Origin of the sequence: Paludifilum halophilum, from assembly GCF_002245355.1 — a bacterium.
GTDB classification, from domain to species: Bacteria; Bacillota; Bacilli; order Thermoactinomycetales; family DSM-45169; genus Paludifilum; species Paludifilum halophilum.
The window spans coordinates 230,686-346,028 of the sequence record NZ_NOWF01000001.1; the positions used below are offsets into that span (position 1 = coordinate 230,686).

Here is a 115,343-nt window from a genome sequence, read left to right on the forward strand (position 1 = left end):
GATCTCTCATATACATCATCTGAGCTGTGGCTTGATAGTCGTTGCGACTCCGATCAACATGCCAAGCTATAACGGGTTGAGACAGATTATCGGAAATCATTCCTTCGATCGTAAAAGCCATATCTGTCAAATGAGTTTCCGCTTGTTTTAGCACCTCGTCCGGATGTAATTTGTCAATAGCGGAATTAATTTCTACTGTTTCTTTACGATCGATCAGCCCTAACCGCTGGTGCTCAACTAGAAGTGCTTTTTCAATCCATAGATAATAGGAGAGAAAATGACGGGCTTCGTAGCGAAGTTGAGGGTTTAATACTTCTTCCTTCCAGACATGATGGGGACTTTCCTTGATTCGACCTGTCAGGCCTTTCATATCACTGCCGGATTCCAATTTCACACGCCTCCATAGGCTGTTTGTAGGCTATACTATACACAGTTATCTGTTACGAGAATGCCGCTGCAGGAGACTGGCTTAAGACTCATGCCATCGGCGAACAACCAGTACCGCATTGTGTCCACCAAATCCAAAAGAATTGCTAATCGCGTATTCAATATCGCAAGGTTGCGCCTGATGAGGAACATAGTTCAAATCCAATTCTTCATCGGGACAATCACAGTTGATGGTAGGGGGAACTCTTTTTTCCATTATGGAGTACACCGTGGCAATCACCTCTACAGCGCCGGCTCCTCCCATCAAGTGGCCGATCATCGATTTGTTGGAACTTACCAGAATTTTCTTTGTATATTCTCCAAAAACCGACTTGATCGCTTGGGTCTCCATTCGGTCGTTAAGCGGGGTGCTAGTTCCGTGTGCATTAATATAATTCACATCCTTGGGCTGAATCTTTGCCTCTTCTAGAGCTAGTTGAATGGCCCGTGTAGCTCCCGAACCAGACGGATCCGGAGCCGTGATGTGGTATGCATCTGTCGTAGCGCCGTACCCGACCAGTTCCGCTAGAATCTTAGCCCCTCGCCGGATAGCGTGCTCTGCTTCCTCCAATACTAATACGCCCCCTCCGGCTCCAATAACAAATCCGTCTCGATCACGGTCAAATGGACGGCTTGCCCTTTCCGGTTCCTCATTTCTTCGGGACAAGGCTCTTACATTAGAATAGGCGGCTATGTCGAGTGGCGTAATCGCATCAGCCGTCCCTCCGGCCAGCATCACATCGGCTCGACCGCTCTGAATGGTTTTCATTGCTTCCCCCACAGAGCTTGTTCCCGTAGCACAAGCCGTAACAACTGCCCCTGACGGTCCCTTAGCTCCAATCAGAATGGAAATTTCACCGGATGGAATGTTCACCAGTGTAGCGGAAGAGAAATATGGACTTACACGCTTCGGACCATGTTTTAGCAATCTCTTGACATTTTCCTGTATGTAATTAAATCCACCATTGCAGGAGCTGACAAAAACCCCTGTTCTAGGCGATAACTGACTGCTAACCTCCAATTCAGCTTGATCGATAGCCTGTAAAGCAGCTGCAATCGCATATTGAGTAAAGTAATCCATTCGTCGTACATTTTTTTTGGATATGTACGCTTCTGGATCAAACCCCCGAACTTCACCCGCTATTTTCACTGAGAAGTCCTCCGTATCGAAACGCGTAATCGGGCCGATACCACTTTTACCGGAAATGAGATTGTTCCAAAAATCCATTGTGTTAACACCAATGGGACTAACCAGTCCACAGCCGGTAATAACCACTCTTCTGCCCAATTGCATTCCACCTTTTTGGAAATAAGGTTCCGATGGTTCGATCTCATTTTAAAAGAATCATCATTTCCGGTCATCCGTATATCCCGCAACAACAGGACTTCCGATCTATAAACGGCCAATCGAAGCCGTAAGAGATATTATCAGCCTATGGAGAAGCAAGAGACTTCCTGAGCTGAGAATATCTTTCTGATGATTACTCAGGCACATGAAGGGTTGCAAAATGAATAACCTGATTATATACTCAGTACGCATACTGAGTAGAGTGACCCTTGGGAATTAAATGTCAGACGAAATGTTCCAACAGAGGGTTTTTTAATGCAGAAATGATGGTTAAAGGACAAGATACCTATTTGAAAGGAAGGGGAAACATGTCTTTTTTAGCTGAATACAAATGGTACATCCTGATTACCGCCGAAGTTTTATTCTGGGTATTTAGTATATCCTTTCTAATTCTAAGATACTGGTTTCAGCTTAATCGGGCGAGCTTAATTTTCCTGGTTCTTTTTATCGCCAATGACCTTTTTATCTTGTCTCTAGCCGTATTGGATTACATGCGAACCGGTGAATTTTCCAATTATCAACTAATCATTGCTGCGATTCTGATTTATGCTCTCACCTACGGAAAAAAAGACTTCAAGAAATTGGATGCATACCTGAAGGAAAAAGTAGAACAGTGGAAAAACCCCTTCCGTTATACCGGCCAAAACACACATAAACCCAAAACCGCCCATAAAGGAAGCAAGGCCCCCACTGGCGGAAATTTGGATTGGGAACATGCTCGGAAAGAGAGAAAGAATTGGTTTAAACATCTTTTCATTTATGCCATTGCTCATGGAATTTACTTTCTCATAAATTTACTCAAATTGGAGATTATTTCTTTCGAAACTTTATCCAATATTTCTTCCATTTGGACTATCATATTGGTGGTTGACGGTCTTTACTCCCTCTCTTTCACCATATCTCCTCGTAAAAAGAAATAAAAAAGGAGAAAAACAACCTTTTTACGGTTTTAAAAGTAAACATTCGTATTCCTTTTTAGGGTCAGTTTCCGTTGCACTTGCCGTCACCGAACGGCTCAGGAAACTGCTTTTTTATTCCCTTCATTGATCTCGATTTCAACACAACACTCATCTTTACAAAAAATTTGTGGAATATGCTAATTAGGCGTGTATGCTCAGTACAGTATAATAGACCTATCTGAAATCTTTTTGGGGGGGAAATTACGGGTGACGAAATTGATGTCTGGAAAAAACGTAGTGGTTATGGGAGTTGCTAATGATCGAAGTATAGCCTGGGGAGTCGCAAAATCACTTCATACAGCAGGTGCCAATCTAATATTCACTTATAGAAAAGAACGGTCTTACCGGAAACTATGCGATTTATTTTCCAAATTTGAAATTAAACCCCTTCATATACTCCGGTGTGATGTTTCCGATGATGAAAGTATTAAAAACACTTTTGTTGAGATAAAACAAATAGCGGGGAGCATTCACGGGTTAGTTCATTCCATCGCTTATGCAGAAAAGGATGATTTACAAGGGGAGTACTTCGATACTTCACGCCCAGGATATCTTTTAGCTCATAGTATAAGCTCCTATTCACTTATTGCAGTTGCTAGAGAAGCGCAAAAGATTATGACCCATGGCGGAAGTATTGTTACGCAGTCATACATCGGGGCTGAACGTTTCGTAGAGAACTACAATGTAATGGGCCCTGCAAAGGCGGCATTAGAAGCCAATGTAAGATATTTAGCAGACAATCTCGGAAAGTATAATATTCGGGTTAATGCTGTCTCCTCTGGGCCGATCCGTACCCTTTTAGCAAAAGGCACTGCCGGTATGAACGGTTTATTGCGTACCAGAGCAGAGAAAGCCCCCCTCAGACGAAACGTGGATCAAAATGAAGTAGGTGACGCAACCTTATTCTTGCTTAGTTCCTTGTCTAGAGGTATAACAGGTGAAGTACTTCATGTAGACGCTGGATATCATATAAGATGAAAAACTCCCTTTTATCCCTCTTAAAAATTGCCGTATAAAAACCCTTCCCATGTGAACCATTGATTGCTGTTCATATGGGAAGGGTTTATATAAGGTTTACCAGTCATCTAGCTCTGTTTCTCAACAAACTGAGTAATTGCTTCGATATTTTTAAACGTATCAGTCCGAATCGATCCGAGTTGGAGCTGATACTCGTCTTTTAAAGCAGAGATAAAACGAAGTACATCAATCGAATCCAAGCCAAATGAGGACTCCGGTCCAAACAACACTTGATTGGATTCGATTTCCTCTGGTTTCATATCCAATTCGTATGTTTTAACAAACAACTCTTTCATTTTTTGTTCATTCATTTGATATCACTCTCCTGATCCTGTTTGATGATAATAACGCAAGCACAACGATCCCCATAAAAATCCGGCTCCAATTCCGGCCATTATCATATAGTCTCCATGATGTATTGCCTTTCTTTCCATCGCTTCATGCAGAACCGTAAATACGGTGGCAGCCCCGGTATTTCCAAATCGGTCCACGTTGACAATCGCTTTTTCCATCGGCTGTTGCAAGTTTTCCATCACGTTCTTGAGAATATTGAAATTCGCTTGATGGACAAAAAAGTGATCAATATCGTCAATTTCCAGATCAGCCCGCTGTGCTGTGGTCAACATCGTTTTCGGCAATTGCCTCGTTGCCTCTCTCCAAACAGCACGCCCATCCATTTTTAAATATTGACCTCTCTCCGCCACTGAAAACTCGCTGGTAGGTTGTTTGGAACCACCGGAAGGGATTTGGACACTGTACGAAAGGTCAGATTGTAAATCCCAAGATAAAAATCCATATCCTTCCTCGGTTTTCCCTAAAATTAAGGCACCCGCTGCATCCCCGAAAAATACTCTGGTTGTGCGGTCAAACGGATCGGTTACACGGGACATACAGTCTGCTCCGATTACTAGCACATGCTTGGTTTTTTCATTTTGCAAAAGATGGCAACCTAACCAAACCCCATATACACCGCCTGCGCATGCAACCTGGTTCAAATCGATAGGAATCGCCTGATCCGCTCCCAATTCTTCTTTTATAATCAGTGCGGTAGAAGGGAGGAGTTGATCAAAGGTAAACGTCGATACCACAATCGCATCCAAATCTTTCGGATGGATCCCCCCATTATGAAGAGCTTGTTTAGCCGCGCCGATACACATATCCGATGTATACTTTCCTTCTTCTAAAAATCTCCGTTCCCTGATTCCAGTCTTATTGACAATCCACTCATCAGTGGTGTCTAGCCTGGCGGTCAGATCCCGATTGGTAATAATCTTATCCGGAATATACATACCCGTTCCCAAAAAGCTTACCGGAACTTGGAGACCACTGGATGACAGTGGAGAAACCGCGTCCCCGATCACATTAGTTTCCAATAGTGATATTCTCCTTTCCAGGAAAATCTCCCTCGATCTCTTGTATTCCTGGTGGTATATCGTGAAGTTGAACAGGAATTTCCACGATGACAGTCTTTCCCTCCTCCTGAGACCGATGTGCCTTTTGTAAATTTTGTTTCAATTGTGTTTTATCCGTAATTTCCATACACTCGATTTGGGGATGTTCTGTCACCCATTGAAAGAGATCGGACGGTAAGGAAGTAAAATGAAATCTGGAATGATCAGATGAGGGATGATCCTGTTGGTTCCATTGATGCTGGAGCCAGCCATATCCACCGTTTTTTAAAACGATATACATGACGGGGATTTTCTGCTCAGCTACCGTCTTCAAGTCACTTCCAAATAATTGGAAAGCACCATCTCCTACCCATGCAATGACAGGCCGTTCCTTAACGGCTAGCTTTACGCCCGCAACAGCGGCTGCTCCAAAACCCAAGCTGGTTTGGTCGCTCGGTAATACTGCCCCCCCTTCCGAGCCGCAGGAATAGTAGGGATAAAAATAGGACCACATATCCTGCAACCCGTTTTCCTGGACGAGAATCCGATCTTTAGCCACTAATTGGTTCATTGCATCCAATACTTCCACTACATGAATAGAGGGATCGGTGCGGGCGTCCTCCAAGCATTTTTTCGCTCTTTGGAATAGCTGCTCTCTATGAACCTGAATGTGTTGAACCCATTTTTTGTTTGGAACCAGCGGTTCCTTTTCAAACTCTTTTAGCCATCGTTCTACTACTAATCCCCCGTCCCCCAGCATATGCATCCCGGGATATTCCAAGGACCAGTCATTGGGTTCAATATTCACCTGAATTAATGTTGCTTTCGCATTTATTCGTTCCCAGCCGAATGTAGCTGTCTCCTCCAAGCGACTTCCTATCACAACTACCATGTCTGTCTCTTCCCACAAACGACAGATCGGTTCGGTCGCATACAAGCCCGACAGTCCACAAAAAAGAGGATGATCTTCCGGAACCGCTCCCCTTCCTGAAGCTGTTACAAATAAAGCGGCCCCCCATTGCTCAACAAAACGAATGATTTCATTTCTCGCCTTGGATTTTCTCATACCACCTCCTAACAGGAGTAGAGGGCGATTACTGCTTCGAATCAACTCAAGGGATTGTGCAACACTGGCTTCATCAGGAAGAAACCGTCTTACCGTCAAAGCTTCCCAAGCCTTTTTTCTAGGTATTTTTTCTTCAAACAATTGTTCGGGAATTTCAATATAAACCGGTCCCCGGGTTCCGTTTGCAGCTAGAATAGCCCCTTTTTCCAAAGCCCAGCATAACCGATCCGGATGATCCACACGATATGACCACTTTACCAGCGGTTGTACAAGGGATAATTGATCAAGTTCTTGAAATGCTTTTGTACCTAAACGGTTTATAGAAGTTCCCGTTGCGACGAGAATGAGTGGGGTCGCCAGCAATTTAGCCTCCAATAGACCCGTAAGTGTATTGGTGAGAGCGGGTCCTTTTCCTACCACACAAACCCCAGGTTTTTCTGATTCCATGGCATGTCCAACAGCCATAAATACCGCATTGCGCTGATCCTTGCATAAAATCATACGTGCCGATGGCTTTTTTTCTAATGCTTTTAGAAAGCCTAAATCATCACTGGGTAAACCGAATATTTCCGTAACTCCGATATGATCCAGATAGTCGACAACCGCTTCCCATGGATTTTCATACGTAAACAATTTACTCACCTTTCCCCTCGAAGACATTCACCCACTGCTTGGGATACTAAAATGGGCTTAAAAGAAAGCTTCCCATTATAACTGATATAATTAGCCATCGGCCCATACCCGCCAAAGGGACTGTTACCGTCATCGATGGAAAGAAGCGTTGTATTGATCGTAACGGTATGTCGTTTCTTTAATACGTCCACTACATTATCCGCCTTACCATAAACACTGGCACCCAGCGCTCTTTCCATAAAAAAACCAGAACGAAGCAAGTCTATTAACTTATCCTCGTCGCAATAGCGGACTACATTAAACACCGGGGAAAAAAACTCTACAATCTCAAAGTTTTCCTCAAAATCCCGTAATAAAACAGTGGGTTCGATAATGCGCTTACGGAAATTTACAGAGCCGCCACGGACGATATCGGAATGGTGTCGGTGTAAGTACTGAGATGCCAACTCTAAAGGACTGTCATAATAAATGGGACCCCAATCTGCTTCAGCGTCGGTATTATCGCCGAATGTTAAGGAATCTAATTTACGGGTAAGCATTTCAGTAAAAGTTGGCAGATGAGACTCATGAACAAAAAGAACGTCCGGACCCAAACAATCTTGCCCTGAATTGAGTAATCGTATATCGATTGCATCGGAAACAGCTGATTCCAGATCGGCACCTGGGCCAACAATAAACGGGTTAACACCTTGACCAAAAAAGAGATAAATTTGCTCTTTATTTAATTGTAGTTTTATCTCCTCTGCATTTTTGTAAGCACCTGTAAATACAATCAAATCAGCTTCTGAAACATGTTGTTTGATAAACTTGCGTTGAGAGATCGGTTGAATCTTAATCGGCAGGCGGTGTACATCTTGAAGCAGTTGATGGAGACGAATTAACTGTTCTTTAACCTGGCTCGAGGGACGAAAGTGCATTTCTTTTACAAATAATGATGGTACTAACAAATACAGCACATAGGAGTAAAGAATCACATTTGAAGGCATAAAGACAACCATTCGATTCAGTTGTGGTGGAGAATGAGTCAATACCTCATGAATAGCACCTTCCAATGTGGAGATCGCTGCATCTACCTCATACGATGCGGATCGATGGAGAGAAATCCCCGTTAAAATATTCATTACAGATAGTCGGTTTTCTTTCAGGAATCGAATGGTCTTCTCCAGAGATTCTAACCGGTCAGGAAAGGACACTTGATTTCGTTCATGATCAGTCCAACTTTGAATGAGGTATGACATACTGCACTTCCCTCCTATCATCATTAGCAGTGAAATAAGACGATTTCCTTTTATTAACTGCCATTTCTCTCAACTTAACTAGATCGACCTTTCCGTTGTGATTAAGCGGGAAATTCTTTATAATCCAAATTTCATTCGGTCTTTCATAAGAGAACAATAAAGGATAGATTTGTTTTTTCCAAAACCGAGTCGAGCGAGTTTCCTGATCTTCAATGAAAAAATGAAGAAAACAGCCTTTTCTTTCCTCATCCAGTGCAATAACTTTTACCGAACAACCGCATTCTTCTATTTTTCTTTCCAGGCTGGCAGGATAGAGTGTATACCCCATACGGTGTACGGCATGTTTTCTACCGATCACATGAAGATTTCCGTCAGAATCAAAGAAGCCCAGATCACCGGTGTCATACCACTTTGATTTAGGCGGTACAATTATTCCGTTTGAATCCAGGTACCCCTCCATCAAGCCATGAGACCGTACCCAAATCCCCCCTGTTTGGAAGGTAGAAACCTCCTCTTCATTATCATCCATGATTTGAACGTCGACTCCCTTCAAAGGATTACCGCATGCTCTTGGGTTTTTCAGATTAGCAACAGCCACATTCCCTACCTCGGTCAAACCATATCCATCCAGAAGGAACCGGCCAAAGGTTTGATAAAATTGATCAATGAGATGTTTTGAAAGCGGGGCCCCTCCAACGCACCACATTCTTACCCGATGCATCTGTTCAACCATTTCCGGTTTTTTTTGCATCAAATCCAACAGAGAATAGTAGGTTGAGGGGGCAGCATCTATAACCGTTACCCCTTTCTTTAAAATAAGGTTTACCACTTGGTTAAGCATGTGGTATTGGGGAATGACTAAAGAACACTGCTGTTGCCACCAAATCAACAGAATGGAAAGCCCATAATAGTGAGAAAACGGAAGCAAAGGCATTAACACATCATCATGACGGTAACCCATGGCCATCCGTGTTTTTTCAATATTATCCCAGATCGATCGCCCGGATTTAACGATCCCTTTCGGTTCCCCCGTGGACCCGGACGACCACAGAATCACTGCATCTCTCCTTTCTTTCCAATTCGCGAAGGTAAATGATTGAGTGGGATTGGGCAGATCTTCAGCTTGTTGTATACACTCTTCATAAAAGAATGTGTGGTTATTCTTTGGATCCTTCCCATCTGAATTCCCTAGCAGCTTCCATCGAACATTCGTCCTTGATAGCATCTCATCGGTTTTTTTTGAAGTTTGTTGGTGGTCAACAAGAATGATAGAGGTGTCCAGGTGAATCAATGAAAAAAGCGCCACAGAAAAGGAATAGGAAGTTTTCCCTTTAAGCAATACCCGGTCTCCGCTTTTTACCCCTATGTTACGGAGATATTCGGCAAAGCGGACAAGGTCACGCTCAAACTGTTCTTTTGTATAAAATTTTCTAGGCGTGATCACTTTAGCCGTCATATTTGGATTCACTCCTAATCAATTTCTATAAAAGACGACGAAATTAATATTTTCCTAATAAACCCCTTTTTATTGCTTCCTTTTCGCATAACCGAAAGATCCCAACTCCTAAACAAAAGTAAACGAAGGAATTTGTCAGCAAAAATACAAAGTCTCCAGCGGAGAATTCCCACAGGGAAACATGATCAATCATCGTTTGTTTCAACATGTCCACTCCATAGATAAAAGGAAAATACTTAAGAAAAGGAGCTTTTTCTATCGGCATATAAATAAAGGACATGATCAAAAATTGAAATAATATCAAGAGATTATCCACTTGTTTAATCAAGATACAGATCCCTGCTACAATAAAACCGATCCCAAACATACTAAACAAAGTTAAAAGCAAAATCGGAATAATACCAACCAAATCCACATTTAAATATACTCCTGTCGTCACCATGGATGCGATCGTTAACAACACTACGCCCGATGATTGGATGAGAACCTTTCCGATCATTCTGCTCAATAGGATCTTCCAAACGGAAATCGGGGTCATATATAGTTGGTCCATCGTTCCTCTCTGTATATCTGTATAGACTTCCCAACCAATGGACTGCATGGCTGCCAGAGCAAAAATCCAAATGATATAGCCGGCAACAACATATTCAATTTTCTCTCCAAACTGATCCATTTGTCCGGCAAAAGTATTAAATCCCAGAAAAAGCGCCATGAGTATCATGTAAAAGATAAAAAACTCAAGAAGAGTGTTCGTCAGGTATCTTCTAAATTCGATGTATTGTTTAAAGATATTACTCTTGAACATGGACAGCATCTACTTGATTCCTCTCACATAAAATAGTAAAAATTTTTTCGAAATCTAGGCGATCCGGCTCAATACTATCAATGTACACCTTCTCTTTTTTCAATAGTTCAATAAAAGCATAAAATGAGGTAGTATTCGAGATGTCTACGCGATATAACCCGGAAGTGCTGTCATATGAAAATTCCGGGAATTGTCTAACGATACGATTCAATTTTTTTTCCGATATCTCTCCCCCTTTTACAGACATTGCATACGTTTTGATTTGAAATAATTCCATCAGCTTTTCCACAGTATCTTCTACAATTTTTTTCCCTCGGTCGATGATTACCACTCGATCGCAAATTTCTTCTACTAATTTCATGTCATGTGTACTGATAATAATCGTTTTTTTGAACTCATTTCTTATTTTCGTTAAAATCTTCTTTAATTCGTTGGTCGTTTTTACATCAAGACCCAAAGTTGGTTCATCCAATAGAATCACTTTTGTATTTAGACAGAGAGCTACGGTGATAGCTACTTTTTGTTGCATACCTCTAGATAAATTCCCAACCAGTTCACTCTTTTTTTCTTCTAGTCCGAATAAGCGCAACCACTCATCCGCTTGATCCTTGATCTCCTTGAACTGAATCCCGCGGTTTCCTGCGAAATATGAAATATTTTCTTTTACGGTCATTCTCCAATATAAATTTCTATTTCCTTCTAAAACAGTACTAATGTATTTAAGAGATTCCATCCGTTTTTGGTAGCTGATCCCTTTTATAAAAATGCCACCGGATTTTGGTATTAATAACCCGCAGATCATCCGGATAATAGATGATTTGCCTGCGCCGTTCGGTCCGAGAAGTCCGAAAATCTCCTCTTCTTGAACTTGAAAGCTAACGTCATTCACGACTCGAATAAATGTTTTACCCTTTTTATCTTTAAAGGAAGCAGTGAGATTTTGTACGTCGATAATGGGGTTCAAGTTGCCACACTCCCCAATGCTGTTTCGGGACTGACAATCGCCACTTCAAAATGTTTCTTGATTATTGGACCGAATAGGTTTCGTGGACCCACCACAAACACTTTGCTGACATGAAAACGTTTAAGCGTCTTAACAGTCTCCGGCCATCTTACTGGATAATCGTATCCATCCAGCAAAACATTTTTCAGGTCATCCCCTTTTTCGGTGGTCATACCGTCAACATCCGACACGCAAGGAATCGTTAAATCGCGAAATAAAAACCGATTATAAACCGTCTTCCTGGTATGTTCTTTAAAGTTAGTTAACTTGCTGGAATGAACCAGGCGTTCCATGGTGTGCAAGGAGATCCCTTTTTGTTTGCGTATCTCCTTTTTAATCATTTCAATGGTTTCTGAAGTAGCGCAAACCGCGTGGATATCATCGGACAGATATGCAGAAAGTTCAACCCATCGACCTTGTGCGCTAAGAGTCTGTATCATGTCTTGTATTTGATCAAGGGTGATATGGTAAAAGAAATGGGTTCCCATTTTTTCACCGAGATCCGAGAAATATTGTTTTTCTTGGAGTGTGCTTTCATAAGTCAATAACAATGTTTCTCGATAGGTTAAACTCCTTGTATAAATGGCAGCAGCAAAACCTCCAAAACTAGCTCCCACACAAAATGACGGTTTCATCCCCAATTTTTCTTCCGCCCAATCGGACAGCGCCAATGAATTGGCTAAAAATGCACATTGGAAGATTTCCCACTGGTCCTCCGTCGCCTCTTTAAATGCTTTTGGCAGTGAAAACCCCAATATTTCACTGGCATCATCAAAGCGCCTATGGGCATAGGGGCTCTTTTCGACAAAATCTTTCACGCTTTCATAATCGGAAGGTGCCAAACCGGGAAACACTACAGCCACACTCATTCTGCCGTCCTCCTAGCCATGCCCTTTTCAATCATATCCTGCAACCCTAAGTAACACTCCACTTCAAAAGAAACAGACATAAAACTCAGCGACTTATAGATAAAGTTGCCTGGACCCATGACTACCAATCGTTCTACTCCCAAAGCAGCCATTTTCTCGATGGTTTGGGCCCATTTTACGGTCGAGCTGTACTGCTCTACAAGCCCATGACGAATTCCGTTTTCATCATCTAATTCCTCAGTCGATATATTGCAGATTAAAGGTATTTTCGGTTTCCTTACTCCATCCGCATAATACCAATTGAGGCTAAATTCATGCTTCACCTCTTCCATTAACGAACAATGGGCAGGAGGGCCATATGGGATCTCCACTCCGATTCCGCCTAATTCCAATGCTCTTAGATTCAATTCCTCCATACTGTATAAAGATCCACAGACGATCATCTGATTGTTTGCCGTATAAGCACAAGCTTTCAGATAATGCCCTTGGGATTCCATCTCTTCCATAGCAACTAACAGCTTATCAATATCGATATTGTAAAAAAAATGAACGCCATACCCTTTACCCGCAAAATGTTCCTCTTCTAATAAAGCCATGGTATAAGTCATCCGAATTAAGTCGGAAAAGGTTAAAGCCCCACTTATATGCGCAGCCGTCAACTGACCTAGACTTAAACCAGCTAAATAAGAAGGAGATGGTATATCATCCCGCACCCACTCATACAGCGCCGAACTGATGGATGCGATGGCCGGTCTGGCCACAATGCCGCGATTAACTTCATCAAGGTTTTCGGAGAAGAATACATCAACCAAATCAAAGCCCAGAGTTTGTGATGCTTCGGCAAATTTGTTCCGCATAACCGGGGATTGATCGAATAATTCCCTATATTCACTAGGTTCGATATACATTTGTGAAGGAAATAGAACGGCTGTTTTTGTCATTCCATCCACCCCCTCACGCTGTCAGGCCTCCATCGACCACCCATGTCTGTCCATTGACATAACTGGAGTGGTCTGATGACAAAAAGGAAACCACTTCAGTAATCTCCTCCGGAAGGGCAAAGCGACCTAAAGGTATCTGCTCCTTAATTTGCTGCAACTCCGCTTCATCAATCCTCTCAATCATTCCTGTATCTAATGTATAACCGGGTGCGACTGCATTTACTCGTACGTTGTAAGGAGCGAATTCTTTACTGAGAGATTTCGTTAACCCGATTAACCCCGCTTTACTTGCGCAATAGCTGCTTAACCTTTCAATTCCTGTAATACCGGCCACTGATGCGATATTGATAATTGAACCCTTCTGAGCAAGCAGCATATGAAGCGATACTGCTTTAATACAGTGAAAAGAACCAATGAGGTTCGTCTCAATCACATGAACCCAATCCTCAATAGGATTCGTCGGAATGACAGCCCCCTCAACTCCAATCCCTGCATTGTTCACCAGCACATCGATCTTCCTGTATGTATCAACGATTTTGTTAACGACTCCCGTAACTTGTTCGTAATCCTTGATATTTAATCGAAACTTGGCCGCAACTGCATTGGGTCGATCCGCCTTTATCTGGTCTACTACATTCTGAGCAGCTTGCCCGTTCGATTTGTACCCAACGATGACATCAGCTCCCAAACGCCCTAAGTGCAAACATATAGATTTGCCAATTCCGCTGGATCCTCCAGTAACCAAAACCAATTTCTCTTTAAGTTTCAATCTTCCCAACCACCTATCGAGTTTTGATGGTTATCAATCCATTCATCCCTGATTTTAAAACAGAAGTTATAATATGACACTCGTATATCACGCAAGACTTTTTGTATGAATTAACACTCATTCCACTCAAACAATCGACAGAAATTACATAAATGTTATTTATCAACATCCCCAAATCACCTAATATACGTCTTTTCAGTATTATCATTTCTTTTTAATAAATAATTTATTGAAGTTCCAAACTGAGTGAGTTACAATGCATATACTACGTACATAGATTTTCAGTATATACCAAAATATTGAAGGGGGACGATGTTAAAAGCATAAGGATTTGCTTTCATAGCGACTCCACTTCTTGATTGGCTATCTGACCGCTACGAATCTATATCGAAAAACCTATGGATCTTGGAAAGACAAGAAACGAGATATCTAGAGGAAGCCTCTATAAAAAAACAACCCGGCATGAACTGCCGGGTAAAAGGAAATAAAAAACGGTATTCATGGAAAAACCTCCGTCATCTCAGCAGGACTAGGAAAAAGGATTTCATCAAGTACGGTAAAAGCACTAATCTTCGATTCCTATACGACCGACTATGTTATAGAATCTTTACATTGTTTCCAAACAGATTATCGGCAGGCATTATTGAAGAATAATAAAAAAGGGACACTTTTAAAATCATTAACACATTTCGTGTTAATTTGGTATCACCACTACGATGTGTTTTCGAAATTCCTTCAAATTAACACATGAGGTGATAATTATGAATCACTATACCTTGTTGGTTTCTTCCTGTGTACGTCAACAACCGGCAATGGCTGTAGTCCAATCAATCCTCTCGATTGAAAACGTAAAGTGGTTTAAAGACTTTGAAGAATTGAAGCGATTAACAGAAATAAATGGTAACCGAGTTTTGATCATTTTGGATGGATCGGATTTCAAGTTGCTGAACAGTATAAATTATATAATCTGGAAGCAACAGCTCCCTCGTCCGAAGCTAATCTTTTTGCTGAAAAAATTTCACAAAGAACATTTGCAATTTTTAAATTTGGAAGGATGCGGTATGTTACTGCATAAAAATATCGATCAGTTGAAAACTGCCATATCAGTCGTTAGCAACAATGGTTGGTATTTTTGTTCCGACTTGGAATATAAAATATTTCAGGTAATTAATAAGAGTCAGGAAAATACTGAGCTATCCCTCACGAACATGGAGTTGCGGGTCATTCAGGAATTATTAAAAGATAAAACCAATCAACAAATCGCTGATAGCCTTTATATCAGCCGCAGAACTGTAGAATACCACATCACTTCAGCTATCCAAAAGTTAGGGGTTAATTCTCGGGTTGGACTAGCCATTAAAATGGTCGATCATTTCCGTCATACTAACTACCACGATCATTTGAGCGGACAGTAAACTAGTACTTTTTGAAAACATTTCAATGTTACTAAATCAGAAAGCCGAACAAACCTTCCCATTTGGCTCCCTTCAGCATCGATAGGTAAGACGGAATCCATAAATCGAATGAAGTTTTCCGCAACTTTAGACCTAGGTTGTAAGGATGATCATACGGATCGACTGTGCCGCCGCAAAAAGGCTGTCGGCATGATGGCCGACAGCCTTTTCCAGCACTCGTTTGTAGTTTATAATTTTTAAAGCGTTCTGTACCTGACCCTGGTTATTTCAAAACTCACTAGTCTCCTCTGTGAAACCTTTCATATCCCTCTAATCCCGATATGACCTTATTCTGCTTCAGCAACAACGGAAAAACGTTCGTTCTGGTGTTGCGGATTTTCAATTTCATCTAACACGGCAATGGCATAATCAGCATAACTAATATAGCTTTCGCCCTTGGCATTCAAAATCAACCGGTCTTTTCCTTTCTGATAAGTACCTGTTCGTTTCCCTTCCGGGTCAAAGAATCCTGCCGGGCTGATATATGTCCATTGAATTTTGCTTGTGTTTTGTAACTCTTCAAGGTTTTTTCCTGCGTTTTTGGCAGTCGGAAGATAGGCTTCGGGAAAGTCGGGAGTTTCAAAAAGTCGTACGGTTTTCGCTTCATCCACAAATAGACTTCCTGCTCCTCCAACGACGATCATCCTTGTGTGCGGAGCGCCTTTAAGTGCTTCAATCAAGACTCTTCCGGCTTCCACATGCTGATGTTCATGCCCCGGAGCCGCATTAAACGCATTGACGATGACGTCAAAACGCTGAATGTCTTCTGCTTTTAAATCAAAGATGTTCTTTTCCACTACGCCGACATCTTGATTTTGAACCTTTCCTGCATCTCGAACAATGGCTGTAACTTCGTGACCTCTCTCAACCCCCTCCTTCAGAATAAGGCTTCCGGCTTTACCGCTGGCACCGATAATTCCGATTTTCATATTTATTCCTCCTAAACGATTTATACTCATTCGAGATGAAACCCCATCGATTACCTGTAATCAGGATAATTACATCAAGAGTGTTTGTCAATATACGAAACAAACTTTTTTGGTTGGATATGATAAAGTATAATCATCATGTAATCGAATGCATTACATGACCACAATGTATTCCAAAGCTTGAGGAGGGCGACTGAAGGTGTCCATCAGCAGCCGGTTTGCCGTAGGGATTCATATACTATCTCTGATCGCGATCAATAAAGGTGGAGTCAACTCATCAGAGTTTATTGCAGGAAGTGTTAATACAAATCCGGTTGTAATAAGAAAAATCATGGGAATGCTTAAAAATGCAGGGCTAGTAAAAGTGCGTCCCGGCATTGCAGGAGCTGAACTAGCTAAGGATTTATCGGGTATTACATTGCTTGACGTTTATAAGGCGGTTCATGTTGTGCAAGAGCAAGAGCTGTTTAACGTACATGACAACCCGAATCCAGCCTGTCCTGTTGGCAGAAACATTCAGAATACAGTCGTTCCACTGCTTTTAAACGCTCAACTTGCATTGGAGAAGAATCTAGAGCATGTAACCATCGAAGATATTATAAAGGATATTGCAAATAAAGAGAAAATCAGTAAAGAGTAACGCAATCCCGTATTCTTTTGATCAAGATTTGTTTACCATTTAGATATACAAAAAGAAACCACCTCGAAAATCAGGTGGTTTCTTTTACTGCAACGGATTTTACACCATCCTACCCGGGGATACGGTTACCTCCCTTGAAATGACGGTGTTCGTTTGGTGAAGAAAGCCGTCATACCTTCAACAGCATCCTCTGTCCGGATGACTTTCAACATGTTCTCCCGCTCGATGGATAAACCTCGATGAAAGTCCTCCTCGGTCCCTCTGACGACAGCAGCCAGGATTCCCTTCATCGCGATCGGCGGACCGGCCGCCAGTTGTTTCGCCCAATCAAAAGCCTCTTCGCGGATCTGTCCCCGAGTCGCAACATGGTTAACAAGCCCGTATTCCAAAGCTGTTGGAGCGGAGATCCTTCGCCCGCTCAGCATCAGATCCAAAGCCCGTCTGCGACCGATCAACCGGGGGAGGCGTTGGGTTCCTCCATAGCCCGGCATGATTCCCAGCCGCACTTCCGGCAACCCCAGTTCAGCTGTATCGGCGGCAATAGCCAGATGACAAGCCATTTGCAATTCATTTCCGCCGCCCAATGCTTTTCCGTTCAGACAAGCAATTACAGGCTTGGGAAACGCTTCGATACGGTTGAATAGTTCGTGCATCCGCAGCAGGGTCTTCTCTGCCGTTTCCCGATCTCCCATTTCGCCGAACTCGGAAATATCGGCCCCTGCGGAGAACATCTTCTCTCCGGAACCGGTAATGATGAGAGACCCGACGGATTCATCCGCTTCCGCCCGGTCTAGGATATCCTCCAACTCGTATAAAGTTTCTCGGCTCAATGTGTTCATCGGTGGGCGATCAATGGTGATGACCGCGACCCGATCCCTGGTTTCAACGTTGCAATTCGCGGACTCCATTATGATCCCTCCCGTTCGACAACAGCCGCCACAGCCATGCCGAATCCGATACACAAAGTCACCAGACCGTAACGTCCTTCTACGCGCTCCAATTCGTTGATCAGGGTTGCTGTGAGACGGGCACCACTGGCGCCGAGAGGGTGACCCAGTGCGATGGCACCGCCGTTGGGATTCACTTTTTTCGGATCGGGGTTGATCTCCCGCTGCCAGGCGAGGACCACCGAAGCAAACGCTTCGTTCACTTCGAACCGATCGATATCATCCAAGGACAATCCGGCCCGTTTCAGCACCTTTCGGGTGGCGGGGATGATCCCCGTCAACATGATTTCCGGGTCCACTCCGGCCAAAGCAGTCGCCACTACCCTTGCTCGCGGGGCCAGCCCGAGAGACTCCGCCTTTTTTCGAGAGGTCAGCAGAACAGCAGCCGATCCGTCGCTGATCTGGCTGGAATTTCCGGCTGTCACTTTGCCATCTGGACGAAAAGACGGTGTTAATCCCGCCAGCGCTTCCAGGTTGGTATCCGGTCTCGGCGTCTCATCCGTCTCTAGCAAGACCTCTTCCCCACCGGGGGTTCTCCCTTTCATCGGGATCATCTCATGGTCGAACCGTCCTTCTCTTTGCGCTTGAACCGCTTTTTCATGGCTGTTGAACGAAAACCGGTCCAGTTCTTCTCTGGAAAGGTCCCACTTCTCGGCGATCAATTCTGCAGACATCCCCTGGGGAATAATCGTGTGTCGATCCATTAGCTGATTGCTGAAATTCCCGCCGTCGCTCCCCATGGGAACCCGGTTCATGCTTTCCACACCGGCGGCGATGACACAATCGGACATCCCCGCCATAATCGCATGGGCCCCTTGAGCCAATGTTTCCAGGCTGGACGCGCACATTCGGTTGACGCTCACCCCGCACACTTCCACGGGAAACCCGGCGATTAAACCCGCCAACCGCCCGATGTTATACCCCTGCTCCCCCACCTGGGTGACACAGCCCATTTTGATATCCTCCACTTCAGAGGGATCCAACGGGTTGCGGTTGATCAATTCCTTCAGAAGAAAGGCCGCCATTTCATCGGGCCGTGTATCGGAAAGAGATCCCTTTTTCCGTCCGATGGGGGTTCGCACTGCATCAACGATAACCGCATCCCGGTCTCGCATATCCTTCACCCTTTCACGATTAAAAAGTGAACAAATCGATTCCACCTGTTACCGGAAGGCCGACACCGGTGATATAACCGGCTTTCTCCGATGCGAGAAAAGCAATCGCATGGGCGATATCCTCCGGTTTCCCCGGCCGTTTGAACGCGGTTCGGTTGATCATTCGCTCCCGCATGCCGGGATTGGACATTTGGAAGGCCTCCGTATCGATGATTCCGGGTACGATGGCATTGACAGTAATGTTGTACTTGGCACCCTCCAGCGCCAGTGACCGGGTCAACCCCAGAACGCCGGCTTTGGTTGCGGAATAACTCGCCTGACCGTAGCCGCCCAGCGTTCCGGCGACGGATGCCATATTGATAATCCGCCCCCACTCCTGTTCTTTCATATAGGGCCAAATGGCCTTGGAACAGTTATAGGAACCCGTCAGATTGACGCGGAGATCCCGCTCCCAAAAGTCGTCGTTCTGGTGTTCCAACCGGGCTGTATGGTCCAGAGTGGCTGCATTGTTGACGAGAATGTCGATCCGCCCGAACTGTTCCTTTACCTGCTCCATAACCGATTGGACTTCCTTGCGATCGGTCACATCCATTCGAAAAGCGGTGGATCGACGCCCCAAAGCTCGAATCCGCTCGGCGGTTGACCGGGTATACACCGTTTGGGTCTGGGCCATCACCTGAGCCATGGGGCCCAGCTTTTCCGTTGTTTGTTCCAAATTCTCATCTTCTTCGATCAGGATATCGGTCACAACCACATCCGCCCCGGCCTCAGCCAGCGTCAGAGCATCGGTACGTCCCAACCCCCGGGATGCACCGGTCACCAGGGCGACTTTTCCCTCTAGCGGCAAACTCATACTTTCTCCTCCCCTGATGGTTGAATAGCCATAGTGGCCGCCGCTTCGCTCGCCGCAGACCCTACCTCTGCGGAAGGGCTTTCCGTATAGGTTTGTTGGATCACTTTTTTGTATTTTTCCTCTACTTTTTTCATTCGGACTTTTAATGTGGGGGTTAATTCCCCGGTTTCCACCGTCCACTTTTCGGTAAGAATCACTACTTTTTTGGGCTGTTCATGAGGGGCAAAGGATTTTACAGCCTGCTCGACTTCATGGACCAGCAGCTTTTGAACGACAGAATGCTGAAGAAGATCGGTCCGCTCATCCGCGGAAATTTCTTGGCTGCGTGCCCATGGAAGGAGATACTCCATGTCGGGAACCACCAAGGCGACTACATACTTCCGTCGGTGGCCGATCAACAGGGAATAATCGATAAACACACTCTGGGTGATCGCGTTTTCCACCGGTTGTGGCGCTACATTTTTACCGGTGGTCAAAATCAGAATACGCTTCTTCCGATCCAGGACTTTAAGATACCCTTCCTCATCTAGCTCTCCCAGATCCCCCGTGGAGAACCACCCGTCCCTCAATTCGGCGGCTGTCGCCTCCTCATTTTTGTAATACCCCTTCATCACACTCGGTCCTCGAACCAGAATTTCCCCGTCGGATGCAATGCGCACCTCCAGATTGGGCAAGGGTTTACCCGCCGTTCCGATCTTGGCCCGGGCCATCGGATTGGTAGCAATCACTGGGGATGTTTCTGTCAATCCATACCCTTCCAGAATGGGAATATCAAGAGCCCAAAAGAACCGGGCAATGTCCGGATTAAGAGCGGCACCTCCGGAAATCATTCCCCGCAGATTTCCTCCGAGGCGTGCCTTTACTTTTTGGTAGACCAACCGATCTGCGTACTTCCATTTCCGGCGCAATCGAGAAGGTAATTCACCCCGAATTAAATCGTCCAACGGGTGTCGCAGGAAGTACTCATAGCGCTCGAGGCCGACGTTCACCGCCCATTCAAAGATTTTCCGGCGCAACGGCGTTCCGGCATCAATTTGCTCCTGTACCTGGGCATACACCTTTTCAAACAGCAGCGGAACGCTGGTCATTACCGTCGGTTTGACTTCCATCAGGTTGTCCTGAATGGCATGGATGCCTTCGGCATAAGCGATAGTCGCCCCGACAGACAAAGGCATGAACTGTCCCGCCATCCGCTCAAATACATGGGAAAGAGGCAAATATGAAAGAAGGACGTCGTCATGCCGCGCCTCCAAGCACCAAAATTGAACCCCTTCAATATTGGCCAAAAAATTACCATGGGTCAACATGGCCCCTTTGGGCTTACCGGTGGTTCCGGAGGTATGAATGATTGTGGCCAGATGATTGCGGCCGATCTCCCTCCAGATCTCCTCCCAGTTGCCCAATGGATGCTCAGCACCACTCTTGGCCAACTCAAAAAAAGAGAGGGCTTTTTCGGTTCTGGAAAAAGCGGTTTCCGGATGCATAACGGCTACATGACGGACCTCTGCTTCTCCCTCCAACACCTTTTGCAATTGCAACTCGTTTTCCACCACCGCCACTCGGCAATCGGCGTTTTGAAGGATAAAGGCCACTTGGTCGGAGGGAAGGGTCGGATAGATGGGAACACTGACCGCTCCCAGACTGCAAATGGCGAGGTCCGTAACCGGCCACTTCGGATTGTTTTCGGACAGAATCGCCACTTTATCTTCCCGGCCGACTCCGAGCCGTTTCAGACCCGCGGCGATATGTTTTATTTCTTCCCAAAATTGACGATACGTGAGATGCTGGTAGGTTCCTTCTCTCTTCCACATCAATGCCGCTTTGTCCGGGTAACGCTCAGCCGAGTGCCACACCATTTCCACCAAATTATTCGCCTTCATCGGAGACCTCCCTACTCCTTCACTAGGGCATGTCTGGTCAATCGCCGAAAGTAGCTGGACGCCGATTTCCAGCATAGCGCCCTCTACACTCAGGGGAGCACAAGTCTCGCCTCAATCGCTTCACTCCCGGGTTCGCTATGCCCGACAATCGAGCGGAGTTTTCGGAGGACCGGACCGTTTAACGGCCACGATGCTTTCCCGCATGAATGCTGGTTCGGTCCGGAGAAAAGGTCGCGGACTGTTTACCATCTGCGGGAGGACAACCCGGGGCGGAGTCGGAAATCGACCCCCTGCACCCAGCTATCGTTCATGATCAGACACGTCCTAGGGGGCGGACCCGGTGCCGCACAGCCGACACCGGGTCACCGATTTATTCATATTGGCTGGTGTCATATTGGCGCAACAAGTTTTCCAGCTTCATCGCCAGCCCGATATTCCCTTTGACCTTTAGCTTCCCGGACATGAAAGCGGCCGTTCCATTCAATTTACCGACCAACATCTCTTTAAAGTCTTCCGCTGACATTTGCAAGGTGCAATCGGCTTCCGCGGGCGTACCTTTTTCCACCTTGGCCTTGCCCTCGGACAGATGAAGTTGGTACGTTTCTCCCTCGTCTCCGGATATATCATATTGGTAAACCACATTCATCCCTTCGATCGGTTTCGGATCCTCGTTTAAATTCTTTTCGATTTCATTCCATGCTTCCTCTACAGTGTAATCTTTAATATTTTTGGCCATTTTCTGATTCTCCTCTCTCTGGTTTACACAGGTTTCGACGGATCACAAGCGAGAGTTCACCTGGCGGCTCCCTTTCCAGAACCACCTCCTTTATCGGATGTCCGCCGGAAGATTTACACACGCACCCCGAAGGGTTCATACAAATGGCGGGCGGTAATCAAATGTTGAACTTGATTGGTCCCTTCGAAAATATCGAATATTTTGGCATCCCGGTAAAGCTTCTCAACGATGTGTTCCTCCAGACCGACAGGGCCCAACAGTTCCAGGCATTCGGAACAGACATCCAGTGCGATTTTGCCGGAATAGGCTTTGCAGATAGCGGCTTCTTTGGCATTGGGCTTGCCAATATCGGCTCTCCAAGCCGCCTCCCAAGTAAGCAGACGGGCCGCTTCGATATCCTGTTCCGCGTGGGCCAACACGTCGGCAGCCAGATGGTGAAAGTGCCCATGCCTGGGATATTCCCTCCGTACCCAATCCAAGGTATACTCATAGGCTGCACGGGCGATGCCGATCGCCATGGCCGCTACAATCGGGCGGGTATTATCGAACGTCTTCATCGCCACCCGGAAACCCGACGGACGATCACCCCGGGTTTCATAATAGGATTCACCGCCGAGGAGGTTTTCCTCCGGCACAAAACAGTCTTCAAGCAGCAACTCCGCCGTTTCTGAAGCGCGGATGCCCATTTTTTGGGCCAGCCGTGTGCAAGTAAAACCCGGGGTGTCTTTCTCCACAACAAAGGCCCGGTGTCCCGCACGCCCCAGGGTTCGGTCGACGGTGGCAAAAACGACGACCCAGGAAGCGCGTCCCCCGTTGGTAATAAATATCTTTTGTCCGTTGAGGATATACCCGCCCTCTGTTTTTTTGGCTGTCGTCCGGATCCCGGAAACGTCGGACCCCGCCTCGGGTTCCGTCAGTGCATAAGCACCCCAGCGAGGCGGCTCATCTTTTGAAAAGATGGATAAAAATCGCCGCTTCTGTTCCGGTGTTCCACTGGATTGCACCGGCGGCCCGCCCAGTCCCGGTCCGGGCAGGGTTAACGCGATGGCCGGATCGCCCCATCCCAACTCCTCACTGGCGATCACCGCCAGCCGGTTCCCTTGACGCTCAGATTTCGTTTTTTTATCGGATTTTGGTTTATCTTCCCCGAATGAAGAAGTGGTAAGCTGTATGCCCAGCTTGTTGATCTTATCGAGCCATTCGTCCGGAACCTTCCCGCTTTTGTCCGCTTCCATGGAGATCGGTCGCATTTCATTTTCTGCGAACCAATGGACAACATCCTTCACTTGCTGTTGATGCGGCGATAATTCAAAAGAGATCATCGGGCGCCCCCCTTTCATGCCTCGGTTCGTATAGGCTCATCCAGGATCTGTACACCGTGACGGATCGTCAGGTCATGTTCCCGGCCGTAAAGGATGACTTGAGCTTGCGCATCCCTCATCCATTTCTCGACAGGGAACTCTTGGACATATCCGTGACCTCCCAGCAGCTGAACTGCTGAATCGGTGACAAAGCGAAGGGAACGGTGCGCCCGTGCCAGTGTAGATAAAACCGATTCAGATTCTTCTCTATCTGTGTTCTCTGCCGAGCGCCGGACAAGATGGCGTACTGCCTGTGTTTCGATAGCCATGTCGGCGAGGTTGAAGGAAACTCCCTGGAATTTGGCGATGACTTGGCCGAATGCCTTTCGTTGTGCGGTATACTCAGTGGCATAAGACAGTGCGGCTTCCATTAAGCCTACCTCTTTGGCCGCTTCCAATACATAGACCCGGGATAATGCCTTTGACAGAAGATCCTGAGCCTCACTTCCTTTGGCCAACACTCGATCCTCATTGACCGTTTCGTCATCGAAACGCACACGCGCACACCCTGCCGCCAGCAAACCCAGCCGGTAGCCTCCTTCCACCACATCCCATGAGTTATCCGCTTTATCCAACCACAGAATCAAGGGATTTCCATCGGAATCGGTAACCGCTATAACCAAATGATCAGCAAACGCTGCCAACCGAAGAGGCTGTGACGTCCCGCTCAATACATAACCGGCACCCTTTGGAACCGCTTTTATTTCTGAGGTCGGCAAAATGGCATTCGCTGCGTGATAGAAAGCCACAACAGGCCAGGATCCATCCCGGCCGGCATCTTTGTACGAATTCAGGACCGGGCTGTCCGGAATCAAGCGGATCAGTGACGCGGCATCTCCGGGGCCGGGCAATCCCTGCAGAATACCCAAATCCCCGTAACTCAGGGATTCCAGGATCTGAATTTGAGAGATCAACGGCAGCTCCAAGCCGCCCCAACTCTCCGGAAGCTCAAGTGTTGCAAAACCCAATTCATCAACCTTCTTCACCAGATCCGGATTCACTCGCCGATTCTGTTCACACTCCCGTGCCAAAGGCCGAATGCGTTCATCGGCAAAATCCTTGGCGAGATCCACAAACGACCATTCATCTGCCGTAGGCTGAAATGAAATCAAATCAACGCCTCCTCCGATACAGAAAAACGAAATGATACCAGTACGTATCAGTACTATACCATGTTCTTCCCTCGAACTTCAAGAATACGTACCCGATTCGTCAAACCGATTCATTCGAAAAACGCTTTTTCAGATCGCTGATTTCTTGTTGCAGTTGCCTGATCTCTTTTTCCAACTCAGCGTTGTTTTTCAGGTCCTGTTTTCGGCTCATCCGCCACCTTTGGAACCGTTCGAACAGCAAAAGCAGGCTGGGATCCTGAATCACGGTATCCATCACTGCATCTTCAAAGGTTTCCCGATGCCCGTCCATACCGTGATCTTTACCATATAACAAATGCTTCTCCATCAGCTGAGGGATCCGGCTGTTGTTCGGACCCCCGCTCTGCCGGTAGAATGCCTGAATGCGCTCTTCCATGGTCATTTTTTCTGTTCCCACTTTTCTCTGACCTCCCATCATCTTTAAACCACAGCCACAGCGGATCAAGCGCGCCTGGAACGAATCACCCGCCATACCACATAAACGGACAAGGCGGCTGAGCCCCAGAGTAATCCTTCGCCGAGCCAGCGAATGGAAGGCATCGTTTTCATCGCTTCCGCAGCGAAGGACAGGAGTAAGGAAGAACCGATAAACAACCCGCTGGCCAAGATCCCTAAGATCAGCCGATTGATCGACCGGTTTGCGAATTGGTTGAAACGATCGGGTACACGGTGTTCTACGAGCAGCTTGAGGTCGTTCCAAGCCAATTTCTCTAAAATCTTGTTCACCCTGCGGGGCAGAGTACCGATCAATTTGCCCGTTTCGGTAATAAAGCTGGCATTGGCCCGGAAGTTAAACCGCCGGGACAACCAGCGGCGAAGAATCTGCACATCCGCAGACTCCACCACCGTGTGATAGCTGATTTCCGGACACAACCACCGCGCCGAGCCTTCTGCCGCCGAAAATCCCTTCGACCACAAGGCCAACCCATTCGGGATCCGGCAATGATTTCGCATACCGATGGTGATCAGCTGAATCAACAGGCTCCCCCAATTATATCGGCTCCCTTGCTCGCTGTTCACATAGTGGATACACATGGACCGAAGCTCGTCTTTGAGGCGGGCTGGATCCGTGTAAGATGTCGGTTGCATCAGATCCAAGGCCGCTTCCGCCGCATCCTCCGCCTGATTGAGCCGGATATGCAACAAAGAGCGAAAGATCGCTTCGGTATGAAGCGAGTCCATCCTCCCCACCATTCCCCAATCGATTCCGATGATCTTCTTTGTCCGGCGGTCCACCATCAGGTTGGATCCGTGGGGGTCCGCATGATAAAACCCTTCCGAGAAGGTTTTTACGTAATAATGAGCCAGATCGACCATCCTCATGAACCGCTCTTCAAAGGTAAAGAAATCAACGGGAAACTCTTTGAGGTTCCAGCCATCGATAAATTCCATCACCAAAACACGGTGACTCACCATATAAACTTCCGGTACGCCGATGGTTTCAAACTCTTCCCCGATTCTCCCGTGTTCCTTGATATTTCGCGCTTCGATACGCATATCCAGTTCATTAACCGAACTGCTGTAATAATCCTCAATCAGCCCCGGCAAATCAATGGCGACGGCTGTGGGCGGGGGAAGCCGCTTCTGCAGGCGTTTGGCGAGCGTCCGAATGACGGAAATATCCGTTTTAAACCGTTTGTCCACCGTAGGCCGTACCACCTTGACGGCACACTCCCGGCCATCTTTCAATTTCCCGTGATATACCTGGGCTAAAGAAGCGGAACCAATCGGTGTCGGGTCGATCCACTCAAACGTGTGCAAACCATCGGGTAGTTCCTCGTCCAATACCACAGCCATATGAGAAAAAGGTTGGGGCGGAACTTCATCCAAAAGATCGGCCAGCTCAGCGGTGACGGGATCCGGGAGGAGCTCCTGCCGGGTAACCAATACCTGGCCCAACTTAATAAACGTTGGACCCAGCTCTTCAAAAGCCAACCGCAACCGTCGCCCGATTTTACGCAACCGCTCTTCTTCGGCTTTATCCCGATTTTTTTGAAAAAGGCGGAGCTTCTCCCGATCGAATAGATGCAGCAACCCGTGTTTGGCAAAGATCTTTACTATGGTGCGAAACCGTTTTGTTCGAGTGATACCATCGCGCATCTTTTGAATTTCCCGTTGCAGTTGTTCTTTCTTTCCCTGAAGAATCTCGTCCTTGCCGATCTGCAGCTTTTCGGCCGGCATTGCACCCATTCCGCTCCCTCCCTTCATCGCAACAGGTGATGATCAGGTAAGATTGACCCATACGCTTTTGACTTCCGTGTAATGGTCCAAAGCAACCTTGCCCATTTCGCGGCCGATCCCGCTTTGCTTAAATCCTCCCCAGGGACTGGTTGCATCCAACAGATTGTATCCATTCACCCAAACCGTTCCCGCTTTCAATCCGTGAGCGACACGAACCGCCTTTTTAACATCACGGCTCCAAATACCCGCCGCCAATCCATAATCCGTCCGGTTGGCACGCCGGATCACATCGGACAGATCCTCAAAGGGCAAGACGGACAGGACCGGCCCGAAAACCTCTTCCTGGGCAACAGTCATATCGTCCCGGGCTTCAAGAATGGTGGGCTGAACGAAATAACCCGTTTTGGAAGGAAACCTTCCTCCGGCCAATACTTTCGCTCCGTCTTCAATTCCTGTTTCGATATATTTCAACACCCGGTTTTGATGTTCTTCACTGATCAGCGGACCCATCTGAGTTCCTGGATCAACACCCGCTCCTTGGCGGATGGCGTTTGCCCGCTCGACCACCTTGGACAGTACGTCATCGTATATACGTTTGTGCAGATACAGGCGTGACCCGGCACTGCAGACTTCGCCCTGGTTGAAAAAAATACTCATCATGATCCCGCCGGCAACGGCGTTTAGATCCGCATCGGGAAAGACGATGTTCGGCGATTTGCCGCCCAATTCCAGAGTCACCCGTTTGAAATCCTCTGCGGAAGCGCGGACGATCTCCCGCCCCACACGGGTCGAACCGGTAAACGTGATCTTATCCACTCCCGGGTGATGCGTCAGTGCGGCACCGGCTTTCGGACCCAAACCGGGAACGATGTTCAACACGCCGTCGGGAATCCCCGCCTCCCGACACAATTCCCCGAGCCGGATGGCTGTCAGCGGTGTCAGCTCGGAGGGTTTCAATACCACGGTATTTCCGCAAGCCAACGCCGGAGCCAACTTCCAGGACGTAATCATCAGCGGGAAGTTCCAGGGAACAATCGCTCCGATAACACCCAGCGGCTCTCGCCTCGTATAGGTCAAATAGTCACCGGGAAAGGAAACTGGAAGCGTCTCTCCGGTGAGCTTCGTCGTCCAGCCGGCAAAATAGCGAAAATGATCAACGGTCATCGGAATATCGACCATGGATGTTTCGGTCAAAGGTTTGCCGGTATCCAAGGATTCCAGCTGGCTCAATTCGTGGGCGTTTTCTTCGATCAGATCGGACAATCGCCACAGGAGACGGGCTCGTTCAGACGGACTGATACGGCTCCAAGGACCTTCCAAAGCACGGCGGGCCGCTTGAACAGCTGCATCGATATCGGAGGCATCCCCCTGATAAATGGAAGCCAGCCTTTCCCCTGTCGACGGGTCGATGGAATCAAATACCTCTCCCGACTGTGATTCCACCCAGCGGCCGATGAGCAGTTTTTTCGGACCCTTGTCGATAAATTCCCGAACGGTAGCGGAAACATGGGGAAGATCCAGAGTGGAAGTCCTTTGCGCCAAGTTACAGCACCTCCCCCATCTCTTCTTCACGGGCCTGGCGGATGTTCTCCACGGATTGATTGCGGGCCCGCTCGAGGACGTCCATCCGAGAGCCGAACTGCTTGATGGCGGTCTGCACCAGTTCGTTTTTATCCAGATTGAAGGGAAGTTCCTCCACCTGACCGATCAGATCGTGAACCACACCGATCGCCGGCTCCATCAAAAGTTCCATCCGTTTGTTGACCACATCCCATATATGATCGTGCTCCGCGATCAGTCGGGAAAGAAGATAGACCCCATAACAGATATGGCGGGATTCATCCCGTTTTAGGTATTCAAAAGCTTGAACGGTTCCCGGCATGACTCCCAGGCGTTTATAGGCTGTAAACGTTGCATGATAGCCCGTTTCCGCCAACATCCCTTCAACGATCATGTTATACGTCACCGATGCCTCCGCCTGCGCCTCCGGAGAGGGATCGCGGGTCAATCGATCCATCGCTTCCGGCAGATATTCATAAAAGATTTTTTTATAGTTGTCACTGTGATACACAGACAGATCTCCGGACAGTCCCAAGTCGTCGACAAATCTCCGGAAAATCTCCACGTGTTTCGCTTCTTCCCAGAGAAAGGTGGTCAGGAACATCTCTTCTTCGAGTCGCCCTTCATTGGCAATCACTTGGATCAAGGGGAGCAAATCCTTGGTGACCGCTTCTTCGCCTGCCAGAAACACGGAATTCAGCCTTAATGACATCTCTTTTTCGACTTCGTCAAATGAATCCCAATCTTTTTTATCCTGCGTAAGATCGATATCCCGGGGATTCCAGGTGCCGAGTTTTTTCGCCTTGTGGTAGAGGCGCATCGGTAAGAGCGAATGATCCAGTCCTTGATGGCTGGTGGTTTGCATCACGCGCATAGCGATCCCTCCGTTTTCACAATTTTAACAGGACTTTGTTCGCTTGACGCTGATCAAACAGACGGTAGCCTTCGGGAGCCTGATCCAGGGGCAACCGATGCGAGACGACCACCGTCGGGTCGATCCGACCGCCTCGAACGAGGGAAAGTGTTGCATCGATATCCCGATGGATGTTAGCCAATCCGATGCGGAAGGTAATATCCTTCGTCAAGCTATTCATCAGCGGATAGGAAAAAGTGTCTTCCGCTGTAACCCCGACTGCGGAAACACAGCCGCCTCCCCTCACCAGCTGGAAAGCCAGCTGAAGCGTTTTGGAGCCCCCCACCGCTTCAATGACAACATCCGCCCCTTCGCCGCCAGTGAGTTCGTTCATTTTGGACATCACGTTCACTTCAGCGGAAGGAACCGGAACGGCCCCCAGCTGTGAAGCCAGATCGGTTCGTTCCTTGACCAAATCGATCGCATAAACCCGAGAAGCCCCCAGAGATAAGGCGCTTTGCACGGCCATGATTCCAACAGGCCCGCAGCCGATGACGGCCGCGCTTTCTCCCGGGCGCAGCCCGCTGTTGATCACAGCACCGTAAGCCGTGGTCAGGATATCCCCCGAAAACAAAGCCTGTTCATCGGAAAGTCCCTCCGGCACCTTCCTCAATGTATAATCCGCATACGGGATGCGGGCATATTCGGCTTGCGTTCCCTGTAAGTTGCCGAAGGCAACCCCGTATCCCAATACCCCGCCGTGTTGACATTGATTGTATAGACTCCGCCGGCAGCTTCCACACTTTCCGCAAGCCACATGGAAGGCCCCGACCACCCGGTCGCCGGGGCGAAAAGCAGTCACTTGCGCTCCTACCTCTTCAACCACCCCCACATATTCGTGGCCGATCACCGAACCGGGCAAAAGACCCGGGATGGTTCCGTGATACAGATGCAGATCGGAGCCGCAAATAGCTCCTGTCGTCACGCGAACGATCGCATCCGCCGGTTCCTGAATCCGGGGATCTTCCACCGTTTCCACACGGACATGGCCCGGCCCGTGAAATGTTACCGCTTTCATTACAAGCCCTCCGGAAGTTCCGTATCCACTTCCATCGCAGTCTTCATCAGTTGTTGCGCGGCCAGAACATAACCGGACAATTCCGCCATATTTCCTTTGACCAATCTTAATCTTCCCCGCATCAGGGTCGAAATCGGCTCCAGTTGACCGTCAAAAAGCTGTTTCCAGGTTTGGGTATCCCCGCTGATCACCGTCGGGGCCGATTCCAGATCCTCCTCTGACGAAGCTCGGGCATCGCGACATTCTCCATGCCATAAATCCAAAAAAATCCATCTATCTTCCTCCAACCCGACAGAAGGATCCTTCTCCACCATGAATACGATGGGCCCTTCCCAGGTTTGCGCGGCTTGTCGGTATTGCTCGTTTTGATTCAACTTCTCCTTGTACTCTCGGGCCCATTCCGCTGTGAACGGTTCAAAAGCCATTAAAAATCACTCCTTACGGGATAATACCGATACGTACTGGTATTTTAAATGGAATGACTCGATTCGTCAATACACTTTAAAATTTTCTGTTAAATTGTTTTTTATGCCGTTCGATATCGGATCTTCTCTTCTTCCCTTTCGCCTGTAATCTCGCCGCATGCCTCCATCCAGTCCAGGAACCCGATGATTTCAGACAGCGTAAGGGAGATTTCCATCTTCTGAGCATAAGGAAACAGTAACTGAGAGATTTCAAAAGGGGTAAGGGGTTGATCCCTCATCAAGGTTTTGATCTTTTGCCTGCGCTCTTCCTGTTCTGACAAGCGACGGCGGATCAGTGCTTGAACGTCAGTAATCTCCTCTCCGTGACCGGAGAAAGCAGTATTTACCTTAAGTTGCTTACATTTAATCAGGGATTCCCTGTATCGGATCAATGCTTTGGGGCGTTCTTCACCGGACCGGATCGGGGGCTCCATGACAGGATTAGGCGAGACTTCTTTGATCAAATGATCCCCGGCCAGCAGCACGCCATCCTTTTCTCTATAGAAGACCAGGTGAGATTGGGCGTGGCCCGGGGTCTCAACCACTTGCCAGTCCTGCATTCCGGGGATCGGTGTTCCCTCTCTGAGCTTTTGATTCAACGAGATCCGACAAGACAGATGCCGCAAAACCTCAAAAACTTCAAAGGCTCTCTTTGCCGATTCCTCATCCACCCCTGCTGTTCGGAAGATGCGGGCAAAATATTGATGATACCAGGCGAAAAAATCCGCATCCTGAGTCACCCAGGGTTCGGCCGATGGATGAGCGAGCACAGGAAGATTCTTTTTTTCCAGAAGCCAATCCAAAAGGCCGCAATGGTCCGGATGGTGATGAGTCAGGATCACTTGATCGATATCGTGAATGGAAAAGCCCGCCCGGTTCAACTGTTGGGTGAAGGCATCCCAGGCATCCTCCGTTTTCGGTCCGGCATCAAACAAAGTGACGGAATCATCCTCAGCAACAATGTACACATTGACAGGCCCTACAGGGAAAGGAGTCGGAATCGTCAGCTTATGAATCCCTTCAGGATCGGTTGCGAAAGAGGTATCCACGATCAAAGCCAATTCCCCCTTCAAGTGAATGAACAGCCATTCATAAATGGGTAAAAATAAAAAAAGGGCGCGTACTCTCCGTACTCTTCATTACAGCGCAATTGGGGAGCGCCCCCCAGGGGCTCCCCTACATAATTGAATCAAGTGTACCCTAATATTTTACCGCGGTTTTTCTTCAACGACAGATTGACAAAGGATCCGACCACGATCCGGTTGAGCAAACGGGCCAGCCTGTCTAGATCCACGTCTTGGTCCGATTCCATGAGATTCTGAACCACGACTTCATTAATGGCACCTACCATGGCTTGGGAAACGACACGGATCTCCTCATCGGAAACCGAATCCGGTATCTGTGCCTGAACCGTCTGGTAAATCAGTTCGGCAAAGCGCTGGTGTGCTTCCCGCCGTACTTCTTCAACCGCTTGACTTACCCCGACAGAAGCCACCAACAACAATTGAGCAACCGTCGACCGGGTTATACAGATTTCGATGTAGCGGCGAATTCCCGTGTAGGCTTTGTAAGCCATTTTTTTCTCCGGCTGAACCGCCGTCTCCACTTCCGAAATAATTTCTTCGGCCAGTTGTTTGCAAAGAGCGACCAACAAGTCCTCTTTACTTTTAAAAGAATGATAAAAAGTGGTTTTTGACACATGAGCCTGTTCTACGATTTCCAGGATGGAGGTTTCTTTAAACCCCTTTGAAGTAAAAAGGTGAAGTGCGGCATAAAGCATCTTGTCCCGAGCTTCAATCGGCAATTTCGACACAAAGAGCAAATTCCATCATTCCATTCCATATAATACCGGTACGTATCAGTATCAATTATAAATCTTCGACTGATGTTTTTCAACACCTGGAAAAAGAACCGTGATGAAAAAGCCATCACCGAAGACCCGAATCAGAAAGAACAGGTTCCATTCAACCTCAGAATGAAGGATCAAAGAACCGGCTCCTGTTCGTAAGGAGCCGGTAAATGGGTATTTGTTCTTCTCAGAATCCATTCACTGTCTTGTCAATGACGGGAGCCTGCCGTCGGTACCTTGGCCGAAAGTGACAACGCCTGGGCAATTCCCTCTGCATGGGCTCGGGCTACGTCGGCGATAAAGGAGGAATTGGTTAATTTATTCAAATCCTGTTGCGTATCGATAAACAGGTTCTCGGTCAACACCGCAGACATGGCCGTCTCCCGCAGGACATAAAAGTTCGCTCTTTTTTTCCCGCGATCATAGACATCCCACGAGTTTCCGATCCGGCTCATGATGGCATCGTGGAGGATTCGCCGCCATTCCACAGTGTTTGGAGAAACCGATCCGTCATAGATGAAACTCTCAAATCCGGTTCCGCCACCGGCATTGATGTGAATGGAAACAAAATAATCCGCTCCGTTGTTGTTGGCCAATGCCACCCGGTCCGCCAGACTGACATCCGTGTCCGTGGTACGGGTCATTAAGATATCGACATGATAGTTGTTCAATAGATAGTCCCGAGTTTTCAACGCAATTTCCAACGTGAAATTTTTCTCTTGATACCCTCCGTTTGTCGCTCCCGGATCACTGCCGCCGTGCCCCGGATCCAAAACAACCAATGCCATCGGACATCCCTCCTGTTTTGTGTTCACTAGATAAGAAGGGAAGAGAACGATCAAAAACAACCCCTGAAGAAAAAAATTCCCCCGAAGGGGAATCTGTCTTTGTTCCTATAACAAATCAGTCTCAGATACAGAGACAGATCGGATTTCAAATCGGTCCAAAGAGCGAAGAATTTTGATCCGTATCTCTTGCTCTGCGTCTTGTTTGTCATGAAACGGTAAGTAACGGGTGTGATAACGAATCTTTGGTTCTATCAAGGTGAGAAGCTTTTGTTGAGCGGAAGGCTCTTTCTGCTTCGCCTTGACCAGCAAGGGATACAGGAAACCGATCCTTATCTCCCTCCCTCCAACGCTTGGCGCAGGATTTTCACTGCATTGCGATGCGTCTTGGAAATGGCCTGAGGGGTCACCCTCATTTCCTTCGCAATTTCCCTGAATGTCAAGCCTTGCTGATAATGAAGGTCCAACACCTGACGTTGTTTATCGGTCAGATGTTCACAGGATTGAAATAGGTCGGGGTTCTTCACCTGGGCAAACAAACTTCCTGTCGGCTTTTCACGAGCTTTCACACGATCTTTCAACGTTTCCGCTGAACCTTCTTCTATCGGTTGATCCAGAATCAAGGGCATTTGAAATTGATCTTTTTTCTGCTTTTGAATTTTGTCACGAGCGGCGTGCTGAATGACTTTGGAAATGTAGCTCCACCATTGCACTTCCACGCAGAACTCCCGGAACGACTGTTCGAGTTCTCTCTTTTTTGCGAGAGACTGCCGAGCTTCCATTTGTAACCGTCGATGGGAAGGATCTTGGTAAAACCCTCGAATCAAACGGTCGGAGAAGCCTTTTTTCCTCGCCGGATTTCCAAAGTTCTTTCGCACGGATCCGCCTCCCCTATAGAGTTGTCCATTTTATTATATATTTGATCGAAAATTCCTTCAAGAATTGACATTTCATCTTATCGGACAGTCGACGAGATTCCGTAGGAATCCGCTCTGTAAGAAAAAAACGCCATAGCATTGTGGCGTCCCTTCCAATCTTCCCGACGGATGGAATCCGTTTTCCCACTGCAAAAGTTACAGCAATTCTACATAACCTTCTGTTCCGTTCACGCGGATTCGTTGCCCGTCCTTGATCCGGTTCGTGGCGTTTTCCACCCCGACTACCGCCGGAAGGCCGTATTCACGGGCAATCACGGAGCCGTGGGTCATGAGCCCGCCCACTTCCGTCACCAAGCCTTTGATCGATACAAACAGGGGTGTCCAGCTGGGGTCGGTCGAGTTGGTAACCAGGATGTCTCCCTCCTCAATATCGGCCTCCTCCATCTTGTGAACAACACGGGCGCGTCCTTCGATGACGCCGGAGGAGACGGGGTTGCCCGGCAATGCACCTTCGGGAAGGTCGGCGTTGTCGTATTCGCCAAACAGAAGCTCGCCTTCGGACGTAATCAACCTCGGCGGTGTCAGCTTTTTATGGGTTGCGTACGCTTCTTTTCGCTCGTCGATGATCCGATGATCTACCCGGCAGGTGCGGATCACCTCCCGTAATTCCTCAAAGGAGAGATAGTAGGTGTCCTCCTTCTTCCGAAGGACCCCCTCTTGCACCAGTTTGGAGGCTTCCCTCATCAAGGCCTGTTTATAAAGGAAATAGCGCCGGATCCACAGATACTTGGGATACTCCCGGAAGCCGATAAAATGACGCAAGCGGCGGATCATCCGCTCGGTTTTTTTCGCTTTTCGGCTTCCCCCCGGTAATTGCTTCAGGCGACCTAACAGCTCCCGCTCCTTCTCTTCGGCGTTGCGCCGTCCCTCTTCAAATTTCGCCCTGCTCGCCCCCGGTTCAAAATTTTGGATGTTGCTGAGGATCATGGGGATAAGGGCGGTCGGCTGTTCGCTCCACCGGGGCTTGGTAATATCGATCTCCCCGGGGCAACGCATGCCGTATTTGTCAAGGTACGCTTTCAAAGCTTCGCTGACCGCTTCGCCCCCTTCCAGTCGGCCCAGATCCGCAAACAGGGTCTCATCCTCGGCCTCTTTCTCCAGATAGGCCCACACCTCCGGATAGGGCCGGACCGCATCGGCCACATCCAACAGGGCCAGCCCCATTTCCGAGGTGACGTTGTTCGGTACCGATTGGGAAAGGGTGTCGGCGGCGTTCTTTTCTCCCAGCCATTTTTCCATCTTGCGGTTGATCCAGTTCGCCGCATACATACCGACCATGACGACTCCCATGCCCCGGGGATCATATAAGATTTTGGTAAACCTCTGATGATCCGCCTGGATGAAGGCTAATAAATCATCTCCGGAAACGGCTTGGATCTGATCCTCCAGCTCTTCCAGGGACGCGTCGTTTTGGGAGATGATTTGTTGTATGACGGCAGGATTGTTCTCGCGATAGATCTTCAGGCTTTGCAACAGCATGGACCAGGGAGACATTCCCTCCCGAGTCAATGTGAAGACTCGTTTACCCCGGGGCAAGGATTTGATAAAAATTTTCTGTTGAATCAGGTTCCTGAGTGCGTTCGTCATCAGAGGATCGTTTTTACCCGTCATCGCCAGTGCCATCTTTCGTGCGATGGGCGAGGCCAAATCGTGACTGATATCGATAAACAGTCTGCCCCCCGCTTGATGGATGGGGAAATCATTCGATATCATCCGAAGGAAGGACATTCCCAAGGGCAGGATCACGTCAGTCATCATCTGCTGATGGCCGAAGGACATATAAACCCGGTTTCGTCCATCGTTTCCCTCCGGGATAGGATATAAGGTGGTGATGGGCCGGCTCTGCACGATAAACAACGTATCGTCAACCAGGCACCATTCGATGTCCTGCGGGCACTCAAAATAAGACTCGATTTTTCGGCCCATGCGCTCCAATTGCAAAATCTGCCCGTCCGTCAGCGTCTGTTCGTTCTGCCGGTCGGGCTCGATTTCTCGCTTCTCCGTGCCGCCTGCTTGTAAGGGCTCGATGGCCACTTTCTTGGGGGCGACCGTCTTCTCAACAATCGTTCCCTCCCGCACTTTGTAGTTGTCCGCCGACACCATCCCGGAGACGAGAGCCTCCCCCAGTCCAAAGCTGGCATCGATAGACAATACCTTTCGGTTGGAGGTGACGGGATCGGCTGTGAACAATATCCCGGAGATTTGCGGAAAAACCATCCGCTGAACGACTACCGACAGGTAGACCTTCCGATGATCAAATCCGTTTTGCATGCGGTAGATGACCGCCCGATCGGTAAAGAGCGATGCCCAGCACTGACGGATATGCTCCAAGATGGCTTCTCTGCCTGTGATGTTTAAGTACGTATCCTGCTGGCCGGCAAAAGAGGCATGAGGGAGATCTTCTGCTGTCGCACTGGAACGGATCGCATAGGCGTGCTCCTTACCAATATCTGAGAGATGGCGAATGATTTCTTCTTCAATATCCTGGGGAACCGCTGTTTCTTCGATAACCCTGCGGATGTCATTGCTGATTTCATAAATTTGTTCTCGATTCTCCGTATTCTGCATGGATAGTCGATTCAGTAAAGATTGAAATCTTTCATGATGCCTCAGGGTTCGTTGAAAAGCCTCAGTGGTGACGCAAAACCCCTCCGGTACTCGGATTCCCTCAATCCTGGACAGCTCTCCCAAATGGAGACCTTTTCCCCCGACCAGCATGAGCTTTGTTTGGTCGATCTCCTGAAAATCCAGTACATAGGAACCCATACGGATTTCCCCCTTTACCTCATCCGCTTTATCCTTCGATTCCATATCGAATCATATCCAAAAAGCGTTTCCTCTCCTTAAGCAGATGCTGATAAACCGAATCCTCCAACGATTTTTCATCCGTCATCTCCGACAAATACTTCTCTCCCAAACCATCCAATGTCATCTGTATCAGTTGGTAAGCTTCTTCACGATCCACCCCTTCTCGAAGAGGGACTTTTTCAAACAACTGTCTCCAGATCCGATCCCTTTGAGCCATCAGCTCGCCATACTTTTTATCCACATCTTCCTTCAATTGATCCGGTGTCGAGAGAAAAGCCTCCATCATCATTTTGTATACGTCGGGATGCCTTTTTAGATAATCCATTTTGATCAGACTGATTTTTTCTTTCGCCTCGAAAAAATCCTCATGTTCTAGGAGATCATCAACACGAAGCTCCGCTTTTATATTTTCAAGACATCGATCCAAAATCGAGAAATACAGATCCTTCTTACTCTTAAAATGATGAAAGATCAGGGCCTTGGAGATACCGGCCGCCTCGGCCAGCATCGCGGTCGAGGCCTTTTCATACCCGTGACGGGCGAAGACCGCCAAGCAGACGTCCATGATCTGTTCTTTTTCATACAGTTGTAAAGGCAAGAGCCACTCCGACCCCTTTCATTATGATGACCATTCGGTTAGCAACTACTATAGTATATGCTGACTGATCGGTCAATATATTTTTCAAAGTCATAACCCCATCACTGGAGTAGATGGCCCCCGACCGAAGAAACCCTAACCTGCTGTCAGGTTAGGGTTTCTTCGGTCGGTTTTTACTTCACTCATTCTTTCAAAATATTCTCTTCAAAATACTGACCCCAATCGGGCCGTCTTCCATCGATATCTTTAAATCCGTATTCGCGGGATAGTTCCCAAGAACTCAGGGCTTTACCCGTCTTTTCATGGACGTTCGGATCACAGCCCAAAGCCACAATCGCTCTCCCTACAAAATAAGGCGTTTCCGAAGCGATAAAATGTGGCTCTTTTTTGGCTCCCTCTTGCCAATTCTCTTCCGTTACACCGAATAAATCCAGCATGGCTTCTGAACGCAAAAAGCCGGGGCTGACCGCGACGGCGGTTACATGATCCTCTTTCAGCTCGTGTGACATCGCCTGAGCCAAGTGAATCACCGAAATCTTTGCCAGGCTGTAGAACAGATTTCCCCGATATTGATAGCCGGTCCCGTCTGTGATTTCCACAACAAGACCTTTCCGGTTTTGAACCATGAGAGGGACTCCGTAATGACTGGTTATCATGTGGGAATGTACAGCTTGGTTCTGCATGAGAAGTCCATGATCCAGATTGTGTTTCCAAAAAGAAGTTTGCCATTCGGTAAGAAGATCACCTCCCCAAACATCATTCACCAGAATATCCAATTGTCCATTTTGCTCCTTTTCAACCTTTCGAAAGAATGCTTTGACCTCTTCTTGATCCGTGTGGTCCACTCTGACAGCAATCCCGTTCCCCCCTCGTTGAGTAACCCGTTCAGCCGTTTCATCAATCGTTTCCGGTCTTCCCATCGGAGACGGGTTCTCTTTTGTACTCCGTCCCGTAACATAAACTGTTGCCCCCGCTTCTCCGAGCATCACGGCAATCCCACGTCCCGCTCCCCGGGTTGCACCGGCTACCACAGCCACTTTTCCGTCCAAGGGTTTCATCGGTTCCATCTCCTTTCATCTTTTCAATGAAAGGATACAATATGGAATATGACATCCATTGTCATATTCCATAAACGGGGCTCCCCCTTCGTTAAAGGATGATGGTCATGAGAGCCGACAGGTTGTTAAATATGATGATTTTGCTGCAAAACAGGGGAAAGATGACTGCCGGGGAATTGGCGGACGAATTAGAGGTGTCAAAAAGAACCATATTTCGGGACATGGACGCTTTGAGTTTAGCAGGAGTCCCCATCATTTCCGAAAGAGGAAAAGGCGGGGGATGGCGCTTATTGGATCATTTTCGCAATCAGTTAAGTGGAATGACCTCGGACGATATCCAATCCCTATTTATTGTCCCGTCGGAGCCATTGTTGAACGATTTGGGATTGAATCGCCAGTCATTGGATACCCGACAAAAACTACTGGCATCGATTCCGGTACATGACAAAGATCAGGCCAAAAGGATCTGGGAAAGAATTCATATCGATACAAGCAACTGGAGAGAGTCCAAGAAAAAAGCCGACTTTTTCAAAACGATACAGCAGGCCGTATGGGAAGACAAAAAACTTGAGATTGTATATAAAAGGGCAGACGGTGGTCGAAGTGAACGAATCGTTGAACCGTTGGGATTGGTCGCCATGGGCGAAAAGTGGTATCTCGCGGCTTCCACCGACGGAGGCATGCGTAATTACAGAGTGTCCCGGATAGAATTGGCAAAAATCAAAAATGAGACATTCGACAGGCCTGATGCATTCAATTTGGCCGTGTACTGGGATCAGTCAAAGGCTGATTTTATACAAAGTCTGCCTGAATTTCAGGTAGAGGTAACCCGGAAATTATCAACAAAATTCATTTCACCGGTCGGTTTGTCCGAATGGTTCGTACGGATCATCCCGGTAATGAATGGATTCCCGCCATTTTGGTTTTTCATCACGAGCAGGAAGCGATCGAATATATATTAGGTTTCGGTGACAAAATGAAAATCGTGGAACCCAGTAACCTTGTTGAAAAAGTAGTATCAAAGGCCAAATCGGTCATTCATTTTTATGATCAGTAATGGATGATTTGGAATGGAGCATATAAAAAAGGCCCGCTACGGGCCTTTTTACGCCGGCAGGTATATAGAATCAGCTTTCAGTAACTGTCCGGTTGGTTTCCTTCGTCCTTGTTTGTTCAGGATCATCCTCTGTCTCGGGATGGGAATGTTTGATAAAGAAGGCTAATACGAGACCGACGATCGAGGTAATGCCGGCAACAACAAACGATACGTTGACACCATGAACAAGCCCGTTCACACCTTTTTCAGGCTGTACATTGTTGATCATGACCGTTACGAGTAAGGCCGTTCCAACAGCACCTGATATTTGGCGCATCGTATTGTTCATCGCGGTTCCGTGAGGAATCAAATCCTTTGGCAGCTGATTTAAGCCGGCTGTTGTCACTGGCATCATGACCATGGCGATGCCTAGCATTCTGATCGCATTCACCACTGCTAAATAAGTAAAAGTCGTCTGAGCCGTGAGAATGGCGAACATAAATGTTGTAATGGTGACGATAAATAATCCAATAATCGCTAGCCATTTGGCGCCAAACTGATCAAAGAGCCGCCCGGTAATGGGGTTCATCATTCCCATTAAAAGAGCACCTGGTAACAGCATTAATCCGGATTCAAACGCTGTAAAACCGAGCATATTTTGCATGAGTAACGGTAAAACCGTTGCCGACCCAATCATAGCCATAAATACGACCATACCGAGGGCTGTTGTTAAGGTGAACATTTTATATTTAAATACCCGGAATTCGAGGATGGGTTGTTCTAATTTCAACTGCCTCCATATAAACCAAAAAAGAGAAACCGCACCGACAATCATGGATGTTGTGACTTCTTCACTCGCCCATCCATCATTACCTGCAATGCTAAATCCATATAACAAGCCGCCAAACCCTAAGGAAGAAAGGATAATCGAAAAGGCATCAACCTTCGGGTTTGTCTGTTTGGTTACATTGATGAGAATGAAATAAGCGATAATAAAGTCAATGACAACGATGGGAAAGATGACATAAAATAAGCTTCTCCACGGAAAATGTTCGACAAGCCAACCGGATAAAGTCGGGCCGATCGCTGGTGCGAAAGCGATGACTAACCCAAACATCCCCATCGCTGTTCCCCGTTTTTCAACAGGAAAGATCAACATCAGTATCGTTTGCATCAATGGCATAATAATACCCGCCCCAGCGGCTTGAGTGATTCTACCAACCATTAAGAACAGGAAATTCGGTGCAACGGCACAAATGAGCGTACCTGCAGCAAACAAACCCATTGCTGTAAGAAACAGGCCTCTTGTTGTAAAACGGCCGATCAAAAATGCCGTAACTGGGATCATAATCCCATTGACCAGCATGAAAATCGATGTCAGCCACTGGGCCGTATTCGCTTCCAGATGCAAATCCTCCATAATGTGGGGTAATGCGGTCGCTAAAAGTGTCTGATTCAGAATAGCTGAAAAAGCTCCCGAAATTAATACAATCATGAGGGGAATCTTATTGAAGGTTTCTTCAGATTGTGTTGGTTTCTGACTCCAAACCATATTCTTCCTTCCTTCTTCCTTAAAATCAATGTAGTTTATCGATACCACAGCAAACATTTTTTATGAAAAAGTTTGCTCCCGAAAACATCATACATACAAATCTATATTATAACACAAAATTTCTCCGATCATCAGACATCCCGGATCAAACACCTCTTTTTGAATCCTAGCATTAAAAATTTCTGTATCATGCTTTAAGGCCATATCAGCAATGATTACTTGGTTGGATCAGTTTCCTTTTTCAGTAATAGAAAAATAACCATGAGTGAATACCAAGCTACTTCGGCCCCGGCAACGGAGATACCGTCAGAGATAGTAGGGCTTGCTTCATCCTACAAATAGAACTCAAATTACACTCGAATGACAGCTACCTATCGCACCTTTTTTAGCTGAATGTAATTATTTATTTTATATTTGTGTTATTGTTATTTATATTGAAAAATATACTTTTTCCTACAGGAGGTTTTTTCTATGAAAAAATGGTTGAATTGGTCCCTGGTGTTAGGCCTGACGATCGCTGTGTCCAGCTTTTTCCCTCCAACTACAGCGGCGGCTGACGATGATGAAGTTCTCCACGAAACCATTGTGGTGGAAGCCGGCGAGACCTTCGATGGTGAAGGGAAAAGGTATATCGCCGGGCCCGAGTTGGGAGATGGCAGCCAGGATGAAAATCAAGAACCCGTTTTTAGGCTGGAGAAAGGCGCCACTTTGAAAAACGTGGTTCTCGGATCTCCAGCCGCGGATGGGGTTCACTGCTATGGCGATTGCAATGTTGAAAATATCGTCTGGGAAGATATCGGTGAAGATGCGTTGACGGTGAAAGAAGAAGGAACGGTAACCATTAAAGGTGGTTCCGCTCAAAATGGGGAGGATAAGATGTTCCAGATCAACGCCCCGGCCACCTTTAAAGTATATAATTTCAAAGGGGATAATGCTGGCAAATTCATCCGCCAAAATGGTGGTACGACCTTCAAAGTTTCTGTTTACATTGAGGATTGCACCATCACTAACATGAAAGAGGCCATTTTCAGAACGGACAGCAACACCAGTGAAGTCACCATGGTCAATACCAAATACGGCAATATCGGAAAAGAAAAATGGATCGGAGTCAAACACATTACTGAAAAAGGCAACACGGATATCAGTGACGACTTATAAAAAACCCTCTACTTATTTTGTTAAACGAGATAAATATCCTTTGAATGACCATGGGGAAAAGAGATAAAAGAAATAAGGCCCTAACCTTGTAGATACATACACAAGGTTAGGGCCTTGATCTATATACTCCCAATACGGTTAACCATGTTGCAAGTTTCATCCAAACCTCTCCCACTGAATTCTAAAAATGCTTCTGCTATATTCCCAGTGTTAGTCATCTGTCGGCATCGACGAATCGTTTCCCTTCTGAAAGAAAGAGCCTTTAAAATGGAGAATCACTATGGCCTATACCCCTACCTGAAAAATAAAGAGGCCTTAAAACGGAAATTTGAGAGCCTAGCAAATTCCTTATATGTTTTTTTCAGTTTGCCTGTTCAATCACAGATCTTGTTGACCGGTTCCCTCCATTCGCTTTTAAGATTATAATAAAGGGGAACATATTTTCTCTATTCATCGGAGGTCTTATATCGATGGCATTTCATCTTCCTCAGGATTGGAACGACGTATTGGCCGATGAGTTGGAGCAACCTTATGTCAGTCGGTTGGCTTCGTTTTTACAAGAAGAACGATCCCGTTATATCGTTTATCCCCCGGAGAATCATCAATTTTCCGCCCTTGAGCTAACCCCCTATGATCAGGTGAAAGTGTTATTGCTTGGACAAGACCCGTATCACAATGAAAATCAAGCGCACGGTCTTTCTTTCTCCGTCCGGCCAGGGGTTCCTTCACCTCCTTCGTTGAGAAACATGTTTAAAGAATTGAAGGAAGATCTGGGGTACGAAGTTCCCGATGACGGATGTTTGATCCCCTGGGCCCGTCAGGGTGTCTTGATGCTGAATACAATTTTGACGGTTCGTGCCCATGAACCCAAATCCCATAAAAACAAGGGCTGGGAAACGTTGACCGATGCCATCATCCGCAAGGTGAACGAGAAAGACGAATCGGTCGTGTTTGTTTTATGGGGAAACGACGCCCGAAAGAAAAAGAAGTGGATCGACACCAATCGCCATCCCGTCATTGAATCCGTTCATCCTTCTCCCCTGTCCGCCAAGCGGGGCTTTTTTGGAAGTCGTCCGTTTTCGAGGATTAATCACGCTTTAAAGGAGGCAGGCCGATCGGAAATCGACTGGCGGATTCATGGGCGAATCGAATAGAAAACAGTCGGGGAGGTGAGGTGTTGATGGGTGCCCAGCTTTTTGAAACAAAACGGGTGGTTGATCGGCGGGGTGATTCTACTCATCGTGGCGATAGCCGGTACAGCATGGATCCAGCCGCCTCCCGGCTCCGCCAAGCCGCCTTCTCTCCCCGGAAGCTCTTCCATACAGCTTGCCGCCGGACCATCAGTTGAAGAACAGCTGACGATCAAGCTCATCAGTAGAAGGATTAGATACCCTTGAATGAGAAAGAACGGAAAACGACTTAACTTCCGATACGGTCTTATTATCGGAAGTTAAAAATGTCTGATGCAAACATGAGACCGAGAGGACTTTTATACTCTCTGTCGAACTCCGGTTTAAACAAACCATTCCTTCAACCGGGAGTGTTTCCTATGGATGAACCTGTATTTTCAAGACGTTTGCCGGAAAGCATCAACCGAATGATCATAAAATTCCCCGAAGATGTTCAGGAATTTTTCCTGGAGATGATCAGTGCCGATCGATCCAAGCAAACCATCGCCAACTACGCTTATGATTTCACTCTTTTCTTCGATTACTTGGCCTCAAAAAATGTGACTCTGGAAGATGTCACCTCCCGAACGCTGAAACGCTTCTTCCGTCGGATCGAAAACGGTTATGAGCGGACGGTCCATGTGAAGTTGAAAAAGAGAAATCCGGCAAGCGGCGAGACAGAAGAAGTCTGGGTGAAGCGAAAGCACTTCCGGGAAAATTCCCGTGCTGGAAAACAGCGAAAGCAAGCCTCTCTCCGCTCCCTCTTCCGGTATCTCGTCAAAACCCATGTCCTCGACCGGGATCCGATGGAAGAGTATGAAGACGCTTCTCTGCGAGCCCGGCATCATAAAAAAGTGCCGGTCTTTCTGACCCGAGATGAAGCATTGCGCCTCGTGGAGGCTGTGGGCCTTTACCATGAAAAACAGAAAAGGCGACGACAACCCTGGTATGAATACCGGGATCGGGCCATGATCCTCCTGCTCCTGAATACAGGCATGCGGGTATCGGAACTGGTCGGCCTGGATATCAACAGCATTCAGACCGATGGAGCGATTACCCGGGTCATCGTTTTCGGGAAAGGCGGAAAAGAACGAGTGCTGAAGTTGAACCCAACCGCACTTGAAAGTTTAAAAGCCTACCTGGACCGCCGCCCGAGAGACCAGGTCCCCAAGGAGCATGAAAACACGCTCTTTCTCAACAAAAATAAAACCCGCATCAGCCGTAAGGGGGTCTACGAAGCACTGCGCAAATATGTCAGGGAAGCCAATCTCCCTCCGAAAGCCGCCAACATTTCTCCTCACAAACTGCGGCATACGCTTGCCACTCTCTTATTGTCCAACGGGGAGAATCTGCGTGTCGTTCAGGAGATCCTGGGACACTCCAGCATCCAGACCACCCAGATTTACACCCATGTGATCAACTCGGAACAGGATCAAGCGCTGGACCGGCTGAATCTGTTGGAATAAGGCGGGATCATGGTTACGATAAAGAAAAGGTGGTGGTTCAAACATGATTCGAAATCATATCATCGTCCACGGGAGAGTACAGGGAGTGGGATTCCGTTACTACACACAGCGGATCGCCGCCCAGTATCGAATGGTGGGCTGGGTTCGCAACAAAGCCGACGGAACGGTGGAAATCGATGCCCAGGGCGATAAGGAACAGATGGACTCCTTCCTCCGAGCGGTTAAAAAAGGGAGTCCCCATTCCAAAGTGACCCAGATCGACATCGATCAGGGACTGGAGCTAAAAAAGTATCGATCCTTTCAGATCCAATACTGATTTCCGGCGGAAGCCTGCGCTTCCGCTTTTTCTGTCTTCTTCCTTCGACGAAGCGACCCCGATCGGGGGTTCGCAATCTTTGGCAGGGATATAATGGAAAGAGGTGCGAAGCGATAGGAAAAGGGCTCTCCTGACACTTAATTGTAACGACTGACTCGATGACGGCGCGCAAAATATGTCATAATGAAAAAGGGCTTATTTATAATTCTTCTAATGTATGAAAGGTGTGTCGCAATGGCCAGCCAACCATTCAACGATACCTTTTTAAGAGCCTGCCGGCAGGAACCGACGGAATACACCCCGGTTTGGTACATGCGTCAAGCCGGCCGATATCAACCGGAATACCGGCGTATCCGGGAGAAATATTCCTTTTTTGAGATGAGCGAGACTCCGGAAGTCTGTGCGGAAGTGACCCGTCTCCCGGTGGAACAACTGGGAGTGGACGCGGCAATTCTTTTTGCGGATATCATGACTCCGCTCAAGCCCATCGGTGTGGACGTGAACATCCGCCCCGGAGTCGGTCCGGTGATCTCCAATCCGGTTCGTTCGGAAGCCGATGTTCGCCGGTTGAGAGAGCTGGATCCTGAAAGCCACATCCCCTTTATTTCGGAATCGATTCACATCCTGAAGGAACAGTTGTCCGTTCCTTTGATCGGCTTCGCCGGCGCCCCCTTCACCCTGGCCAGTTACCTGGTCGAAGGAGGGCCGTCGAAGAACTATCATATGACCAAAGGATTGATGTATGCCCAACCCGGGGTTTGGAACCTTTTGATGGAAAAATTAGGGTCCTTGACTGTCTCCTATCTGAAGGCGCAGGTGAAAGCCGGGGCACACGCTGTTCAGGTTTTCGATTCCTGGGTTGGAGCATTGAACGAGGATGACTACCGCACCTATGTCGCACCAGTGATGCACCGGATCTTTACGGAAATCAAACAGTCGACCGATGTGCCTGTCATTTATTTCGGTATTGGCGCCGGTCATCTGCTTGAGGAGTGGGGCCGGCTGCCCGTGGATGTTATCGGTCTGGACTGGAGAACATCCATCGATGCCGCCCGGAGAATGGGCATCCGGAAAACCCTGCAGGGAAACCTGGACCCTTCCCTTCTTCTTGCCCCTTGGGAAATCATCGAAAAAAAAGCGAAGGAAATTCTGGACCAGGGGGCTTCCGTCCCCGGCTATATCTTCAATCTGGGGCACGGCACGTTTCCGGAAGTTCAGGTAGAAACGCTGCAACGATTAACCGCCCTGATCCACGATTATACGAAGAAATGAGGTGTCGATTATGCCAAAGAAGAAAGCCGGTCTGTTAGTGATGGCTTATGGAACCCCCCGCAAACCGGAAGATATCGAGCCTTACTACACCCATATCCGCCACGGACGCCGACCTCCCGAGGATCTGTTGCAGGATTTGAAGGACCGATATCAAGCGATTGGCGGAATCTCTCCGTTGGCCCGAATTACGGAAGAGCAGGCGGATGCTCTGGAAAAAACACTGAATGATCGATACGAAGACGTGGAATTTCAGGCCTACCTCGGTTTGAAACACATCGATCCTTTCATTGAGGATGCGGTCCGGGCCATGAACGAAGACGGGATCGAAGAAGCTGTCAGTATCGTATTGGCCCCCCACTATTCCACCTTCAGTGTCAAATCCTATAACGGACGGGCCCAAGAAACCGCCGAAGCGATCGGCGGACCGCGCATCCATTCCGTCGAGAGCTGGTATACAGAGCCTCGCTTTATCGATTACTGGGCGGATCAGCTCCAACAAACTTACCAATCCATTCCGAAAGAGGAGCAAAGCCGGAGCGTGGTTATCTTCTCCGCTCACAGCCTCCCGGAAAAAATCCTGCAGGCCGGCGATCCTTATCCCAAACAACTGGAGCAGACAGCGAAGTTGGTCGCCGAAGCGGCCGGTATCCAGCATTACGCCATCGGTTGGCAAAGTGCCGGGAATACCCCGGAACCCTGGTTGGGTCCCGATGTGCAGGATCTGACCCGGGACTTGCACCGGGAGAAGGGATACACCTCCTTTGTTTATTGCCCTCTCGGATTTGTTGCGGAACACTTGGAAGTCCTTTATGACAACGATTATGAATGCAAACTGGTTTGTGATGAAATCGGAGCCCGATATGACCGACCGGAAATGCCTAACGCTCAAACGAAATTCATCGATGCACTGGCCGATGTGGTAGCGAAAAAATGGACAGAAGCAGGGCGGATGAGGGCATGAATCACCGGGAGAAACGGGTTGCGATCGTCGGGGGAGGAATCACCGGCCTTTCCGCCGCCTTTTATTTGAAGAAAGAAGCCGAACAACGGGGATGGAATCTTTCCCTCACCTTGATCGAGTCTCAGAACCGACTGGGAGGCAAAATCGCGACGGAACAGACGGATGGATTTGTCATGGAGAAGGGCCCGGATTCCTTTTTGGAACGAAAACCCAGTGCCAAACAGTTAGTCACCGACCTGGGGCTGGAAGATCAATTGGTACGTAACCAAACCGGTCAGGCATATATCCTGCATCACTCCCAATTGATTCCGATTCCCGAAGGGGCGGTGATGGGGGTGCCGACCCGACTGGCCCCTTTCGCCTTCACCCCCCTCTTCTCCCCCGCCGGGAAAATCCGTGCCGCCGGGGATTTAGTGCTTCCCCGCAGCCGAAGCGAAGAAGATGTTTCCGTCGGCTCCTTTTTCCGTCGGCGCCTCGGAGACGAAGTGGTGGACAAGTTAATTGAACCCCTTCTTTCCGGCATCTATGCGGGAAATATCGACCGGCTCAGCCTGATGGCCACCTTTCCCCAATATGTCCGGATGGAAAAAAACCATCGCAGTCTGATTCTGGGGACGAAAAAAACCCGTTCCTCTTCTGCGACAGGAAACCGGAGCCGACCGAAGGGACAGTTTCTCACTTTGAAACGAGGGCTATCTCACATAGTGGACGCCCTCGAGGAATACCTGTCTTCTTCTTCTCTCCTCAAAGGAACCGCCCTGCAGCATATGGAGCCCCTCCGGGAAGGATATCGATTGCAGCTGGATTCAGGGGAGGAGATCACCGCTGACGCCGTGGTGATGGCGGTTCCTCATTCTGTGGTATCGAAGGCACTTCCCGCTTTCGATTTTTTACAGCGGAAAGAGCCCTTGCCTTTCACTTCTGTTGCTACCGTTATCATGGGATACGACGAATCATCCGTTTTCCTGGATCGGGAAGGTACCGGATTTGTTGTTCCCCGCGAGGAGGAGACCACGATTACCGCCTGTACCTGGACGCATAAAAAATGGCCCCATACGACACCGTCGGGGAAAGTGATGCTTCGTTGCTATGTGGGCCGGTTCGGCGATGAAGGGATTGTGGATGAACCGGATGACACGATCGTGAACCATGTCCAAAAGGATCTAAAAAAGATCCTGAATATCCAATCCCCGCCGGAATGGACGCGCGTCACCCGATGGCGCCGTGCGATGCCCCAATATACGGTTGGTCACGCCAACTGGGTTCAACGCTTGAAAGAACAAACCCGTCACCGGCTTCCCGGCCTTTTTCTGACTGGAGCCTCCTACAGCGGTGTGGGAATTCCGGATTGCATCGACCAAGGAAAGGAAGCCGCCCGGGAAGTGCTGGAATTGTTGGGGAAGGCATAAAGAACGGCATCAAAAAGGACCTGTTTAGATAGACAGGTCCTTTTTGATGCCGTACAAGGCTATTGTGCCACTCTCCGGGCCGTAAGATAGTTATTACGGAATTTTTCTTTGTTCAAGCTCTCGACTGTTACCCCGACCCCTTCTTCCAGGGTGTGAATCATTTTCCCATCTCCCCAATAGATACCGACATGCCCCGGGATATGATTGTTCTTAAACCGCCCGGGAACGGAGAAAAACAGCAAGTCTCCCGGTCGAAGCTCCTCTTGGGAAACTCGGACTCCTTCCTTGGCCTGATCTCTGGCCACTCGCGGAAGATCCACGTCGAAATGGCGATAAACATACCGGGTGAATGATGAGCAATCAAACTGGCCATTATCGGGATACTCGGCTCCGAATTCATAGTCGACTCCCTTGAATTTGGAAGCATACTTCAGTAATTGTTGCTGGTCGATCTCTGGGAGTGAATCCCCATTTGCGACTTTTCTTATCGGTGTTCGCGCTTCATTATGCGGATTGGCCGCCCGATGTTGCAGGGTAATCGCTTTCCGGTCCGGTTGGGTTTTCGTACGAAGCCCGAATAACCGCTCAATGGAACGGGGGGATATAAACTCCGTATCATCGCGGATCATCACCGGATCCGGGAGCGAACGCACTCGTTCACCGTCATAAACTTTTCGTGAACCCGTGTCAATCGTATACTCCAACCCCGCTCCTCCGATCTGGATCGTCTGAGTGCCGGGTTGTCTGTGTGCCCGGTATCCGATGGTTTGTACAACCCGATCCAGAGGAACGTAAGGAGTTTTTCCCCTGTTAAAAGTCACGTCCAACTTCACTTCTTCAGTCGTCACACGATCCGGGCCTGTTTCCGCACGATCCCTTGCATGATTCCATCGGTCCTCATCCTGGGACAAAAACGAATACACTCCAATCGAAAGTGCCAAGACAACCGCGATCCCTATGATCGATTTCAACCATCGACTCATCCTTACACCTCCTAACCATAGAATGAACGAATCCCTTCACTTCATACCTATGACCGAACCGATTCGAACCTATGTTTGTACTTCACTCTGTATTCGTGTATACTTGTAGAAAAATAAAGCATTTGTTCGGGGTATGGAGGGTTCTGTTCCGAGGGTTAGGATCAAGGAATCGATTCAGGAAAGGAGATGAGTCCCGTTGGCTAAATTGTCGCCGCGGCAGCAAGCAATTTTGAACTACATAAAAAAAGAGGTACGGGAAAAAGGGTATCCTCCATCCGTGCGGGAAATCGGTGAAGCTGTCGGTTTAGCCTCCAGTTCCACGGTTCACGGCCATCTCGCCCGTCTGGAGAAAAAAGGATTGATCCGACGCAATCCGACAAAACCGCGAGCGATCGAAGTCCTGAATGACGAGGTGGCGGCAGTGCCGGACGTAGCCCTGCATGCAGTCATGGTTCCCCTGATCGGTAAAGTAACCGCCGGGGAACCCATCACCGCTGTGGAAAATGTGGAGGATTACTTTTCCCTTCCCCGCCGCATGGTGGGTCCCGATGATTCCGTCTTTCTCCTCTCCGTCCGTGGGGACAGTATGATCAATGCCGGGGTGCTGGATGGGGATTACGTGGTGGTACGCCAACAACAGACGGCGGATAACGGGGATATCATTGTGGCGATGACTGAGGAGCACGAAGCGACGGTAAAACGGTTCTATAAAGAGAAGGATCATGTGCGTCTCCAACCGGAAAACGACGAAATGGATCCGATTCTTCTTCCGGAGGTAACGATTTTGGGTAAAGTGATCGGTCTGTTTCGGGAGCTTCACTAACCCCGGACGATCCCTGTCATATGGGTTTGAGATCCGGCTTTCGCCATTGAAACCATCGAAGGCCGGTTTTTTTATATATTCCGATAGAAAGGAGTATTCAAGCCAAGTGCGGAAAGTTGCTCTCATTCTTTTTCTGGCCTTGGTTCTCCTCACCGGCTGCCAAAGCGACTCCGGAGAAAACCCGGATTCCTCCCGGCGGATCCCCGTAGAACTCGTTCGTGTCGTGGACGGAGATACCGTTACGGTAAACATCGAAGGTAAAAAGGAATCCGTTCGCTTCCTCCTGGTGGATACTCCGGAAACCAACCACCCGCGGCTGGGCGAACAACCCTATGGTGCTCAAGCTAAATCCTTTACCAAAAAGATGTTGAATCAAGCCGAAACGGTGGAGTTGGAAAAGGACGTTTCGGAACGGGATAAATACGGTCGCTTACTAGCCTATCTGTATGCGGACGGGGTTTCGGTTCAGGAAGAATTGCTGAAAAAAGGCCTGGCCCGGGTTGCCTATATTTATCCGCCCAATGTGAAATATGTCGACCGTTACCGATCCATGCAAGAGGAAGCCCGACACAAACAGAGGGGCATTTGGGAAGTAGAAAATTACGTACAGGAGGACGGGTTTAAAAAAGAGGTCATTGAAAATCATGAAAAAGGGCGGCAACAGGAGCAAAAGGGAGAGTACATCGCCTCCAAGAACAGCGAAGTCTACCATAAAGTGAGTTGTCCTGATGCCGACACCATTAAGCGGAAAAACCGGATCTATTTTGAGACGGAACAGGAAGCCAAGGCCTCCGGACGCCGGCGTAGCCGATCGCCGGATTGTTGGTAAGGTTGGTGCATTCATATTGCTTCTCAACAAAAAGTCCTCCATGAGGGCTTTTTTTGACTCTATCCAATCAGCGGACGTTCTTCCGGATACCGCCATTGATTTTTCCTTTCGCGTCGAGCGATGGCGAATGCTAACGTCAATGGACCGAGACGGCCTGCGAACATCGTGATCGTAATCAGGATTTTTCCCAGCGGCGTCAGCTCCGGGGTTAATCCCAAAGAAAGACCGACAGTACCGGCTGCCGATACGGTCTCAAACAAAGAGGTCATCAAATCCGTATGTTCCGTTATCGTCAATAAAACAGTGATTGAAAGGATCAATGTAAGGGAAACCACCATAATGGTAAGAGCCCGGTGGACCGAATCAAGGGGAATTCTGCGCCGGAAAACCTCTGTATCCTCTTTCCCGCGGATCATGGCCCAGACAGGATAAGAGGACCACCACAAAGGTCGTTGTTTTAATACCCCCGCCTGTAGAACTGGGGGAAGCACCGATAAACATGAACAGAATGATCATGGTTTGCGTGGCCGGGTACATATCTGCGATATTTAACGTGCTGAACCCCGCTGTCCTTGGTGTCACACCCTGAAAAAACGAAGCCAATATTTTGTCTTTACCCGCGAGGGAGGCAAGGGTGTCCGGATTCCGCCACTCAATCACCATCACCGATAAAGTACCTAAAACCACCAAGGTTCCGGTTATAACCAAGACCAACTTGGTATGCAAACTGATTTTCTGCCGGTAACGAATTTGTCTCCATTCGATAATGACTACGAATCCAAGCCCTCCCAATATAAAAAGGGCGGCAATGGTAAGGTTGACCACAGGGTCCCCCACATATCGGATCAAACTGCTAAATTCCGAATACACACCAAAAAGATCAAAGCCGGCGTTATTGAACGCAGAAATGGAATGAAAAAGCGCGTAGTACAGACCTTTTTGCACCCCCATCTCCGGGATCCATCGAGTCGCCAACAAGACCGTGCCGATCGTTTCAGCTAAAAAGGTAATCCCGACCACGGCTAAAACCAGCCGGACCAGACCCTGGAGCCGGGTTTGATGCAGGGCATGTTGAATAACCAAACGTTCCTTGATCCCGATTCGTTTTCCGAGCATGATGGCAAATAACACACCAAATGTCATAAAGCTCAATCCGCCCACTTGGATAAGTAGCATAATGACCGACTCACCGAATGTACTGAAAGTAGTGGCGGTATCTGTTACCACCAATCCGGTGACACAGACTGCGGATGTAGCAGTGAAAAGGGCATCCAATGGGGACACCGGCTGACGGGATTCCGATGCGATCGGCAAAGATAACAGAAAGGTACCGATCAAAATAGTGACAGCAAAACCGAGAACCAAAGCTTGTGCCGGTGCGAATTTTCAAAATAAAATGGGTATCACCACATTTCCACCATATATAGAGGGGATGAAAAGGTATCAAAAGATCCCTTCTCACAGAAAAAGCCACCGAAGTGTCCGCTTCGGTGGTTGCTTTGAACGCTCTATAAAGAAACCACCACTCCTCTCCTTCACGCTTACGAGGTTAGCTGACGGATTCGGGCTTGTGGAGAGTTCGCCCTACCTGTTGGACAGGATTCACCCCAAAAAATCGGGTCCCCCTCTCCTTTACGGATTCAGCGATTTGAATGGCGCTGTTGCATATCTGACAAACCATGAGTTTAATTTACTCCCATTCGGTCGAGTCGTCAAGGATCATTTCAAGGATGCGCCTTAATAGAAATCATCGGATCTCGGCGCCCTCTTTCATGGTCGATCCCCCCATCAACTAGCGTTTCAACAGGGCTATCGCTTCCTCGACGGGAAGCGATGGAATCGTACGTCCCAAACGTCCCCTTGTGATTTCCGCTGTAAATAAGGAATTCAGAATCGCTTCTTCCGTGGCTTCCACCACACCCCGGAAACTGCGGGAAATCAGAGGGCCGTCTTCCGCCAGATACGGTACTTCGGTAACCGCTTCCGGTGTATGGGAAATGCGGTGGGCATTACTGAAGGCGATCACAATGTCTCCACTTCCGTGATGGGCGATGGAGCCGGTGCGTGCCAACCCGAAAGAAGCCCTTTTGGCTAACCGTTTCAGCTGACGGTTATTCATGGGCAGGTCCGTGGCCACGACGATCATAATTGAACCATCGACGTCCGTCCGGTGAACATTCGGATGGAGCCATCGTCCAACGGGAGTCCCCAAAAGGGTAAAATCAGAACTGACACCGAAATTGGACAGAACCAGCACTCCGATATGGTAGGGGGTTTCCTTGACCTTCACCCTGCGGGAAGCCGTGCCGATCCCTCCTTTCCACCCAAAGCAGATCATCCCGGTACCCGCACCGACACAACCTTCTTGAATCCGACGATGATTTTGGGCTTCTTCAATCGCTGCCCTCGCGTGTTCCGGCCGTATGTGAAACCCTCGCATATCGTTGAGATAACTGTCGTTGCACTCTCCCACCACGACATTGAGCGAACCCGCATCATCCCCAATCCCCGAATCCAGCGCGGTCATGTAGCGGACGGTCCCTTCCGTGACGGCGGGAACGCTGAATGTATTCGTCAGCAGGATCGGGGATTCCAGTACTCCGAGCTCGTCGACCTGGATCAGCCCGGTGGTTTTTCCGAATCCATTGATCACATGGGTGGCTGCAGGTACTTTTTGGCGGAACCAGTTTCCTTCATGGGGAAGAATCGCTGTAACACCTGTACAGGCCGCAGATGGTTCCCCCTCCGCTTTTCGCAAGGTGACATGACCGACTCGAACATTTCTGACATCCGTGATACCGTTGAATCTTCCTGTCGGCAACTCGCCGACAGACAATCCCGCATCCCGTAAACGGCAGTTGCTTTTCATGGTTTCTCCTTTCTCCATATACGGCTTTCCCCGGCGTTCCATCGGTCAAATTCATCATAGCATATAGAGGTTCGGACTTTTGCGTCCATCCCAAAAAGCCTCCCGAATCGGGAGGCTTTTTGGGATCCTTTTATCGACGGATTTCATCACTGATAGCCAATAGCATAAAGTTGTCCGCTGACCGATCCGGAGATGGTATCCCGAACATCGACATAGTACCCTCCGCCATACATGTTGGTGAATTTGACGTACATGTAATTGGATCCGGTGGGTTCCTTATAGGAGGTGCAGTTTCCGGTCGAAGCGCTGCACAGGCGCACTCTTAACTGAGAGGCGCTCACACTCGGCTGAAGGTCATACATATTGACTTCGATCGTATAATGGTTGGGAACCTTTTTCCGATTCCCTCCTTTATCGAAAGTTAATTTCATCCTCTCATTCTATGAAATGGACTCTATAAAATCAAGTCTCTTCGGAAAATTAGTGATAAAAAAATCAGTGTGCAAAAAAAGAATCCCCTGCCTGTAGACAGGGGTCCATCCGTTTTTAGGATTGAGATTGAATAAAGCGTTCGATTCGATCCATCGATTTTTCCAATTGATCCATCGATGTAGCGTAGGAAATGCGGATGTGATCGGGGGCTCCAAAGGCTGCGCCGGGAATGAGAGCCACTTTTTCCTCTTCCAGTAACGCTTTGACCCATTCTTGCGTGGATTGAAACCGACCGGCTTTCTGGACCGCCTCTTTCACATTGGCAAAGACGTAGAAAGCCCCCTTCGGTTTTTCACAATGAACGCCGGGCATCTGTTGCAAACGTTGGACTACAAACTCTCGCCGTTCCCGAAATGCACTCCGCATGCGGTCCACCGGCTCCTGAGTTCCGTTGAGGGCTTCCAGGGCGGCGTACTGAGCGACAGAAGCCGGGTTGGAAGTGCTGTGGCTGGATAATCCCGACATCGCTTTAATGATTCGGGCGTCCCCTGCCGTATAACCGATCCGCCAACCGGTCATCGAATAGGTTTTGGAAACCCCGTTTACAATCAAGGTCCGTTTCTTCAGATCCTCACTCAAGCCGGCGATACTGACATGCTTTTCGTCCCCGTAAATCAGGTGTTCATAGATCTCATCGGAGACGATCGCAAGATCGTGTTGGCTGCATACCTCGCCCAGTGCGGCCAGTTCCTCCCGACTGTAAACGGCACCGGTAGGGTTGGACGGGCTGTTGATCAAAAAGGCGACTGTTTTTTCCGTGATCGCCGACTTTAGTTGTTCCGGAGCCACTTTAAAACCCCGGGATTCTTCCCCTTCGATCACCACCGGCTTCCCTCCGGCCAGCTTCACTTGTTCGATGTAGCTCACCCAGTAAGGAGCGGGAATAATCACTTCATCACCGGGATCCAGGAGCACCTGAAACAGATTGTAAAGGGCGTGTTTGGCTCCTACCGTCACCACGATTTGATCTTTCTCATAGGTTAGATCGTTGTCGCGGGCGAATTTTCGGACGATCGCTTCTTTTAACTCTGCGATGCCACCGGCGGGTGTATACTTTGTCTGCCCCTCCCGCATGGCTCTCTCAGCCGCTTCCATGATGTGGTCCGGTGTATTGAAGTCCGGTTCACCGGCTCCCAGAACAATCACGTCATGGCCTTGTTGTTTCAGAGCCTTGGCTGCAGCCGTAATTTCAATCGTTGTTGAAGGAGTGAGTTGTTGTACCCGATGGGACAATTTCATCGCTCAGTTTCTCCTCTCTGTCTCTCTGGATCGATTCATTAGCCATTGTACCATATACCGGCGGTTTATTCTTCCCGGGCCAGACGCTGGGTTTCCCGGGCGATCATTAACTCTTCGTCAGTGGGAATCACTAATACGGCGACCCGGGATTCCGGAGTGCTGATGATTTGAGGGCCTTCGGGTAATTCGGCGTTCTTCTCCGGATCCAACTCCACTCCCAGGTAGGTCAGATCCCGACAAGTCCACTCCCGGACCAACGATGAGTTTTCTCCGACACCGGCAGTGAAGATCAACGCGTCGACACCGTTCATCGCCGCCGCATAAGCACCGATCGTTTTGCGGAGACGGTATGTGTACATCTCCAGTGCCAACCGGCCCCTTTCATTTCCTTCAAAAGCGGCTTCAGTAATTTCCCGCATATCGCCGGACAGGCCGGAGACTCCCATCAGGCCGCTGTGCTTGTTCATCATAGAGTTGACTTCCGCCAGCGTCAATTCTTCCTTTGCCATGACAAAGGGAACGATCGCCGGATCGATATCCCCGGACCGGGTTCCCATCATCAAACCTTCCAAGGGAGTCATCCCCATACTCGTATCTACGGATCGTCCGCCCTGAACGGCGGTACAGCTGGCCCCGTTTCCGATATGGCAGGAGATCAGATTCATCTCTTCCAGGGATCGGTTCAGCATCCGGGCCGCCCGGCGGGTCACATACTGGTGGGAGGTTCCGTGGAAGCCGTATCGACGGACCTTATGTTTCTGATACAGCACTCGAGGGAGTGCATACATATAGGCATAGTCCGGCATCGTCTGATGAAAGGCTGTATCGAAAACCGCCGCGTGCTGCGCATGAGGCAAGTGGTGGCGGGCGGCGTCGATTCCCGAAAGATTGGGGGGATTATGCAAGGGGGCCAAATCGATATTTTCCCGGATCGCCTGGATCACTTTCTCGTCGATCAGAACCGATTCGGCAAATGTTTCCCCTCCGTGAACCACCCGATGGCCGACGGCATCCACTTCATCAATGCTTTTCAAAACACCCTGTTCCCGGTCGACCAACAGGCTGAGCACCCGGTTCAATCCCTGGCGGTGATCCAGAATCTCCGCCGTCTCCACCCAGGGTTCCTGACCCGTTATTCGGTGGTTCACAATGGACCGATCAGACCCGATCCGTTCCACTAACCCTTTGGCCAAGACTTGTTCGCCATCCATATCAAACAGTTCATATTTGATCGAGGAACTGCCGCAGTTAATCACCAGGACCTTCAACGCTTTTCATCCTCCTTGAGGCGGTCACCGTCTTCATCATAACGGAAAAACCCTTCTCCGGTTTTTACGCCGAGCTGGTTGGCCCGAACCATTTTTTTCAAAAGCGGGGCGGGACGAAACTTACTGTCCCCGTATTCCCGGAATAACCGCTCCATCCATGCCAGTACGGAATCCAATCCGAACCGGTCCGCCATTTCCAGGGGCCCGTAAGGGAATTGAAATCCGTGTTTCATCGCGGCATCGATATCCGACGGCGTCGCCACTCCTTCCATCAGCGTATACAGGGCTTCATTGATCAGAGTGACAATCAGACGAGTGGTCACAAAGCCCGGTGATTCGAATACTTCTACTCCAACGAGGTTGAGTCGATCCAAAAACGGACGAACCTTTTGTACGGTTTCCGGGCTGGTCTTCAACCCCCGTACAATCTCCACCAGATGGACACGAGTACTGGGATGGAGAAAATGAAGGCCGATCACCTGTTCCGGGCGACAGGTGACGGCCGCGAGTTCGGTTACGCTCATGGTGGAAGTATTGCTGGATAAAATCGTGTGTTCGGGGGAAAGGCGATCACTGCGTTCCAAAACAGCTTTCTTTGACTCCAGATCCTCCGTAACCGCTTCGATGACCAGATCCGCCTTTTCCAGGGAAGCGTCGTGATCCGTAAAATCGATCCGCGACAGGATCGATTTTTTCTCCGCTTGTGTAATTCCCCAACGGGACAACTGTTTGTCCAATTTGATTTCGACCTGTTGTCGAGACTGCCGGGCAAGAGTTTTTGTCTTTTCGACAACCGTTACATCCAATCCTTTCTTGGACAGAAGCTCCGCGATTCCCTGTCCCATCGTTCCCCCGCCGTAGACGACGATGTGCTGGATTTCCGACAAAACGATTCTCCTTCCTCTACTGCGTTCAACGGTTCATCTGAACGGGTTTTTTGGCGAATTGCTTTAGTAGCTCCCGGAAACGGCTTCCGGACAAAACTTCCTCTTTGAGAAGCAGATCCAGGGCCCGGGAGAACACTTCCGAATACTGGTTTAGCATTTGAGCTGTCTGTTCATGCAATTCCTTTAGTATCTTAGCAGATTCTCGGTGCAGTGTCTCATAGCTGACCCAATCTTTATTGATGATTCCCAGATCGGATAATCCCGCTTCGATCAGCGTCCGGGTATATCGACCGGCCTGTTCGTAGTCATTCCGGGCACCGGTGGAGCGGTTTCCGTAAACTTGTTCCTCTGCCGCTGCACCGGCCAGACATACCATAATTTGCTGTTCGATTTGTTCCCGGGTATACAGATACCGGTCCACCCCCGGGTGGTGACGGACATACCCCAAAGCCTGACCTCTGGGAGCGAGAGAGACTTGAGAGACGGATTTGGGCCGTACCACTTCCGAAATGATTGCATGACCCAGTTCGTGAATCGCGACCCGTTCCCGCTCTTCCTGAGTCGCCTCCCGGTCGGTTTTTTCTCCCATCATCACCTTGTCAATCGCCTCTGACAGATGACGTTGACAGATGACATCGCTTTGATCCCGCATCGCATAAATGGCCGCTTCGTTGGTCAAACTCTCCAACTGAGCGCCGGAAAATCCGAACGTCTCATCGGCGATTTGATCGATATCCGCGTCCGGTGCCAAGGGCTTGTTTTCCGTTTGCAGCTCCAGAATCATCCGCCGGGCTTTTTTATCCGGGAGATCGACGGAGATATGCCGATCAAACCGGCCCGGGCGCAAAAGTGCCGAATCCAGCATATCTTTGCGGTTGGTTGCCGCAACGACCAGGATCTGAACCTCCTGATCCGAAGCAATACCATCCATCTCTGTCAGCAGCTGGTTCAGCGTCTGATCGTACTCTCGGTGCACGGAACCCTCCCGCTGGCCGCCGATAACGTCGATCTCATCGATAAAAACGATCGCGCTGTTTTTTTGGTTTTTCTTCGCCTGATCCCGGGCTTCCTGAAACAACTCCCGGATCCGTTGGGCACCGACTCCGACATACATCTCCACAAATTCACTTCCAGAGGTGGTAACGAATACCGAATCCGTATAGTGGGCCGCTGCCTTGGCCATCAGTGTTTTACCCGTTCCCGGCGGTCCGGATAACAGGATCCCTTTGATCGGACGAATTCCGTATTGATGGATCCTTTTTCGGTGAATCAGAAAATCGAGTGCTTCCTTCAGCTCCTCCTTGGATCGATACTGACCACCGATCTTATCGAAGGAGATATTGGGAACAGAATCCTTGCGCTGTAACCGCTTCTTCTTTCCAACCCCCAACGCCCCCGACCGGGATTGGAACAACAGGTAGACCGCTCCTGCAACCAATCCCAGAACGACCAGGGGCATCGGACGATAACCCAGATACGCCAAAAACAAGATCACAGCGGGAATCGCTCCGATTATCATTCCCTTACCCATTATCCTTCACCTCGCTTTCCGGTTTATGCAACGGGAGAATGCGGTATAAATAGCGATCGCCGCGATGAAGCTCGATATAGACATAGGAATCATCCATACTGACCTCATACTCGATCTTCTTTCCCTCGGTTCCTTTCTGAACGGCTTTTGGAATTTCCTGATAACGTCGAAGAGCCATTCCTTCCTTGATTCCGAATACCATCTCATTCCAGGCTTTGTGAAGGTGGGAATCCGGTCGATCTTTCAACCGGATCGATAGTTTCCGGTCTCCGGCAACGGTATGCAGTTGGCGGCGCAAAGGCATATAGTCATGAACCACGGAAAATTTTTCATCGGTTTTCAATACAAGTTCCAGATGGGCAGGATCCGCCGATAATTTGGAAAGAGAGACATGGGGAGTCTCCTGAACAGTCTCTGTGATCGGTTTCTCCACCTGAAACCATTGATAAGCCATATAACCCCCAAACAGAACGGAGAGGGTGACAACCAAAGTGATAGCTGCAACGGGCCAGCGAATTTTCATGGATGTCACGCCTCCTTTCTACTCTCGGTAAGAATCAAATCTAGTATATCATAAGATATATTTTCCCGAGAGAAGGAACATTTGGGAAAAGAAAGACCCCTTTCCGGGGGTCGATCCGGTTGAGAATTTCAAAAACGGTAGATGACTTCCTCTTTGGTGTCGTCTTCTTCAAAGGGGACAATCCGAATATTCAACTGGGCCAACTCTCGGTTTTCCGCTTCAAACCAGAACTGATAACGAAGGCGAAATTTACGGCTGGCCCGATTGGCGGCTCCTTTGGAGAAGGCTTTTCCCATCCAATCCCCCAGTTTATCGCCGATATCTTCACTGCTTAAATCCACCTGGAACCCTTTCACTTTTTTATCGTGAATGGTTTGATCCGGTAACTTCCGGACTCTCAAGATGGATTCCTTCACCAACAATAAATGGTCCCGCGGCGATAACAGACCGAATTGCCGACGATTCAGCTGTTCCACCTTTTTTCCGAGCGTCAGCTTAATCTGATCTCCCTTTTTAACAACCTCGATCTTGGGACTTTCTCCCGATTGGCTTTCCAGACTCCAGTCGGTTCCCTCCTGTTTCCCCTCAAGGACGGACCCATCCTTCATGATTAATTGAAAAGGATATTTTTCCCGGTTCAAACGCCGATCGATCCCCTCCATCACTTTTTGTTGAGCGTCTTCTTGCGAAACCGGTGCTTTTGTTTTTTCTGTCGTGGGAGGGGCGCTTTTCTTTTCTGAAGCGGACAGGTCGCAGGCTGAAGTCATCATCATCGGAATGAGCATCCACATCCAAAAGGTCCGGCGCACCGACAAACTCCCCTCTCCATAAAAAACGTATATTTTTCAGTGTACGAATCAAACGAAGCGATTAGCACCCCAACACAAAAAAGCCCGTCCTAAAAGGACCAGAACGGGCATACGTGAAAAAAAGTGTTATTCATCATCAAAGGGAGCCGGGGGATACTATGTTTACGCGAAGGAGGTGAACCGATGGATCCTTCTCTTCCCCCCGGGTTACACGAGCGTTTGACCATGCATTTTACCGGCGAGGAACTGGAGCGAATCCGGCAATACCTGCAAGCCGAATCCTGGGCGTCGCCTTCCTCCCGCTGGCGGAGGTGGTCCGAACAGCCGGAGGAAATTCCGTTACGGTTTCACCTGGATATTGACATGAAAGTTTAACCTGTCTTTATTGTGACTACTTTTCTCCTGCCTATACCCCACCCCAATTTTTACCTGCCAGAGGGCAGGTTTTTTATGGAGCGACTTTTTGAAAAGCCCGACGGGCTTCAAAACGGATTTGTTCCTCATCCAGCGTCAAACATTCCCGGTTTCGAAGCAGAGGAACACCGTCGACAAAGACATCCTGTACATCATCCCGGCTCGCTGAGTAAGCCAAAAGGGATACCAAATCGTGTTGCGGCTGCATGTGCGGGCCGGTAATATCCACAGAGATAAAATCCGCCTTTTTTCCTGTTTCCAAGGTTCCGATTGAATGGTCGAGAAACAGGGCCTCAGCCCCATATACAGTTCCCATTTTCAATGCTGTGGCAGCCGGGACCGCTTCCGGATCTTCCGAGGCACCCTTGTGGATCAAGGCGGCCAGCTGAATTTCTTCCAACAAATCAAGATTATTATTGCTGGCAGCCCCGTCCGTGCCCAAGGCCGGTTTGAGTCCCTGTTTAAACATGGCGGGGATCGGGGCGATTCCACTGCCCAGCTTCAGGTTGCTTCCGGGATTGTGGGATACCTTTACACTGTGATTCGCCAGCTTCCGAATTTCTTCATCGTTGACATGAACCGCATGAGCAACCAATGTCGGTCGTTGGAACACGCCGAGCCGTTCCAGGTGTTCCACGGGTCTCACTCCGTAGTCATCGACGTTTTGCTGCACTTCCTGTCGGGTTTCCGATAAGTGGATGTGGATGGGAACATCGAGGCGGGTGGCGTCCTCGACGATTTTTTCAATGTAGTCCGGAGGACAGGTATAAGGGGCGTGAGGAGCCATCATCGCCGTAATCCGTCCCCCCGCTTTTCCGTTCCAATCGCGGACAAACTGGACCGCTTCCCGTCGTTTCGCCTCCCTTTCCTCCTCGCTTCCCAGACCGATCACTCCTCGGCAGAGGCTGGCCCGGATTCCGGAGTCCTCAACGACCTGAGCCACTTGATCCAGGTGATCGTACATATCGGCAAAACAGGTGGTTCCGCCTCGGATCATCTCCAATACCGCCAGGGAAGATCCCCACCGAACCTGATGCGGACCGAAACGGCCTTCGATCGGCCACATCTTTTCCTCCAGCCAGGTTTGCAGGGGAAGGTCGTCGGCATACCCCCGCAAAAGTGTCATCGCCGAATGGTTGTGCGTATTGACCCATCCGGGGAGGATCAATCGCCCTTTCATGTCCACGACTTCGTCAAATTCCTCCCCGGCGGGCGGGGTTTGACCGATAAAGGTGATCGTATCCTCTTCCACGATCATCGATGCATTTTCCAGCGGAGCCATTTCATCCGTCATCGTCAAAATGTGAGCATGGGTTATCAGTCGTTTCATGGTTGAACCTCCTGAATTCTGCCGTTCATCATCAAGATATCTCAAACGTTTTCCCGTTACAAGGCAGATTCAGGACTCTTGTTTGATAAAGTTCAGAATGTCGGTCAAATCGTATCGGTGGTTCGGATCATAAAGCGGGGCAAAGGGGTCCCCCAGACGAGCCAAACGGCGGTGGACTTCCTCGGGGGTGAACTGCTCCGGCGATAAGCCCGGCTTTAACTCTTCCCATATCAAGGGGGTGGAGACGGGAGCATTGCGACGGGCGCGGGTGGAATACGGTGCGATCAGGGATTTTCCCCGCCAATGCTGCAGGTAATCAAAGTAAACTTTGTCCCCGCGTTGAGACACGGAACGTTCCACTGTAATCAACCGGGGATATCGGCTTGTGAGATATTCGGCGATCAATCGGCTGATTCGCCGGGTATCTTCAAAGGTATATCCGGATCGGATCGGTACATATACCTGTAAACCCGTCGCTCCGGACGTCTTGACCCAACCGTCCAGCCCCATCTTTTGCAGAACCTCCCGTGTGTACAGGGCCGTCTCCATCACCCGGTCGAATCCCTCTACAGAAGGATCCAAGTCGAAGACGATCTCCGGAGGATAACCCGGCTGCTCCGCGTAATCGAAGGAAGGGTGGAACTCCAGACAAGCGAGGTTGGCCAACCAGATCAGTGTCGGGGTATCCTGGAGGAGAATGTAGCGGATCGAACCCGCATCCGCTGTCTGAATCCAGTCGGGTGTATGAGAAGGAGCGTTTTTTTGATAAAAAAAATCGCCCTCTACACCATCGGGGTACCGAATCGTCGTTAAAAAACGCCCTCGACAGTAAGGCAGCAGATATGGGGCCAGTCGCGTCATATGGAGAATCCATTCCCACTTGGTCATCGAAATGTCCGGAAACAAGATCTTGTCGGGATTGGATACGGCGATTTCTCTGTCTTCCACAGTCACCATCCGTTTCTGATCCGTCGGAATCGCCTCCTTTCTTCCGAGATCCTATCCTCCGCCCAATTTCTCCGGGACAAATGTCCGATATGGATCTCCCTACATACATTAAATTGTGCCTATGATGATCAATTGAAGAGGAGGGAATGTCATGGCACAATCGCAAGAGTCTCCATCCTTCGAAAATAACACGGCTTACCAGAACTCGAACCCCTTTCCCGGAGGGTACGGCGGTTACGATCCGTCCTATGCCCATTTCCCCCCGAACTTCGGCGGATACCCGCCGATGACGAATCATACCGGCGGGTACGAGGGATACGGCGGGTATCCGAACCCCTATGGTTTTCAAGGAGATGCTCAAACAAACATTTTCCCCTTTTTTGGATTTCCGTTCTTCGGCGGTTTCCCGTTTTTTCCTTTTTTCCGCCCCTTTCCGTTTTTCGGAGGACGCCGCTTCTTTTAGTCCCGACCCGGCTTCGGCCGGGTTTTTTTGATGGAAAAAATGATGGTGAGATTTATCTTATCCCAATCACGGCTCAAAAACACAGAACTCTGGCGGAATATCGGTAAAGGCTTGAATACTCGGCTGTCTCAAGGTGCGTCCTTGGGTCCATTCAGCATATTGAATCTTCGCGGTGATTTGCGGTTTCACCCAGACAGCATCTCTTATTCGATCCGGTACATTGACAAAAGGCCGTTGATCGATGATCAGGGGGTTCACGGTTTCGGTGAAATCCTTCCATTCCGTTTCCGTCAGTTTTCCAGTCCCCACATGCCCGATATACCACAGTTGCCCTTTTTGATCATAAACACCAGCCAAAATGGCATTGACCCAACCAGATCGAAAAGTGACTCCACCCACCACTGCGATTAAATCGCGATACCATTTTTTCTTGACCCATCGCCGATCTTTTCCCTTGATCCGATACGGACGGGTCAGATCTTTACAGACGATCCCTTCCATATGGGCCGCCTGGATCACTTGAAACAAACGATTCCCATCGGAGAAGTTCTCTACAAGTTGCACATCATCACAAGGCGTGATGATTCGGTTCAATTGTTCTTGTCTCTCGCTTAGAGGTTGGTCCGTAATCCATTCTCCGTTGTAATAAAGGATATCGAAAAGCATGTATGTAACGGCGGTGATCTTTCGAGCCCGTTGTACCCTTTCAGGGGAACGTACAGCATCTCGTTTCATCACCGCATGAAAAGAAGGCTTTCCTTCGACAAGGGATATGATTTCACCGTCCAAAATAACGGAAGAAGCGGAACAATAACGAGGAACATCCACAAATTCCGGGTACTGAAGGGTTCTTTCATTTTGTTTGCGATTAAAAAGCCTCGTTTCCTTTCCGTCAAAATAGGTGAGTACACGGACTCCATCCCACTTCACCTGTGCAATCCATTGATCGCCTTCCGGGATCACCTCGGTGCTCTGAGGCTCAAATGGAATGATGGGTTGAATGTTCATATCGATCTCCTCGTCAGTGCCTATTTTGAAACATCATCCCGGGTTGGATCCTCTCTTTTTTGTGGTGCTAATGCTTTTTTAACCCACCACCAGGGGCCGACGATCAGATAAAGGGGATTTCGAAAAAAGGAGGGTTTTTTCCCCTCAAACAAATGTCCGACGAATTGAAGGATCCATCCCAGGATAAACAGGGTCAGTGCGGTTTTCCAGTAAAAAAAGAACCAAGGAAGGGATACGACGATCATCGGGATTCCGACAGCGTGTGTCAGCTTGTTGATGGGGTGTTGATGATCTTTTTTATACTGTTCCAGGAAATCGGATATATTCACGGAAGGCTCCTCCTTTTCGGGTTACATGGATGTCTGATAGTTGGATTCCATGATAACCTTCCGGAATCCTTGAAACAATCAAAAATCAAGGCGTATGAAACGGACTCCCTGCCCATAGACATGTACCAAAAAGATCGGGAGGACAACATGAACGAATCGTTGAAGCCTACCATGATTCAGACCGTTTTGGGAACGGTGATCGCCGTCAATCTGATGTTGGGCGGTATTCTGATCGCTCGGGAACAGATCGTGATGCCTGAAGCGACCCCCGCCTTGGGTCAACCCTCCGCCCAAACCCGGACGGAGTATCGGATGGAGTTGGAGGGAACGGATCGAAAAGGGAATTGGCGTGTAGAACATTACAGAAAAATAAAGGTTCAATTGGACGAGAAAGGCCGTTTGGTCGAAAAGAAACCCACCTCGGAGCAAATTCACCTTCGCTATTGGGAAGGTGAATAAAGGGGCTACTTTGCGGCCTTTTTCTTTTTACCTCCTTTCTTTCCGCCGCCTTTTTTCGTTCCGGATTGCTCTAGGCTGGCTTTCAGGGCATCCATTAGATCCACCACCCGTTCCGGTTGCCGCTCTGGAGCTTCTACAATCTCTTCCCCTTTGACTTTCTTCTCGATGGCTTCCTCCAAGGATTTACGATAGTCATCCTCATACTTTTCCGGTTCAAATTCCGTCGTCAGGTTTTCGATCAGCTGCTGAGCCATTGTCATCTCTTTCTCGGGCAGTTCCAGATCCGTCGGTACTTCCGGCACCTGGTCCGCTTTTCGAACTTCATCCGGATAAAAAATCGTTTCCATGACCAGACATTGCTCGAAAACCCGCACAACGGCCAAGGACTGTTTTGAACGGATGGTGATCTGTGCCACTCCGATCTTTCCCGTATCCTTCATGGCTTCCCGCAACAGCGAGTAAGCCTTGCCCCCTTCGTCCCCAGGACCTAAATAATAGGTCTTGTCGAAGTAGATCGGATCGATTTCTTCCAACCGAACAAAATCCAGGATTTCGATGGACTTTCGATTTTTCGGTTGAATCGCTTCCAACTCGTCTTTTTCCATCAGTACAAACTGGTTATCGGCATATTCATACCCTTTGACAATCTCGTCCCAGGGAACTTCCTTTTCACAGGTGGGACACGTCCGGGTATACTGAATCGGTGTTTTACACGGGCGGTGAATATTGCGGAAGGAAACACTTTTGTTCTTGGTTGCCGAATACATGCGAACCGGAATATTGACCAGTCCGAAACTGATGGATCCCTTCCATATCGTATGCATGGCTTAATCCTCCCCAAAAGCGGGTTTTCCGGCGGAAAGGGGGATCTGTTCCCAACACCTTCGGGTTCCATCCACCTTTCCCTCGGCTAAATGACACAGTCCTTCAAAAAACAACGGGTCGGTCCATCCGGGGGAGAGCTGACCGGCCTGCTGAAAATGGCAGGCGGCTTGAGCCGACTGCTCCTTAGCCAGAAGAATACGTCCCAATTGGAAATGCCCCAACGACTGGCATAAGGGATCCGAATACCGGATCACTTCCCGGGCCGTATGTTCCGCTTCCGCAAACTCGCCGGAATACGTGTATAACCGGGAGCGAAGAACCAACCACAAGGGATGGTTCCCCATTTCCTCCGGAAGCTGTTTGAGAACCCGCTGAACCCTTTGGACATCCCCCTGCTGAAGCTGGTACCACACATACGTAAAGAGAAGCTCCCGGTCTTCAGGGGCCAACGTCAGGCCTTTTTGTAACCAGAGCATGGCTTCCTGCGGTTGTTTCATCAGCCACAGATTCCAGCTGATTCCATGGTAAGCGGAAATCCGTTTCGGGTCTTTCATAACCAGTTTCCGGTACCAATGCAACGCCCGTTTGACATCGCCTGCTTCATCAAAATCCCGGGCAATCGATTCGATGACATCCGGGCTGTTAGTCTTTTCATATGCGGCGATTCGCCAGTACAGAACACTGTCCCATTGCCGAACCTTTTTAAAGCAGTAAGAAAGATAAAGCATGGATTCCCAATCGTCTTCATCCAGATGGATGGCATGATAAAAATAAGGCACCGCCTCGCCATATTCCCCCATTCGATAATGACAAGCTCCCATGTTGAACCAGGTATCCCGGTTCTCGGAATCATGGGAAAGGGATTTTTCAAATTGACGGACGGCCAGGGAATCGTGATTTTGCTGGATATGAACGCACCCCATCATATGGTGAGCAAAAGCACTGAACCGGGGGTGTTCTGCTGTCTCCGCAACAAGCCGAAACTGGCGGTGAGCATCATCCCATCGCCCTTCTTGGAAATCGCTTAATCCCAGATAAACGCGACCCAATAGAAACTCCGGTTCCTCATCCACGACCCGGTCAAAAAACGGTCTCGCTTCCGTGAACATCCGTAAATCGTAATAACCTTGTCCCTGACGAAAGTTTCGGACGACCTGCTCATCCAGCCAAAATTCTTCTCCGACTTCCTCTTCCTCAGCGATTAAATCCGGGTGGGTTTGCAACAGACTGGCGAATTGTTCCTCCAGCACCAGCCATTCTTCCAGTATGTCTTCAAAAACCGCCCGAATACGATCAAATTGCTCCCTCATCCGGTCCCGGTCGGGATGGGTTGCATGGGGATACTCCTCTTCGATTTTACTTAAACATTCCTTTGCTTGATCAAACCATTGCAACAACACCAAAATCCCCCACTTCCCATTCATTAAACACGGTTATTTAGAGTATCTCCGTCCAATGATGTTCCATGCGTGAGGGATAGAAAAATGACTTGATGCTGCCTGCATGGCAACACTCAAGTCATTTTGTTTTTATATGAAAATTGGATAACCCAGTCATATTGACCAGCTGTTAGTCTCTTCCTGTATCTTCACCGCCTAAAATATCCCGTACAATATTGGCATTGTCCGGAATATTAGGCTTTAGTAACATTTCATCATGCTTTCCAACTCCTTGGTAAACATGATAATCCGGAGTCATACTCGCCCATTGATCCACGTTTTCCATAACCAGTTCTGATTTAATCTGATGAATCGTCGCCTGAATACTGCCTGTATTCTTGAGTTGGTATAAATACTTGGAATACTTTACCATACTGGATAAAAGCTCATGCTTTGTAGCTTCATCGAAATAAGCCCTGAACTTTGGACGGGAAGTGTAATATTCCACATATTCCTTGGTCTCCCTCTCAATTTCATATTCTGTTTTGTAAACATATTCTGTACGAGGTAGAGATTCTAACATGATCACATCAGACACAGTATATCCATACTGCTCCATTTTTTTCGCCACTTCAAATGCCAAAGGTCCTCCCGCAGAATACCCGATTAACACATAAGGACCTTCTTTTTGCACCTGTAGAATCAGATCCACATACCTGTCTAATCGATCATCGGCATCGACATAGTCGAAAGCATAGATGGCATACGAATCAATCAACTCGCTCATGTCGGAAAAGGCAACTCCATAGCCGATCCCAGGCGGGAAACAAAATACTTTCTTCTCTTTCGGTGAATTGAGTAATGTCATCGGTTGAATCGTTTTCCTTCCATCAGATAGAACCTTCGCCAGGCCCCTGATCGTTGAATGTTGGAAAACCAAACGTAGTGGGAGATGAATCTCCAATTCCTGACGAATACGACTGACCAAGGTGATCGCCTTCAGTGAATGACCTCCCGAAGTGAAGAAATTTCGAGTGACCCCGATGTTTTTAACCCCTAAAATCTCCTTCCAAATCTTCACCAGCTTTTCTTCCATCTCCGTTTGTGGGGGTGTCTCTTCTCCAATAGATAAATTCAAATCTTCTACCTTGGACAGTGCTTTTCGATCCACTTTACCATTCGTGGTCAATGGAATCTCATCCACCTGAATAATAAATGATGGAATCATGTATTTCGGCAGTTTTTTACCGAGATATTCCTTCATCTCCACCTGATCTACTTCTTCGTCTGTGACCACATAAGCACATAGATAGACATCTCCATGTGGATCCAAGTGATCCATTACCGTCGTATCTTTCACCAGTGGATGTTGCAAGAGAACGGATTCAATCTCGCCTTGTTCAATCCGATACCCGCGAACCTTCACTTGATGATCCATTCTCCCGATGAATTCGATATTTCCATCTGGGAGCCACCGTACTAAGTCCCCTGTTTTATACATCCGTTCACCAGGAATAAAAGGGTTAGGGATAAACTTCTCCTGAGTCAATACCGGTTGATTCAAATATCCTCTAGCCAGACCTATACCACTAATATACAATTCTCCAGGTACTCCGACGGGTTGTGGCTGTAACTGGTCGTTTAAAATGTAGATAGAGGTGTTGGCTATGGGTTTTCCAATCGGAACCGTAGATAATGGTTCACTTTTCCGTACGTCGGACCAAAGGGAAGTAAAAACGGTTGCTTCTGTAGGTCCATAACCGTTTATATAGACGGACCCCCATTTCTGAACGAGATCAGGTGTACTTCTATCACCGGTTACTATTAGCTTACGTACGGATGGCAATCTTTCCGGCTGGAGGTACTTCACATAAGCAGGTGGTAAATGCAAAATCGTTACCTGTTGATGATAGATGTACTTTTGGAAAACGACATGGTCCAGAATGATCTTTTTCGGAATCAAGACCAATGGGATCCCATTCAACAATGCCGTCCACATTTCTTCAACAGAAACATCAAATGAAATACTGGAAAACAGACCGATTCGATCCCGATGTTCAAGATTGAATAAATCCGTCGAATTCGTTATTAGGTTCGGTACACCGATATGCTCAACCATGACACCTTTCGGTCTTCCTGTTGTTCCCGAAGTATAAGTCACATAGGCCAGATCATTCGGCCCATTGGCCAAAGTTAAATTGGAAGCATCATCGTCATGCTCCCTCTCATCTGCTACATTGAGCCATTCTCCAGTAAAGTCTTGTGTACTCACTCGTTCCATGACTGACGTTTGACTCAAAACCCATTTAGCACCACTATCATTTAAAATATACGCGATCCGTTCAGCCGGATATTCTGTATCTACCGGAACATAGGCCCCACCGGCTTTAAGAATGGATAAGATTCCTACTATCATATCCAGTGATCGTTCCATGATGAGAGCTACCCGTTCATTCGGGTGTACACCGCGTTTCCGCAAGGTGCGTGCCAATCGATTCGCACGCTCGTTTAGCTCCCGGTAAGTCATCTTTTCCTCTTCGATCACAATAGCGATATGATCGGGGGTTTTCTCTACTTGCTCTTCAAAAAGAATATGAATCGGTTTTTGTGGAAATGCTCGATTTGTCTCGTTCCATTCCACCAAGATTTGTTTTTTCTCTGCTTCAGTCAGGATTTCTACTTCTGCCAAGGTTTTTTGAGGATGATGAGCCATTTCTTTGACCACTTGCACGAAGTGCCGTGCCAATCGCTCTACAGTCTCCCGTTTAAACAGGGCGGTACTGTATTCTAAATAGAACTCGATCTCATTTTCTTTTTCTTTCCCCATGAACGTGAGATCAAATTTCGCAACCGATACAGGCAATTCAACCGGCTTTACGGTTAAACCCTCCATTTGCAGTGATGTCAAGTCTCCAACGTTTTGTACGCTGAACATGGTATTAAATAAAGGGTTACGACTTAAATCTCGATCGATATTTAATTTTTCCACTAACTCTTCAAACGGATAATCCTGATTTTCCACTGCTTTTAGAACTTGATCTTTCACTTCTTTTACGAATTGGAAAATCGTTTTTTCACCGTGTGGTTCCATTCTCATGCCTAATGTATTGACAAACATCCCCATCATCGAACTTACATCGGCATTCGATCTTCCAACGACAGGTGTTCCTACGATGATATCCGTTTGATTGGTGTATTTATATAGGAGTACGTTATAGGCGGCAAGTAGCGCCATGTAGAGTGTTATTGTCCCAGTTTGCTGCATGGTTTCCTTTAAGGCTAGAGTGGTTTCCCGGTCTATTCGGAAAAAGATACGCTCCCCGGAAAAATCCTGTACTTGTGGTCGTGAATAGTCTGTAGGCAATTCTAACACAGGCAGTTCTCCAGAAAATTGCTCTAGCCAATACTCTTCCTGTGGCTTCATCTTATCCGAAACTCTTTGCTGATGTTTATGATTCAACTCCGGTAATACCCGGCCATTATACAGTTGTGCAAGTTCGTGAAGCATGATTTCCAGCGATGTCGCATCTGAAACAATGTGATGTAGATCCATCAGTAAGAGATGTTTTTCTTTTGCTACTTTGATCAATTCCACTCGCAGAAGTGGTGCCCTGTCTAAAGAAAACGGTTGAACAAAGTTCTCCATCCGTGCTTGGATATTCTCCTCAGACATCACTTGATAAGAAAGAGTAAAGTCCACTTCCGGAGCGATTTTTTGAACAGGTTCTCCATCGATTAATTCAAATGAGGTACGTAAAGCTTCATGGCGCTGGATTAATTGTTGAAATGACACCTCTAACTGTGAAACATCCAAATCTCCCTCCAACCACATACCACTCGGTATGTTGTAGTGGACACCTTTCGGATCCAATTGCTGCATAAAGTACACGCCTTTTTGTGGCGAAGAAACCGGATCATACGGTTGAATGGATACCGACGCGGCAGAGGGATCTGTTCCGGACAATGTTTCTTCATCTTTGGGCAACGGACTCTCTACCACATGGCTGCTAAGTTCAGCAATCGTTGGATATTCAAAAATGTCCTTAATTTCCATGATCAGATTATCTTTTTTAAGGTGATTGGAAACCTGAATCGCTTTTAACGATTCACCACCAAGGTCAAAAAAGTTGTCATGAATGCTAATGTGTCCTCTTTCCAATACCTGTTGCCAAGCCTCAACCAATATTTTTTCCACCCTGTTTCTGGGAGGGACATATTCCGCTTCTATAGATACGCATTCCGCCGGTTCAGGTAACGCCCTCCGATTGATTTTTCCATTCGGATTTAAAGGAAGGGATTCCATCCATAAAAAAGCGGAAGGGATCATATAATCCGGCAATTTTGTTTTTAAATCATCCCGTATTTCTTTTAAGTCCTCGGGACTCGTTGTTACAACATAAGCGGCCAAATATTTTTTTCTCGTTTGGTCTTCCAACGGAATGACTACGGCATTCTTTACTGCTGAATTCTTACGTATGGCTCGTTCCACTTCACCCAATTCAACCCGAAAGCCTCTTACTTTTACCAGGTGGTCTGAACGTCCACGTAATTCAATCGTCCCATCGGGTAACCATCGTGCCAAATCTCCCGTTCGGCATAAGCGCTCTCCCGATTTAAAGGGATGAGGGATAAACTTCTCATGGGTTAAATGGGGCTGATTTAAATATCCGCGTGAAAGCCCGTCCCCTCCAACCGCTAATTCACCAATAACCCCCCGTGGAACAGGCTTACAGTTTTGATCCAATATATACACTTCAACATCGGGAAGAGGACGCCCAACCGGAACAAACGTATCCCCCTGCCAATCAGAAGGGATGGGATAATAGCATGTAAACGTAGAGTTCTCCGTTAATCCATAACCATTTATCAATTGCAAACCTTCAATCCGCCGTGCTTTCTTTATATGGTTGACTGAAGCGACATCCCCGCTGATCAATATTGTTTTGAGGTGTTGTACTGCGTGAAATTCGTTATCTACCAGCAAATTAAATAAACCCATCGGTAAGGATAAGAAGGTGACATCATACTCTTTTAAACATTGGGTTAATTGGGAAAGGGACGGAGTTTCAGGAGGCGGCATGATTGCCAAGCAGGCACCATGTAACAAACTGCCCCATATTTCAATCGTGGATGCGGCAAATGCCGCGGAAGCCATTTGTAAAAAAACATCCTCTGAAGTGATGGAAACGCCGGGCATGCCGTTTATTAAGCGTGAGATACCATGATGAACAATTTCGATCCCTTTCGGTTTTCCAGTGGATCCCGAAGTGAACAAAATATAAGCTAAATCATTTCCCTTTCTTTTATTGATCAAATTCATCCCCGAACAGTCAGCGATTCGTTTCCATTCCTCATCTACACATAAAATGGGGATTTCTTTATTGGCCAACTGATCTTTCAGAACGGTCTGCGTCAGTAAAATGGATATTTTTGTTTCCTGCAACATGTAATTTACACGTTCTGCAGGATACCTCGGGTCTATCGGGACAATCGTACCACCGACTTTTAAAATAGCCAACATTCCTACGATTAATTCGACAGAACGTTCCATGGAAATCCCAATCAAGTTTTCCGCTTTAACTCCTTGGTCCTGTAAATAGTGAGCCAATTGATTTGCCGACTGATTCAGCTCTTGATAAGTCCATTTCTTTTCACCGAAAACAAGTGCAATTTTCTGAGGTGTTTTTTTCACTTGTTGTTCAAATATTTCGGAAAGGGATAGGTGTTTAGGATAGTCTACATATGTTTGATTTGACTGAAACAGCATCTGATGCAGTTCCGCTTCGCTTGGCCATATGTCCTTCGAATACTTTTTCTTCATATTTTCTAAAACAGTGCTTAAAGAATCCTTTTCCATACGTGATCCCTCCCGCGCATTCATCGACTAGAGTCAGAATGGTTAGCAACTTTCTACACAGTAAAAAAATTAGATTTTTTGGTCGCTTTTCCTGCATTCATTTTCATTTTAAAGTTCTTAATTTGAAAAATAAAGAGTCGATCTAAATCTCCTTTCACGGGACTATCTGGCGGAAAGGGCATAAAAAAGATAGTAACAAAACGGGAGGATATCTATTTCTTCTTCGGTCTGTTTCCGGAAGCAATGGAATTCGTCACCGATAAAACCTATGGATGTTCATACAATTCATATTGACTCGTGAATCAGCCCTTCCTCTGATCCTATGAAAACATATTTATAATATAGGAGGTGAAGATGATTTGGTCACCAACATTGTTCGAAGCGTCTTTAATCTAGTCGAGGGGATTTTGGGAAGTATTTTCGGCCCTCCGGGACCCCCGTTGGAACTCCCGCCGATCAGCCGGGACGACTTTTACACGACCAACCAGAATACCCCGCTTTCGGTCCCCCCGCCTGGGGTATTAGCCAATGATTTCGACCTGGATGGAGATCCGCTGACAGCCATTCTGGTCAGTGGCCCTTCCAATGGATCCGTGGTACTAAACGCCGATGGTTCCTTTACCTACACTCCGAACCCCGGTTTCGTAGGAACGGATGCCTTTACGTACCAGGCCAGTGATGGGAGAACACGATCCCTCGTTGCTTCCGTAACCATTACCGTAAACCCCGTCAACCTACCCCCGGTTGCCCAGAATGATATGTATGAAACGACTCAGAACACCCCCCTTGCCGTTCCCGCCCCGGGTGTGCTGGCAAATGACACGGATCCGAACGGTGATCCGCTTTCGGCCCAATTGGTCGGTGCTCCATCCAATGGAACGGTGGTACTGAACTCGGACGGCTCCTTCGTCTATACTCCGAACCCTGCTTTTACCGGGACGGACACTTTCACTTACCGGGCCAGTGATGGAAGCGCACTTTCCAATGTGGCCACCGTGTCTATCACCGTAAGCGTTCCTTGACGGTCCCTCCGCTGATGGAGAAGTCAGACGATCAAATTTCCCCCTTATCGATCCCTCTTAAGATAGGGGGCTTTTTTATGAGGGGATTCTATCACGATTTTCATTTTTATTTGCTAATGATATAACACACGCCCTGACTCTTTTTTCCGTGAAGAATATTTTATAAAAGGAGGTGAGGAAAGATTGCTTATCAATATTTTTCGAGGTGTAGAAGGGATTTTGTGCAGTATTTTTCAGCCGGTTTGTCCACCGCGGTTTTTTCCGCCATTTATCTGCCCCCCGTTCGATGAAAACGCGGCAATCAGACGTCGGCTCCAACTCTTTTTGAATCAGATGGTCACCGTCGAAACGACATCCGGGGATGTATCCGGTCAGGTGACGGCCGTCGGATTCGATTTTCTCGAATTGCAGTCGGCCGGAGAGATTATTTTGATCCCGTTTGAAAGCATCCTTTTTGTCAGCCTGCAAGAAGGGAGTGTATAAGGCATGGAACTGGAAGATCGTCTTCGCCAGTTTATTGGTAGAACGGTTCAAGTGGCAGTCTCTAGGGATGAAGACCCTATCGAAGGTCAACTGGTGAGCGTCGGTGAGGCAACCTTTACTCTTCGGATCGTTCCTCCACCGGGATATGGCCCCCCCAGCTTTGCAACGTTTATTATTCGAAGCGTCGGTTATATAAGAATCTTTGTTTAAGATGGGATACCCAAGATGATTCTGATTACGGGGGCGGCGGGATATATCGGATCCAAGTTGGTTCACTTTTTTTTGGATCAAGACATCCCGATACGAGCGATTGATAACTTTCGTGTTCATCCCATGCCCAAAATGACCGGCGCAACAATTCACAAAATGGATGTCACCGTTCGAGATGACGTGAAAGAGATGGTAAAAGGTGTTGACACGATTATTCATTTAGGTGCGATCAGCGATGTTTCCCAGTGTGAAACCCATGCGGACGAAGCGATTCAAGTCAATCTCCTTTCCATGCAGTATTTAATGAGTGAAGCGACGAAAGCAGGGGTGCGAAAAGTCATCTTTCCGTCATCTTTTGCGGTGTATGATCCACATTCGGAACGGATTACCGAACAAACGCGATTAAAGCCCGTCACTTTCTATGGGCATATGAAAAAATGGGCAGAAGAACTGCTTCTTGCCGAACAAGCAAAAGGAACCCTCGATGTGGTGATTTTTCGGCAATCCAATGTGTACGGTAAAGGATGGGTCTCAAAAACAACGGTGATCGAAAATTTTTGTCGTTCTTTGTTGAATAACCAGCCCATCACGATTTACGGATCCGGACAACAAACGCGTAATTTTATCCACTTGGATGATGTGGCTTGGGCTTACTACCGAGCTTTGTCCCCTTCCGTCCAGGGTGTCTATAATTTGGGCGGGGAAGAAACCTATAGTATTTTCGATCTGGCCCATTTGGTTAATCAAGTGGGACAGGAATCCATCGGTCGGTCCGTGCCCATTATCCGAAAGCATCCACAACCGATCGAAGAAAAGAAGACTCACTTTACAACCTTGGATCGCCAAAAATTAAAGAGTCTATTTAGAAACAGAAAAATGAAGAGTGTCAAAACGGGGATTCATGAGTACCTTCGTGAATCGACCTAAGACCTTGGTGGAAGATTGGAGAGCCACTGTTCTTCAGGAACAGAACGGAAGGGTCTCGCCGGAGTGCCTTTTACAATGGTTTTGCTGGGGATATCTTTGGTAACGACACTTCCAGCCGCAGCAAATCCTTCTTCATCAATCGTCACCCCTGGCAGCAGAACCGCTCCGGCTCCAATTCTTCCTCCCCGTTTTACATGGACTCCCTTGAAAGAGATCGGATGGGGGGAACGAGCCGCAAAAGGATCATTCGATGTCACCACGCAAGGGGCTACAAACACATCATCTTCCAATTGGGAATAGGCCGTTAAATAGACATTGGTCTCCAATTTGACCCGATCGCCGATCTGAATGTGATTTTCCAAAGTCACTCCCCTTCCAACCACGACTTGATTTCCAAGCGTCACGTGCTCCCTGAGGGTTACGAGGTCGGCTATAAAACTGTTTTCTCCCACTGTGGATCCGCGGTATAAAATGCTGTGACTCCCCACTCGAACATTTTTGTCGATTTTGACCGGATCTGAAACCGATTGTTTCATCGGTTCCTTCCCTATAATACTGTTGTCGCCGATTTCAACCCGATCTCCAATCACTGCTTGATGATGAATGATGACATGGGCACCGATTTCCACATGGTTTCCGAGGGTCACTTGAGGACCGATATAAGAGAATGCACCGATTTGGACTTCTTGACCCAAGCGAGCTTGTGGATGAATCAATGGTTTCAAGCGGAATTTCCCTCCTCAAAAAATCGAACCACTTGATCGATTACCGTCTCCTGCTCCGCATCCGTCAGCTCCGGATAAATCGGTAAAGCCAGTGTCGTTTCCGCAATCGCTTCCGCCCGGGGAAGAAACGGGACCGGATAGCGGTCTTTCCATGCCCTCTGATGATGCAATGACAGCGGGTAATAGAGTTCGCATCCGATTCCGCAGTCATGAAGCCGTTTTTTCAGTGAAGCGCTGTGAGGGGTTTGAACGATATACAAATGATAAACCGGTTCGATGCAGGAAGAGTTGGACGGTACTTGAAGAGGCAGTGTTTGAAACGCCTCATGGTAGCGGTCGGCTAAAACTCGTCGTCTCTGGTTCCAGCGGGACAAATGATTTAACTTGACGCGCAGAACAGCCGCTTGCATTTCATCCAGTCTGCTATTGAAACCAAAGCAAGAATGGTGATATTTACGATAGGTTCCATGGGTACGCAACCGTTTGATCTTTTCGTACACTTCTTGGTTGGAAGTGGTGATCATTCCCCCATCTCCGAGTCCACCCAGGTTTTTGGTGGGATAGAAAGAAAAACACCCGGCGTCTCCCCAAGATCCTACCGGCTTTCCTTCGATTTGGGCTCCAATCGCTTGACAGGCATCTTCCACCACCGCCAATCCATGGCGTTGAGCGATGGACGACAGGGATTTCATGTCCGCCGGATGGCCAAACAGGTGAACCGGGAGAATCGCTTTTGTACGCGGTGTGATCGCTTGTTCCACTTGAGCGGGATCCAGGTTATAGTGTCGGTTTTCGATGTCGACCAAAACCGGACGGGCACCGGTGTGAATAATGGCCTCCACGGTGGCGAAAAACGTGTAAGGCGTGGTAATCACTTCGTCCCCTTTGCCAACATTCAAGGCACGCAATGTCAAAAATAAAGCATCGGTTCCGCTGTTGACACCGATCCCATACCTCGTACCACAGTATGTTGCAGTATCTTTTTCCAAAGCTTCACCGTTTTTTCCTAAAATAAAATGCCCGGAGTCCAATACTCGGCTCATTTCCCTTTCGATTTCCCTTTTCAGGGATTGATGCTGACGTTGAATGTCGATTAACGGTATCATCGGCCCCCTCCTTCACCTTCCCATTCTATGACGAACCGGTTCAATTAAGACCGAAGGGGGATCAACCAATGTCCAGAAAAAAAGTTCAAATGGGTCTCGTAGGAGCCGGATTTATGGGGGAAAACCACCTTCGAAATCTAAAATCACTTCCGGATGTGGAAGTGGTCGGTGTCTTTGATTCTGTTTTTTCGAAGGGAAGAACCATCGCTCAAAAATATCAGGTGCCTCAAGCCCGGACACTGCGTGATCTGATGAAAGAGGCAGAGGCCGTCATTATTTGTGTTCCGACCACGGGACATCATGCGGTGGCAACAGAAGCCATCCGTAACGGTTGTCATGTGTTTCTGGAAAAACCGTTTACCCATACGGTTGCGGAGGCTTTTTCCCTTTGCCATATGGCATCGGTCTATGGAGTTCACGTTCAAGTGGGGCATGTGGAACGTTTTCATCCTGTGGTTCAAGTACTCTTGCAGTCGGTCCATTACGAACAGTTGGTCATGGGCGAATTTTATCGGTATGTTCCCTTAAGGAAAAAAATTGATGCTGATGTTTTACTCACTTTGATGGTTCACGATCTCGATCTGGTCCTGCACATGGCCGATCGAATGAAAGTCAGTCCCCGGAATATCACGGCTTCCGGCCATGTTGTGTATCCGAAGGAGATGAACAAGGGGTTGATCGATCATGCTCTGGTTCATATCCCCTTTGATTCTTCTTTTCATACCGCTGTCCATGCTGTTCGTACCGGAGCTTTACACAGACGGGAGATCATTTTGACAGAGACGGATCGAACCTGGGTGGCCGATCTTTTGAATGGTCGTCTGTATCGTTATACCCGATTGGGACGATACACCAATCAAGTCGAAAGCGAAATCGTTGGTATACCGACATTTTCTCCCCTTTTGGAAGAAATCAAGCACTTCGTCGCGGCCGTGCAAGCAGATCGCCAACCGGAAGTATCTCAACAGGATGGATTGAGGGTCATGCAGCTTGTGGATCGCATTCGATCACAAATAGAAAAAGGGAGTGACAAAAAATGATTTTAGTGACTGGAGCAGACGGCTATATGGGATGGCCATTGATGTTAAAGCTGAGTCGGTCCTTTCCGGAGGAACGGGTGGTCGGGGTCGATCATTTCGGCCGACGCTGGTGGGTCGAGGAAACCGGCAGTGTGAGTGCGATCCCGATTGCATCCATGGATCAACGGATAAAGACGGCGAAAGAATTCGGAATGCGCAATCTTTCCTTTATCGAAGCGGATCTGACAAAATATCCAAGGGTATGCCAATTATTAAAAACCTTTCGCCCCCGGGTGATCCTGCATGTGGCGGCCCAACCCGCCGCGCCTTACTCTCATCTCCACGCCCCTCTCGCCCATTTTACTCAAGAAAATAACAATCGGATGTGTCGGAACCTGCTTTGGGGAATCAAAGAGTGCGGGTTGGAACAGGAAACGCATTTCGTGGAAACGACGACGACCGGGGTATACGGATCTCCCAACTTCACCATCCCCGAAGGATTTATCGATGTGGAAACGGAGACAGGCTCGGATACCATCCCTTATCCGGGAATGGCTACGTCTTGGTATCATATGAGTAAAGCGGGGGATATCAATAACCTTTACCTTTCATACAAGATGTGGGGATTAACGATCACGGATTTAAGAACCGCGATCGTATTTGGAACGGGAACCGAAGAAACCCGGTTGCATCCACACCTGGCAACCCGATTCGATTTTGATTTTTATTTCGGAGTTGTCGCCAATCGATTTTGTGCCCAAATGCTGGCGGATCATCCCATTACCCTGTACGGAAAAGGGGTGCAGAAAAAGCCGATGATCGCGCTGGAAGATGCCGTCGATTCTTTGGCAAAGGCCGCCGCATTCTCTCCGACACGAACATTCCGAGTATTCAATCAAATGACCGTGTTGGCCAGCCCGAAACAACTTGCGGAATGGGTCCAACAAGCAGGGAGAAAGCAGGGTTTGCAAGCAGAAATCACTCATATACAAAATCCTCGAAAAGAAAATGAAACGCATCAAATGAAAATGGAGAACAAGGGGTTCCGACAACACTTCCTCTCCGGCGATCCCGTTTCCCTTCAGGATGGAATGGATCGGATGGTAACGGATCTGATGCCCTATCGATCGGTGTTTAAAGAATATAAAGATCGTTTTTTATAGAGGCGGGAGTACAATGAAATGGTACTACCTCGAGAATATCCCCAACTACGTTCAAACCATTCCCTCCGGCTTTGAGGAAAATGGAGTCCCTCTCTTGATACCCAAACCGGACTTGACTCCCCGCGAACTCGTCGACCAACTAAAAACTTACAGACCGGACGTGATCCTGACCAATGGGTGGACTCCCTTTCACCGGGAACCGTATTTCCGGGCGATTCAGCAGTATTGCGAAGAAACCAGCAGCGTTCATGTGTTTTGGTCCACTGAAGACCCCCTTCATACCGATTACTGGGGGATGTATATCTTAGAAACCGGACAACCGGATGTTGTTTTCACCCATGCAATTCACGCCCCGCAAATGTACAGGGAAAGAGGGGTTCCTTCATATTATCTTCCCTTTGCTTGCAATCCCAAGATTCATCGGGGATTTCCTTCGGTGCCCGAATTCCGGTCAGACATCGCACTGGTGGCCAATTTTTCAAATGCAACCATGGACAGTTGGCGGATCAACAGCCTTAAAATTCTGCTGGAACCCTTGTTGAGAGACGGGTTTTCTGTGTCCATATGGGGAAACGGTTGGGAACAAGGAAAAAACCTCCTTCCTTTCCCCGTACCCGACTCCGCGATCCGGGGACCAATCGCATACGATCGCGTTCCCTACGTTTATGCTTCTTCAAAAATGGTCTTGGGAGTCCAAAACCATCAGAAACTCCTAACCCGGAGAACATGGGAGTGTATAGGTACAGGTGGTTTGTTAATCACCAATCATACTCCGGCTGTACTGCGTCACTTTCAGCCCAATCTCCATTTGTTGACCAGTCGTCATGCGGAAGAAACAAGATCCTTGGCTCACATCTTACTAAAAAGCCGACAGAAGCGGAAGACGATTGCCTCCAATGGACAAAAATGGGTCTACCAACAACACACGTATTCCCATCGGGTTCAAGAAATGACGGAAATCGCATCGAAAATATTGCAAGCGAAGAGAAAGAACCGGAAACGCTATTGGTTTCCGACCCCGTTTCCGCGCCAAGAAATACGAACCTGCTCAACCTTTTCCTATCGGTTACCTAATAGAGATCCGATCAATAGTGCATATCTTTTGGTAAAAAGAAAACCGACTATTCGATCCCAAGAATGCCAAAGCGAATTACTATTTTCACTCGATTCATGCCTTCACAACGGGGTCGATATCCATCAGGCGCAGTTGAAGTTATTTCCCGCCGTTTGTCCCACCAAAAACACAAAAGTAAAATGCCAATTTTTCAGTTCCACAGAATCCCCGGCAAACCCTAATCAGACGCGAACCTTGGATGAGGCTCAAACCATTCCCTTAACAATCACCAGACAAGAAAAAGTGTTTCAATTTCCCATCACCCTTACGATTTCGTCATTAATACGACGATTAATCAAACAGAAGAAAAAAACATTCGGAGTCTATCTTTCAATCCCTGCAAATGATGACGGATGCGTTCAATTTTTGGGACGACAGAAACCCAAATATCACGCTCTATCCGGTATCGTTTATTATCAGCGCTTTATTTCCCGCTTGGAAATCACCTATCGGAATAAAGAAAAAGGTGGTTACAATCATCCTTGGCCCCGATTTATTGATGAACGATCATAACCTTCTCTGGAAAAGACATCGTGGACCCGTCTGACACTGCCGAGGGGTTCCCCTTCATGAAGGGGAACCCCTCGCATTTAAAAAACAAGGTAAGGGAGAGATCAGTGATCCTTGGGGATTTCTGTTGGGTTTTGCATGGACGTTGGTTTGTTTTACAAACGAGTTTTTAATATATAGAGAACCGGTAACCTTTCGTTAGACGTAAAAAGACCTTATCTAACCCTCTTCCGTTTGAATCTTCTCTTCCACGACTGCGACTACCCGACTCCACCCACCGCTCGCATCGGCAATATGGATCGGGAAAGCACACACCTTAAAACCGAAGGGTTTCGGAATCTGATCCAGGTTACACAGTTTTTCAATCTGACAATATTCCTTTTCCCTTCCAACTAAATGCGCTTCCCAAAATGGCGTCTTTCCTTCCTTCGCTTCTTTTGCCATCACATCAAAGGGACGGTCCAATCCCCAAGCATCAATTCCTATAAGCTTGACTCCCTGGTCCAGAAGCCACTCCACCGCTGATCGGGTCAGTCCCGGTTGCTTGAAAGCATAGTTGGGGCTTCCAAACCGTTTGGAGGCTCCTGTATGTACTAGGACAATATCATAGGGCTTTATGGTATACCCGATCCGATCCAACTCTTTTTGCACATCCACATCGGATATTCCCTCTCCGATTGCCTTATCTCGCATATCCAGGACGACACCATTTCCATAACACCAGTGCAGCGGAACTTGATCAATGGTCCGGGCGGGGTTGCCGTCACTTTCGGGACCATAGTGGTAAGGGGCATCGACATGTGTGCCGGAATGAGTGGATAGCGTGATCTCTTCCACGGCCCATCCCATTCCATCCTGCCAGTGTTCTTTACCAATTCCCAGCATTTTTTCTGTAACCGGAACGGATTCCTCATGCTTGGAGTAGTGAATTTCGTGGGGATTTAATTCATAAGGACGTGTGTCATTGTCCAGCCGGTCGCTCAGATCAATCAAGGTAATCCGCATGCCATTCCTTTCAAATGTCTCCATACTGCCTCCTCCGATCAACAATAAAATCAATTTCCCTACGTCCAAACACACAGCAGATCGCCTTTTGACAAAAACGAAGTTCTCAGTCATCCTTAGGGATTACGGTTGAGCCTTGGACTTATTTTTGGTTTGTTTTACAAACAAGTTTTAAATTAAATATAGTTGAATGAAATCTAAAAATGATAGAAGTTACTTACCATTTAAACATGATTTTGTTTATAATGACAGTATCCCTCAAACGCTCTTGTAACAAAGAGCATTCTTTTTTGACAAAAACAGTTCAAAATAGGAGGAATGGTATATTCTTTTATGATGATCGATGGAAGAAAACAGCCGATTACACTTTCTTTTACACCCGAGTGTCTGTTAAATTCAAGCGATTTTTAACATTAATTATGGGAAAATTCATTGATCATTAAAACCAAATATGTAATCTAGTGTTGAATGATGGAACTTCAGAAGGATGGTTTATTTCAATGGGAGTGTGGTACTCGATGAACAAAAAGGTTTGGGTTGGAGGAATTCTGGCCGCGATCGTGGTTGTCTCTTTATCCTTGGCTCAAATATGGGCGGATCAAGAAAAGAATCCAAAGAAACAGAAACCCGAAGCTAAAAATGTCATCCTTATGATCGGTGACGGAATGGGGGAAGCCCAACGCCATGCCATTCGTTTATCCAGCGTCGGCATTCAGGGAGAAATGGCGATGGATTCCATGCCCTATACCGGCACGGTACGCACCCATTCTGCTGAACCCGAAGGACTAGTGACGGACTCGGCGGCGGCGGCAACAGCGATGGCTACCGGAGTCAAAACCTATAACGGAGCAATCGGCGTTGACCGAAATAAAAAAGAAGTCAAAACCGTACTGGAAAAAGCGAGTCAGATGGGAAAAGCGACGGGACTCGTGACAACCAGTCAGGTGACGGACGGCACTCCGGCCGCCTTCGCTTCTCACACGGAAAGCCGCGATGACCAGAGTAAAATCGCCCTCCAATATCTTGAACAGAGCCAACCGGATGTCATCTTGGGCGGCGGAGAAAATCACTGGTACCCGAAGGGTAACCCGGGTAAGTATGAAGATGACTCCGAAAATGATCCTCCGGGAGAAAGCAAAGGTACAGAGGGGAATCTGGTTAAAAAAGCGGAAAACCAAGGTTATCAATATGTATCGAACCGGGAAGAAATGCAGGACGCGAAGGGGACCAAACTCCTCGGCTTGTTTGCCAACGAGGAGATGTTCAAGGCTGATTCGACAGATGAAGAAAATGTGTACGATCCGGTGGTTCCATTACCTGAGATGACACAAAAAGCCCTTCAGACTCTTTCCAAAAACAAAAAGGGTTTTTTCCTCATCGTGGAGGAACAGGGGATGGACTCATTCGGCCACGTTAACGATGCCGGCAACACCATAAAATCCGGCCAACAGTTTGACCGATCGGTAGCCCTCGCCAAATCTTTTGCCAAAGAAAGCGGCGATACCCTGGTCATCGTAACCGGTGACCATGAAACAGGCGGGTTTACAATCGAAAAGTCGGATGATCCCGAATATCCCGACGAGTCGGGCGACGGGATTTCCAAGGAAGACGGCCCCTTCCCCGTAGCAAAATCGGATCAGGAATTTATCGTGGATTGGACAACACAGCTACACACGGGAGTCGACGTTCCCTTGACCGCGATGGGTCCCGGAGCCGAACTCCTGATAGGAGTATACGAAAACACCCATATCCACGATGTTATCCTGAAGGTGATGAAAGAGCCGAATTAAAACACCTTTGATCAAAAACAAAAGGGGCAAGCCCCTGCAATCTGGCGTTGCCCCTTTTGTTTTTCCGACAGATCCACCGTGTACCCTGAGTGATCCTTAAGGATTAATGATGAATGGTTGTTCCGGATATGAGTTTGAATTGCAAACAGGTTTAAAATATAAAATGCCTAATCAAAAGGCCAGAACCGCCGTAAAAGCAGATCATGCTATCCTTGTTCAGGTCGCTGCAACTTCCTGAATCGATATCCCGTGATGTCATAACCCAATTTTTTATAAAACGAGTGAGCTTTCTCTTCACTCCCAAAACCACTGACCAACCAGGTTCCCATACATCCGTGCTTTTTCGCGAGTTTTTCTGCGTACTCCACTAAAAACCGACCCACCCCTTGATTTTGAACTTCCGGATGAACAACAATAGCGGATATTTCACCATATCTCGAAGGGCTTTCGATATTTTCGCGTATTCGGAAAGACATAAAGCCTAAAACATCTTGTTTTTCTGCACATACATAAAGAAAATCAAAAGGACTGTTTCTTACAAAGTTTAATCGGTCCTCAGCCGCCTGAACGGAAATCGGTTCATGAGTTAGCTCACCCATTAATTTCGCCAGAATTTCAGCATCGCCATTATTTGCTTCTCGGATGTAAAGAGACATAAACGGAGATTCCCCCTTCGCCATCTGAAAAGTTGGCCGCCCGCCGGTGCCCCCTTTACGTTTCTTCCAAAATAACGAGACTGAACCGACAGTCAGCGGTTCAGTCTCTTTCTATGTTATTTCACTGTCGCGTATTCCTCTGCCCCGATCATCTCTTCGATCGTGTTATCTTCTCCCATGATCGCAATGCGGGGTTGGTGGAAACGGGCCTCGGTTTCCTCCATCATGGCGTAGGCCATGATGATCACTTGGTCACCGGGCTGTACGAGACGGGCGGCGGCACCGTTTAGGCAGATGGTTCCGCTGCCCCGAGGACCGGGGATCACATAGGTTTCCAGACGGGCCCCGTTGTTGTTATTGACGATTTGCACCTTTTCATGGGGGAGAATGTCCACCTGTTCCAATAGACCTTCATCAATGGTAACACTTCCGACATAATGAAGATGGGCCTCTGTCACCGTCGCCCGATGGATTTTGGCTTTCATCATGGTACGAAACATTCGGTTTCCTCCTCGGAGAAGATCATGTTATCGATCAAGCGGGTCTGACCGAAACGGACCGCTACAGCGGCAATCACACACCGGTCACCGATTTCCTCCACCGGCTCCAGTTCCGGGTAACTCAATACTTCAACATAATCGATCTCCGCCAACGGTTGGGCCCGAATTTGATCCTCTATCCAGCGGACCGCCTCCGATGCCCGGTTGAAATCTCCCCGGGATTTCCGTTCAGCCGCCTCGGATAAACTACGATACAACACCGTGGCCTGCTTTCTCTCCTCGGGAGACAGGTAAATATTGCGGGAACTCATCGCCAGTCCGTCTTTTTCCCGAACCGTGGGGCATACGATTACGCGAAGGGGAAAATGGAGATCCTCCGCCATCCGTCGGATCACCACCGCTTGTTGGGCATCTTTCTGCCCGAAATAAGCCCGATCGGGACCGACAATATGAAACAGTTGTGTGACGACCGTAGCCACCCCGTCAAAATGACCGGGCCGGGACATTCCGCAGAGGGAATCCGTCAGCCCGGATACCGTCACCCGGGTAAGAGGAGAGCGGGGATACATCTCCTGGGCATCCGGTGCGAACAGAAATTCCGCCCCCGTTTCCTTCACCTGTTCGGCGTCCCGTTCCGGATCCCGGGGATAACGATCAAAATCTTCGCCGGGACCGAACTGTAAGGGGTTGACGAAAACCGACACCACCACCGTATCGCACTCCTGAACCGCCTGCCGGATCAAGGAGAGGTGCCCTTCATGCAGATAACCCATGGTCGGTACCAGACCAATCCGACCGCTGCGACGGGGATAAAGCTTTCTGCGCAATCCCTCGATCGTTTTAACGATCTCCATCGGCTTCACCCCCTTCACTCCCGTTTAAACGCTCCGCTGTCTCCGGAGGGAGATGGAAGGCATGCTCCTCTGTCGGAAAAACACCCCGACGCACTTCATCCACATAATGTCGGATTCCTTTTAAAGCGCTCTCCCCCATCCGGACATAAGTCTTGACAAAGCCCGGCTGGAGATCATTTCCGTATTGAAGGAGATCGTGATAAACCAACACCTGTCCGTCACAGCTTCCCCCCGCACCGATTCCGATGGTGGGAATATCGACAGCGTCGGTGATCCGGCGGCTCAACTCCTCCGGGACACACTCCAGCACCAAGGCGCAAATTCCTTCCTCCGCCAACAGACGGGCATCCTCGATCAAGCGGCGCGCCGCCTCTTCATCCCTTCCCTGGACCCGATATCCGCCCAACTGGTGAACGGATTGAGGGGTCAAACCGAGATGCCCCATTACCGGAATGCCCCCCTGGATACAAGCCCGAATGGCGGGAATCACCTCTTTTCCTCCTTCCACCTTGACAGCCTCGGCACCGCCCTCCTGAAGCAGTCGTCCTGCCGCCTTCAATACCTCATCACGGTTCAGATGAGCGACGAGAAAAGGCAGATCCGACACCAGCAGAGGACGCTTGGCCCCGCGGGCCACCGCTTTGGTGTGATGAAGCATATCCTCTACGGTCACCGGGATGGTAGAGTCATAACCGAGAACTACCATTCCGAGTGAATCCCCCACCAAAACCGCGTCTACCCCCGCCTTATCCGCCAGTTTGGCGGATGGATAGTCATAGGCGGTGATCATGGCAATCGGCTGTCGCTCCTCTTTCATTCTGCGCAGGGTCCGCACCGTTACTTTTTTCACCGTTGCACTCATCGCACAACCTCCTTGTAGGGTGCTCTGAGGCAGGCAGAGGCGCGCTGAAAAAACAAAAACGCCTCATGAGCCATTCTTCGGACCCACCAGGCGTCGGCTGTTTCGTACCGTACCTCTGTCTCCGTCCCATGGGCTCAGAGCAGAATCAAAAAAAGATTCCCTTGTCAAACAATCAAAATGCGGGAAATCGTGCAGCTCCCGATGGGATACCGCCGACTCCTGTGTTTAGAATAAACGAAAATCGGTCCCCTGGCAATCAAAAACCTCGGACTAGAAGCGTTGTGAAAACATCCGTTTTCGGGAGGGTGGGGTTCCACACGGAGTGCCTTTGGCTCGTCAGAACAACGAAACGGAGTGTGGAACCCCACCCCGACCCACCAAGGATGTGCTAAAATCACAACGCTTCTAGTACCCCATCTGGGAACCAAGTTGGGGAGGGTGGTAGGCCGGGCACTAGATCTGAATATCCGACGAATAGACCGGCAAGGTCCCTTCCTCCGTCTTCAACAACAGAGCACCGCTGGAAGCCAACCCGACCGCTTCTCCCCTCCGGGGACCTTCCGGCGTCTGAGCGGTGATAATCCGTCCGAGCATCCCCGCCGCTTCCTCCCACAAAATGCGGATCGGCTCAAACCCATGGTCCAAATATCCCTCATATACCTCCTCCAGCTCTTTCAGGATCGCGGCGATCAACAGTGGGCGCTGAAAGGTCCGCCCCCCTTCAATCGCCAGCGATGTGGCGATCGATTCCAACTCTTTCGGTAAAAAGTCGGGAGTCACATTGACATTGATCCCGATGCCCAGCACCACGTACTGAACTCGATCCTGCTCCCCCCGCAATTCCGTCAGGATTCCGCATATCTTTTTCCCGCCAACCAGGAGGTCGTTGGGCCATTTGATCGTTACATCCAGCCCGGTTTCCCGCCGGAGCGTCCGAGTGACAGCCACGGATGCCATTAAGGTTAATTGGGGGGCTTCGGTAACAGGGATCGGAGGCCGTAAAACCAAACTCATCCATATACCCGAGTGGGGTGGAGAGTGCCAGATGCGATTCATCCGTCCCTTCCCGTCGGTTTGTTCCTCTGTAATAACGAGAGAACCTTCCTCCGCTCCCTCCTTCGCCCATTCATGGGCCAATAGCTGCGTCGAAGGGACACACTCCTGATACTGCATCCTCCGACCGAAGGACCGGGTCCGCAAATGAGGCTTCAACTCCTCCGGCGCCACCCGATCCGGACGGTAGACCAGGCGGTAACCGCTTTTGGGACGGGCTTCAATCTGATAACCTTCTTTGCGCAACTCCTTGATATGCTTCCAAATCGCCGTCCGGCTGCAGTTCAGCCGACGACTGATCTCCTCCCCGGACAGGAAAGCATCTTCCCGTTCCAGCAACAGAGACAACATCCGTTCACGTATCGGACTTCCCAATTCGACATCCCTCCCTAAGCAACTGCCCGCTTTCGTTCGAAACTTTCCCCAACGCCGCTTTTACCAACAAACGCCGCAGTACCCGTCCCACCCAGGGGCCGGGGGAACGGCCCATCGCCCGAATGAGAGCCCCTCCGTCCAACTGAAGGTCCTCCAATTCCTTGACCGGCATCTCGTCTGCCCAACGGCGCAACCGGTCGTCAACGGTACGTTGTTCTTCTTCGGTCCACCCGTGAATCCAACGGGCCACTCTTCCCGCCTTCCGAACCGTCTCTTCCCCCCGATCCAGAATCAACCGTTTCCCTCTTTCTTCCGGGAGAAACGGGGGCCAGTCCGCCGCTGTCCGGCAAATCGCACCTGCTTCGGAAACGGTGCGGCCGGGCAAACGAAATTCTCTCAGCTTCCGTATCACTTCCTCCGGTTTCACTCCGCACTGAAAGAGAAGGAGCGCCCACCGCTCTTCCGGGGTTGCTCCTTCATCCAAACACTTCAAAGGAAAGATGGGTTTCCGAGGCAAAAACTCCCACCTATAAAAAGGCGGCAGTCCGTGTAGCAGACAACGCCTCCAAAGAATCGCAAAAGCGGAGGAGGGAGCCGAAGTCTCCCACATTTTCTCGATTTCCGCTGTCACCCGTTCCACAGACAATTTTCGCAGCAAGGGCTGAACAGCGGAAAGCGCCGCCTCCGTCTCCGCTTCGATGTCAAATCCGAGTTGGGCGACAAATCGAGCCGCGCGGACTGCGCGGAGAGCGTCTTCACGAAACCGGCGAGGTGCAGGGCCCACGGTGCGAATCCGCCCCACCGCCAAATCCCTCTCGCCTTCAAAGGGATCATAAAGGCGTCCGCGACGATCCTCGGCCATAGCGTTCATGGTGAAATCCCTCCGGGACAGGTCGGTCCGCAAGTCTTTGACATACACCACCCGGTCCGGGCGACGAAAGTCCGTGTATCCTTCTTCCTTTCGAAACGTGGTAACCTCTGTCCCCTGCTCTCCGTGTAACACAGTGACCGTACCATGTTTCCATCCGGTAGCCGCGGTTCTGGCAAATAACGCCTGCACCGCTTGGGGAACGGCATCTGTCGCTACATCATAATCAGCGGGTTCCCGTCCCAGCAGTCGGTCCCGAACACATCCCCCGACGAGGAAAGCTTGGTACCCCGCCTGTTCCAGCCGGTGCAAAACTCGATCCGCCGCCTCATACGCCCCGATGCCATCCATGCGTCAATCTCCTTTCCGGAGGTTATCGCGGGTTCAGGCTTTTTTCGACCACTTCTTGGTACACTCTTTCGTATTCATCAGCGATCTTTTCCGCGCTGAAACGCTCCCGGGCCCTTTTTAGACCGCTTTCGGTAAACTGTCGGTATCGTTCCTCATCCGACAACAAACGAACTGCGTTCCGCGCCATCTCCTCCACATCGCCGATCTCGGAGAGATAGCCGGTTTCGCCGTCAGTGACGACCTCCGGCAGACCCCCGGCATTGGACCCGACAGTGGGAACTCCGCAGGCCATCGCTTCCAAAGCAACCAAACCGAAACTTTCCTTCTCAGAGGGAAGAAGCAGCAGATCGGCTAACGAAAGCAGTCGGGCCACCTCATCCTGCTTTCCCATAAACGTCACTCGGGACTCCAGACCCTTCTCCCGGGCCCATTGAGCCGCCTTCGACCACTCCGGCCCTTCTCCCACCAGGATCAGACGGGAAGGAATTTCACGCTGGACTTTTTCAAAGACGCGCATCACATCCGTCACCCGTTTGACGGCCCGGAAATTGGAAATGTGCAACAAAATTTTCTCCGTCGGCTCCGCATATTGCCGGCGGATATCCGATATATCCAACGGCTTGTACACGCGGGGATCGATAAAATTGTAAATGCGCTTCAACGGCTGATGGATGCAAAAGAGATCCTGCGTTTGGCGGATCAGACTGTCGGAGACAGCCGTTACCGCGTCGCTCTGGTTGATCCCAAAACAAATGCTGTCTTTTAACGACGGATCCTCACCGAGTACCGTGATGTCGGTACCGTGAAGCGTCGTTACCACCTTCAGGGATTCCCCGACCATCTGTTTGGCCAGGTAAGCACAAATGGCGTGGGGAACCGCATAGTGAACATGGATCAAATCCAACCGGTGCACCTTGGCTACCTGAGCCATCCGGCTCGCCAAGGCCAAATCATAGGGAGGGTAACGAAACACCGCATACCGATTGGCTTCCACTTCGTGATAATGAATATTGCAGTAAAAGCGCCCCAGCCGAAAAGGCATATCATAGGTGATAAAGTGGACTTGATGGCCCCGTTCGGCCATCAACTTGCCCAACTCCGTCGCCACCACACCGGACCCGCCGTGGCTGGGGTAACAAGTGATTCCAATTCTCATAAGGGCATCCTCCCTTTTTCAACTCGGTATCAAGGTATTCAGGGAAAGCGGCCCCTCTGAGACCAGCCCCTCTCCGTACACCGTTCCGATTTGGTGTCCCCACAGTTGATCCCGGCCCTCCACCATCGACAGGTAGTTCGGTCGGTTCAACGGTGTTTCCACCCGGCCCGGCCCGGGAACGAACTGACTCTCAAAGGCCAGGATTGCCTCCTTCTTTCGGCGATAAACCTCACTGATATCGACGATGACATCCGCTGTGTCGACCTGATTAATAAAATAGAAATAGACCCGGTCGACCCGGTGAGGGGCCACACCGTCTTCCGCCGCCTTTTTTCGAATGGCCGCGTCAAAAACCGCCTCCTTCACCAAATGGCTGCATGCCGTATGATCCGGATGACGATCCTTCCAAAACGGAGCGAGGACGACCCGGGGTTTCAGGCGGCGAATCAGGCGAACCATCGCCTCCACCTGTTCGGAAGTTGCCCGCAGTCCCCTGTCCGGAAAGCCCATCCTGTACCGTCCTTTCAAATGGAGAACGGACGCGGCGCGATCCGCTTCTCTTTTTCGCGTTTCCACATCCCCATTGGAAGAGAGTTCCCCGTTCGTCAAATCGCAAATCGCTGTCCGCTGACCAAGATCAGCATGCTTGGCCAGAATACCGGCGGCACCGATTTCCACGTCGTCGGGATGGGCGCCGAAGGCGAGAATATCCACGGTTTCCTGTTCATTCATCGATAAAGCCTCCTTCTTCCTCCTTCTTTCTTTGAATCACATCTCGCCAGGCCAGATCCCCCTGGCGGATCGAACGGATCAGAATCTCCGCCGAAGCCATATTGGTCGCCACCGGGACATTATGTACGTCCGCCAATCGGAGCAGTGCGAGAATATCCGGCTCATGGGGTTGGGAAGTGAGGGGATCCCGCAAAAAGATCAAACAGTCCAGCCGATCTTCCGCCAACAGCGAACCGATCTGCTGATCCCCGCCCAAAGGGCCGGATAACAAACAATGCACCTTCAATCCCGTCGCTGCCGCTATGCGGGAACCCGTTGTCCCTGTCGCATACAAAGTATTTTCCGCCAACAGGTTGCGATACGCAATCGCGAACCGTACCATTTCCTCCTTTTTCTCATCGTGAGCAATCAGAGCGATATGCATGGTTTCACCCTCCCGTCATCGATCATTTCCCCGTGAAAAAAGCCACCCAGCCGCTCACCTGTGCGCGGAACTGCTGGATGGACGGAATCATCCCTGCCCGGATAACGACCGAACAAGGGCTCTGTCTGTATGAATGTTGCAATCGTTGGGATCATCAATTCACAAACATTATATGCCACGCCAAAACGTGAATCAAGGAACAAGAAAACCCTGCCTTATAAGGCAGGGTACAATGGGTCAACCGCTAGTGCCCCATCAGGGAACCAAGTTGATAGGGTGGTAGGCCGTCGTAGATCCTTTGCACTCAGGGGAGCACAAGTCTCGCCTCGTTCGCTTCCGGGTCTCGCTATGCGTTTTTGCAAGAGATCAGAGACGGCTCCCAGCCCGACCGCCCCCAGCAAGGGATCAAACCGATCAAAGTCTGCCTGAAGGGGCACCAGAAGCGTGGTGGTCGAATCCTAAGATCGCAGGATCAAGGACGGATTTCCTGCTTCACCCCATCCCCTTTTTCCAGCCTGGCTTATTTGTTGACGGTCTCATCCTCCAATACGTCCATCACACCGAACTCCTCGGACAACGGCCGCAACCGCGAGGATCCCCGTACTGTATAATAAACGGCCGCCAGCCCAAAGAAGGCCAAAATCACCATGATGAGCGGGATGTTCAACCCTAAGAAGGGCAGACTGGTGGTCAATACGCTATACTTCATCACACTGTACATGGCGATCAGGGCCATGATCAGAGCGATCCCCGGCACCACCGGAAAGAATACCTTAAAGGGGCGATCCAGGTTCGGCTCTTTTTTGCGCAGGATAAACAGCGAGATCATACTGAGGACGTACATGACCACAGCCCCGAAGACGGACAGAATGATCAGGGCACTGGCAAAGTCCGCTGAAGCGGCACAGACGACACCGATCGCTCCCGGCACAATCAGGGCCCAATGCGGAACTTTTCGGCTGTTGAGCCGGGACAGAAAAGCCGGGAGGTAACCGGCGCGGGAGAGAGCGAAGGCCTGCCGGGAATAGCCGATAATAATCCCGTGTAGACTGGCGATCAACCCGGCCAGACCGATGATCGCCACCAACGTGGGCAGGAAGGAGTTCTCTCCATATGCTCCGGCCAGTGCCTGAGGCAACGGATAGTCGGCGGGTTTTCCCTCTCCCCCTCCCAAACCGGCGGTAACGGTCAGGCTGCCGACAGTGCACAGCATCAAGGTGAGAATCCCGGTGATAAAGCCGATAGGGATATCCCGTTTCGGGTTTTCCACTTCTTCGGCGGCCATGGCCGCCCCTTCAAAGGCAAGGTAGAACCAGACGGCGAAGGGAATCGCCGCAAACACCCCGGTCCACCCTCCAACCAGAGCCTGGTCGTGAATGATATTGGAGAGTTCCACATGAGGTGCTCCCGCCCCGAAGTAAATGGCCAACCCGACCAGGGCCAGGATGGTGGCCACCATTTCGATCAAGGCGGCCCCCTTGACCCCGACCAGATTGATCAGGATAAAGAAGATGAAAACGGCCACGGTAGCGTAAATGGTCGGAATCGCCGGAATCAGGAAGTGGATATAAGCTCCGGTGGCGACGGCGATCGCCGGCGGGGCAAAGACAAACTCAAACAGCACGGCCAATCCGGTCATGAAGCCCATGAACGGGCCCATCGCCCTGCGGGCGTAGGCGGAGGGTCCGCCGGCATGAGGGATTGACGTGGACAGTTCGGAATAACTGAAGATAAAAGTGGCGTAAAAGACGGTAATGATTAAAGCCGCAACGGCCAGGCCCAGGGTGCCTCCCTGTTCAAACCCGTAGTTCCATCCGAAATACTGACCCGAGATCACCATGCCTACACTGATCCCCCACAGATGGATCGGCTTAAGTGCCTTCTTTAAGTGCGTATCAGCCATTCACTTTCACCTCGCTTGTTTGATACAGCAAATAACTTTGTTAAAACTTTCTAACAATTGAAACGGGCCTTGGCCCCGCGCACCCATGGAGAACGCGGGGCTCGACACCCATAAGGCCTTAAAAATAATGACTGGTGATTCCCCCATCCACGTGAATAATTGAACCGTTGGTCCAATCCGATTCGTCGGAAGCCAGATAGACAGCGCAGTTGACGATATCCTCCGGTTTCCCGAAACGACCGCTGGGTTGCCGTCCCAGTCGGACATCCCGCGCTTCTTTATCCGTCAACAGCCATTCGGTCATCAGCGGGGTCTCGATCGGCCCCGGGGCGATGGCGTTGGTCCGGATTCCCCGGGGACGGAACTGAATCGCCAGGGATTTGGTCAAAGAGACCACGGCCCCCTTGGAAGCGGTATAGGCGTCCTGGGGTACACTGCACCCCATGTAGGCGACGAAAGAAGCGATATTGATGATCGATCCGCTCCCCTGTTTCAACATCTCCGGAATGGCGTACTTACAGGACAGCATCACCCCTTTCACATTGACGTTCAGCACACGGTCCCAGGCTTCGGCGTCCGTGTCGATTACTGACTCGTCGTCCTCCGGCATGATTCCGGCGTTGTTGTAGAGCACATCGATCTTTCCGAAGGTTTGCACGGTTTGTTGAACCGCTTCCTTCACGTTGGCTTCATCTGCAACGTTGCAGTGAAAAAACTCCGCTTTCCCTCCCTTGGCCTTAATTTCCTCCACCGTTTTCCGACCGGCTTCCTCGCCGATTTCAAAGACCGCCACTTTGGCTCCCTCTCGGGCAAACTTCTGAGCGGCGACCCGCCCCATACCGCCTCCCGCACCGGTGATCACACTGACTTTGTCTTTTAACCGCATTGTTCCCGTCCCCTTTCTTTATCCCTGTTCGAAATAACGGGCGCGTTCCCAGGTTGTCACAACCGCATCATAGGCCTGTTGCTCCAGCTTGGCCGCATATCCGTAATGATAAGCGACATCCTCGCCCAGGATCTTTTTTACTGTATCGCTTCCCTCCCAGTAGGCGATCGCCTCATACAGCGATCCGGGGATAGAGGGTGAACCTTTCACTTCATAGGCGTTCCCCTTCCGTTCCGCTTCCGGTTCGATTCTCTGTTCAATCCCCTCCAGCCCGGCTCCGATCATCGCCGCATAGGCCAGATACGGGTTGATATCCGCCCCAGTGATCCGGTTCTCGATTCGGAGACCTTTTTTGTCCCCGACGATGCGAATACCGGCGGAACGGTTATCGCGGCTCCACACGATGTGAACCGGAGCCCAGCTTTCCGGAGCAAACCGCTTGTAGGAATTGATGTTCGGCGCAAACCACAGGGTCAGATCCCGGGTATATTTCATCACACCCCCGAGGAAATGACGCATCGTCTCCGACATATGATGCTTCGCGGCGGGATCGTAGAAGAGATTGTTCTTTAGATCCGGATCCCATAGGCTGATGTGGATATGTCCGCTGGATCCCGTCCACCGGTGGTCCGGCTTGGCCATGAACGTAATCGCATATCCTTCCTGAATGCCGATTTCCTTCAAACCGTGTTTGAAGGAAACGTGGCGGTCCGCTGAGGATAGGGCATCGGTATACACCAGGTTCACCTCGTGTTGACCGGCGCAGGCTTCCCCCTTGGAGGATTCGACAGGAATCCCTGATTCCGTCATATACTGGCGGACCTTGCGGTAGAGCGGCTCATTTCTCGTCCCCTGCAACAGATTGTAATCCTCATTGTAACGGCCCGCTGTCAGGATCCTCTCATAACCCTTATCGTGGATGGATTCATAGGTTTCCTCCATCGTATAAAACTCCAGCTCGCTGGCCATCATGATGTGAAAACCCCGATCCCGGGCTTTTTTAAGCTGTTTCTTCAGAATGCTGCGGGGAGCGATGTCGATCAGTTCCCCGGTTGCCTCCGAGACGACATCGGCCAACACCATCGCCGTCTTGTCCAGCCAGGGAATCCGGCGCAGGGTAGACCAGTCCGGGCGGGCCAGCCAATCGCCGTATCCGCCCTCCCAGTTCATCTCCCGAAACCCGGGAGGCGTGTTCATCTCCATATCCGTTCCCAACAGATAGTTGCAAAAATGAGTTCCGTGATCCAGATCACCCTGCAGAAAATAATCCCCCGTCAAGCGTTTACCCATCAGCCGGCCCTGCATATCGATAATAGCGACGACCACGGTGTCGATGCGACCTTCCCGGACCGCTTCTTCCAGTTCCCTTTTCGTCATCATCCCTTTGGCCCGTACTTCCGTATCCGTCTGATTCATCATCGGCCCCTCCCTGTAGTTGAATCAATCCAACACCGTAGCGATATACTTCAGCTCCAGAAACTCCTCCAACCCGTGGTGACCCCCTTCCCGACCCATGCCGCTCTCTTTGATACCGCCAAAGGGAGCTTGGGGGAAACTGAGGGAAGTCCCGTTCACCCCGACCATACCGAACTCCAGCTCTTCGCTGACGCGGTGGATGCGGCTGGCGTCCCTGGTAAATAAATAGGCGGCCAGCCCGTAAGGCGTCCGGTTGCTACGGGCGATCACCTCCTCCTCGTCATCAAAAGTGAGAATGGGGGCGACAGGACCAAACACTTCTTCCCGGGTGAGTTTCATGGAATCATTCACGCTACAGAGGACTGTCGGCGTGTAGAACGTGCCCTTCTCGAACAATTCCTCGCCCCCAACCCGAACCTCGGCTCCTTTTTCCCGGGCATCATCGATCAGGGAGGCCACTTTACGGCGGGCTTCCTCATTGATCAAGGGGCCCACATGCATCCCCGGCTGGGTACCCGCTCCCACTTTCAGTTGTCGGACCCGGTCGGCGATTCGCTCGGTGAGAGCCTGTGTAATCTCCCGGTGGGCGTAGATCAAGTTGATCCCATTACACATCTGTCCGCAATTTTCAAACTTATTGTCCACGATGGCGTCCGCAGCCTTGTCCAGATCCGCGTCGGGAAAGACAATCGCCGGCGCATTGCCCCCCAGCTCCAGGGACAGGCGTTTTACTTGATCCGCCGCCTGTCTCATCAGCATCTTGCCTACGTCCGTCGACCCGGTAAAGGAGAGTTTGCGCACCCGCGAATCGGTCAGCCACGCTTCCCCGATCTCCGAAGCCTTCCCCGTCACCAGATTGGCCACCCCGGAGGGCAGGCCCGTCGCCATCAACTCCCTGAACAGGGCAATAGCGATCAGCGGCGTCTCCTTCGGCGGTTTCACCACGACCGTGCATCCGGCGGCGAGAGCGGGGGCCACCTTGCGGGTTACCATCGCCGCAGGGTAGTTCCAGGGAGTGATCAACGCCGCCACCCCCACCGGTTCCCGCAGGACGGTGATCCGATGATCGGAACGGGAGGAGGGTATCACTTCCCCGTAGATCCGCTTCGCCTCCTCGGCATACCACTCTACGAACTCGGCGGCAACTCCCAGCTCCCCCTCCGCCTCGGAAACGGGTTTACCCTGCTCTAGAGAGAGAAGTTGGGCCAATTCGGTACTCTTTTTTCGAATCCGCCGCGCCCACTCCTTCAAGTAACGGGACCGATCCGGACCCGGCCGCTTGGACCACGCGGAAAAAGCTCGATGGGCGGCATCGACGGCTCTGGCCGCCAGCTCTTCTCCCCCGTTGGGAATGTAACCGATCTCTTCCCCCGTCGCCGGATTGATCACCTCCGTCGATTCGGTCCATTCTTCTTTACAGCCGTCAATCCAACAGTAATTCCAGTAGGATTGGATCTCACTATTCATCCTCTCTTCCTCCTTCACCCTCGATTTGTTCCATCAACCAACGGAAGGGGAGCAACCCTTCCTTGTACTCCACCGCCATTGTCTCCGGATGCCACTGAACAGCGAGAATGTTGGGATGGTCGGGATGATACAACCCTTCCACCACCCCGTCCTCAGCGGCGGCTGATACCACCAAACCCTCGCCCGGCTCTTTGACGACCTGATGATGATAGCTGTTGGTCTCGGTTTTCTCTTTTCCGAATAATTCTGTCAGGATCGGATGGAGCAACCAAACCCGGTGGGCCAGGTACCAGCGGGGAGCCCGGTTGAACTGGTGGGAAAAGGCATCACTTGCGACGTCGGTGACATCCTTGTACAGCGTTCCCCCGAAATGGATGTTGAACAACTGCATCCCGCGGCAAATGGCCAGCACCGGCTTCTGCAAACGGATCGCGTCTGCGATCAGGGTCAGCTCAAACCGGTCCCGCTCCGGGGCCAGTTGCCAGCAACGCATGTCCGGTCGCTCCCCGTATAAAGAAGGATCAATATCCTCCCCTCCGCTCAGGACCAGACCATCCAATCCCTCCAGGAGGGTACGGCAGTCCCTCCGGCTTCCGACAGGAATCCCCACAGCCACTCCTCCCACCTGTTCGACAGCGTGGATATAATCGTGACCGACGATGCTGAATCCCTGCCCGGGCAACCCGCGAAAACTCCCGCCGTACCCCTCTTCTCCCCGAACGTGATATCCGGTAATGCCGATCAACGGTTTTTTCCCCATCTCGTTGCCTCCCTTAAAAAGAAAAATGCCCAAAAACCCTCGTCTTCAGAGGATTCTCAGGCACCGTTGCCTCATTTTTATTTATTTTTTTTAAAATGCCATTTGCTCTTCCTGTTCCCGCAAAATCTCCCCGGCCCGTTCGCCGATGGATATCTGCCGGTCCATACTGCCTTTCCGCAAGTACTTGTATGCCTGTTCCTCGGACCAGCCATGCTGTTTCATCAGGAGGCCCTTCGCCCGTTCCACCAGCTTCCGCTCCCGGAGCTTCTGCTCCATCAGATCCATCTCCCGGCGCATAGAGGCGATCCGCCCGGCCTGAGCGAGAGCGACTTCCACTGTTGGAATCAAGTCCGATTCACGGACCGGTTTGGTCAGATAGCCGGTAACATGAGCGTTTTTCGCCTCTTGCACCAACTCCCTCTGGCTGTACGCGCTCAACAGCAGAATGGGGATCTGCAGAGAACGGGTGATGATCCGGCTCGCTTTGATACCGTTCATCTTCGGCATCTTGATGTCCATGATGATCAGGTCCGGGCGGAGGCGGTAGGCCAGTTCCACCGCCTTCTCTCCGTCACCGGCCTCCCCGGCAGTCTCATATCCCGCCTCCATCAGCATCTCCTTCAAGTCCATGCGCATGATGGATTCATCTTCCGCCACCAAAATGCGTCCCGGCATGGTTATCCCTCCTCCAACGGGAATTGGACAATCGCTTCGGTCCCCTCGGGTGTCGGAAAGGCAGAGAAGGAACCGGACAAGTCCTGCTCCGCCAGGGTTCGAACAATCTGCAGACCGAGGGAGGCCTCCTCGTTCCGCTTAGAGGGAAGCCCGTATCCGTCATCCCAGATCCGCACCCGCACCTCGTACCCGAGGGACTCGATATGGACACCGATCCGGCCGTATTTCCGGTCGACAAAGGCGTGTTCGACGCTGTTCTGGATCAGCTCATTCACCACCAGGGCCAGTGATACTGCTTTATCGGAGGGAAGGATGATCGGCTTTCCCGTGAAAGCGATTTCGATCTCTTTGTCAGGACGACCATTCACGACCAACATCGACCCGATCTTTTTCATCATGTCCAGGATCTCTACCTCGTCCAGACCGGTACTGGAAAAAATCTCGTGGACGGAGGCGATACTGAGAATCCGGTTCAGGCTCTCCTGAAAAATGCTTTTCACTTCTTTAGAGGGGGCCCTTCTCATTTGCAGGCGGAGGAGGCTGGCGATCATCTGCAGGTTGTTTTTCACCCGATGGTGAATCTCCTTGATGACAGTGGATTTCACCATCAGCTGCCGCTCTTTTTCCCGAAGCTCCGTCACATCCCGGATCATCAGCAGAGTACCGATACGCCGGTTTTCTTTTCGTAAACTGATGCTTTTTACACCCAGCGTCTTTTTTCTCCATCGGACTTCCTCATAGTGAACCTCATGTGACTGGTAATCCAGATCGCGGAGAAACTCAAGCTGGTCATCCACCGGGATATCCTGACTTTCCCCTCCAGCCAGCAGATTGAGCGCCTGGGTATTGGCATAGTCAATGCGGCCTTCCCTATCCACCAGAAACAGTGCCTCCTGAATCAAATCGGGGATCAGCGACCCCTGTTCCGCCATACCCATCAATGTCTGACTGAGTTGCTCCGTCGTGTGGGAAAGGGCGCGCAGCTGGTTTTCGTGCCTCAATTGTAAACTGATATCCTGTTCCATGATCAGGGAGCCGATGATCTCGCCGCGGTCATTTTTTACCGGGACGACGCTCTGCTTCACCGTTTTTCCCTCTTGGGTAATCGCCCGATTGCGGACCGTGGGTTCACCGGTCTGATGCGTGCGTGCCACCGCCGGCTCGTACATCTCATACGCCCACTGCCCCACAACGGATTTCCGGTACAGGGAAGACCCCGTAGACGGGCTCGCCTCGGCCACCACCACGGCATGGGGACCGTTCTTGACCGGGCAATCGATAAATACATGTGCCTGGGAAAGATCAGCAATCATGCGTAGTTTTCGGCTCAAATCACAAATTTGCCGGATATCCTCATCCATCAATGAAGTGTGTTCTTTACAAAGTTCCTCGATCGACGTCACAGCGGCCTTTTTCCCCTTTTTGGCAAAAAAGCGCCTCAATGATAAACATTGGAGGCGCCTTTGCCGTTACATTCTATTCACTTTATGTTTGCATTGTAACAGATCCACAAGGTTGAGTAAATGAAATTAAGATAATATTCTGCATCCAAAAACAGCCAATCGGATAAAAAGCCCGCCACCCCACATATTGGCGTCTCATCAAGTTCATGTTCGATGGTTTTCCTGCATCCCTGGATGCTTGATCGTCTTTTTTCTCCTTTTGTTTGCATTACAAACTTGTTTATATTTTGAATGACGGTGCACGAAAAGAATGTCGGACCGAAAAAATAAACCCTCTTTCCCAGAGGGTTTGTAACTTACCGAATGAAAGAACCGATGATCGGATAATCAAACCGGCGATTTGTCAACGCGTAAAAGATACCGACAATCGGGGCAATCAAAGCGATCAAACCGAACACGATCAAAAAGGGAATCCCGATCAAAATAAATGAGAAAAAGTAAGATATGGAAACAAGAATCCCGATCACAACATGAAAAACCAAGGCTTGCAGTGACAGTCGCTTGATGTCCCGGTCGCCGGACAACAGATAAACGACGATCGGCAATAGAATCGGAGCAAACCAAGTGCTCGCGTGGATCAATACTTTTAACACTTTCATCGCAGCAACAACACCTCCCAGGGATGCAATCAAAAAAAGAATCCTTTCCAGTTTACCATGCCGAACGATTCCGTTCATGAGGTATACGCCTTATAATTGGCTGATTTCTACTTTACTCGGTAAGCCTTATCGGTTTCAAGTCATCGATGGTGAATCGACGATGAATAGTGGATTCGATTTTTTTTGTATTACAAACTAATCTGCGTTATATAAGATCGACTTTTAACCACTCACACAAAAAGGAAAGCCCTCAACTGAGGGCTTTTTTGATCCTTTAAAGGAAATGAAGGTACACACATCTCCGATCCGTTGCATCTTCACGTTCCTTTTCGTCTGTATTTCTTATATAAGTACCGGTCAGGATGCAAGAAGCGCCGAACAGCTTGTTCAAAAGCGGAAAAGGGACTCCCATTTTTCATCCGCTCCCTACTCGTCCAGAATCTTTTCCAGGCCGTATACCAAGTGATCGAGCGTCATCACCTTTTCCGCTGCCAGCTTGACCCCCGGCATAAAGGATTCCCGGTTCATCGAATCGTGACGCAGAGTCAACAGCTGGCCCGGCCCGCCGAACAACACCTCTTGATGGGCGACCAGGCCCGGGAGGCGAACACTGTGGACGCGGAACCCGTCCTTATAACCTCCACGGGCTCCTTCCAACGTCTCTTTTTCATCCGGTTGCCCCTGTTTCATCTCCTCCCGCTCCCGGGAAATCAATTCCGCCGTTTTCAGCGCTGTCCCCGAGGGGGCGTCCAATTTCCGATCATGATGCATTTCGATGATCTCGACATGAGGAAGATATTTCGCTGCTCTGGAAGCGAAGTTCATCATCAATACCGCCCCGATCGCAAAATTGGGGGCGATCACACCGCCAATCCCCCGGTCCCAGCACATCGCCTCCAATTCATGAATCTCGCCCTGGGACAAACCCGTTGCTCCCACCACAGGACGCACTCCGTACTGAATCGCCAACTCCGTGTTGCGATAAACCACTTCCGGTGTCGTAAAGTCCACCAGGACATCCGGGCGGCTTTGAACCAAAGCATCCTCCAGGGAATCCGTCAAGGCGATTCCCACAGATCCGATTCCGACGGATTCACCGACATCCTCCCCGATTCGGCTGCGAGACACCGCTCCCGCCAGTATCATGTTCTCCTCCCGTTGTACCAGCTTGACCGCTTCCTGCCCCATACGGCCGGTCGCTCCGGCAATCACCACTCTGATCGAATCCATCTTTGTCGGCCGTCCGTCTTCCCGGAAGGCCTCTCTCCCTTCTGTCCAGTTTTTAATTATGTAGCCGACTCCTCGTCCACCCGAGTCCAGCGGTCGGCATCCCGGGTATGATATTTCTGCATCACCCGGTTAAAAGCTTCCTCCAGATCGATATCCAATGAATTGGCGAAACAGATGACGATAAACAGCAGATCACCCAACTCCATTTCCATACTGTTCTCCTCTTCGCCGGATTTCTTCGGCTTCTCCCCGTAACAGTGGTTGACCTCCCGGGCCAGCTCCCCCACTTCTTCCGTCATCCGGGCCAGCATGGACAAAGGATGAAAATACCCCTCTTTAAACTGAGAAATATAATCGTGGACATCCTGCTGCATCTGTTTCATCGTTCGATCCTCCATCAGTCGTCCCCCTCTCGATACTTCTCCATCGTAACCCATCCCCCCGATGAAACTCAAACCCCCGGGTTTGAAGGCTCCCGGAGAAAAGAAGGTGTTTTCCGACGAAATTGGAGCAGACTAATCCAAACCAAGGTACAAGAATCTCAATCACGGACGACCATACCGGGACTATTCCCGCATGGACGCTTTATCATACGCCATTGCCCGGAATCCTCGCCTATGTAATAATAAGGATTTGATCAATGGAAGAGGAGGCGAGATCGTTGTTTCATCAACTCATAAAAAACCATTACAAAAACATACTCGTGATCATCTTCGGCTCTTTTATTTTTGCTTTGGGAGTCAACTACTTCGCTATCCCCAATGAACTGTCCGAAGGCGGTTTCACCGGGATTACCCTGATCTTGTTCTATCTGTTCGGTTTTTCTCCCGGGTGGGTCAACCTGATTTTGAACCTTCCCTTGTTCTTCGTCGGATACAAAGTGTTCGGAACACGCACTCTTGTCTATACGATCATCGGTATCACCTTTATCTCGATTTTCCTCGGCATCACCGAAACTTGGGGAGAACCGATTCCCGGGGATCCGCTTCTTGCCGCCTTGTACACCGGTGTTCTCGTCGGAGTGGGCCTCGGCATGATCTTTCGCGTCGGTGGAACCTCCGGCGGCTCTGCGATTATCGCCCGCCTGGGCAATAAATACCTGGAATGGAGCATCGGCCGGGCGATGCTCCTCTTCGACCTGCTCGTCGTCGGCGGCTCCGCATTCATTATCGGGCGTGAAAACGCAATGTACACCCTGGTCTCCATCTTTATCGGCGCGAGAGTCATCGACTTTGTCATTGAAGGACTGGACGCCCGCAAAGCGGTTACCATTATCTCCGGTTCCGCCGTTTCCCTCTCCGACCAGATCACCAACGACATGCACCGAGGGGTTACTCTCCTCAAAGGGCGCGGCGGTTATACCGGCACCGACAAAGAGGTGATCTACATCATCATCAACCGGCAAGAGCTCCCCCGGATGAAACAACTGGTCAATGAAATCGATCCTTATGCTTTCGTCGTCGTCCACGACGTAAGGGACGTGTTGGGAGAAGGATTTACCTTCGAAAAAACCTAACCCCGATCAAGAGCGGTTCGGCGGCTATAGCGATATTTACGCCAGGACACATAGCTCAACACCCCTGCAATCACACCGCCGACAGACAAAAGAGCCGGAATGAGAGGGGGTTTCCCCTCTTCCCCGATCGCGAGCACTTCCTCCTCAGGCCCGTAAAAAAGCGGAGAAATCATTCGTTCCCATTGATCGACGGCACTTTCCACCGTTCCCGGCTCCAATTCTTCTTTTTGAAGCTCCTTTTGCAAAAAGGACATCAGCGCATTCGTTTTTTCTACTGTCGTAGGGGAGCGAACCACATAGAGAGCCGGCCGGATCTGCTCATAATGTTCGATCAGTTTCCGTCCGGATCTCCGAACCGCTTCCGGGCGGTTTTTTTTCAATCCACTCCGTACCTCGCCGATTCGGCTTCGAAAGCTTCCTTCAAAACGATGCCACAAGGGCTGGTGGGGTTGAGCCAAAGCATCAAAGGCTAAGTGGACTCTTTGGGTTACTTCCGCCAATTCCTCGGGTCGGACCATGACACGATTCAACTGCCGGTCCGCTTCCACCAGGGTATCGGACAGGGCCCGAACCCCTTCCACCGTTAAAGAACTTCGGGACAAATCCGCTTTGGAAAAGCTTTCCGCCAACTGGTTTAACTCCTTCCTCGCCTCCGCCCACCGGCCCTCAGCCACTTTCCCTTCGACCCTGTCTGCTTGCCGGGCCCATTTTTTTGCTTGGGGATCCGGTTTCACATGGTCCGCCAAAACCGTCACCGCCCCCCCGGAAAAAAAGCCCGTCCCCAACAGAAAAACAGCCAAAGCGAAACCGCATAACCGAACCATGATGATCCTCCTGACATCTCCCATTCGTTTCTTCTATCCTATGCTCAGCCTGTCCAGCGGATGTGAAAGAATATCAAAAAAGCGACAAACAGCCCGCCCAGCGGAGCCATTCATCGCTTTTTCAGTAAAATTCGCTGGTCATACAGCGGAACTCGGTTTTCTTATCCCAGGTTCGGCCAGAGCGTATAGTCCCGCTTTCGCTCTTCTCTCCCGATAAAACCCAGCACTGCAAACAGGGCCAGACTGACCAGGCTCATCACCACTGTAAATACTTCCACCCGGGCCTCCGCACCCGCCAGGGAAGCGGGCAACCAAGGATGAAGGTTGAGCCCGTAATCCAACGCATCGTTCAACAACGTCCACATCCCCACCGCCGCCAAGTGACGCCAATCGTATGTATAAAAACGGCTGTACAGGATTCCCTGAAGGGCCATTCCCAGATGGAAAACCGCTAACATCCAGTCTGTCCAATGGAGGGATTCCAAAAACGGTTGCGGGGAACGGAGGCCGCCGGCGACAATCATCGTCACCGCCCAGATTCCGTACTTAAACAGCGTAACTGCGGCGAAAGCCTCCAATAGGGGGCTGCGGCGCTTCAGGATATAAAGCAGCAGAACGACGGTAAAGGCCGCACTGGCCGTGGGACTATCGGGGACAAACAGATTGAGCCAACTCCCGACAGCGATCAATTGGTTTTTATACCAATAAAACCCGTAAACGGAGCCCAGGAAGTTGATCGTAAACAGCGTCCATAAAAACCACGGACGATCCAGCAACCCGACAAAAGCTTTCCACCACCACTTGAGCATGCCTTGTTCCTCCCGTATGGAAAAACACACAACCCGGTGGTTATCGATTCCCCGGGTTGTGTGTATGCAAGACCATTATTCCTCATGTTCCTGGGATTTCTTTTCTCCTTTACCTTCCGGTGCTTCTTGTTTCGCCAGCCAATCGGCCAACTGTTTTTTCTCCTCTTCGGTCCCCTGGAACATCCCGGCGGGCATCTCACCTTTCCCCTCATCCATAATCTCGATAATCTCCTTTGACGTATAGGAGTCACCGATCCCGCGCAGGGACGGACCTTGAAGACCCTCCAACTGCTGACCGTGACAGTTGACACAGGCATTGTTCTTGTAGATGTCGTAGGCCGGATCATTCTGATCCACGATTTCCACACTCTCGTCACCCTTCGGCAGAGAGGCGAGCTGTTTCTGGTGCTCGTCTTCCGCTTCCCAGGTCAAGACGACAATCGCTATCAAAGTGAGAAGGGTCAAACCCGTCGCCACCGGCCGTTTCATCGGACGCCGTTCTTTGCCCCGGTCCAGCCAGGGAGCGAGAAGCAGACCGCCGAATATGAATCCGGGAACCAAGACAGTTCCGACAACGACAAAGGGACCGGAAGCCCATTTAAACTTTAAGAGTTGGTAAAGAAACAGGAAATACCAGTCGGGCACCGGCAAAAAGCTGGTATTTGTCGGGTCCGCCTGCTCTCCCAGCGGAGGCTCTTGAGCCATGACCAAACCCATGAAGCCGACGAGAACGACGACGGCGACCATCCATTCCTTCAAAAGGAAGTTTGGAAAAAAAGCCTCCGTTTTTCCGGGAAATTCGGAGTAATCCTTGGGGTAAAGTTTTTTCTCGTTGACTTTCACCCGTGAATCGCCGACAAAGTGCACCTCTTGGTCCTGACCGTCCTGATTATGTGCCATATGGTTTCCCCCCCTAACGCGTTAGACTTATAACGGCCCCGAGATCCCCTGTCTCCGGATCAGGAAGAAGTGGGCACCCAACAAAGCCAGAAGAGCACCCGGGAGGAAAAAGACGTGTAAGGCGAAGAATCGCGCCAACGTCTGCGCTCCGACGACTTCTCCCCCCTGGAGAAAGGTGGCGATGGCGTCGCCGACAAAGGGCACGCTCGCCGCAATCTCAATCCCCACCTTTGTGGCGAAGTAGGCTTTGTTGTCCCAGGGCAACAGATAGCCCGTAAAACCGAGCCCGAGAATCGTGAAGAAAAGAAGCATCCCCACCACCCAGTTGAATTCCCGGGGGTGTTTGTAAGACCCGGTGAAGAATACGCGCAGGGTATGTAGGAACAGCATCACGATCGCGACGCTGGCCCCCCAGTGGTGCATCCCCCGAACGATCTGTCCGAATGCGATTTCATTCTGCAGGTAATCCACACTTTTATAAGCGTTTTGGATATCCGGAACATAATACATGGTCAAAAACATTCCGGAAAGGATCTGAATGACGACAATAAAAAAGGTTAACCCGCCGAAGCAGTAAATAAAAGCTGAAAAGTGGTGAGCAGGGTTAACGTGTTCCGGGACTTCGTGGTCAGCGAGGTCACGCCACATGGGAGTGATGTCCAACCGCCTGTCGATCCACTCGTATGCGCTTTTCAACATGGTTACGCCCCTCCCCCCTTCTTGACCGGTCCCAAGAGAAGCCTTCCACCCTCAACTCTGGATTCGTACTCGTCCAGCGGTTCGTTCGGCGGTGTCCCCGGAACGTTGGTTCCGTCTTTGGTATACAAACCTCCGTGGCAGGGGCAATAATAGTGATCCTGTTTGCCTCCGCCCTCCCACTTCACTGTGCAGCCCAAATGCTTGCACACCGGGGACAGCGCCAGGATCTGATCTCCATTCTTCGTGACCCAGGCTGTAGCCGGTTCACCGCCTTTGGGCTCATACCAGCCGTCTTTCCTTTTGATGTTGAAGCTGACCGATTTCGGCTCGGTACCGAATTCGTTCACGGGTCCGACATCAACGAATTCTGTGTCTGACCCCTTCTGCAGCAACGGGTCGATGGCGAACCGAATCATCGGATACAACATGCCCGAAGCGAGAAAGCCGCCGGTACTCGCGATGGTATAAGTTAAAAACCTACGCCGTGAGATCCCCGGTTTCTTGGGCTGTTTCTGTTTTTCGCTCACGACTCTTCCGACCTCCCTCTATGCGGGTTAAACGTCCATGAGGACCGGAACCATATGGATGACTAGGACATATTCATGATAGCCAACCGTCTCGCACCGTGTCAAGAACAGGCCTTCCCCTCGACGAAGGTTGTAGATTTCAGATTTCGGTACTACTTTTTCCCGAAACCCCTTCCATCATTCCCTTCATTTATCGGGATTCCCAAATTTCAACGATTTTCGCAGTGACGGATTGTGTCACCGTATCCACATCCCCCTCTTCCAGGATGACGACCGAAAAGGCGGAGTCCTGCCCCTGTTCCCGATCTTCGGAATCGAGGACGCCGTCGGGTGTCAGAAACACGAGATGATGGAACTGAAAAGAAGCCATCTCCCGGGCGACATCTTCCACATATCGGCGAAGTGAAGCGGGGTCGCCGGTGCCATAGGCGATCGGCGGCAACAGTAACAACCGCCCCCTCAGTCCTTGTTCCAGGCGCTCCGACACTTCTTTCACGCGCTTCGTCTCCTGAAGAGCCGGCTTTTTACCGGGTATCCGAATCCGGGATACAGGAATGCACAGGGTATCCACATAAGGGGCCCACTGCGGCCAGTCTTTGGAATCCAAATCCTCCAGTCTCATTCGGAATCCCTCCCAAAGGGCATAAATAAAGCCCGGCCTCTCTACCGGGCATTATATACCGGTTATTTATTCTTTTCCATGATCGCCAGCCATTGTTCGGTTAATTGTAAGAATTGCTTTTCGTCCCCTCTGGCCAGCGCATCGTCAATGCGTCGATACAGCTCTTTTTCCCGGAATTCACGAACCGCTTGATCGAGGATCATCTCCGCCAACAAACTGCACAGAGAATCCTGGACAAGATCTTGTCTTTCCATGGGATTTACCTCCAATACAGCGGCGTATTCGGGACAAGCAGACCTTTCTTTGAAATAAAGACTGATAAAGAGATCCTCACGGGGGCAAGAGCGAATATCGTAGAAGGCTGTCTCCACATCGGTGCTAACCCGCCCGTTCTTGGTAAATTGAAAAGGAGTCATCTGTACACAGCGGGTGGAAATACTGATCGATTTCGGTAAACGGCGTAAACTGTCGACAAAATGCGTCCGCTCCAACAGTTGATCGTCGGAACAAAGGTAATTGAGGAGCCAAGCAGCCTCGCGTTTCTGAAGTTCATATCGGCCGAGAAACCACTGAATAAACTCTTTCTTTTCCGAGACCGTCACACATTCGCTCACTTCGATCCCCCCATCCCGCATTGATGAGAATATTTTGATTTTTACTCGGAACACATGCCGGGCACCCTTGTGAGTTTTTTAAATAACTATGAGGGGCCCTATTCTTTTTATTCCATACCCATCGCGTATTTCCTGCTTTAAGGGACCAATTTCCCGCCAACGGGCTCCGAATATTGATTTTCCAGCGATTTTTCCGCAAATCCGGCCACTCCCGACACCCAGATATGACCCTGGTGATTCATCCGGAGCAAGCGGCACCGGTCTTCCCCTTCTCCGATCCGGAGCAAACCGAGATGCACCATCATTTTGATCGTCCGCTGAAACAGATCTGCTTCCGATTCGTAATAATAAGGTTCCAACCATTGCCGCACAACCGTCTCAACCCGGTTCGCCTCCTGCCAGACATTCCGGCACAGCAAGTCGATCCATTTGACCAAAAGCGCAATATGGCGAATCGGTTTTTTGTATAGGCGCAGCCAAAAACGATAAATCTCTTTGCCCTCATCGGGGTCTTTATTTTCGATTTTCCCCGCTCCCGCTTCACTCAAACGGAGAATGCCGTCCATTTCATCTTCCAGGATATAACCCCGGTAAAAAGCGTAATCGTATAAGAGAGAAAAACGGTCCGGATACAAATGATATCTCCGGCCAAAACCGAATCGCCAACCTTTTTTCGGCACCGGTTCCTCGGCGACATGAAGGGCTTTGAAGATCTGCCTCTGTTGCTGGCGATAGATCCCCCCCTCCGACGTCAGCCGGACTTCGTGTTGACAGAGATAAAACAAAAACCGGTGCAGATCCTCCTGCATCAGACCTTCTTCGTTCCGGTAAGCGACAGGCTGCTGTTCGGCGGATGCCGTACCCGCATATTTTTCCGAGAGCAACTCCAAAAAACGCCGGCGCAGATCCCGGGGAACCTGAAACAACGATTTGTCCCGGTGGGAAACACCCGGAAACAACCAGCCTTTTTTGCATCCGAGAAGGACCAACCGACGCGGGTGATCTCCGTCCCCCTCCAAAGCGGCCCGCCCTTTCCCGATCAATTCCTCCCGGCTGAACACCTCCCGGGAATCGAAACAAAGCTGTTGCAGAAAGCGAAACTCTGCGGGATGGAGGGATTCTACCTCCCCCTTGAGCCGGGAAGGTTTCCCCAAGTGATGAAGCAGGGAAGAAATCAGTCCATTCTTGGAATGAAAATCATTACCGCAATCATAGTGATCCGCCATCCGCTTCAGTGTTTCGATATCGGCATAGGTTAAAAGATCGGCAAAATTCACGTTCCACGCCTCCAAAACCTTCTCTCCCTATCTATCATGCGCGGAAACGGAGAAATCATACTTCAGCCCGAGAGGAAAAGAAAACGACTGCCAAACGGTTCGATCCTTCAAAAACTCCACGGGGTGCTCATCCTAGCGAGACCCGGAAGCGATCCGTAAAAAAACGCCCCTACTAGGGTATGTCTGGTAAATCGTCGAAAAAAGCTGGACGCCGATTTCCAGCGCAGCGGCCTTTGCACTCAGGGGAGCACAAGTCTCCCCTCGTTCGCTCTGCTCTCGGGTCTCGCTATGCCCGACAATCGAGCGGAGTTTTCGGAGGACCGAACCGTTTAGCGGCCACGATGCTTCTCCGCATGAATGCTGGTTCGGTCCGTAGAAAAGGTCGCGGACCGTTTTGCATTTGCAGGAGGGCAACCCGGCGCGGAGTCGGAAATCGGCGTCCGCTATCCGTTAATTATCAGACAGGCCCTAGGATCCTCTCACCTTTCGATCAGCGACTCCGGTCCGGGAAGGCTTCTCCTCCACCACCTTCAATCCGCGCCCGGTCAGAAACAGAACGCATAGGAGCAGGATGATCGTCCCGGGATGGATCAACCAGGAGGTTTGGGTGAAAAGCTGAACCCCGTCACCGACGAGCCCATACCAGATGGCAAAGACGGAAGACGGCAGAAAGGGAATGAAACCGGTGAGAAACAGGGGAATATGAACTGCGGCGAAGACCATCCATCCCTCTCTTCGCCGAAGACCATAGATATGTTTGGCGGTGGAACCCAGACCCAAGTAAATAAAGCAGGTCATCACACTCACCAGAATCATCATCCATTCCAACATCAATGCGGCCAAATCGCCGGACGGAAAAAAACGCCAGATATAGAAAGGAAAAATCCATTCTTTTAAAACCGTAATCACCGTTAATACAAAAATCATTTCCGTCGCCAATCCCCATCGGTTTTCTCTCATCCCGCTCCCCCCTATTGCTAGATGTATGAGTAGAGGGACAAAAAAAGAACCGCCTGAAACAGGCGGTTCGCACGAAACGTGCAACATTGGATAGGAGTGGAGAGAAACCATACTATGGGTATATTATAAGCAAGTCCGGTACACGGGTCAACTAATTATCACAAATTTTCTGATTCAATTTTTCCTTTTCCGAAAGAAAAAGGGGATTTACTCCCCTTCCCTCCTTCAGAAAAGGAAAAATAAATCCCGTCACGAAAAAGATCGCCTTCCCTTTTATGAACCTCCCGATGACAGTTGATGAAGGGTTCGCTCAAACTCCGGAAAAGAGACGCGGATCGCTTCCGCGTTTTGCACCGTGACTCCGTCCTCGGCCGCCAGACCGGCTACTGCCATCGCCATTCCGATCCGATGGTCGCTGTGGCTGTCACATACCGCACCACTCAGGGGCGTCTTCCCCTGAATGATGAGACCGTCTTCCGTCTCTTCCACCTCGGCCCCCAGTTTGCGCAATTCCTGTGCCGTGACGTCGATCCGGTTTGTTTCCTTCACTTTCAATTCCGAGGCATCGCGGATCACGGTCTGTCCCTCCGCCTGGGTAGCGGCCACCGCCAGCACGGGAATCTCATCAATCAAACGGGGGATCCATTCCCCGCCGATCTCCACCCCATTTAAAGGACTGGAGGAGACGGTAATATCCCCGACAGGCTCTCCGCTCCACTCTCCGGTGACTGTTACCTCCACCTCTCCGCCCATGGCCTGAAAGGCATCGATAATCCCAGTCCGGGTCGGATTGAGACCCACTTCCCGAATCGTCACCCGGCTGTCCGGAACGATCAGGGCCGCGGCTATCAAAAAGGCGGCGGAGGAGATATCCCCCGGTACACGAACATATTGGGCCGTCAGCTCTTGTCCTCCCTGCAGAGAAACACGCCCTTTTTCCACCGACAGTTCCACTCCGAAGGAACGCAACATCCGCTCTGTATGATCCCGGGAGAGAGAAGGTTCCTCCACCACCGTTTTCCCTTCCGCCTGCAACCCGGCCAACAACAGACAGGATTTCACCTGGGCGCTGGCGACCGGACTGCGGTGAGAAATACCGCCGATACTTCCGCCGCGAACTCCCAGAGGGATGAATGAACCACCCTTCCGACCGTCCACTTGAGCCCCCATCCGGCGCAAGGGTTGAATCACCCGGTCCATCGGCCGTCGACCGATGGACTCATCCCCGATAACGGCGGAATAGAAGGGACGTCCCGCCAAAATCCCCAGCATCAGGCGGATCGTCGTACCGGAGTTACCTACGTCCAGCACGCGGGAAGGCTCCACAAGACCTTCCCATCCCTGCCCTTTCACCGTCAGAGAGGTTTCCGACTCCCGGCGGATTTCGACCCCCATCCGCCGGAAGCACTCAATCGTACTCAGACAGTCAGCGCCGGGTAAAAAACCCTTCACCCGGGTATCCCCCCGGGCGACAGCCCCGAACATTACCGCCCGGTGTGAAATCGATTTGTCCCCGGGAACGTGAACCGCACCCGCCAGCCCGCGTTTCCGTTCCGTTTTCAATAAATGCATCGCCTCTGCCCCTTTTTGCGGATCGATCCGCTTATTCATTCAGATCAATAACCGTGTAACCTTTTCTGGCCAATACCGTTTTAGCCCGGCGATAATCCCTTTCTTCCCGAAAGGCGAGACGAAGGACTCCCGCTCCGTCTTCTCGGTTTTCCATCACGCCAATGTTGGCGATACTGATCCCTTCTTCCCCCAAAAGCGTCGCCACTTTACCGATCACCCCCGGATGATCGGCAACATCGACATAACATTCCCAAACGGGAGACAAAATTCCTATCTTTCGATCCGGCAACTGCTCTCGGGAAATTTTCGCCTGTTCAAAAAAAGTTTGGATCGAAAAAGAATCTTCCGCTTCCAGTGCCTCTTTGACTCTTTCCATTTCCCGAATCCAATCCTGCATCAGCCCGAGAATCGATTCCCGGTTGCTCAGGAGAATATCCCTCCACATCACCGGATCACTGGCGGCGATCCGAGTCAGATCCCGGAATCCCCCCGCCGCCAACCGGTGAAACCATTCGTTGGACTCGTTATAGCGATCCACCTGATTGACCAATCCTGCCGCCAAAATATGAGGGAGATGGCTGATCGCCCCTACAATCCGGTCATGGTGCTCCGGGTTCATAATCACCAGCTGTGCCCGGGTCGCCGTAACCAGCAGACGGCTCAGCCGTTGTACCTTGGACAAGGGGGTTTCGGGGAAGGGGGTCAAAATGTAATAGGCGTTCTCAAAGAGCAGGGAACGGGCGGCTTTCACTCCGGACTGGTGAGAGCCGGCCATCGGATGACCCCCGATGAACGCTTCCCGGAGACGGGGAAAAACTGCGGCCTGCTCCATGATCCGCCCCTTGGTACTGCCGACATCGGAGATCAGACAATCCGGCTTCAAGTCCAATTCCGCCAAAGCTTCTAGAAGATCGGGAGCCGTTCCCACCGGGACGGCGAGGAAGATATAGTCCGCT

At 49.6% G+C, this 115,343-nt stretch carries 112 protein-coding genes, 2 pseudogenes and 1 riboswitch (2 of these 115 only partly in view); of the genes and pseudogenes, 29 read left to right on the forward strand and 85 right to left on the reverse strand.

The genetic code is table 11. The features are described from left to right. A protein-coding gene (locus CHM34_RS00970) for an argininosuccinate lyase (protein ID WP_094262713.1) crosses the window boundary here: on the reverse strand, positions 1-388 show its beginning. It extends 1,109 nt beyond the left edge of the window; 388 of the gene's 1,497 nt are visible here — the first part of the coding sequence; it begins with the start codon at positions 386-388; the stop codon falls past the left edge of the window. Between the two features lie 81 nt (positions 389-469). After that, positions 470-1,720 (reverse strand): beta-ketoacyl-ACP synthase II, encoded by a 1,251-nt coding sequence (gene fabF, locus CHM34_RS00975; protein WP_169713524.1) that lies wholly within the window; start codon positions 1,718-1,720, stop codon positions 470-472. A gap of 362 nt (positions 1,721-2,082) precedes the next feature. On the opposite strand from fabF, the gene CHM34_RS00980 reads away from it, so the two are divergent. Beyond that, positions 2,083-2,694, forward strand: coding sequence for a hypothetical protein (locus CHM34_RS00980; RefSeq protein WP_141201603.1), 612 nt, complete (start codon positions 2,083-2,085; stop codon positions 2,692-2,694). A gap of 246 nt (positions 2,695-2,940) precedes the next feature. Next, positions 2,941-3,711, forward strand: a complete 771-nt coding sequence (fabI, locus tag CHM34_RS00985; RefSeq protein ID WP_094262716.1) for an enoyl-ACP reductase FabI — start codon at positions 2,941-2,943, stop codon at positions 3,709-3,711. A gap of 107 nt (positions 3,712-3,818) precedes the next feature. On the opposite strand, the gene CHM34_RS00990 is transcribed toward fabI, so the two are convergent. The 10 genes from CHM34_RS00990 to CHM34_RS01035 are packed head-to-tail and all read right to left on the reverse strand — an operon-like array spanning position 3,819 to position 13,921. Further along, positions 3,819-4,061 carry an acyl carrier protein gene (locus tag CHM34_RS00990; protein WP_094262717.1) on the reverse strand — a complete coding sequence of 81 codons (243 nt, stop codon included), beginning with the start codon at positions 4,059-4,061 and terminating at the stop codon, positions 3,819-3,821. Positions 4,062-4,067: 6 nt separating this feature from the next. Continuing rightward, positions 4,068-5,123 (reverse strand): 3-oxoacyl-ACP synthase III family protein, encoded by a 1,056-nt coding sequence (locus CHM34_RS00995; RefSeq protein WP_240511804.1) that lies wholly within the window; start codon positions 5,121-5,123, stop codon positions 4,068-4,070. After that, entirely contained in the window at positions 5,113-6,849 is a 1,737-nt protein-coding gene (locus tag CHM34_RS01000) for a thiamine pyrophosphate-binding protein (protein WP_169713525.1), read from the reverse strand. The genes CHM34_RS00995 and CHM34_RS01000 overlap by 11 nt, the downstream gene beginning before the upstream one ends. Continuing rightward, positions 6,846-8,078, reverse strand: coding sequence for an aldehyde dehydrogenase family protein (locus tag CHM34_RS01005; RefSeq protein WP_094262719.1), 1,233 nt, complete (start codon positions 8,076-8,078; stop codon positions 6,846-6,848). The genes CHM34_RS01000 and CHM34_RS01005 overlap by 4 nt, the downstream gene beginning before the upstream one ends. Further along, positions 8,050-9,534 carry a class I adenylate-forming enzyme family protein gene (locus tag CHM34_RS01010; RefSeq protein WP_094262720.1) on the reverse strand — a complete coding sequence of 495 codons (1,485 nt, stop codon included), beginning with the start codon at positions 9,532-9,534 and terminating at the stop codon, positions 8,050-8,052. Before CHM34_RS01010 ends, CHM34_RS01005 begins: the two co-directional genes overlap by 29 nt. Positions 9,535-9,577: 43 nt before the next feature. Next, complete coding sequence (locus tag CHM34_RS01015; RefSeq protein ID WP_094262721.1) at positions 9,578-10,348, reverse strand: ABC transporter permease; 771 nt, start codon at positions 10,346-10,348, stop codon at positions 9,578-9,580. After that, a complete protein-coding gene (locus CHM34_RS01020; protein ID WP_094262722.1) occupies positions 10,326-11,303 on the reverse strand; it encodes an ABC transporter ATP-binding protein in 978 nt (325 codons plus the stop codon). Before CHM34_RS01020 ends, CHM34_RS01015 begins: the two co-directional genes overlap by 23 nt. Further along, positions 11,300-12,211: an ACP S-malonyltransferase gene (locus CHM34_RS01025; RefSeq protein ID WP_094262723.1), complete on the reverse strand. Its 912-nt coding sequence runs from the start codon at positions 12,209-12,211 to the stop codon at positions 11,300-11,302. The genes CHM34_RS01020 and CHM34_RS01025 overlap by 4 nt, the downstream gene beginning before the upstream one ends. Further along, positions 12,208-13,152, reverse strand: a complete 945-nt coding sequence (locus CHM34_RS01030; protein ID WP_094262724.1) for an ACP S-malonyltransferase — start codon at positions 13,150-13,152, stop codon at positions 12,208-12,210. Before CHM34_RS01030 ends, CHM34_RS01025 begins: the two co-directional genes overlap by 4 nt. Before the next feature lie 13 nt (positions 13,153-13,165). Continuing rightward, positions 13,166-13,921: an SDR family NAD(P)-dependent oxidoreductase gene (locus CHM34_RS01035; protein WP_094262725.1), complete on the reverse strand. Its 756-nt coding sequence runs from the start codon at positions 13,919-13,921 to the stop codon at positions 13,166-13,168. A 761-nt stretch (positions 13,922-14,682) separates the two neighbouring features. Here CHM34_RS01035 and CHM34_RS19725 point away from each other — a divergent pair. After that, positions 14,683-15,336, forward strand: a complete 654-nt coding sequence (locus CHM34_RS19725; protein WP_240511805.1) for a response regulator transcription factor — start codon at positions 14,683-14,685, stop codon at positions 15,334-15,336. Between the two features lie 326 nt (positions 15,337-15,662). On the opposite strand, the gene CHM34_RS01045 is transcribed toward CHM34_RS19725, so the two are convergent. Further along, a complete protein-coding gene (locus CHM34_RS01045) occupies positions 15,663-16,304 on the reverse strand; it encodes an NAD(P)-dependent oxidoreductase (RefSeq protein ID WP_094262727.1) in 642 nt (213 codons plus the stop codon). Positions 16,305-16,503: 199 nt separating this feature from the next. On the opposite strand from CHM34_RS01045, the gene CHM34_RS01050 reads away from it, so the two are divergent. Beyond that, a complete protein-coding gene (locus CHM34_RS01050) occupies positions 16,504-16,944 on the forward strand; it encodes an Rrf2 family transcriptional regulator (protein ID WP_094262728.1) in 441 nt (146 codons plus the stop codon). 125 nt (positions 16,945-17,069) lie between these two features. Here CHM34_RS01050 and CHM34_RS01055 read toward each other — a convergent pair whose 3' ends face one another. From CHM34_RS01055 to CHM34_RS01160, 21 genes are all read right to left on the reverse strand, one after another. Further along, the gene (locus CHM34_RS01055) at positions 17,070-17,852 is read right to left on the reverse strand and encodes an enoyl-CoA hydratase/isomerase family protein (RefSeq protein WP_094262729.1); all 783 of its coding nucleotides are present in this window, start codon (positions 17,850-17,852) and stop codon (positions 17,070-17,072) included. After that, positions 17,852-19,006, reverse strand: a complete 1,155-nt coding sequence (locus tag CHM34_RS01060; protein WP_094262730.1) for a thiolase family protein — start codon at positions 19,004-19,006, stop codon at positions 17,852-17,854. Before CHM34_RS01060 ends, CHM34_RS01055 begins: the two co-directional genes overlap by 1 nt. Positions 19,007-19,025: 19 nt before the next feature. Further along, complete coding sequence (locus tag CHM34_RS01065; protein WP_094262731.1) at positions 19,026-19,859, reverse strand: SDR family NAD(P)-dependent oxidoreductase; 834 nt, start codon at positions 19,857-19,859, stop codon at positions 19,026-19,028. Beyond that, a complete protein-coding gene (locus CHM34_RS01070; RefSeq protein ID WP_094262732.1) occupies positions 19,856-21,739 on the reverse strand; it encodes an AMP-dependent synthetase/ligase in 1,884 nt (627 codons plus the stop codon). The genes CHM34_RS01065 and CHM34_RS01070 overlap by 4 nt, the downstream gene beginning before the upstream one ends. Positions 21,740-22,109: 370 nt before the next feature. After that, positions 22,110-22,475, reverse strand: a complete 366-nt coding sequence (locus CHM34_RS01075) for an SCP2 sterol-binding domain-containing protein (RefSeq protein WP_094262733.1) — start codon at positions 22,473-22,475, stop codon at positions 22,110-22,112. A 113-nt stretch (positions 22,476-22,588) separates the two neighbouring features. Beyond that, positions 22,589-23,797: an acyl-CoA dehydrogenase family protein gene (locus CHM34_RS01080; protein ID WP_094262734.1), complete on the reverse strand. Its 1,209-nt coding sequence runs from the start codon at positions 23,795-23,797 to the stop codon at positions 22,589-22,591. A 14-nt stretch (positions 23,798-23,811) separates the two neighbouring features. Continuing rightward, a complete protein-coding gene (locus CHM34_RS01085) occupies positions 23,812-24,948 on the reverse strand; it encodes an acyl-CoA dehydrogenase family protein (protein ID WP_094262735.1) in 1,137 nt (378 codons plus the stop codon). Positions 24,949-25,048: 100 nt separating this feature from the next. Further along, positions 25,049-25,384, reverse strand: coding sequence for a hypothetical protein (locus CHM34_RS01090; RefSeq protein WP_094262736.1), 336 nt, complete (start codon positions 25,382-25,384; stop codon positions 25,049-25,051). Positions 25,385-25,428: 44 nt separating this feature from the next. After that, positions 25,429-27,177, reverse strand: coding sequence for an ABC1 kinase family protein (locus tag CHM34_RS01095; RefSeq protein ID WP_094262737.1), 1,749 nt, complete (start codon positions 27,175-27,177; stop codon positions 25,429-25,431). A gap of 33 nt (positions 27,178-27,210) precedes the next feature. Next, positions 27,211-28,710 carry an aldehyde dehydrogenase family protein gene (locus CHM34_RS01100; RefSeq protein ID WP_206093727.1) on the reverse strand — a complete coding sequence of 500 codons (1,500 nt, stop codon included), beginning with the start codon at positions 28,708-28,710 and terminating at the stop codon, positions 27,211-27,213. 1 nt (position 28,711) lies between these two features. Further along, positions 28,712-29,602 carry a R2-like ligand-binding oxidase gene (locus tag CHM34_RS01105; RefSeq protein ID WP_094262738.1) on the reverse strand — a complete coding sequence of 297 codons (891 nt, stop codon included), beginning with the start codon at positions 29,600-29,602 and terminating at the stop codon, positions 28,712-28,714. A gap of 16 nt (positions 29,603-29,618) precedes the next feature. After that, complete coding sequence (locus CHM34_RS01110) at positions 29,619-30,659, reverse strand: alcohol dehydrogenase family protein (protein WP_094262739.1); 1,041 nt, start codon at positions 30,657-30,659, stop codon at positions 29,619-29,621. After that, the gene (locus tag CHM34_RS01115) at positions 30,659-31,084 is read right to left on the reverse strand and encodes an SCP2 sterol-binding domain-containing protein (protein WP_094262740.1); all 426 of its coding nucleotides are present in this window, start codon (positions 31,082-31,084) and stop codon (positions 30,659-30,661) included. Before CHM34_RS01115 ends, CHM34_RS01110 begins: the two co-directional genes overlap by 1 nt. Before the next feature lie 101 nt (positions 31,085-31,185). After that, the gene (locus CHM34_RS01120; protein WP_240511833.1) at positions 31,186-32,172 is read right to left on the reverse strand and encodes an MBL fold metallo-hydrolase; all 987 of its coding nucleotides are present in this window, start codon (positions 32,170-32,172) and stop codon (positions 31,186-31,188) included. A gap of 140 nt (positions 32,173-32,312) precedes the next feature. Further along, positions 32,313-32,936, reverse strand: coding sequence for a TetR/AcrR family transcriptional regulator (locus CHM34_RS01125; RefSeq protein ID WP_141201604.1), 624 nt, complete (start codon positions 32,934-32,936; stop codon positions 32,313-32,315). Between the two features lie 245 nt (positions 32,937-33,181). Further along, complete coding sequence (locus CHM34_RS01135) at positions 33,182-33,760, reverse strand: N-acetylmuramoyl-L-alanine amidase (RefSeq protein WP_094262744.1); 579 nt, start codon at positions 33,758-33,760, stop codon at positions 33,182-33,184. 105 nt (positions 33,761-33,865) lie between these two features. Then, entirely contained in the window at positions 33,866-34,069 is a 204-nt protein-coding gene (locus tag CHM34_RS20415) for a helix-turn-helix domain-containing protein (protein ID WP_094262745.1), read from the reverse strand. A 20-nt stretch (positions 34,070-34,089) separates the two neighbouring features. After that, positions 34,090-34,635, reverse strand: a complete 546-nt coding sequence (locus CHM34_RS01145) for a sigma-70 family RNA polymerase sigma factor (protein ID WP_094262746.1) — start codon at positions 34,633-34,635, stop codon at positions 34,090-34,092. Positions 34,636-34,830: 195 nt separating this feature from the next. After that, a complete protein-coding gene (gene ppsA / locus CHM34_RS01150; protein WP_094263061.1) occupies positions 34,831-37,461 on the reverse strand; it encodes a phosphoenolpyruvate synthase in 2,631 nt (876 codons plus the stop codon). 28 nt (positions 37,462-37,489) lie between these two features. Beyond that, complete coding sequence (locus tag CHM34_RS01155; protein WP_094262747.1) at positions 37,490-38,101, reverse strand: TetR/AcrR family transcriptional regulator; 612 nt, start codon at positions 38,099-38,101, stop codon at positions 37,490-37,492. Between the two features lie 182 nt (positions 38,102-38,283). Next, positions 38,284-39,159: an SDR family oxidoreductase gene (locus tag CHM34_RS01160; protein WP_094263062.1), complete on the reverse strand. Its 876-nt coding sequence runs from the start codon at positions 39,157-39,159 to the stop codon at positions 38,284-38,286. A gap of 161 nt (positions 39,160-39,320) precedes the next feature. Between CHM34_RS01160 and CHM34_RS20030 the strand changes: the two are divergent. The 3 genes and pseudogenes from CHM34_RS20030 to CHM34_RS20035 all read left to right on the forward strand — a co-directional run. After that, positions 39,321-39,380 (forward strand): annotated as a pseudogene (locus CHM34_RS20030) (HTH domain-containing protein); the annotation flags it as partial. A gap of 69 nt (positions 39,381-39,449) precedes the next feature. Beyond that, a complete protein-coding gene (locus CHM34_RS01165) occupies positions 39,450-40,121 on the forward strand; it encodes a helix-turn-helix transcriptional regulator (protein ID WP_338048639.1) in 672 nt (223 codons plus the stop codon). Beyond that, entirely contained in the window at positions 40,034-40,216 is a 183-nt protein-coding gene (locus tag CHM34_RS20035) for a WCX domain-containing protein (RefSeq protein WP_338048633.1), read from the forward strand. Before CHM34_RS01165 ends, CHM34_RS20035 begins: the two co-directional genes overlap by 88 nt. A gap of 70 nt (positions 40,217-40,286) precedes the next feature. On the opposite strand, the gene CHM34_RS01170 is transcribed toward CHM34_RS20035, so the two are convergent. Further along, positions 40,287-41,747, reverse strand: a complete 1,461-nt coding sequence (locus CHM34_RS01170) for an MDR family MFS transporter (RefSeq protein WP_094262748.1) — start codon at positions 41,745-41,747, stop codon at positions 40,287-40,289. Between the two features lie 471 nt (positions 41,748-42,218). Between CHM34_RS01170 and CHM34_RS01175 the strand changes: the two genes are divergently transcribed. From CHM34_RS01175 to hemY, 8 genes are all read left to right on the forward strand, one after another. Further along, positions 42,219-42,905, forward strand: coding sequence for a pectate lyase (locus tag CHM34_RS01175; protein ID WP_094262749.1), 687 nt, complete (start codon positions 42,219-42,221; stop codon positions 42,903-42,905). Positions 42,906-43,375: 470 nt separating this feature from the next. Further along, positions 43,376-44,059, forward strand: a complete 684-nt coding sequence (locus tag CHM34_RS01180) for a uracil-DNA glycosylase (protein WP_094262750.1) — start codon at positions 43,376-43,378, stop codon at positions 44,057-44,059. A gap of 26 nt (positions 44,060-44,085) precedes the next feature. Further along, a complete protein-coding gene (locus CHM34_RS19150) occupies positions 44,086-44,253 on the forward strand; it encodes a hypothetical protein (protein WP_169713527.1) in 168 nt (55 codons plus the stop codon). Between the two features lie 201 nt (positions 44,254-44,454). Next, the gene (locus tag CHM34_RS01185) at positions 44,455-45,540 is read left to right on the forward strand and encodes a tyrosine-type recombinase/integrase (RefSeq protein WP_169713528.1); all 1,086 of its coding nucleotides are present in this window, start codon (positions 44,455-44,457) and stop codon (positions 45,538-45,540) included. 43 nt (positions 45,541-45,583) lie between these two features. Further along, positions 45,584-45,856 (forward strand): acylphosphatase, encoded by a 273-nt coding sequence (locus CHM34_RS01190; RefSeq protein ID WP_094262752.1) that lies wholly within the window; start codon positions 45,584-45,586, stop codon positions 45,854-45,856. Positions 45,857-46,090: 234 nt separating this feature from the next. Then, positions 46,091-47,128 (forward strand): uroporphyrinogen decarboxylase, encoded by a 1,038-nt coding sequence (gene hemE, locus CHM34_RS01195; protein WP_094262753.1) that lies wholly within the window; start codon positions 46,091-46,093, stop codon positions 47,126-47,128. 10 nt (positions 47,129-47,138) lie between these two features. Continuing rightward, entirely contained in the window at positions 47,139-48,089 is a 951-nt protein-coding gene (gene hemH / locus CHM34_RS01200; RefSeq protein ID WP_094262754.1) for a ferrochelatase, read from the forward strand. Next, entirely contained in the window at positions 48,086-49,498 is a 1,413-nt protein-coding gene (hemY, locus tag CHM34_RS01205) for a protoporphyrinogen oxidase (protein ID WP_094262755.1), read from the forward strand. The genes hemH and hemY overlap by 4 nt, the downstream gene beginning before the upstream one ends. 59 nt (positions 49,499-49,557) lie before the next feature. Here hemY and CHM34_RS19730 read toward each other — a convergent pair whose 3' ends face one another. Continuing rightward, the gene (locus CHM34_RS19730; RefSeq protein ID WP_240511806.1) at positions 49,558-50,481 is read right to left on the reverse strand and encodes a C40 family peptidase; all 924 of its coding nucleotides are present in this window, start codon (positions 50,479-50,481) and stop codon (positions 49,558-49,560) included. 196 nt (positions 50,482-50,677) lie between these two features. On the opposite strand from CHM34_RS19730, the gene lexA reads away from it, so the two are divergent. Then, positions 50,678-51,304 carry a transcriptional repressor LexA gene (gene lexA / locus CHM34_RS01215; RefSeq protein WP_094262756.1) on the forward strand — a complete coding sequence of 209 codons (627 nt, stop codon included), beginning with the start codon at positions 50,678-50,680 and terminating at the stop codon, positions 51,302-51,304. A 106-nt stretch (positions 51,305-51,410) separates the two neighbouring features. Then, entirely contained in the window at positions 51,411-52,133 is a 723-nt protein-coding gene (locus CHM34_RS01220) for a thermonuclease family protein (protein ID WP_094262757.1), read from the forward strand. Positions 52,134-52,192: 59 nt separating this feature from the next. On the opposite strand, the pseudogene CHM34_RS01225 reads toward CHM34_RS01220, so the two are convergent. The 9 genes and pseudogenes from CHM34_RS01225 to CHM34_RS01270 form a co-directional block, all read right to left on the reverse strand. Next, positions 52,193-53,498, reverse strand: a pseudogene (locus tag CHM34_RS01225) (TrkH family potassium uptake protein). Positions 53,499-53,656: 158 nt separating this feature from the next. Beyond that, a riboswitch (cyclic di-AMP (ydaO/yuaA leader) is annotated at positions 53,657-53,789 on the reverse strand. 136 nt (positions 53,790-53,925) lie between these two features. Then, entirely contained in the window at positions 53,926-55,020 is a 1,095-nt protein-coding gene (locus tag CHM34_RS01235) for a DmpA family aminopeptidase (RefSeq protein ID WP_240511807.1), read from the reverse strand. A 128-nt stretch (positions 55,021-55,148) separates the two neighbouring features. Beyond that, positions 55,149-55,433, reverse strand: coding sequence for a hypothetical protein (locus tag CHM34_RS01240; protein ID WP_094262759.1), 285 nt, complete (start codon positions 55,431-55,433; stop codon positions 55,149-55,151). Positions 55,434-55,548: 115 nt separating this feature from the next. After that, entirely contained in the window at positions 55,549-56,733 is a 1,185-nt protein-coding gene (locus tag CHM34_RS01245; protein ID WP_094262760.1) for a pyridoxal phosphate-dependent aminotransferase, read from the reverse strand. A gap of 65 nt (positions 56,734-56,798) precedes the next feature. After that, the gene (locus tag CHM34_RS01250) at positions 56,799-58,001 is read right to left on the reverse strand and encodes an acetate/propionate family kinase (protein ID WP_094262761.1); all 1,203 of its coding nucleotides are present in this window, start codon (positions 57,999-58,001) and stop codon (positions 56,799-56,801) included. Continuing rightward, positions 57,998-58,888 carry a 3-hydroxyacyl-CoA dehydrogenase family protein gene (locus CHM34_RS01255; RefSeq protein ID WP_276207670.1) on the reverse strand — a complete coding sequence of 297 codons (891 nt, stop codon included), beginning with the start codon at positions 58,886-58,888 and terminating at the stop codon, positions 57,998-58,000. The genes CHM34_RS01250 and CHM34_RS01255 overlap by 4 nt, the downstream gene beginning before the upstream one ends. 25 nt (positions 58,889-58,913) lie before the next feature. Beyond that, on the reverse strand, positions 58,914-60,419 hold the full coding sequence (locus CHM34_RS01260; RefSeq protein WP_094262762.1) for an AAA family ATPase: 1,506 nt from the start codon (positions 60,417-60,419) through the stop codon (positions 58,914-58,916). Next, positions 60,412-60,942, reverse strand: a complete 531-nt coding sequence (locus tag CHM34_RS01265) for a hypothetical protein (protein ID WP_094262763.1) — start codon at positions 60,940-60,942, stop codon at positions 60,412-60,414. Before CHM34_RS01265 ends, CHM34_RS01260 begins: the two co-directional genes overlap by 8 nt. A gap of 128 nt (positions 60,943-61,070) precedes the next feature. Next, complete coding sequence (locus CHM34_RS01270) at positions 61,071-61,751, reverse strand: hypothetical protein (protein ID WP_094262764.1); 681 nt, start codon at positions 61,749-61,751, stop codon at positions 61,071-61,073. Between the two features lie 183 nt (positions 61,752-61,934). Between CHM34_RS01270 and CHM34_RS01275 the strand changes: the two genes are divergently transcribed. Continuing rightward, positions 61,935-62,126, forward strand: coding sequence for a hypothetical protein (locus CHM34_RS01275; protein ID WP_094262765.1), 192 nt, complete (start codon positions 61,935-61,937; stop codon positions 62,124-62,126). A gap of 73 nt (positions 62,127-62,199) precedes the next feature. Here the strand turns inward: CHM34_RS01275 and CHM34_RS01280 are convergent, their stop codons facing one another. Together CHM34_RS01280 and ligD are read right to left on the reverse strand one after the other, a co-directional pair. Beyond that, positions 62,200-63,495 (reverse strand): amidohydrolase, encoded by a 1,296-nt coding sequence (locus CHM34_RS01280; RefSeq protein ID WP_094262766.1) that lies wholly within the window; start codon positions 63,493-63,495, stop codon positions 62,200-62,202. 69 nt (positions 63,496-63,564) lie between these two features. Continuing rightward, a complete protein-coding gene (gene ligD, locus CHM34_RS01285) occupies positions 63,565-64,452 on the reverse strand; it encodes a non-homologous end-joining DNA ligase (protein WP_094262767.1) in 888 nt (295 codons plus the stop codon). 142 nt (positions 64,453-64,594) lie between these two features. Between ligD and CHM34_RS01290 the strand changes: the two genes are divergently transcribed. Then, the gene (locus CHM34_RS01290) at positions 64,595-64,906 is read left to right on the forward strand and encodes a hypothetical protein (protein ID WP_094262768.1); all 312 of its coding nucleotides are present in this window, start codon (positions 64,595-64,597) and stop codon (positions 64,904-64,906) included. Between the two features lie 66 nt (positions 64,907-64,972). Here the strand turns inward: CHM34_RS01290 and CHM34_RS01295 are convergent, their stop codons facing one another. Then, a complete protein-coding gene (locus CHM34_RS01295) occupies positions 64,973-65,914 on the reverse strand; it encodes an ATP-dependent DNA ligase (protein WP_094262769.1) in 942 nt (313 codons plus the stop codon). Positions 65,915-65,934: 20 nt separating this feature from the next. Then, positions 65,935-66,243, reverse strand: a complete 309-nt coding sequence (locus CHM34_RS01300; protein WP_094262770.1) for an Mpo1-like protein — start codon at positions 66,241-66,243, stop codon at positions 65,935-65,937. A 147-nt stretch (positions 66,244-66,390) separates the two neighbouring features. Here CHM34_RS01300 and CHM34_RS18900 point away from each other — a divergent pair, with 147 nt between their 5' ends. After that, positions 66,391-66,702, forward strand: a complete 312-nt coding sequence (locus tag CHM34_RS18900) for a hypothetical protein (RefSeq protein WP_141201606.1) — start codon at positions 66,391-66,393, stop codon at positions 66,700-66,702. Between the two features lie 5 nt (positions 66,703-66,707). Here CHM34_RS18900 and ku read toward each other — a convergent pair whose 3' ends face one another. The 3 genes from ku to CHM34_RS01320 all read right to left on the reverse strand — a co-directional run bounded on the left by ku (position 66,708) and on the right by CHM34_RS01320 (position 74,763). Then, positions 66,708-67,526 (reverse strand): non-homologous end joining protein Ku, encoded by an 819-nt coding sequence (gene ku, locus CHM34_RS01310; RefSeq protein WP_094262772.1) that lies wholly within the window; start codon positions 67,524-67,526, stop codon positions 66,708-66,710. Between the two features lie 3 nt (positions 67,527-67,529). Then, on the reverse strand, positions 67,530-68,924 hold the full coding sequence (locus tag CHM34_RS01315; RefSeq protein ID WP_169713529.1) for a tetratricopeptide repeat protein: 1,395 nt from the start codon (positions 68,922-68,924) through the stop codon (positions 67,530-67,532). Between the two features lie 172 nt (positions 68,925-69,096). Beyond that, on the reverse strand, positions 69,097-74,763 hold the full coding sequence (locus tag CHM34_RS01320) for a non-ribosomal peptide synthetase (RefSeq protein ID WP_169713530.1): 5,667 nt from the start codon (positions 74,761-74,763) through the stop codon (positions 69,097-69,099). Positions 74,764-75,122: 359 nt separating this feature from the next. Here CHM34_RS01320 and CHM34_RS01325 point away from each other — a divergent pair, with 359 nt between their 5' ends. The 4 genes from CHM34_RS01325 to CHM34_RS01340 all read left to right on the forward strand — a co-directional run bounded on the left by CHM34_RS01325 (position 75,123) and on the right by CHM34_RS01340 (position 77,405). Continuing rightward, complete coding sequence (locus tag CHM34_RS01325) at positions 75,123-75,785, forward strand: cadherin-like domain-containing protein (RefSeq protein WP_094262775.1); 663 nt, start codon at positions 75,123-75,125, stop codon at positions 75,783-75,785. 183 nt (positions 75,786-75,968) lie between these two features. After that, a complete protein-coding gene (locus CHM34_RS01330) occupies positions 75,969-76,268 on the forward strand; it encodes a DUF2642 domain-containing protein (RefSeq protein ID WP_094262776.1) in 300 nt (99 codons plus the stop codon). A gap of 3 nt (positions 76,269-76,271) precedes the next feature. After that, positions 76,272-76,478, forward strand: a complete 207-nt coding sequence (locus CHM34_RS01335) for a hypothetical protein (RefSeq protein WP_094262777.1) — start codon at positions 76,272-76,274, stop codon at positions 76,476-76,478. A gap of 15 nt (positions 76,479-76,493) precedes the next feature. Beyond that, positions 76,494-77,405, forward strand: coding sequence for an NAD-dependent epimerase/dehydratase family protein (locus tag CHM34_RS01340; RefSeq protein WP_094262778.1), 912 nt, complete (start codon positions 76,494-76,496; stop codon positions 77,403-77,405). Here the strand turns inward: CHM34_RS01340 and CHM34_RS01345 are convergent. Next, on the reverse strand, positions 77,402-78,130 hold the full coding sequence (locus CHM34_RS01345; protein WP_240511808.1) for an acyltransferase: 729 nt from the start codon (positions 78,128-78,130) through the stop codon (positions 77,402-77,404). The genes CHM34_RS01340 and CHM34_RS01345 overlap by 4 nt on opposite strands. Continuing rightward, positions 78,127-79,236 (reverse strand): DegT/DnrJ/EryC1/StrS family aminotransferase, encoded by a 1,110-nt coding sequence (locus CHM34_RS01350; protein WP_094262779.1) that lies wholly within the window; start codon positions 79,234-79,236, stop codon positions 78,127-78,129. The genes CHM34_RS01345 and CHM34_RS01350 overlap by 4 nt, the downstream gene beginning before the upstream one ends. A gap of 68 nt (positions 79,237-79,304) precedes the next feature. Here CHM34_RS01350 and CHM34_RS01355 point away from each other — a divergent pair, with 68 nt between their 5' ends. Genes CHM34_RS01355 through CHM34_RS01365 form a run of 3 tightly spaced genes read left to right on the forward strand, consistent with a single transcriptional unit; the run spans position 79,305 to position 83,045 of the window. Beyond that, positions 79,305-80,276, forward strand: coding sequence for a Gfo/Idh/MocA family protein (locus CHM34_RS01355; protein ID WP_094262780.1), 972 nt, complete (start codon positions 79,305-79,307; stop codon positions 80,274-80,276). Beyond that, the gene (locus CHM34_RS01360; RefSeq protein ID WP_094262781.1) at positions 80,273-81,418 is read left to right on the forward strand and encodes an NAD-dependent epimerase/dehydratase family protein; all 1,146 of its coding nucleotides are present in this window, start codon (positions 80,273-80,275) and stop codon (positions 81,416-81,418) included. The genes CHM34_RS01355 and CHM34_RS01360 overlap by 4 nt, the downstream gene beginning before the upstream one ends. A 13-nt stretch (positions 81,419-81,431) precedes the next feature. Further along, entirely contained in the window at positions 81,432-83,045 is a 1,614-nt protein-coding gene (locus CHM34_RS01365) for a CgeB family protein (RefSeq protein WP_094262782.1), read from the forward strand. A gap of 216 nt (positions 83,046-83,261) precedes the next feature. On the opposite strand, the gene CHM34_RS01370 is transcribed toward CHM34_RS01365, so the two are convergent. Continuing rightward, the gene (locus tag CHM34_RS01370) at positions 83,262-84,071 is read right to left on the reverse strand and encodes a cyclase family protein (protein WP_094263067.1); all 810 of its coding nucleotides are present in this window, start codon (positions 84,069-84,071) and stop codon (positions 83,262-83,264) included. A gap of 494 nt (positions 84,072-84,565) precedes the next feature. Here CHM34_RS01370 and CHM34_RS01375 point away from each other — a divergent pair, with 494 nt between their 5' ends. Further along, positions 84,566-85,837, forward strand: coding sequence for an alkaline phosphatase (locus tag CHM34_RS01375; protein ID WP_094263068.1), 1,272 nt, complete (start codon positions 84,566-84,568; stop codon positions 85,835-85,837). A 206-nt stretch (positions 85,838-86,043) separates the two neighbouring features. Here the strand turns inward: CHM34_RS01375 and CHM34_RS01380 are convergent, their stop codons facing one another. The 19 genes from CHM34_RS01380 to CHM34_RS01475 all read right to left on the reverse strand — a co-directional run bounded on the left by CHM34_RS01380 (position 86,044) and on the right by CHM34_RS01475 (position 104,465). Beyond that, positions 86,044-86,493, reverse strand: coding sequence for a GNAT family N-acetyltransferase (locus CHM34_RS01380; protein WP_094262783.1), 450 nt, complete (start codon positions 86,491-86,493; stop codon positions 86,044-86,046). Positions 86,494-86,609: 116 nt separating this feature from the next. Further along, the gene (panD, locus tag CHM34_RS01385) at positions 86,610-86,993 is read right to left on the reverse strand and encodes an aspartate 1-decarboxylase (RefSeq protein ID WP_094262784.1); all 384 of its coding nucleotides are present in this window, start codon (positions 86,991-86,993) and stop codon (positions 86,610-86,612) included. After that, a complete protein-coding gene (gene panC, locus CHM34_RS01390; protein ID WP_094262785.1) occupies positions 86,978-87,847 on the reverse strand; it encodes a pantoate--beta-alanine ligase in 870 nt (289 codons plus the stop codon). Before panC ends, panD begins: the two co-directional genes overlap by 16 nt. After that, complete coding sequence (gene panB / locus CHM34_RS01395; RefSeq protein WP_094262786.1) at positions 87,834-88,709, reverse strand: 3-methyl-2-oxobutanoate hydroxymethyltransferase; 876 nt, start codon at positions 88,707-88,709, stop codon at positions 87,834-87,836. Before panB ends, panC begins: the two co-directional genes overlap by 14 nt. Before the next feature lie 453 nt (positions 88,710-89,162). Further along, complete coding sequence (locus CHM34_RS01405) at positions 89,163-90,137, reverse strand: biotin--[acetyl-CoA-carboxylase] ligase (protein ID WP_206093728.1); 975 nt, start codon at positions 90,135-90,137, stop codon at positions 89,163-89,165. Next, positions 90,118-91,356, reverse strand: coding sequence for a CCA tRNA nucleotidyltransferase (locus tag CHM34_RS01410; protein ID WP_094262788.1), 1,239 nt, complete (start codon positions 91,354-91,356; stop codon positions 90,118-90,120). The genes CHM34_RS01405 and CHM34_RS01410 overlap by 20 nt, the downstream gene beginning before the upstream one ends. Positions 91,357-91,378: 22 nt before the next feature. After that, positions 91,379-92,512 carry an N-acetyl-alpha-D-glucosaminyl L-malate synthase BshA gene (gene bshA, locus CHM34_RS01415; protein WP_094262789.1) on the reverse strand — a complete coding sequence of 378 codons (1,134 nt, stop codon included), beginning with the start codon at positions 92,510-92,512 and terminating at the stop codon, positions 91,379-91,381. A gap of 18 nt (positions 92,513-92,530) precedes the next feature. Continuing rightward, the gene (gene bshB1 / locus CHM34_RS01420) at positions 92,531-93,244 is read right to left on the reverse strand and encodes a bacillithiol biosynthesis deacetylase BshB1 (RefSeq protein ID WP_094262790.1); all 714 of its coding nucleotides are present in this window, start codon (positions 93,242-93,244) and stop codon (positions 92,531-92,533) included. Further along, positions 93,237-93,668: a methylglyoxal synthase gene (locus tag CHM34_RS01425; RefSeq protein ID WP_094262791.1), complete on the reverse strand. Its 432-nt coding sequence runs from the start codon at positions 93,666-93,668 to the stop codon at positions 93,237-93,239. Before CHM34_RS01425 ends, bshB1 begins: the two co-directional genes overlap by 8 nt. 520 nt (positions 93,669-94,188) lie before the next feature. After that, complete coding sequence (eat, locus tag CHM34_RS01430; RefSeq protein ID WP_094262792.1) at positions 94,189-95,571, reverse strand: ethanolamine permease; 1,383 nt, start codon at positions 95,569-95,571, stop codon at positions 94,189-94,191. A 118-nt stretch (positions 95,572-95,689) separates the two neighbouring features. Next, entirely contained in the window at positions 95,690-96,457 is a 768-nt protein-coding gene (locus tag CHM34_RS01435; RefSeq protein ID WP_094262793.1) for an SDR family NAD(P)-dependent oxidoreductase, read from the reverse strand. 18 nt (positions 96,458-96,475) lie between these two features. Further along, entirely contained in the window at positions 96,476-97,873 is a 1,398-nt protein-coding gene (locus CHM34_RS01440; protein WP_094262794.1) for a glutamine synthetase family protein, read from the reverse strand. A gap of 24 nt (positions 97,874-97,897) precedes the next feature. Beyond that, positions 97,898-99,340, reverse strand: coding sequence for an NAD-dependent succinate-semialdehyde dehydrogenase (locus CHM34_RS01445; protein WP_094262795.1), 1,443 nt, complete (start codon positions 99,338-99,340; stop codon positions 97,898-97,900). Then, positions 99,333-100,100: a gamma-glutamyl-gamma-aminobutyrate hydrolase family protein gene (locus tag CHM34_RS01450; RefSeq protein WP_094262796.1), complete on the reverse strand. Its 768-nt coding sequence runs from the start codon at positions 100,098-100,100 to the stop codon at positions 99,333-99,335. Before CHM34_RS01450 ends, CHM34_RS01445 begins: the two co-directional genes overlap by 8 nt. A gap of 90 nt (positions 100,101-100,190) precedes the next feature. Continuing rightward, on the reverse strand, positions 100,191-100,775 hold the full coding sequence (locus tag CHM34_RS01455) for an ANTAR domain-containing response regulator (protein ID WP_094262797.1): 585 nt from the start codon (positions 100,773-100,775) through the stop codon (positions 100,191-100,193). Positions 100,776-100,777: 2 nt separating this feature from the next. After that, entirely contained in the window at positions 100,778-102,178 is a 1,401-nt protein-coding gene (locus tag CHM34_RS01460) for a sensor histidine kinase (RefSeq protein ID WP_141201608.1), read from the reverse strand. A gap of 356 nt (positions 102,179-102,534) precedes the next feature. Then, positions 102,535-102,837 (reverse strand): magnetosome magnetite crystal formation protein family, encoded by a 303-nt coding sequence (locus tag CHM34_RS01465; protein ID WP_094263070.1) that lies wholly within the window; start codon positions 102,835-102,837, stop codon positions 102,535-102,537. Positions 102,838-103,263: 426 nt separating this feature from the next. Then, on the reverse strand, positions 103,264-104,067 hold the full coding sequence (gene dapB / locus CHM34_RS01470) for a 4-hydroxy-tetrahydrodipicolinate reductase (RefSeq protein WP_094262799.1): 804 nt from the start codon (positions 104,065-104,067) through the stop codon (positions 103,264-103,266). A 56-nt stretch (positions 104,068-104,123) separates the two neighbouring features. Continuing rightward, positions 104,124-104,465 carry a nucleotide pyrophosphohydrolase gene (locus CHM34_RS01475; protein WP_094262800.1) on the reverse strand — a complete coding sequence of 114 codons (342 nt, stop codon included), beginning with the start codon at positions 104,463-104,465 and terminating at the stop codon, positions 104,124-104,126. 263 nt (positions 104,466-104,728) lie between these two features. On the opposite strand from CHM34_RS01475, the gene CHM34_RS01480 reads away from it, so the two are divergent. Then, positions 104,729-105,583 (forward strand): YitT family protein, encoded by an 855-nt coding sequence (locus CHM34_RS01480; protein WP_240511809.1) that lies wholly within the window; start codon positions 104,729-104,731, stop codon positions 105,581-105,583. Here CHM34_RS01480 and CHM34_RS01485 read toward each other — a convergent pair. The 11 genes from CHM34_RS01485 to CHM34_RS01535 all read right to left on the reverse strand — a co-directional run. Beyond that, positions 105,580-106,407 carry a sporulation protein YpjB gene (locus CHM34_RS01485; protein ID WP_169713531.1) on the reverse strand — a complete coding sequence of 276 codons (828 nt, stop codon included), beginning with the start codon at positions 106,405-106,407 and terminating at the stop codon, positions 105,580-105,582. The two genes, CHM34_RS01480 and CHM34_RS01485, sit on opposite strands and share 4 nt — an antisense overlap. Before the next feature lie 161 nt (positions 106,408-106,568). Continuing rightward, a complete protein-coding gene (locus CHM34_RS01490; protein WP_094262803.1) occupies positions 106,569-107,216 on the reverse strand; it encodes a DUF1405 domain-containing protein in 648 nt (215 codons plus the stop codon). A 75-nt stretch (positions 107,217-107,291) separates the two neighbouring features. Beyond that, positions 107,292-108,116, reverse strand: a complete 825-nt coding sequence (locus CHM34_RS01495; RefSeq protein WP_094262804.1) for a menaquinol-cytochrome c reductase cytochrome b/c subunit — start codon at positions 108,114-108,116, stop codon at positions 107,292-107,294. 27 nt (positions 108,117-108,143) lie between these two features. Next, positions 108,144-108,815: a menaquinol-cytochrome c reductase cytochrome b subunit gene (gene qcrB, locus CHM34_RS01500; protein ID WP_094262805.1), complete on the reverse strand. Its 672-nt coding sequence runs from the start codon at positions 108,813-108,815 to the stop codon at positions 108,144-108,146. Positions 108,816-108,817: 2 nt separating this feature from the next. Then, the gene (locus tag CHM34_RS01505) at positions 108,818-109,342 is read right to left on the reverse strand and encodes a Rieske (2Fe-2S) protein (RefSeq protein ID WP_094262806.1); all 525 of its coding nucleotides are present in this window, start codon (positions 109,340-109,342) and stop codon (positions 108,818-108,820) included. A gap of 190 nt (positions 109,343-109,532) precedes the next feature. Then, complete coding sequence (locus tag CHM34_RS01510; protein ID WP_094262807.1) at positions 109,533-109,964, reverse strand: DUF2487 family protein; 432 nt, start codon at positions 109,962-109,964, stop codon at positions 109,533-109,535. 62 nt (positions 109,965-110,026) lie between these two features. Further along, positions 110,027-110,578 (reverse strand): ReoY family proteolytic degradation factor, encoded by a 552-nt coding sequence (locus tag CHM34_RS01515; RefSeq protein ID WP_094262808.1) that lies wholly within the window; start codon positions 110,576-110,578, stop codon positions 110,027-110,029. Between the two features lie 137 nt (positions 110,579-110,715). Continuing rightward, on the reverse strand, positions 110,716-111,855 hold the full coding sequence (locus CHM34_RS01520) for a hypothetical protein (protein ID WP_094262809.1): 1,140 nt from the start codon (positions 111,853-111,855) through the stop codon (positions 110,716-110,718). 468 nt (positions 111,856-112,323) lie between these two features. Next, entirely contained in the window at positions 112,324-112,815 is a 492-nt protein-coding gene (locus CHM34_RS01525; protein WP_094262810.1) for a hypothetical protein, read from the reverse strand. Between the two features lie 273 nt (positions 112,816-113,088). After that, positions 113,089-114,378, reverse strand: coding sequence for a 3-phosphoshikimate 1-carboxyvinyltransferase (gene aroA / locus CHM34_RS01530; protein WP_240511835.1), 1,290 nt, complete (start codon positions 114,376-114,378; stop codon positions 113,089-113,091). Between the two features lie 40 nt (positions 114,379-114,418). Beyond that, positions 114,419-115,343, reverse strand: partial view of a prephenate dehydrogenase gene (locus CHM34_RS01535; protein WP_094263072.1) — the 3' portion only. Its footprint extends 179 nt past the window's final position; the window shows 925 of its 1,104 coding nt (coding positions 180-1,104); its start codon lies off the right edge, out of view — the gene reads right to left on this strand; its stop codon occupies positions 114,419-114,421.

Coding starts and splice junctions, on each gene's coding strand:
- fabF (WP_169713524.1), bottom strand. CDS start 1,720: ATGCAATTGGGCAGAAGAGTGGTTATTACCGGCTGTGGACTGGTTAGT.
- CHM34_RS00980 (WP_141201603.1), top strand. CDS start 2,083: ATGTCTTTTTTAGCTGAATACAAATGGTACATCCTGATTACCGCCGAA.
- CHM34_RS00990 (WP_094262717.1), bottom strand. CDS start 4,061: ATGAATGAACAAAAAATGAAAGAGTTGTTTGTTAAAACATACGAATTG.
- CHM34_RS01005 (WP_094262719.1), bottom strand. CDS start 8,078: ATGTCATACCTCATTCAAAGTTGGACTGATCATGAACGAAATCAAGTG.
- CHM34_RS01010 (WP_094262720.1), bottom strand. CDS start 9,534: ATGACGGCTAAAGTGATCACGCCTAGAAAATTTTATACAAAAGAACAG.
- CHM34_RS01015 (WP_094262721.1), bottom strand. CDS start 10,348: ATGCTGTCCATGTTCAAGAGTAATATCTTTAAACAATACATCGAATTT.
- CHM34_RS01025 (WP_094262723.1), bottom strand. CDS start 12,211: ATGAGTGTGGCTGTAGTGTTTCCCGGTTTGGCACCTTCCGATTATGAA.
- CHM34_RS01030 (WP_094262724.1), bottom strand. CDS start 13,152: ATGACAAAAACAGCCGTTCTATTTCCTTCACAAATGTATATCGAACCT.
- CHM34_RS19725 (WP_240511805.1), top strand. CDS start 14,683: ATGAATCACTATACCTTGTTGGTTTCTTCCTGTGTACGTCAACAACCG.
- CHM34_RS01045 (WP_094262727.1), bottom strand. CDS start 16,304: ATGAAAATCGGAATTATCGGTGCCAGCGGTAAAGCCGGAAGCCTTATT.
- CHM34_RS01055 (WP_094262729.1), bottom strand. CDS start 17,852: ATGGAGTCCGCGAATTGCAACGTTGAAACCAGGGATCGGGTCGCGGTC.
- CHM34_RS01060 (WP_094262730.1), bottom strand. CDS start 19,006: ATGCGAGACCGGGATGCGGTTATCGTTGATGCAGTGCGAACCCCCATC.
- CHM34_RS01065 (WP_094262731.1), bottom strand. CDS start 19,859: ATGAGTTTGCCGCTAGAGGGAAAAGTCGCCCTGGTGACCGGTGCATCC.
- CHM34_RS01070 (WP_094262732.1), bottom strand. CDS start 21,739: ATGAAGGCGAATAATTTGGTGGAAATGGTGTGGCACTCGGCTGAGCGT.
- CHM34_RS01075 (WP_094262733.1), bottom strand. CDS start 22,475: ATGGCCAAAAATATTAAAGATTACACTGTAGAGGAAGCATGGAATGAA.
- CHM34_RS01080 (WP_094262734.1), bottom strand. CDS start 23,797: ATGATCTCTTTTGAATTATCGCCGCATCAACAGCAAGTGAAGGATGTT.
- CHM34_RS01095 (WP_094262737.1), bottom strand. CDS start 27,177: ATGGGTGCAATGCCGGCCGAAAAGCTGCAGATCGGCAAGGACGAGATT.
- CHM34_RS01105 (WP_094262738.1), bottom strand. CDS start 29,602: ATGCGCGTGATGCAAACCACCAGCCATCAAGGACTGGATCATTCGCTC.
- CHM34_RS01110 (WP_094262739.1), bottom strand. CDS start 30,659: ATGAAAGCGGTAACATTTCACGGGCCGGGCCATGTCCGTGTGGAAACG.
- CHM34_RS01115 (WP_094262740.1), bottom strand. CDS start 31,084: ATGGCTTTTGAACCGTTCACAGCGGAATGGGCCCGAGAGTACAAGGAG.
- CHM34_RS01135 (WP_094262744.1), bottom strand. CDS start 33,760: ATGGCATTGGTTGTTTTGGATCCGGGGCACGGCGGCAGTGATCCGGGA.
- ppsA (WP_094263061.1), bottom strand. CDS start 37,461: ATGGGTTCCTATGTACTGGATTTTCAGGAGATCGACCAAACAAAGCTC.
- CHM34_RS01160 (WP_094263062.1), bottom strand. CDS start 39,159: ATGAAACCCTTGGACGGAAAAGTGGCTGTGGTAGCCGGTGCAACCCGG.
- CHM34_RS20035 (WP_338048633.1), top strand. CDS start 40,034: ATGGTTCGTACGGATCATCCCGGTAATGAATGGATTCCCGCCATTTTG.
- CHM34_RS01170 (WP_094262748.1), bottom strand. CDS start 41,747: ATGGTTTGGAGTCAGAAACCAACACAATCTGAAGAAACCTTCAATAAG.
- CHM34_RS01175 (WP_094262749.1), top strand. CDS start 42,219: ATGAAAAAATGGTTGAATTGGTCCCTGGTGTTAGGCCTGACGATCGCT.
- CHM34_RS01180 (WP_094262750.1), top strand. CDS start 43,376: ATGGCATTTCATCTTCCTCAGGATTGGAACGACGTATTGGCCGATGAG.
- CHM34_RS19150 (WP_169713527.1), top strand. CDS start 44,086: ATGGGTGCCCAGCTTTTTGAAACAAAACGGGTGGTTGATCGGCGGGGT.
- CHM34_RS01185 (WP_169713528.1), top strand. CDS start 44,455: ATGGATGAACCTGTATTTTCAAGACGTTTGCCGGAAAGCATCAACCGA.
- CHM34_RS01190 (WP_094262752.1), top strand. CDS start 45,584: ATGATTCGAAATCATATCATCGTCCACGGGAGAGTACAGGGAGTGGGA.
- hemE (WP_094262753.1), top strand. CDS start 46,091: ATGGCCAGCCAACCATTCAACGATACCTTTTTAAGAGCCTGCCGGCAG.
- hemH (WP_094262754.1), top strand. CDS start 47,139: ATGCCAAAGAAGAAAGCCGGTCTGTTAGTGATGGCTTATGGAACCCCC.
- hemY (WP_094262755.1), top strand. CDS start 48,086: ATGAATCACCGGGAGAAACGGGTTGCGATCGTCGGGGGAGGAATCACC.
- CHM34_RS19730 (WP_240511806.1), bottom strand. CDS start 50,481: ATGAGTCGATGGTTGAAATCGATCATAGGGATCGCGGTTGTCTTGGCA.
- CHM34_RS01235 (WP_240511807.1), bottom strand. CDS start 55,020: ATGGAGAAAGGAGAAACCATGAAAAGCAACTGCCGTTTACGGGATGCG.
- CHM34_RS01240 (WP_094262759.1), bottom strand. CDS start 55,433: ATGAAATTAACTTTCGATAAAGGAGGGAATCGGAAAAAGGTTCCCAAC.
- CHM34_RS01245 (WP_094262760.1), bottom strand. CDS start 56,733: ATGAAATTGTCCCATCGGGTACAACAACTCACTCCTTCAACAACGATT.
- CHM34_RS01260 (WP_094262762.1), bottom strand. CDS start 60,419: ATGGGTAAGGGAATGATAATCGGAGCGATTCCCGCTGTGATCTTGTTT.
- CHM34_RS01265 (WP_094262763.1), bottom strand. CDS start 60,942: ATGAAAATTCGCTGGCCCGTTGCAGCTATCACTTTGGTTGTCACCCTC.
- CHM34_RS01275 (WP_094262765.1), top strand. CDS start 61,935: ATGGATCCTTCTCTTCCCCCCGGGTTACACGAGCGTTTGACCATGCAT.
- CHM34_RS01280 (WP_094262766.1), bottom strand. CDS start 63,495: ATGAAACGACTGATAACCCATGCTCACATTTTGACGATGACGGATGAA.
- ligD (WP_094262767.1), bottom strand. CDS start 64,452: ATGGTGACTGTGGAAGACAGAGAAATCGCCGTATCCAATCCCGACAAG.
- CHM34_RS01290 (WP_094262768.1), top strand. CDS start 64,595: ATGGCACAATCGCAAGAGTCTCCATCCTTCGAAAATAACACGGCTTAC.
- CHM34_RS01295 (WP_094262769.1), bottom strand. CDS start 65,914: ATGAACATTCAACCCATCATTCCATTTGAGCCTCAGAGCACCGAGGTG.
- CHM34_RS18900 (WP_141201606.1), top strand. CDS start 66,391: ATGAACGAATCGTTGAAGCCTACCATGATTCAGACCGTTTTGGGAACG.
- ku (WP_094262772.1), bottom strand. CDS start 67,526: ATGCATACGATATGGAAGGGATCCATCAGTTTCGGACTGGTCAATATT.
- CHM34_RS01320 (WP_169713530.1), bottom strand. CDS start 74,763: ATGGAAAAGGATTCTTTAAGCACTGTTTTAGAAAATATGAAGAAAAAG.
- CHM34_RS01335 (WP_094262777.1), top strand. CDS start 76,272: ATGGAACTGGAAGATCGTCTTCGCCAGTTTATTGGTAGAACGGTTCAA.
- CHM34_RS01340 (WP_094262778.1), top strand. CDS start 76,494: ATGATTCTGATTACGGGGGCGGCGGGATATATCGGATCCAAGTTGGTT.
- CHM34_RS01350 (WP_094262779.1), bottom strand. CDS start 79,236: ATGATACCGTTAATCGACATTCAACGTCAGCATCAATCCCTGAAAAGG.
- CHM34_RS01355 (WP_094262780.1), top strand. CDS start 79,305: ATGTCCAGAAAAAAAGTTCAAATGGGTCTCGTAGGAGCCGGATTTATG.
- CHM34_RS01360 (WP_094262781.1), top strand. CDS start 80,273: ATGATTTTAGTGACTGGAGCAGACGGCTATATGGGATGGCCATTGATG.
- CHM34_RS01365 (WP_094262782.1), top strand. CDS start 81,432: ATGAAATGGTACTACCTCGAGAATATCCCCAACTACGTTCAAACCATT.
- CHM34_RS01370 (WP_094263067.1), bottom strand. CDS start 84,071: ATGGAGACATTTGAAAGGAATGGCATGCGGATTACCTTGATTGATCTG.
- CHM34_RS01375 (WP_094263068.1), top strand. CDS start 84,566: ATGAACAAAAAGGTTTGGGTTGGAGGAATTCTGGCCGCGATCGTGGTT.
- CHM34_RS01380 (WP_094262783.1), bottom strand. CDS start 86,493: ATGTCTCTTTACATCCGAGAAGCAAATAATGGCGATGCTGAAATTCTG.
- panD (WP_094262784.1), bottom strand. CDS start 86,993: ATGTTTCGTACCATGATGAAAGCCAAAATCCATCGGGCGACGGTGACA.
- panC (WP_094262785.1), bottom strand. CDS start 87,847: ATGGAGATCGTTAAAACGATCGAGGGATTGCGCAGAAAGCTTTATCCC.
- panB (WP_094262786.1), bottom strand. CDS start 88,709: ATGAGTGCAACGGTGAAAAAAGTAACGGTGCGGACCCTGCGCAGAATG.
- CHM34_RS01410 (WP_094262788.1), bottom strand. CDS start 91,356: ATGGATGGCATCGGGGCGTATGAGGCGGCGGATCGAGTTTTGCACCGG.
- bshA (WP_094262789.1), bottom strand. CDS start 92,512: ATGAGAATTGGAATCACTTGTTACCCCAGCCACGGCGGGTCCGGTGTG.
- bshB1 (WP_094262790.1), bottom strand. CDS start 93,244: ATGAATGAACAGGAAACCGTGGATATTCTCGCCTTCGGCGCCCATCCC.
- CHM34_RS01425 (WP_094262791.1), bottom strand. CDS start 93,668: ATGCATATCGCTCTGATTGCTCACGATGAGAAAAAGGAGGAAATGGTA.
- eat (WP_094262792.1), bottom strand. CDS start 95,571: ATGGCTGATACGCACTTAAAGAAGGCACTTAAGCCGATCCATCTGTGG.
- CHM34_RS01435 (WP_094262793.1), bottom strand. CDS start 96,457: ATGCGGTTAAAAGACAAAGTCAGTGTGATCACCGGTGCGGGAGGCGGT.
- CHM34_RS01440 (WP_094262794.1), bottom strand. CDS start 97,873: ATGAATCAGACGGATACGGAAGTACGGGCCAAAGGGATGATGACGAAA.
- CHM34_RS01445 (WP_094262795.1), bottom strand. CDS start 99,340: ATGAATAGTGAGATCCAATCCTACTGGAATTACTGTTGGATTGACGGC.
- CHM34_RS01450 (WP_094262796.1), bottom strand. CDS start 100,100: ATGGGGAAAAAACCGTTGATCGGCATTACCGGATATCACGTTCGGGGA.
- CHM34_RS01455 (WP_094262797.1), bottom strand. CDS start 100,775: ATGCCGGGACGCATTTTGGTGGCGGAAGATGAATCCATCATGCGCATG.
- CHM34_RS01465 (WP_094263070.1), bottom strand. CDS start 102,837: ATGAAAGTGTTAAAAGTATTGATCCACGCGAGCACTTGGTTTGCTCCG.
- dapB (WP_094262799.1), bottom strand. CDS start 104,067: ATGGATTCGATCAGAGTGGTGATTGCCGGAGCGACCGGCCGTATGGGG.
- CHM34_RS01475 (WP_094262800.1), bottom strand. CDS start 104,465: ATGGAGGATCGAACGATGAAACAGATGCAGCAGGATGTCCACGATTAT.
- CHM34_RS01485 (WP_169713531.1), bottom strand. CDS start 106,407: ATGGTTCGGTTATGCGGTTTCGCTTTGGCTGTTTTTCTGTTGGGGACG.
- CHM34_RS01490 (WP_094262803.1), bottom strand. CDS start 107,216: ATGCTCAAGTGGTGGTGGAAAGCTTTTGTCGGGTTGCTGGATCGTCCG.
- CHM34_RS01495 (WP_094262804.1), bottom strand. CDS start 108,116: ATGGCACATAATCAGGACGGTCAGGACCAAGAGGTGCACTTTGTCGGC.
- qcrB (WP_094262805.1), bottom strand. CDS start 108,815: ATGTTGAAAAGCGCATACGAGTGGATCGACAGGCGGTTGGACATCACT.
- CHM34_RS01510 (WP_094262807.1), bottom strand. CDS start 109,964: ATGAGACTGGAGGATTTGGATTCCAAAGACTGGCCGCAGTGGGCCCCT.
- CHM34_RS01525 (WP_094262810.1), bottom strand. CDS start 112,815: ATGAGAGAAAACCGATGGGGATTGGCGACGGAAATGATTTTTGTATTA.